The 115,343-nt window shown below is 59.5% G+C and carries 81 protein-coding genes (1 of these 81 running past the window's edge); 34 read left to right on the top strand and 47 right to left on the bottom strand.

Features of this window, described 5'->3' with window-relative positions; genetic code table 11:
• The 3 genes from AC1DON_RS21390 to AC1DON_RS21380 form a co-directional block, all read left to right on the top strand.
• On the top strand, positions 1 to 391 hold the 3' portion of the coding sequence (locus AC1DON_RS21390) for an aldehyde dehydrogenase (protein WP_476936868.1). Its footprint begins 1,040 nt before the window's first position; 391 of the gene's 1,431 nt are visible here — the last part of the coding sequence; its start codon lies off the left edge, out of view; it ends in the stop codon at positions 389 to 391.
• A gap of 134 nt (positions 392 to 525) precedes the next feature.
• A complete protein-coding gene (locus tag AC1DON_RS21385) occupies positions 526 to 1,380 on the top strand; it encodes a p-hydroxycinnamoyl CoA hydratase/lyase (protein WP_476936858.1) in 855 nt (284 codons plus the stop codon).
• A gap of 165 nt (positions 1,381 to 1,545) precedes the next feature.
• The gene (locus tag AC1DON_RS21380; RefSeq protein WP_476936857.1) at positions 1,546 to 3,663 is read left to right on the top strand and encodes an acetate--CoA ligase family protein; all 2,118 of its coding nucleotides are present in this window, start codon (positions 1,546 to 1,548) and stop codon (positions 3,661 to 3,663) included.
• On the opposite strand, the gene pobA is transcribed toward AC1DON_RS21380, so the two are convergent.
• Entirely contained in the window at positions 3,660 to 4,829 is a 1,170-nt protein-coding gene (gene pobA, locus AC1DON_RS21375) for a 4-hydroxybenzoate 3-monooxygenase (protein WP_476936856.1), read from the bottom strand. The genes AC1DON_RS21380 and pobA overlap by 4 nt on opposite strands.
• 92 nt (positions 4,830 to 4,921) lie before the next feature.
• On the opposite strand from pobA, the gene AC1DON_RS21370 reads away from it, so the two are divergent.
• Positions 4,922 to 5,797, top strand: a complete 876-nt coding sequence (locus tag AC1DON_RS21370) for a helix-turn-helix domain-containing protein (protein WP_476936855.1) — start codon at positions 4,922 to 4,924, stop codon at positions 5,795 to 5,797.
• Here the strand turns inward: AC1DON_RS21370 and AC1DON_RS21365 are convergent.
• From AC1DON_RS21365 to AC1DON_RS21320, 10 genes are all read right to left on the bottom strand, one after another.
• A complete protein-coding gene (locus AC1DON_RS21365; protein ID WP_476936854.1) occupies positions 5,794 to 7,029 on the bottom strand; it encodes an MFS transporter in 1,236 nt (411 codons plus the stop codon). The genes AC1DON_RS21370 and AC1DON_RS21365 overlap by 4 nt on opposite strands.
• Before the next feature lie 80 nt (positions 7,030 to 7,109).
• On the bottom strand, positions 7,110 to 8,084 hold the full coding sequence (locus tag AC1DON_RS21360; RefSeq protein ID WP_476936853.1) for an aldo/keto reductase: 975 nt from the start codon (positions 8,082 to 8,084) through the stop codon (positions 7,110 to 7,112).
• Positions 8,085 to 8,086: 2 nt separating this feature from the next.
• On the bottom strand, positions 8,087 to 9,043 hold the full coding sequence (locus AC1DON_RS21355; RefSeq protein ID WP_476936852.1) for a Gfo/Idh/MocA family oxidoreductase: 957 nt from the start codon (positions 9,041 to 9,043) through the stop codon (positions 8,087 to 8,089).
• Between the two features lie 3 nt (positions 9,044 to 9,046).
• Positions 9,047 to 9,889, bottom strand: coding sequence for a class III extradiol dioxygenase subunit beta (locus AC1DON_RS21350; RefSeq protein WP_476936851.1), 843 nt, complete (start codon positions 9,887 to 9,889; stop codon positions 9,047 to 9,049).
• A complete protein-coding gene (gene ligA, locus AC1DON_RS21345) occupies positions 9,889 to 10,293 on the bottom strand; it encodes a protocatechuate 4,5-dioxygenase subunit alpha (RefSeq protein ID WP_476936850.1) in 405 nt (134 codons plus the stop codon). Before ligA ends, AC1DON_RS21350 begins: the two co-directional genes overlap by 1 nt.
• Positions 10,290 to 11,186, bottom strand: coding sequence for an amidohydrolase family protein (locus AC1DON_RS21340; protein WP_476936849.1), 897 nt, complete (start codon positions 11,184 to 11,186; stop codon positions 10,290 to 10,292). The genes ligA and AC1DON_RS21340 overlap by 4 nt, the downstream gene beginning before the upstream one ends.
• Positions 11,183 to 12,220 (bottom strand): amidohydrolase family protein, encoded by a 1,038-nt coding sequence (locus tag AC1DON_RS21335; RefSeq protein WP_476936848.1) that lies wholly within the window; start codon positions 12,218 to 12,220, stop codon positions 11,183 to 11,185. Before AC1DON_RS21335 ends, AC1DON_RS21340 begins: the two co-directional genes overlap by 4 nt.
• Complete coding sequence (locus tag AC1DON_RS21330) at positions 12,217 to 13,080, bottom strand: DUF1932 domain-containing protein (RefSeq protein ID WP_476936847.1); 864 nt, start codon at positions 13,078 to 13,080, stop codon at positions 12,217 to 12,219. The genes AC1DON_RS21335 and AC1DON_RS21330 overlap by 4 nt, the downstream gene beginning before the upstream one ends.
• A complete protein-coding gene (locus AC1DON_RS21325) occupies positions 13,077 to 14,147 on the bottom strand; it encodes a 4-oxalomesaconate tautomerase (RefSeq protein WP_476936846.1) in 1,071 nt (356 codons plus the stop codon). The genes AC1DON_RS21330 and AC1DON_RS21325 overlap by 4 nt, the downstream gene beginning before the upstream one ends.
• Positions 14,144 to 14,833 (bottom strand): 4-carboxy-4-hydroxy-2-oxoadipate aldolase/oxaloacetate decarboxylase, encoded by a 690-nt coding sequence (locus AC1DON_RS21320; RefSeq protein WP_476936845.1) that lies wholly within the window; start codon positions 14,831 to 14,833, stop codon positions 14,144 to 14,146. Before AC1DON_RS21320 ends, AC1DON_RS21325 begins: the two co-directional genes overlap by 4 nt.
• A gap of 106 nt (positions 14,834 to 14,939) precedes the next feature.
• On the opposite strand from AC1DON_RS21320, the gene AC1DON_RS21315 reads away from it, so the two are divergent.
• The 4 genes from AC1DON_RS21315 to AC1DON_RS21300 all read left to right on the top strand — a co-directional run bounded on the left by AC1DON_RS21315 (position 14,940) and on the right by AC1DON_RS21300 (position 19,818).
• On the top strand, positions 14,940 to 16,127 hold the full coding sequence (locus AC1DON_RS21315) for a LysR family transcriptional regulator (protein ID WP_476936844.1): 1,188 nt from the start codon (positions 14,940 to 14,942) through the stop codon (positions 16,125 to 16,127).
• Between the two features lie 91 nt (positions 16,128 to 16,218).
• Complete coding sequence (locus AC1DON_RS21310; protein WP_476936843.1) at positions 16,219 to 17,457, top strand: AAA family ATPase; 1,239 nt, start codon at positions 16,219 to 16,221, stop codon at positions 17,455 to 17,457.
• A gap of 11 nt (positions 17,458 to 17,468) precedes the next feature.
• Positions 17,469 to 18,548, top strand: coding sequence for a ParB/RepB/Spo0J family partition protein (locus AC1DON_RS21305; RefSeq protein WP_476936842.1), 1,080 nt, complete (start codon positions 17,469 to 17,471; stop codon positions 18,546 to 18,548).
• Between the two features lie 124 nt (positions 18,549 to 18,672).
• The gene (locus AC1DON_RS21300; RefSeq protein ID WP_476936841.1) at positions 18,673 to 19,818 is read left to right on the top strand and encodes a replication initiator protein A; all 1,146 of its coding nucleotides are present in this window, start codon (positions 18,673 to 18,675) and stop codon (positions 19,816 to 19,818) included.
• A gap of 870 nt (positions 19,819 to 20,688) precedes the next feature.
• Here the strand turns inward: AC1DON_RS21300 and AC1DON_RS21295 are convergent.
• Positions 20,689 to 21,684, bottom strand: a complete 996-nt coding sequence (locus tag AC1DON_RS21295; protein WP_476936840.1) for a glycoside hydrolase family 43 protein — start codon at positions 21,682 to 21,684, stop codon at positions 20,689 to 20,691.
• 130 nt (positions 21,685 to 21,814) lie between these two features.
• Entirely contained in the window at positions 21,815 to 22,591 is a 777-nt protein-coding gene (locus AC1DON_RS21290) for a FadR/GntR family transcriptional regulator (protein WP_476936839.1), read from the bottom strand.
• Between the two features lie 579 nt (positions 22,592 to 23,170).
• On the opposite strand from AC1DON_RS21290, the gene AC1DON_RS21285 reads away from it, so the two are divergent.
• From AC1DON_RS21285 to AC1DON_RS21270, 4 genes are all read left to right on the top strand, one after another.
• Positions 23,171 to 23,413, top strand: a complete 243-nt coding sequence (locus tag AC1DON_RS21285; protein ID WP_476936838.1) for a hypothetical protein — start codon at positions 23,171 to 23,173, stop codon at positions 23,411 to 23,413.
• A gap of 320 nt (positions 23,414 to 23,733) precedes the next feature.
• Positions 23,734 to 25,008 (top strand): MFS transporter, encoded by a 1,275-nt coding sequence (locus tag AC1DON_RS21280; protein WP_476936837.1) that lies wholly within the window; start codon positions 23,734 to 23,736, stop codon positions 25,006 to 25,008.
• On the top strand, positions 24,998 to 26,662 hold the full coding sequence (locus AC1DON_RS21275; protein WP_476936836.1) for a glycoside hydrolase family 43 protein: 1,665 nt from the start codon (positions 24,998 to 25,000) through the stop codon (positions 26,660 to 26,662). The genes AC1DON_RS21280 and AC1DON_RS21275 overlap by 11 nt, the downstream gene beginning before the upstream one ends.
• Before the next feature lie 153 nt (positions 26,663 to 26,815).
• A complete protein-coding gene (locus tag AC1DON_RS21270; RefSeq protein WP_476936835.1) occupies positions 26,816 to 27,763 on the top strand; it encodes an alpha/beta hydrolase in 948 nt (315 codons plus the stop codon).
• 50 nt (positions 27,764 to 27,813) lie between these two features.
• Here AC1DON_RS21270 and AC1DON_RS21265 read toward each other — a convergent pair whose 3' ends face one another.
• A complete protein-coding gene (locus AC1DON_RS21265) occupies positions 27,814 to 28,977 on the bottom strand; it encodes an alpha/beta hydrolase-fold protein (RefSeq protein ID WP_476936834.1) in 1,164 nt (387 codons plus the stop codon).
• Positions 28,978 to 29,239: 262 nt separating this feature from the next.
• Between AC1DON_RS21265 and AC1DON_RS21260 the strand changes: the two genes are divergently transcribed.
• Positions 29,240 to 31,612 carry a TonB-dependent receptor gene (locus AC1DON_RS21260; RefSeq protein ID WP_476936833.1) on the top strand — a complete coding sequence of 791 codons (2,373 nt, stop codon included), beginning with the start codon at positions 29,240 to 29,242 and terminating at the stop codon, positions 31,610 to 31,612.
• A gap of 73 nt (positions 31,613 to 31,685) precedes the next feature.
• Here the strand turns inward: AC1DON_RS21260 and AC1DON_RS21255 are convergent, their stop codons facing one another.
• Both AC1DON_RS21255 and AC1DON_RS21250 read right to left on the bottom strand, forming a co-directional pair.
• Positions 31,686 to 33,356, bottom strand: a complete 1,671-nt coding sequence (locus AC1DON_RS21255) for a carboxylesterase/lipase family protein (RefSeq protein ID WP_476936832.1) — start codon at positions 33,354 to 33,356, stop codon at positions 31,686 to 31,688.
• A gap of 248 nt (positions 33,357 to 33,604) precedes the next feature.
• The gene (locus AC1DON_RS21250; protein WP_476936831.1) at positions 33,605 to 34,579 is read right to left on the bottom strand and encodes an alpha/beta hydrolase; all 975 of its coding nucleotides are present in this window, start codon (positions 34,577 to 34,579) and stop codon (positions 33,605 to 33,607) included.
• 517 nt (positions 34,580 to 35,096) lie between these two features.
• Between AC1DON_RS21250 and AC1DON_RS21245 the strand changes: the two genes are divergently transcribed.
• From AC1DON_RS21245 to AC1DON_RS21210, 8 genes are all read left to right on the top strand, one after another.
• On the top strand, positions 35,097 to 36,125 hold the full coding sequence (locus AC1DON_RS21245) for an alpha/beta hydrolase (protein ID WP_476936830.1): 1,029 nt from the start codon (positions 35,097 to 35,099) through the stop codon (positions 36,123 to 36,125).
• A gap of 2 nt (positions 36,126 to 36,127) precedes the next feature.
• Entirely contained in the window at positions 36,128 to 36,661 is a 534-nt protein-coding gene (locus AC1DON_RS21240) for a DUF3237 domain-containing protein (protein WP_476936829.1), read from the top strand.
• Between the two features lie 145 nt (positions 36,662 to 36,806).
• Positions 36,807 to 38,363, top strand: coding sequence for an alpha-N-arabinofuranosidase (locus AC1DON_RS21235; RefSeq protein WP_476936828.1), 1,557 nt, complete (start codon positions 36,807 to 36,809; stop codon positions 38,361 to 38,363).
• A 173-nt stretch (positions 38,364 to 38,536) separates the two neighbouring features.
• Positions 38,537 to 40,615: an alpha-L-arabinofuranosidase gene (locus AC1DON_RS21230; RefSeq protein WP_476936827.1), complete on the top strand. Its 2,079-nt coding sequence runs from the start codon at positions 38,537 to 38,539 to the stop codon at positions 40,613 to 40,615.
• A gap of 11 nt (positions 40,616 to 40,626) precedes the next feature.
• Complete coding sequence (locus AC1DON_RS21225) at positions 40,627 to 43,296, top strand: glycoside hydrolase family 3 protein (protein WP_476936826.1); 2,670 nt, start codon at positions 40,627 to 40,629, stop codon at positions 43,294 to 43,296.
• A gap of 22 nt (positions 43,297 to 43,318) precedes the next feature.
• Positions 43,319 to 44,203, top strand: coding sequence for an alpha/beta hydrolase (locus tag AC1DON_RS21220; RefSeq protein WP_476936825.1), 885 nt, complete (start codon positions 43,319 to 43,321; stop codon positions 44,201 to 44,203).
• 70 nt (positions 44,204 to 44,273) lie between these two features.
• Positions 44,274 to 46,697 (top strand): glycoside hydrolase family 95 protein, encoded by a 2,424-nt coding sequence (locus AC1DON_RS21215; protein WP_476936824.1) that lies wholly within the window; start codon positions 44,274 to 44,276, stop codon positions 46,695 to 46,697.
• Between the two features lie 5 nt (positions 46,698 to 46,702).
• Positions 46,703 to 48,361 (top strand): tannase/feruloyl esterase family alpha/beta hydrolase, encoded by a 1,659-nt coding sequence (locus tag AC1DON_RS21210; protein ID WP_476936823.1) that lies wholly within the window; start codon positions 46,703 to 46,705, stop codon positions 48,359 to 48,361.
• 39 nt (positions 48,362 to 48,400) lie between these two features.
• On the opposite strand, the gene AC1DON_RS21205 is transcribed toward AC1DON_RS21210, so the two are convergent.
• The gene (locus tag AC1DON_RS21205; RefSeq protein WP_476936822.1) at positions 48,401 to 51,055 is read right to left on the bottom strand and encodes a glycoside hydrolase family 31 protein; all 2,655 of its coding nucleotides are present in this window, start codon (positions 51,053 to 51,055) and stop codon (positions 48,401 to 48,403) included.
• A gap of 208 nt (positions 51,056 to 51,263) precedes the next feature.
• Here AC1DON_RS21205 and AC1DON_RS21200 point away from each other — a divergent pair, with 208 nt between their 5' ends.
• Both AC1DON_RS21200 and AC1DON_RS21195 read left to right on the top strand, forming a co-directional pair.
• Positions 51,264 to 52,235 carry a zinc-binding alcohol dehydrogenase family protein gene (locus AC1DON_RS21200; protein WP_476936821.1) on the top strand — a complete coding sequence of 324 codons (972 nt, stop codon included), beginning with the start codon at positions 51,264 to 51,266 and terminating at the stop codon, positions 52,233 to 52,235.
• A gap of 174 nt (positions 52,236 to 52,409) precedes the next feature.
• The gene (locus AC1DON_RS21195) at positions 52,410 to 54,284 is read left to right on the top strand and encodes a glycoside hydrolase family 97 protein (protein WP_476936820.1); all 1,875 of its coding nucleotides are present in this window, start codon (positions 52,410 to 52,412) and stop codon (positions 54,282 to 54,284) included.
• A gap of 49 nt (positions 54,285 to 54,333) precedes the next feature.
• On the opposite strand, the gene AC1DON_RS21190 is transcribed toward AC1DON_RS21195, so the two are convergent.
• Positions 54,334 to 55,395: a LacI family DNA-binding transcriptional regulator gene (locus tag AC1DON_RS21190; RefSeq protein ID WP_476936819.1), complete on the bottom strand. Its 1,062-nt coding sequence runs from the start codon at positions 55,393 to 55,395 to the stop codon at positions 54,334 to 54,336.
• A 758-nt stretch (positions 55,396 to 56,153) separates the two neighbouring features.
• Between AC1DON_RS21190 and AC1DON_RS21185 the strand changes: the two genes are divergently transcribed.
• Both AC1DON_RS21185 and AC1DON_RS21180 read left to right on the top strand, forming a co-directional pair.
• The gene (locus tag AC1DON_RS21185) at positions 56,154 to 59,318 is read left to right on the top strand and encodes a TonB-dependent receptor (RefSeq protein WP_476936818.1); all 3,165 of its coding nucleotides are present in this window, start codon (positions 56,154 to 56,156) and stop codon (positions 59,316 to 59,318) included.
• Positions 59,319 to 59,403: 85 nt separating this feature from the next.
• Complete coding sequence (locus tag AC1DON_RS21180; RefSeq protein WP_476936817.1) at positions 59,404 to 59,982, top strand: CC0125/CC1285 family lipoprotein; 579 nt, start codon at positions 59,404 to 59,406, stop codon at positions 59,980 to 59,982.
• 252 nt (positions 59,983 to 60,234) lie between these two features.
• Here the strand turns inward: AC1DON_RS21180 and AC1DON_RS21175 are convergent, their stop codons facing one another.
• The 3 genes from AC1DON_RS21175 to AC1DON_RS21165 form a co-directional block, all read right to left on the bottom strand.
• The gene (locus AC1DON_RS21175; RefSeq protein WP_476936816.1) at positions 60,235 to 61,014 is read right to left on the bottom strand and encodes an IclR family transcriptional regulator; all 780 of its coding nucleotides are present in this window, start codon (positions 61,012 to 61,014) and stop codon (positions 60,235 to 60,237) included.
• A gap of 124 nt (positions 61,015 to 61,138) precedes the next feature.
• Positions 61,139 to 62,086 carry a PDR/VanB family oxidoreductase gene (locus AC1DON_RS21170; RefSeq protein ID WP_476936815.1) on the bottom strand — a complete coding sequence of 316 codons (948 nt, stop codon included), beginning with the start codon at positions 62,084 to 62,086 and terminating at the stop codon, positions 61,139 to 61,141.
• Positions 62,083 to 63,153 carry an aromatic ring-hydroxylating dioxygenase subunit alpha gene (locus AC1DON_RS21165; protein ID WP_476936814.1) on the bottom strand — a complete coding sequence of 357 codons (1,071 nt, stop codon included), beginning with the start codon at positions 63,151 to 63,153 and terminating at the stop codon, positions 62,083 to 62,085. The genes AC1DON_RS21170 and AC1DON_RS21165 overlap by 4 nt, the downstream gene beginning before the upstream one ends.
• A 146-nt stretch (positions 63,154 to 63,299) precedes the next feature.
• On the opposite strand from AC1DON_RS21165, the gene AC1DON_RS21160 reads away from it, so the two are divergent.
• A complete protein-coding gene (locus tag AC1DON_RS21160) occupies positions 63,300 to 63,980 on the top strand; it encodes a GntR family transcriptional regulator (protein ID WP_476936813.1) in 681 nt (226 codons plus the stop codon).
• A 236-nt stretch (positions 63,981 to 64,216) separates the two neighbouring features.
• Here the strand turns inward: AC1DON_RS21160 and AC1DON_RS21155 are convergent, their stop codons facing one another.
• The 7 genes from AC1DON_RS21155 to AC1DON_RS21125 form a co-directional block, all read right to left on the bottom strand.
• Positions 64,217 to 64,645, bottom strand: a complete 429-nt coding sequence (locus AC1DON_RS21155) for a PDDEXK nuclease domain-containing protein (RefSeq protein ID WP_476936867.1) — start codon at positions 64,643 to 64,645, stop codon at positions 64,217 to 64,219.
• A gap of 157 nt (positions 64,646 to 64,802) precedes the next feature.
• Positions 64,803 to 67,730 carry a Tn3 family transposase gene (locus AC1DON_RS21150; protein WP_476936812.1) on the bottom strand — a complete coding sequence of 976 codons (2,928 nt, stop codon included), beginning with the start codon at positions 67,728 to 67,730 and terminating at the stop codon, positions 64,803 to 64,805.
• A 44-nt stretch (positions 67,731 to 67,774) separates the two neighbouring features.
• On the bottom strand, positions 67,775 to 68,740 hold the full coding sequence (locus tag AC1DON_RS21145) for a site-specific integrase (RefSeq protein WP_476936811.1): 966 nt from the start codon (positions 68,738 to 68,740) through the stop codon (positions 67,775 to 67,777).
• A gap of 230 nt (positions 68,741 to 68,970) precedes the next feature.
• Entirely contained in the window at positions 68,971 to 69,327 is a 357-nt protein-coding gene (locus tag AC1DON_RS21140; RefSeq protein ID WP_476936810.1) for a hypothetical protein, read from the bottom strand.
• Between the two features lie 135 nt (positions 69,328 to 69,462).
• Complete coding sequence (locus AC1DON_RS21135) at positions 69,463 to 70,560, bottom strand: AAA family ATPase (RefSeq protein ID WP_476936809.1); 1,098 nt, start codon at positions 70,558 to 70,560, stop codon at positions 69,463 to 69,465.
• 245 nt (positions 70,561 to 70,805) lie between these two features.
• Positions 70,806 to 71,141: a DUF6968 family protein gene (locus AC1DON_RS21130; protein ID WP_476936808.1), complete on the bottom strand. Its 336-nt coding sequence runs from the start codon at positions 71,139 to 71,141 to the stop codon at positions 70,806 to 70,808.
• An 11-nt stretch (positions 71,142 to 71,152) separates the two neighbouring features.
• A complete protein-coding gene (locus AC1DON_RS21125) occupies positions 71,153 to 75,289 on the bottom strand; it encodes an RHS repeat domain-containing protein (RefSeq protein WP_476936807.1) in 4,137 nt (1,378 codons plus the stop codon).
• 200 nt (positions 75,290 to 75,489) lie between these two features.
• On the opposite strand from AC1DON_RS21125, the gene AC1DON_RS21120 reads away from it, so the two are divergent.
• Positions 75,490 to 75,684 (top strand): RHS repeat domain-containing protein, encoded by a 195-nt coding sequence (locus AC1DON_RS21120; protein ID WP_476936806.1) that lies wholly within the window; start codon positions 75,490 to 75,492, stop codon positions 75,682 to 75,684.
• Positions 75,685 to 76,294: 610 nt separating this feature from the next.
• Here AC1DON_RS21120 and AC1DON_RS21115 read toward each other — a convergent pair.
• Positions 76,295 to 76,711: a DUF1016 N-terminal domain-containing protein gene (locus AC1DON_RS21115; RefSeq protein ID WP_476936805.1), complete on the bottom strand. Its 417-nt coding sequence runs from the start codon at positions 76,709 to 76,711 to the stop codon at positions 76,295 to 76,297.
• Positions 76,712 to 76,950: 239 nt separating this feature from the next.
• The gene (locus AC1DON_RS21110) at positions 76,951 to 77,748 is read right to left on the bottom strand and encodes a FadR/GntR family transcriptional regulator (RefSeq protein ID WP_476936804.1); all 798 of its coding nucleotides are present in this window, start codon (positions 77,746 to 77,748) and stop codon (positions 76,951 to 76,953) included.
• A 662-nt stretch (positions 77,749 to 78,410) separates the two neighbouring features.
• On the opposite strand from AC1DON_RS21110, the gene AC1DON_RS21105 reads away from it, so the two are divergent.
• Both AC1DON_RS21105 and AC1DON_RS21100 read left to right on the top strand, forming a co-directional pair.
• On the top strand, positions 78,411 to 81,512 hold the full coding sequence (locus AC1DON_RS21105; RefSeq protein WP_476936803.1) for a TonB-dependent receptor domain-containing protein: 3,102 nt from the start codon (positions 78,411 to 78,413) through the stop codon (positions 81,510 to 81,512).
• A gap of 352 nt (positions 81,513 to 81,864) precedes the next feature.
• Positions 81,865 to 83,844 carry a right-handed parallel beta-helix repeat-containing protein gene (locus tag AC1DON_RS21100; RefSeq protein WP_476936802.1) on the top strand — a complete coding sequence of 660 codons (1,980 nt, stop codon included), beginning with the start codon at positions 81,865 to 81,867 and terminating at the stop codon, positions 83,842 to 83,844.
• A gap of 136 nt (positions 83,845 to 83,980) precedes the next feature.
• On the opposite strand, the gene AC1DON_RS21095 is transcribed toward AC1DON_RS21100, so the two are convergent.
• The gene (locus tag AC1DON_RS21095; protein WP_476936801.1) at positions 83,981 to 84,577 is read right to left on the bottom strand and encodes a TetR/AcrR family transcriptional regulator; all 597 of its coding nucleotides are present in this window, start codon (positions 84,575 to 84,577) and stop codon (positions 83,981 to 83,983) included.
• A gap of 76 nt (positions 84,578 to 84,653) precedes the next feature.
• Here AC1DON_RS21095 and AC1DON_RS21090 point away from each other — a divergent pair, with 76 nt between their 5' ends.
• A complete protein-coding gene (locus AC1DON_RS21090; RefSeq protein ID WP_476936800.1) occupies positions 84,654 to 86,066 on the top strand; it encodes an amidohydrolase family protein in 1,413 nt (470 codons plus the stop codon).
• Positions 86,067 to 86,069: 3 nt separating this feature from the next.
• Here the strand turns inward: AC1DON_RS21090 and bla are convergent, their stop codons facing one another.
• The 4 genes from bla to AC1DON_RS21070 all read right to left on the bottom strand — a co-directional run bounded on the left by bla (position 86,070) and on the right by AC1DON_RS21070 (position 93,641).
• A complete protein-coding gene (gene bla, locus AC1DON_RS21085; protein ID WP_476936799.1) occupies positions 86,070 to 86,918 on the bottom strand; it encodes a subclass B3 metallo-beta-lactamase in 849 nt (282 codons plus the stop codon).
• A 271-nt stretch (positions 86,919 to 87,189) separates the two neighbouring features.
• Positions 87,190 to 87,972: a FadR/GntR family transcriptional regulator gene (locus AC1DON_RS21080; protein WP_476936798.1), complete on the bottom strand. Its 783-nt coding sequence runs from the start codon at positions 87,970 to 87,972 to the stop codon at positions 87,190 to 87,192.
• A 181-nt stretch (positions 87,973 to 88,153) separates the two neighbouring features.
• Positions 88,154 to 91,108 carry a TonB-dependent receptor gene (locus AC1DON_RS21075; protein WP_476936797.1) on the bottom strand — a complete coding sequence of 985 codons (2,955 nt, stop codon included), beginning with the start codon at positions 91,106 to 91,108 and terminating at the stop codon, positions 88,154 to 88,156.
• A 460-nt stretch (positions 91,109 to 91,568) separates the two neighbouring features.
• Positions 91,569 to 93,641 carry a sialate O-acetylesterase gene (locus AC1DON_RS21070; protein WP_476936796.1) on the bottom strand — a complete coding sequence of 691 codons (2,073 nt, stop codon included), beginning with the start codon at positions 93,639 to 93,641 and terminating at the stop codon, positions 91,569 to 91,571.
• On the opposite strand from AC1DON_RS21070, the gene AC1DON_RS21065 reads away from it, so the two are divergent.
• On the top strand, positions 93,640 to 95,583 hold the full coding sequence (locus AC1DON_RS21065) for an NPCBM/NEW2 domain-containing protein (RefSeq protein ID WP_476936795.1): 1,944 nt from the start codon (positions 93,640 to 93,642) through the stop codon (positions 95,581 to 95,583). The genes AC1DON_RS21070 and AC1DON_RS21065 overlap by 2 nt on opposite strands.
• Positions 95,584 to 95,586: 3 nt before the next feature.
• On the opposite strand, the gene AC1DON_RS21060 is transcribed toward AC1DON_RS21065, so the two are convergent.
• Positions 95,587 to 97,260 carry a CocE/NonD family hydrolase gene (locus AC1DON_RS21060; protein WP_476936794.1) on the bottom strand — a complete coding sequence of 558 codons (1,674 nt, stop codon included), beginning with the start codon at positions 97,258 to 97,260 and terminating at the stop codon, positions 95,587 to 95,589.
• Positions 97,261 to 97,666: 406 nt separating this feature from the next.
• Between AC1DON_RS21060 and AC1DON_RS21055 the strand changes: the two genes are divergently transcribed.
• Positions 97,667 to 99,862: a TonB-dependent receptor gene (locus tag AC1DON_RS21055; protein WP_476936793.1), complete on the top strand. Its 2,196-nt coding sequence runs from the start codon at positions 97,667 to 97,669 to the stop codon at positions 99,860 to 99,862.
• A gap of 114 nt (positions 99,863 to 99,976) precedes the next feature.
• Here the strand turns inward: AC1DON_RS21055 and AC1DON_RS21050 are convergent, their stop codons facing one another.
• From AC1DON_RS21050 to AC1DON_RS21035, 4 genes are read right to left on the bottom strand one after another with little or no spacing between them, the layout of a single operon-like run.
• Complete coding sequence (locus tag AC1DON_RS21050; protein WP_476936792.1) at positions 99,977 to 101,152, bottom strand: cytochrome P450; 1,176 nt, start codon at positions 101,150 to 101,152, stop codon at positions 99,977 to 99,979.
• A gap of 9 nt (positions 101,153 to 101,161) precedes the next feature.
• Entirely contained in the window at positions 101,162 to 102,529 is a 1,368-nt protein-coding gene (locus tag AC1DON_RS21045; RefSeq protein ID WP_476936791.1) for an MmgE/PrpD family protein, read from the bottom strand.
• Entirely contained in the window at positions 102,526 to 103,536 is a 1,011-nt protein-coding gene (locus AC1DON_RS21040) for a hypothetical protein (protein WP_476936790.1), read from the bottom strand. The genes AC1DON_RS21045 and AC1DON_RS21040 overlap by 4 nt, the downstream gene beginning before the upstream one ends.
• A complete protein-coding gene (locus tag AC1DON_RS21035) occupies positions 103,533 to 104,657 on the bottom strand; it encodes a CapA family protein (protein ID WP_476936789.1) in 1,125 nt (374 codons plus the stop codon). The genes AC1DON_RS21040 and AC1DON_RS21035 overlap by 4 nt, the downstream gene beginning before the upstream one ends.
• A 93-nt stretch (positions 104,658 to 104,750) precedes the next feature.
• Between AC1DON_RS21035 and AC1DON_RS21030 the strand changes: the two genes are divergently transcribed.
• Both AC1DON_RS21030 and AC1DON_RS21025 read left to right on the top strand, forming a co-directional pair.
• Positions 104,751 to 105,959 carry a multidrug effflux MFS transporter gene (locus tag AC1DON_RS21030; protein ID WP_476936788.1) on the top strand — a complete coding sequence of 403 codons (1,209 nt, stop codon included), beginning with the start codon at positions 104,751 to 104,753 and terminating at the stop codon, positions 105,957 to 105,959.
• 41 nt (positions 105,960 to 106,000) lie between these two features.
• Positions 106,001 to 106,999, top strand: a complete 999-nt coding sequence (locus AC1DON_RS21025; protein ID WP_476936787.1) for a LacI family DNA-binding transcriptional regulator — start codon at positions 106,001 to 106,003, stop codon at positions 106,997 to 106,999.
• Here AC1DON_RS21025 and AC1DON_RS21020 read toward each other — a convergent pair whose 3' ends face one another.
• From AC1DON_RS21020 to AC1DON_RS20990, 7 genes are all read right to left on the bottom strand, one after another.
• Positions 107,000 to 107,734 (bottom strand): OmpA family protein, encoded by a 735-nt coding sequence (locus AC1DON_RS21020; protein ID WP_476936786.1) that lies wholly within the window; start codon positions 107,732 to 107,734, stop codon positions 107,000 to 107,002. It abuts the gene before it with no gap.
• A gap of 20 nt (positions 107,735 to 107,754) precedes the next feature.
• Positions 107,755 to 109,227 (bottom strand): hypothetical protein, encoded by a 1,473-nt coding sequence (locus AC1DON_RS21015; RefSeq protein WP_476936785.1) that lies wholly within the window; start codon positions 109,225 to 109,227, stop codon positions 107,755 to 107,757.
• A 3-nt stretch (positions 109,228 to 109,230) separates the two neighbouring features.
• Positions 109,231 to 110,508 (bottom strand): MFS transporter, encoded by a 1,278-nt coding sequence (locus AC1DON_RS21010; protein ID WP_476936784.1) that lies wholly within the window; start codon positions 110,506 to 110,508, stop codon positions 109,231 to 109,233.
• A gap of 24 nt (positions 110,509 to 110,532) precedes the next feature.
• On the bottom strand, positions 110,533 to 111,741 hold the full coding sequence (locus AC1DON_RS21005; protein WP_476936783.1) for a CaiB/BaiF CoA transferase family protein: 1,209 nt from the start codon (positions 111,739 to 111,741) through the stop codon (positions 110,533 to 110,535).
• The gene (dctP, locus tag AC1DON_RS21000; RefSeq protein ID WP_476936782.1) at positions 111,738 to 112,778 is read right to left on the bottom strand and encodes a TRAP transporter substrate-binding protein DctP; all 1,041 of its coding nucleotides are present in this window, start codon (positions 112,776 to 112,778) and stop codon (positions 111,738 to 111,740) included. The genes AC1DON_RS21005 and dctP overlap by 4 nt, the downstream gene beginning before the upstream one ends.
• Positions 112,775 to 114,076, bottom strand: a complete 1,302-nt coding sequence (locus AC1DON_RS20995; protein WP_476936781.1) for a 2-hydroxyacyl-CoA dehydratase subunit D — start codon at positions 114,074 to 114,076, stop codon at positions 112,775 to 112,777. Before AC1DON_RS20995 ends, dctP begins: the two co-directional genes overlap by 4 nt.
• On the bottom strand, positions 114,073 to 115,343 hold a 1,271-nt coding region (locus AC1DON_RS20990; RefSeq protein ID WP_476936780.1), incomplete at its 5' end, for a CaiB/BaiF CoA transferase family protein. The genes AC1DON_RS20990 and AC1DON_RS20995, both read right to left, overlap by 4 nt.

The following is a 115,343-nucleotide window of genomic DNA, read 5'->3' as shown; positions in this document are numbered from 1 at the left end:
TGAAGGCGAAGGCGTTCTCATTCCCGCCTCGGTGCTGGATGGCGTGACGCCGGCCATGCGCATCTATGCAGAAGAAAGCTTTGGACCCGTCGTCTCCATCGTCCGCGCCAAGGACACGGACGACGCAGTCCGTATCGCCAATGACACGGAATATGGCCTGACGGCTGCCGTGTTCACGACCAATATCGCCGAAGCGCTGAATGTCGCCGCTCGCATCCAGTCGGGCATGTGCCACATCAACGGCGCCACGGTACACGACGAAGCCCAGATGCCGTTCGGCGGCGTCAAGGATTCTGGCTATGGCCGCTTTGGCGGCAAGGCCGGCATTAACGAATTCACCGATCTGCGCTGGATCACGATCGAGACTCAGCCTGGACATTTCCCCATTTGATGAAACATTGACAGAGCCGCTGCCTTTTCACGCCTGCTTATGGCGGTCGAAAGCATATTGCCTGAGATACGCAAATTGTGGCGGCCCTGATCTATCCGGTTCTCATAAATTCAATAGCTAATCCTGGTACCTGCATGAACGAATCCTCCCCCAAGATCGAACGCGCCGAAGAAGACACCGTTGCCTGTGAAGTGCGTGACGGTATCGCCTGGGTCAAATTCAACCGCCCCGAAAAACGCAACTGCATGTCGCCCAAGCTGAACCGCCAGATGATGCGGGTACTGGACGACCTGGAGTATCGCGATGATGTCGGCGTCCTGGTCCTGAGCGGGGAAGGCAGTGCCTGGTCGGCCGGCATGGATCTCAAGGAATATTTCCGCGAGAATGAGGCCAAGGGCATGGGCGCGACGCGTCAGGCGCAACGCGAGGCCTATGGCTGGTGGCGCCGTCTGCGCTGGTACCAGAAGCCGACCATCGCCATGATCAACGGCTGGTGCTTCGGCGGCGGCTACGGCCCCCTGTTCGCCTGCGACCTGGCCTTTGCCGCCGAAGAAGCCCAGTTCGGCCTGTCCGAAATCAACTGGGGCATTCTGCCGGGTGGCGGCGCGACCAAGGTCGCCGTCGAACTGCTGCCGTTCCGCAAGGCCATGTACCATGCCATGATGGGCGAAAACATCGACGGCAAGACCGCAGCCGACTGGGGACTGGTCAATGAAGCCATTCCGCTTACCGGGCTGGAAGCCCGCGTTACAGAGGTTGCAAAGGTCCTGCTCGCCAAAAATCCTGTGGCATTGAAGGCGACCAAGGATGCCGTACGCCGCGTCAGCCTGATGGCCTACGATGAGGCTGAGGATTATCTGGTCCGGATGCAGGAAGCGGCGAACAGCTACGACAATGAAGGCCGCAAGGAAGGCATCAAGCAGTTCATCGACGACAAGACCTATAAGCCAGGTCTGGGCGCCTACGACAAATCGAAGCAAAAAGCCTAAAGCTTAGCGGGTTGGCTGGAGGGCCATGGGTCCTCCGGCGTTTCTAGAGCGATATGGCGAAAAGTGTGAAGCGGTTTTCGCCTTAAATATCGCGACAAAACAAAAGATTAGATCGGAATGATGCTTCCGTCTAAAATCATTCCGATCTAGACATAACGGTAAACGATGACTGCCGACGCCCACACGATCACCTTCGTCAATCCGATCGAACGCCTGTTGCGCCCCCGCTCGGTGGCTATCATCGGCGCTTCGGATAAGCCGGGCGCGTTGGGCGCTTCGGTCCTCGCCAATCTGGAACGCAACGGATTTACCGGCGACATCTTCCTGGTGAACCCGAAGCGTGACGAGATTGGGGGACGCAAATGCTACCCCTCCGTCGCGGCATTGCCGGCGGGCATCGACGCCGCCGTCCTGGCTATTCCCCGCGCCGGCGTGCTGGATGCCGTTCGCGACCTGTCGGATCACAAATGCGGTGCGGCCGTCATCTTCTCCGCCGGATTTGCCGAAGGCGGACCTGAGGGCCTCGCTGAACAGCAGGAAATTGGCCGTCTGGCACGCGACTCGGGCATGGTCGTCGAAGGCCCTAACTGCCTGGGCATGGTCAACTACATTGATGCCGTACCTCTGACTTTTGTTGAAACCAATATCGCCAAGCTTGATGGCCGCCCCGGCATTGGCATCGTGTCGCAAAGCGGCGCCATGGCCTGCGTCCTCGGCACCACGATCGCCAGCCGCGACCTGGGCCTCAGCTTTTCGGTTTCGACCGGAAATGAGGCCGCATCAGGCGTCGAGGACTATGTCGAATACCTGATCAACGATCCGGCGACGCGCGTCATCACGATGATCGTCGAGCAGTTCCGCAAGCCGCAGCGTTTCCTGGCCGCCGCACGCCGCGCCCGCCAGGCCGGAAAACTGATCGTCCTGTTGCACCCCGGCAAGAGTGCCGCCGCACGCGAGTCCGCCGCCACGCACACGGGAGCCATGGCAGGGGACTACGCCGTCATGCGCGTCCATACGATGCGCGCCGGCGTCGTCTTCGCCGAGACCCTGGAAGAACTGGCCGATATCGCCGAAATCGCTATCCGCTGCCCTGCCCTGCCATCGGGCGGTACAGCTGTGTTCGGCGAATCGGGTGCGTTCAAGGCATTGACGCTTGACCTTTGTGAAGATCTGGATGTGGCCATGCCCGCGATCGCAGATGAAGACTCGCCCGCCCTGCGCGCCGCCCTTCCCCCATTTGTCGGGGTCAGCAATCCGCTTGACCTGACCGCTCAAGGCCTGGTGGAGCCCGACCTCTATTATCGCACCCTGGCCGCCCTGTTCGACGATGACCGCTTCGGCACGATCGTCATGGGCGTGATCCAGACCGATCCTGTCACGACCGGCATCAAGATTCCGCCGATCCTGCGCGCCGTCACCGAACTGAAGCCCTCCAAACCCGTCATCTATGCCGGGCTGGATGAAGGGGGCGACATTCCGGCCAACTTCATCGCTCAGCTTCGTGCCCAGGGCGTACCGTGCTTTCCGTCGACCGAACGCGCCTTCCGCGCCCTCAAGCGCCTAAACGCCTTGAGCGCGCGCGCCGTCACCACATCGGCGCCGGAGCCGCTGTCTGCCGCGCTGGCAGGCGTGCACGGCGTCGTGCCGGAATACCGTGCCAAGGATATCCTCAACCCCATCGGTATTCCCTTTCCATCCGGCCGCTTCGCCACGTCTTTAGAAGACGCCCAGGCGGCATGCGAAGCCATCGGCTGGCCTGTCGTCCTGAAAGCCCAGTCGGCTGATTTGAGCCACAAGAGCGATGCGGGCGGCGTGCTGCTCAACATCCGGGATGGTGGACAACTCGCCGAAGCCTGGTCCAAACTTTACGCCAATGTCGCTGCATACAATGCCGATCTGAAGCTGGACGGCGTCCTGATCGAAAAGATGGGCGAGCGCGGGCTTGAGTTGATCGTCGGCGCCAAGGTCGATCCGGAGTGGGGTCCTGTCATTCTCGCGGGTCTTGGCGGTGTGACGGCTGAACTGTTCCACGACGTCCGCCTGCTGCCACCCGACCTGACCGAAGCTGAAATCACCGCAGAGCTGCTGCAATTGAAAAGCGCGCCACTTCTGACAGGCTTTCGCGGCTCGCCGGCTTTGGACATTGGCGCTGTTGCGGCTTTGATCGCGCGTCTCGGCCGCCTGCTATTAAGCGAACCGACAATCCGTGAAATCGACCTGAACCCGGTTGTTGTCTACCCGCAAGGCGTTGTCGCCCTCGACGCCCTGATGCTGGTGGATTAAAGCGGCAGGCCGATGTAGTTCTCGGCGATCGCCGTCTGCGCTGCCTGGCTGCTGCGGATGTAGCTCAGATCCGCCTTTTGCATCTTGCGGTCAAAGACTGACATGGCCGGGAAGCGATGCGTAAGTTGCGTCATTGACCAGGAAAACCGCTCAGCCTTCCAGATACGATTCAAGGCGCGTCCGGTATAGCCCTGCAAACCCGCCTCGTCCCCGCGCTTGTAATGACCGATCAGTCCGTCCGCCAGATAGGCCACGTCCGAGGCTGCCAGGTTCAGGCCTTTGGCGCCAGTTGGCGGCACGATATGTGCCGCGTCTCCGGCCAGGAACAGCCGGCCATGCTGCATTTTTTCACAGACGAACGACCGCAGCGGCGCAATGCTCTTTTCAATCGACGGCCCGCGCGTGATCCGGCCGTTGTCACCCAACCGCACGGCCAGTTCGTCCCAGATCCGGTCGTCCGCCCAGTCCTCAATCTTCTCCGAGGCGTCGCACTGGATGTAATATCGGCTGCGCGTCGGCGACCTCTGGCTCGCCAGGGCAAAGCCTCTTTCATGGTTGGAATAGATCAGTTCATGGTCCATCGGCGGGACATCCGACAGAATACCCAACCAGCCGAACGGATAAACCTTTTCAATGCAGTGTGCCGCAGCGTCCGGCAGGGTCCTTCGGCTGACGCCATGAAACCCGTCACAGCCGGCGATAAAATCGCAGTCGATGCGATGGGTCTTACCGTCTTTCATGTAGCTCACCCATGGCGCGCCCTCGATGTCGTGCAGTTCGACATCAACGGCTTCGAACACCAGCGGTACACCGCGCTCGACACAGGCGTCCATCAGGTCGATGGTGATCTCGGTCTGGCCATAGACCATGACGTCGCGGCCGGCCAGGGCGTGCAGATCAATACGAAAGGCCTCGCCGTCGTCCATCAGGGCAAATCCCTCGTGCGGCAATCCCTGGCAGTCCATGCGGTCATTAACGCCAACCCGTCGCAGCAGATCGACTGTGCCGTATTCCAGAACACCCGCTCGGATTCTGGCTTCTGTATAGGCGCGGGTCTGCCGCTCAAGGATGACGCAGTCGATGCCCTCGACGTGCAGCAACTGCGACAGCATCAGGCCGGCGACGCCGCCACCGACAATAACCACCTGAGTGCGTTGGGTTTCCATCCGGACCTCCTCTTTTGCCCGCAGCATGCAGTTGATGAGGCTGGGAAACCATGCACTCAGATGCTATAAACTTGGACAAAACCGAGAAACCCATGTCTGCTATCCCGCGTTTCTATCTGTTCGGAGAGCCGCCCCGCGAGGTCGATGAGCACTTTCTCCACCTGGAGACCATCGCCGATCGCTCTGCGCCACTCCAGGGCCGGATTCGTCCCCATATGCACGGCGATTTGAACCATGTACTGATTGTCGTGCGCGGGCACGGCCGGGTGCTGGGCGAAGGCGATGGCCTGGCCTTCACGGCACCCCATATCGTACTGGTGCCCGCTGGCTCCGTGCACGGCTTTGACTTCAGCGAGGACATCTCCGGACACGTCCTGACGATCGCAAGCACTTATCTGGATGAGGTTTACCGTACGCGCCCGGAACTCGTACGTCCCCTTCCCTCGCCCAGAGCCGTTCCCATAGATGACCGCCGCACGCTTCGCGACATCCAGCGCTGGCTGGTCCGCCTCGATCGCGAACTGCGCTGGCAGGCCCCCGCTTATCGTATCGCCATCGAGGCCAACCTGCTGGGCCTGATGGCGGACCTCGAGCGTCTTCTTGACCGGCAGGGCGATCATGCGGCCACGCCGGCAGCCCCCCATCAACGCCTTTTGGCCCGGTTTCGCGATCAGGTCGAGCGCAACTTCCGCAGTGGATGGAACTTGGACGATTATCTTCAGGCTCTGCGTGTCACCGAGCCACAACTGCGCTACGCCTGCCACAAGGCCGGTGAAGACTCACCAATGCAGGTCTTGCTGCACCGGCGGCTGATCGAGGCCCGGCGGCTATTGCTGTACAGCGACCTGTCGATAGCCGATTGCTGCCATCAGACAGGCTTTGATGATCCGGCCTATTTTTCCCGCCTGTTTCGCCGCCATGTCGGACAGTCGCCGCGCGACTTCCGTCTGGCGCGCCGCATGACTTAATCCTCAAGTATCCTGGCGCTGAGGACCAGCAAGGTGACCGCGAAGCCAGCGACGATGATCAACGGAATCATCGCCATGGCAACGCCGCTGGGTCCGTGCAAAGGCCCAATCCCGGTTTTCAGGATATAACCGGCCATGAGCGGTCCGGTAATCGATCCGACGCGACCAAACGCAATCGCTGCGCCCGTCCCTAGCCCACGTGCAGGCTTGGGGTAATACATCGGTGAAATGCCGTTGAGCGAGTACTGCGCACCCAGCAGGAAAAAGCCCGTTACCCCGACACTGACCATGAGCGCCTCTGCCGCCCCGGTAAAAGCCATGCCGCACATGCCCGCCAGGAAACCGATATAGGCCACCGGCATCGCCCATTTGTAGCCGAAACGATCGATTACCGCGCCCAGAGTCAGGGTACCGGCAATGCTGACCAGATTGAAGACCAGGGACGCCATCTGCCCGACCTGGACCTCCATGCCCCGTTGGGTCATCAGGCTGGGGAGCCAGTTCAGGATCATATAGAGGACGCTCGATGTCAGGAAGAAGACCACCCACAGCAATAGGGTGCTGGTGGCACGGCCGCCGCCGAACAATGCTGACCAAAGTCCAACCTTTGGACTGCCGTCAGCCACACGCGCAGCTTTGGCGTTCGGCAGGAAGAAGATCAACAGGGTCAAGGCCACTGGTATGATGCCGCCGATGTAAAACAGCGACTGCCAGCCCATGTCTTTGAAATAGAGGCGCGCGAACAAGGCTGCAGACGCGCCTCCCAGCGGCATGCCGGCCATGATGGCGGTCACGGCCTTGACGCGATTTTTGGGCGACGCGTATTCTACCGCCAGACCAATGACGTTAGGCATGGCCGCGCCCAGTCCGAAGCCGGTCAAAGCCCGTGCCCACAGCAGCGTCGTGAAATCATAAACAAAGGCGGTCGACAGGTTGAAAGCGCCGAAGATCAGGACCGCCAGCAACAACACATTACGCCGCCCCCACTTGTCGCTGAGAAACCCGCCGGTCAATGCACCCAGAACCACGCCTGCCTGGGCCGCGGAGAATATTTCGCCGGACTGGACGGGATCTAGCTTCAACAACGGCATCAACACCGGTGCGGCAATGCCCAGCGCCTGGATGTCGAAGCCTTCCAGCAGCATGATCAACGCGCAGGTTATGATCAGGAATGTCATCCTGACGGCCGATATTTTCGGCGCAGGCGCCGTTGCGCCGATATTGGCGTCCATATCCTGTCCTCCCCAAGGCGTTTTTCGCCGTTATAATGGTTATAGATTATAATAGAAATTGCCACTGGCAACGGATTTCTTCAATCGAACTCCTCGGTATCGATTTCAGCCTGGACCGCCGCCGGATACCGGGCTCCGGCGATGGTCGTCCGGTTAATCAACGCATCAGCCCGTTCCAGAACAGTTGCCCGCACCGCGGGCCTCACCAGGTTTTCTTCAAGGTGTGCGATCGAGGTCGTGCCCGGAATGACATGAACGTGCTGTGCACGCGACAGCAGCCAAGCCACGGCCAGTTGCGCCGGCGTTATTTCCGCCGCGCCTGCCAGGGCTTCATAGGGCTCAAGAGCTGCCAGATTTGCCTCAAACTGCGGCGGCTGGAAACGCGGCATGGGTATACGGATGTCGCGCTCAGCGAAGTCCGCCGTCTTTACGCTGCCCGCCAGGAAACCGCGCGCCAGGGGTGAAAAGGCGACAAAGGCGGCGCCGATCTCCCGGCAAGCCTCAAGCACGGCAATCTCCGGGTTGCGCGTCCATAGCGAATATTCGGTCTGAACAGCAGCTATCGGATAGACCGCATGCGCCCGACGCACAGTCTGTGCAGACACTTCGCACAAGCCGATGGCGCCGATTTTCCCCGCCTCTAACAATCGAGCCAGCGCGCCAATCTGGTCTTCCAGCGGCACCGCCCTGTCCCAACGGTGCAGGTAGTAAAGGTCGATATGATCGGTGCGCAAACGGCGCAAGGCCGCCTCGCACGTCGCCATCAACGTTTCGGGCCGGCCATCTATGACCCTTTTGCCGTCCACACCGGTCATGCCGCATTTGCTGGCCAGAAATATCTGGCTGCGGATCGGAGACAGCGCCTCCCCGACCAGTTCCTCATTGCGGCCGAAGCCATAAAGGGCAGCGGTGTCGAAATGATCGACCCCCAGATCAAAGGCGCGATGGACCAGAGCGATGCCATCTTGCGGCGAAGGCGGCACGCCATAAGCGTGACTGAGGTTCATGCACCCCAGCCCGACAGGATTGACAGGACGGCCCGCGATCGTGCGCATCTTCAGGCCTGAAGCTGCTGTTCCAGATCGTGCAGCACCTTGTAGCACGGCAGCACCTGCGCAACGGAACTATTGGGTTCCCTGCCCTCACGGATGGCGGCGATGAATTCGCGGTCCTGAAGCTCAATGCCGTTCATCGAGACATCGACGCTGCTGACGTCAATCGGCTGCTCCTTGCCGTCGACCAGGTCATCATAGCGCGCAATGTAGGTGCCCGTGTCGCCGATATACCGGAAGAAGGTCCCCAGCGGCCCGTCGTTGTTGAACGACAGGCTGAGCGTGCAGATGGCGCCATTCGCCGCCTTCAACTGGATCGACATATCCATGGCGATGCCGAGCTCCGGATGATGCGGACCTTCCACCGCATTAGCCTTCACGATGGGCGATCCCGCCTGATAGGCGAACAGGTCGACCGTGTGGGCCGCGTGGTGCCACAACAGGTGATCGGTCCAGGAACGCGCCTGCCCCAGGGCGTTCATATTGGTGCGGCGGAAGAAATAGGTCTGGACGTCCATCTGCTGGAGGTTCAGCTCGCCCGCCCGGATGCGCTTGTGCACCCACTGGTGCGACGGGTTGAAGCGACGGGTGTGACCGACCATGCAGACCAGGCCGGTAGACTTCTGGGTGTCGAGCACGTCCTGCGCGTCCTGCCAGCTGTCAGCCAGAGGAATCTCCACCTGAACATGCTTGCCGGCCTTCATACAGGCAACAGCCTGGGCAGCGTGCATCTGGGTCGGCGTACACAGAATGACGGCATCGACTTCGGGGAGCGCCAGCGCGTCCTCGAGTTCGGTGAAGACGTGCGGAATGCCATACTTGACTGCAACCTCCTGCGTCGGCTCCAGACGCCGGCCGACCAGGGCCACGACTTCGACCTCAGGGTGATCCTTGGCGATCTTCTTCAGTCCATCCAGATGCTTGATACCGAAGGCGCCCGCGCCGGCCAGAGCGATTTTCATGGTCTACTTCCCGTTTTTCAGAATTATATGGCCGATGGCCGTGTTCGAGGCCGGCACATGGTAATGCCGGTGCAGTTCGGTCACTTGGTCGTCCAATGCGCCGCGCATGATAAGCCACATGACCAGTTCGATCCCTTCGGAACCGGCTTCGCGGATGTATTCCTCGGGCGGAATAGCCAACAGGCGCTCGACATTATCGACCATGTCGCCAAGGAAGGCCTTGTCCCACGGCTGGTTGATCAGCCCGGCGCGCGGCCCCTGCAACTGATGCGACATGCCGCCCGTGCCCCAGATCTGCACGTTGAGGTCTTCGTCAAAGGTCTCAATCGCGCGGCGGATGGCCTTGCCAAGATTGTAGCAACGACGGCCCGACGGCACCGGATACTGCACAACGTTGACGGCAAAGGGGATGACTTTGCACGGCCAGGCATCCGGCTGGCCGAACATCAGCGACAGCGGAACCGTCAGGCCATGATCGACCGGGATATTATTGACGACCGTCAGGTCGAAATCCTGCTGGATGACGCTGCTGGCGATATGCCAGGCCAGGTCGGCGTGACCTTCGACCGGCGGCACCGGGCGCGGGCCGAAACCTTCGTCGGCCACGGCATAGTCTTCGGCGACACCGATCGCAAAGGTCGGGATGAAGTCGAGGGAAAAGGCTGTGGCGTGGTCGTTATAAACCAGAAAAACGACGTCAGGCTTCTCCGACGCTTCCCATTTTTTGGAAAATTCGAAGCCGTCGAACAGGGGCTTCCAGTAGTCGCTCTGTGTTTGGCCCGTATCGATGGCGCGGCCGATGGCCGGCACGTGCGAGGTCGCGACGCCTGCGGTAATGCGGGCCATTACTTAGTCTCCCACTCGTGCTTGTAACGGTTGCCGTCGGGGCTACGACCGCCCGACAGCATCATTTTCAGGTAATCTTCCTCGCTGACCCCGGTCATGGTCGAGGCCGCGTATTGAAAGCTGAGGCCGTCGCTGGAGAAGATCTTGGCCAGGAAATAGATGTTCCCGCCGAGCGATAGCATTCGGTTGTAGTCGCGATCTATGACCGCCTGCTTCTGCTCCTCCGACATCTTCCATGCGTCGAGATAGGCGCGGTTATCGGCTTTGAAGCGCTCACGGTTCTCCGGCTTCATCAGCGACATGCAGAACTGGTTGAGGTGATAGCCCTTGCGCGACATACGCTCGTCAAAGACCGTCGTGCCCGGAACATCGTCATAGGGGCGCTGGACAGGCGGACGGCTCACAAGATTTCCTCCGGCCAGTAGAGGCGCATAGGGTTGGTAACCAAAAGCTTTTCCTGCAAGGCTTCGGTCGTTGCGATGCGCGGGATGAAATCGACGAGATGGCCATCGTCCGGCATGTGCGACTTCAGATTGGGATGTGGCCAGTCCGTGCCCCAGATGACCCGGCCGGGAAAGGCTTCGACGATCCGTTTGGCGAACGGCACAACATCGTCATAGGCCGGCTGGCCGGATTTGGTCAGTCGCTCGGGACAGGTCGTCTTGCACCAGAAATTATCGTATTCCAGCAGCTTCACAAACAGGTCGAAATCGGGTCCGAAGGCATCCTTCGACACGTCCGGACGCCCCATATGATCGACCACCACGGTCGTCGGCAAATCCGTGAAAAACTGGAAGTATTCCTTCAGGTCGTCGGCTTCGAAATAGATGACGATGTGCCAGCCCAGTTTGGCGATGCGCCCGGCGATCTCGGTCAGGCTGTCAAATGGCAAGGCATCGACCAGGCGCTTGACGAAGTTGAAGCGCACGCCCCGCACGCCGGCGACATGGAGCGCCTGCAGCTCTTCGTCGCTGACCGAGCGCTTGACCGTGGCGACGCCGCGCGCCTTACCACTGGAGCGTTGCAGCGCATCGACCAGGGCGCGATTGTCAGCGCCGTGGCAGGTCGCCTGCACAATCACATTGCGTTCGAAGCCCAGGAAATCGCGCAAGGCAAACAGCTGCGCCCACGAGGCGTCGCAAGGCGTATATTTGCGCTCAGGCGCGAAGGGGAACAGGTCGCCTGGCCCAAACACATGGCAATGGGCATCGACCGCCCCCTTGGGCAGCTGGAATTTCGGCTTCGATGGATTGGCGCACCAGTCCAGCCAGTCGGCATCCTTGGTAAAAGTACTCATAGCCCCCTCGCCTTCAGCGCCGTATCGAGACGCGGATAGACCCGGCGGGCATTGCCTTCGAACACCCGGTATTTGTCTTCCGGCGAGATGGTCAAAGCATCGACATAGCGTTTGGTGTCATCGAAGTAGAAGCCGGTTTCCGGATCTATGCCACGCACGGCGCCGACCATTTCGGAGCCAAACAGGATGTTCGCGACGTCGATCACCTGGAACAGAAGGTCGATCCCCGGCTGATGATAGACGCAGGTATCGAAATAGACGTTCTTCATCACATGATCGCGCAGCGCCGGCTTTTTCAGCATGTCAGCCAAGCCGCGATAGCGCCCCCAGTGATAGGGCACCGCGCCGCCGCCATGCGGGATAATCAGCCGCAGGTCCGGGAAATCGCGGAACAGGTCGCCTTCGATGAACTGCATGAAGGCCGTGGTGTCGGCATTGATGTAATAGGCGCCGGTGGCGTGGAAGGCGGGATTGCACGATCCCGACACGTGAACCATGGCCGGCACGTCCAGCTCGACCATCTTCTCGAAGAAGGGATACCAGTATTTGTCGTAGAGTGGCGGCGCGCTGAAATGTCCCCCCGACGGATCGGGGTTCAGGTTGCAGCCGACAAAGCCCATATCGACGCAGCGTTCCAGTTCGGCGATCGAACCCTGCAGGGACGCGCCTGGCGACTGCGGCAACTGACAGACGCCGATGAAAGTCTCGGGATAGAGGTCGATGACCCGCCTGATCAGGTTGTTGCATTCGACCGTCCAGCGCTGTGACACACTTTCGTCGCCGACATGGTGGGCCATGACCGAGGCGCGCGGGCTGAAGATGGTCATGTCGGCGCCGCGTTCTTTCAGCAGCTTCAACTGGTTTTGTTCGATGCTTTCGCGGATCTCGTCGTCACCAATGACCACGCCCGGAGGTTGCGGCTTCAAGGGATCGCGGAAATGCGCCAGTTGCGCGTCGCGAAAGGCGGTCAGCGGTGCCGGCGCCGTCGTGTAGTGGCCGTGGCAATCGATGATCAAGGGCTTGTCCAGGCTCATTCGGCGCCATCCTTCCGGTTTCGTTGCTGCCGGATGCTGTCCAGCATGGCTTTGAGGTCTGTTTGTTCCAAAGCTTCGGAATAGTCCGGTGCCCAGGCCTGACGCGCGACGGTCGCCTCAGCCATCCATGGCGTAACGCCCGCACCGGCAACGGTTACTGCCGCTTCCTGCATCTCCTCGGCACGGCGGGCGCCGTGCTCAAGCGTGCGCGAGATCATATAGCGAGCGTATCCCGGCCAGTCAGCATGCGGAAACAGATTATTCAGGCTTTCCAGAACTGTGTCCTCCACGCCGTAGTGGCGCGCCGACAGCAGCGACTCTGAAATCAGCGCTTCAAGCCCCTTGATCATGACGCTGCGGCATAGCTTGGTGGCCGACGCCTTGCCCGGAACGTCCGAATAAAACTGCGCACCGCCAAAGCCCAGCCCTTGCGCGACCGGCGCGAAATCCTGCGCCCACGCACCGCCCAGCAACATGGGAGACGCCAAGCGCTTAGGCTCGATCGGCGACATGACGGCGGCCTCAATGTAGCGGCCGCCAGCGGACGCAATAAGCTCGCCCGCCGCGATCTTGGCCTCCGGAGACGCTGAATTGAGATCCATATACCACGCGCCAGCCTTCAGTCCCGGCAGCACCGACCGGGCGGCGGCAACGGTTTGCGCCGCCGTCACCGCACTGATCACCAGATCAGCCTCACAGACGGCGACGGCAGCGCTGCCGCAGACGGTGGCGCGTCCCGGCAGGTCCAGTTTTGTATTGCTGATATCGAATGCCGTGACAACGAGATCAGACGGCAGGTCGGATGCGATGACGCGGCCGACTTCACCGAAGCCGATCAGTGCAACAGTGCGTATCGTCATAACGCCCCCTGCGGCCAGACAGACGCTGGAACCAGGACTTCGCCGCGCATCAGCATCCGGGCCGTGCGCAGCAGCGCCGAGCGCGTGACCTTCAATGTCTCTCCCCTGCCCTCGATCTCCATTTCGACGCTGAAAAAGCCGGTCGGATGCTCGATCTCGAAGGTCTTCGCGCCAGTGATACCGTCTTTCAGCGCCAGGGCAGTGGCAACGCTGACCGCGCCCAGAACGCCGATGGCCTCATGAACACGATGCGGGATAAAGGTACGGGTCGATATATCCCCGCCATTTCGAGCGGGCGAGATCAGGGTCATCTTCGGCACCGACGCCTTTTCGACATCGCCGAGATTCATCATCGGTCCGGCCTTCAGGCGGATCGCTTCGACACGCGCCCGCACCTCCGGCATGGCTTCAATCTCTTCGGGGGTTTCGGCGCCTGTCAGACCAAAGTCGGCCGCCGAGATCACAACGACCGGCATGCCGTTGTCGATCAGAGTGACCTGGACGCCATCAATCTCATCGACGGCGTTACCGGTCGGCAGCAGCGCGCCGCAGCTTGATCCCGCCACATCAAGAAAATCGAGCATGATCGGCGCATGGCTGCCGGGGACGCCGTCGATTTGAGCAGCGCCTTCGTAATTGACTCGTCCGCCGGGCGTCTCAACCGTCGCCACGGCGATCGAAGCCGTATTGATCATATGGATCCGGACCTGGGTCGTATCGCCCGCAGGCGCCACCAGCCCACGCTCGATGGCGAACGGACCGATGCCGGCCAGGATGTTTCCGCAATTTTGCTGGTCGGTGACGATGGCCTTGTCCGGAAAGATCTGCAGGAACAGGTAGTCGATATCGGCATCGGGGCGGTCGGACTTTGATACCACGGCCACTTTCGACGTCAGGGGATGCGCGCCGCCTACGCCGTCGATCTGGCGCGGATCGGGCGAACCCAGCGCCGCCAGCAGCACCTTGTCGCGCAAGGCGATATCCGCCGGCAGATCGTCCTTCAGGACATACAGCCCCTTGGACGTGCCACCGCGCATCAAACATGCCGGGATGGCGCGCTGGCTCATTTGCCGTAATCCGCCTGCGAGACGTAAGTTAAGCCCAGGTCCTTGAGCTTCTGACGCATGTCGTAAATATCCAGCCCCAGTTCGCCTTTTTCAAAGCGTACCCGGCGGGCCTCCTCGGACGCGGCCCGCGCATCCGCCTTGGCGGCGATGTCGGCGGCTTTTTCCAGAGGCACGACGCAGACCCCATCACGGTCGGCAACGACGACGTCACCGGCGCGGACCAGGGCATCGGCGCAGACCACAGGTGTATTCACATTGCCAAGCGTGGCGCGGACGCAGCCGCGCGCATAGACAGCCTTCGACCAGACGGGAAAGCCAATCTCTTCAAGCGTTGCCGTATCGCGCACGCCCGCATTGATGATCAGGCCCTTGACGCCGCGCGCCTTGAGCGACGTCGCCAGCAGGTCGCCAAAATAACCGTCTTCGCAAGGCGAGGTCGGCGTGACCACCAGGACATCGCCCGGCTGGCACTGCTCGACAGCGACGTGAATCATCCAGTTGTCACCCGGCGCCAGTTCGACCGTTACGGCCGGTCCGGCAATGGCCGCCGGATAGATCGGACGCATGGCTGCGTTCATCAGTCCGGTCCGCCCTTGCGCCTCATGCACCGTCGCGACGCCATGGCGCTCAAGGATAGCACAGGCGGCAGGATCGGGGCGGCGGATATCGGTAACGACAACAGGCATGAGGCTGGCTCCTTTTCGTATCGTTTATGAGCCGGTCATTGAAACAGGGGTTAGATCGAATTACGCGCCATGCTATAGGTTTTGGTTATAGTTACCCGGAGCCCTCATGTTTCGCCACCGTCGCCTATTGGCCTTTGAAGCCGTTTGTCGCTACGGCAGCGCGCTCAAAGCCGCCGACTATGTCCATATGGCACAGCCTTCGATCACGGCGGCCATCACAGCGCTGGAGGGCGACCTCGGCGCTCCCCTATGCGCCCGAACGTCCAAAGGCATGACGCCCACGGCGGAAGGCGCCGTCTTTTTAAACCGTGTTGAACGGGCGCTGGGGCACCTGAAAGACGCCGAAAACCTGATCGCGTCCCGTCGCCACGACCGCGTTCGTGTACCCGTTGCACGCCTGATCACAAGTGTCCAGATACGGGCTCTGTCCGCCGTTATCCAGGCGTCATCCTTTTCAGAAGCCGCGCGCCGGCTGGATCTGTCCCAGCCCAGCGTTCACCGATCCGTGCGCGAACTCGAAACCTTGTGCGGTATAGCCCTGGTGCAGAACCAGCCGACGCCTGAAGCGCGCGAACTGGCCCGGCACTTCGCGCTTTATCAAGCCGAACTGGTGATGGGCCGGGACGAAGTTCGCGAAGTCCAGGGCCAGGTGGCGGGCACGGTCACGATCGGCGCCTTGCCACTGGCGCGGTCGGGCTGGCTCCCGGATGCGGTGGCCGCCACGCTCGCCAGCTATCCTGACGCACAGATCCGCGTCGTCGACGGCCCCTATGACGTCCAGTTGCATGGCCTGCTGCATGGCGAGATCGACTTCATTCTCGGCGCGCTACGCGACCCTGCGCCATCGAAGCTGGTCGCGCAGAAACACTTGTTCGACGACCCCCTGACGATCGTGGTCCGGGCGGATCATCCACTTGCGCCTGGCTTCGACAGCGACCGTGACAAGCTTACACAGCAGCAATTGGACAGCCTGGCATGGATCCTGCCGCGGCTCGGAACGCCGGGACGGAATGTCTTCGAGCAATTCATGGCCTACAAAGGACTGAAACCGCCACAGCGCGTCATTGAATGCGCCTCGCTTGTCACAGCGCGCGCACTGCTCCTGCGGACGGATATGGCCGCGCTATTGTCAGCCCGTCAGGTGGATTACGAGATACAGCAAGGATTGCTTAAAATCATGGGCCCGCCCCTCACCGGCTCGACGCGGTCAATAGGGATTACAACCCGTGCCGGGTTCCGTCCGACCTTGCTGCACCGCGTGATGCTGGGCCACCTTGATAATCTCCACAGCTAACGCTTAACCCTCGGTTAACCATATTTGCGCATTGAATGAAAACATGCCACGCTTCGGCAATAAAGCTTCAAATGTTTCGCTCGGTAGCCAAATGAATGCAAACCTCATTCCCGGAATGAATTCCGCCAACCATCTGGCCGAAGCCGAACGGATTGGCCAGTTGGCTGTCTCCGGCGAGCAAATGGTTGAAAGACTTCGGAAAACCGCTTTTCTGCCCGGCGCCGTCAAGTCTCTGAATGTCCGGTTGGGCATTGCCGAAGCGGCCGAACTCCTTGGCTGTTCGACGAATCGCATCCGTATGGCGGAGCAGGACGGCAGGTTGCCGCCCCCACCCGAAAGCGAATCGGGCCGCCGTCTTGGCTATGACATGCCGACCCTGCTGAATATGCGCAAAGTGCTTGGCGCCTCCCCCGCCCGCGCACCCGAAGACCCGCCGGCCATCATTACCGTTCAGAACTTCAAAGGCGGCGTCGGCAAATCGACAGTAACGACGCACCTCGCCCACTATCTGGCCGTCAAAGGCTATCGCGTTCTCGTCGTCGATTGCGATAGCCAGGCGACCACCACGACCCTGTTCGGCTTCAATCCGCACTTCGCGATCCGCCGCGAAGAGACGCTCTATCCCTATCTGTCGATCGAGCCGACACAGGACGACCTGCGCTACGCCGTGAAATCGACCATCTGGCCAAACGTCGACATCATTCCGTCGAACCTTCAGATGTTCGATGTCGAATATGAACTGGCGGCGGCCGGCAGTGGTAGCGGTGGCGGGACCCTGGCGTCGCGTTTCCGCAAGCTGAAACAGGGTTTGAACGATCTCGCTCAGGATTATGACGTTGTCCTGCTCGACCCTCCCCCCGCGCTTGGCACCATCTCGCTGGCGGTCATGCAGGCAGCCAATGCCCTGCTTGTGCCATTGGCCGCAACGACACCCGACTTCTGCTCGACCGTGCAGTTCCTGTCGATGATGAGCCAGGTGATCGGCCAGCTCCAGGATGCCGGCATCCAGGTTGAATACGGCTTCTGCCGCCTGATCTGCTCCAAGTTCAACTCAAACGACCCCAGCCACGCCATGGTCCAGCGCATCATGGAGCAGGCCTTCGGGCCGGCGCTCCTGCCCGTCCCGATCCTCGAATCGGCGGAGATCAGTCACGCCGCCCTGCGTATGATGACAGTCTACGAACTGGAAAAACCGATCGGCACGCCCAAGACCCACAAGCGCTGCCGCTCGAACATCGACGAAGCCATGGGCCAGATCGAACAACTCATTCGCTATCGTTGGGGACGCGCTGAAGCCGATCAGTCGGCGGCGCTGGAATTCGCGGTTTAAGGAACGCCTCCATGTCGAAACGCCAGGCCGATTACCTGTCTTCCCTGTTGGGAACGGATACAGCAGCCCCCTCCCCCGCGCCTTTTCCCGCCCCGGAGATTTCACAGCAAAACGCACCCCAAAACGCACTCAAGGCCGGTATGACCCTGCTGGCGCGCGAGTCTGCCCTAGCGCGCGTGGCGACCGGCGAGGTGAAACAGATCACGCAACTGCTGCTGGATCCCGCCCGCGTGCGCATCTGGGATGGCAATGCCCGTCACCAGGCATCGCTCACCGAGGAAAGATGCCGTGACCTGATAGATTCGATCCTGGCTGAAGGCGGTCAAAAGGTGCCCGCTATCGTCCGCCGGGTCGCCAATGATCCAGCATATGATTACGAGGTGATTGCCGGCTCGCGACGTCACTGGGCCATTTCCTGGCTCCGCGCCAACAGCTATCCCGATATGATGTTCCTGGCGCAGGTTCATACGCTGGACGACGAAGCGGCGTTTCGGATCTCGGACATCGAGAACCGGGCACGCAAGGATGTATCAGACTTCGAACGCGCACGGACCTATCTGCAGGCGCTGGACCTGCATTATGGCGGCAAGCAGGTCCGCATGGCCGAGCGCCTGCGCCTGTCGAAAGGCTGGCTGTCGAAGATGCTGACCGTTGGCACCCTGCCCGACTGGATCGTCGCTGCCTTTGCCACGCCTGCCGATATTCAGCTGGCGACCTGTTATCCGCTGGCCCAGAAACTTCAAGTGTTGGAGCACGGCAAGGACGAAGTGCGTCTGACGCGTATCCGGCATGCGGCGTTGGACATTGCTCGCATTCAAGATGATTTGAGGGCTGTGGGGCAATCCCCGCTGCTTCCTGCCGAGATACTGAAACGGCTCATAGCGGCCGATACTGACCAGGAAGCGTCAGGCGAACTGCTTACATTCGCGGCCGCATCGGGGCGCACGGCGCTGAGTGTCCTGTCATTCAATCGTAACGGTGTGTCGATCCGGCTGCATGCAGGATCGGGGGCGTCCGAAACCGAATTGACCGGCCTGTTCCAAGCGGCGTTGCGCGAACTTGAGAAGCAGGGACGCGGCGTTCGCGCTTAAAAGTTTCTTCCAGGAAACTTTTGACGCTGCGCTCTGCCGAACGGTACCTGACACGTGTCCGAGCCGAGAATCGGCTTATAAACGTTTCCTCGAGGAAACTTTTCCTCCCGGTGTAAGGATCAATATGACCGCGGTCGAAAAATCGGAGCAAATCGACCTGTTTTTGCCTTATCTCGCCGACCTAAGTCTGCGAGATCAACGCGAGGTCATGGAGCGTCCGTTTTTCAGCCTGGCCAAGTCGAAGCGCCTGAAGCCGATCGACTACACCTCTCCGGATGGCAAGACCTGGGTCCACGTCTCGGCCAACCCCGACTACGGCATGGCGACCATCTGGGACGCCGACATCCTGATCTATTGCGCCAGCGTGCTGAACGACATGAAGCAACGCAAGCTTAACGATATCCCGCGCACGCTCAGGATCATGCCTTACGACCTGCTGCGGTCCATAGGGCGGCCGATCTCGGGCCGATCCTACGAGCTGCTGGGCCAGGCGCTCGATCGTCTCCAGTCGACGACCGTCAAAACGAACATCCGTGCCGAACAAAGGCGCGAGGCGACCTTCTCATGGCTCGACAACTGGAGCCAGCTCATTGACGAAAAGACAGAGCGGTCGCGGGGCTTAAGCATCTCGCTGTCCAGCTGGTTCTATGACGGCGTGCTGATGGCCGGCGGCGTCCTGTCCATAGACCGCGCCTATTTCGACATCACCGGCGGCCGCGAGCGCTGGCTGTACAAGGTCGCTCGCAAGCATGCCGGCGGGGCAGGGGAGGGGGGCTTCGCCATTGCCCTGCCGACCCTGTTCGACAAGTCCGGCGCCGAGGGCCAGTACCGCCGTTTCAAATTCGAAATCGCCGCCATCGTCAAGCGCAACGACCTGCCCGGCATYGAACTCAAACTCACCGAAGCCGCCACGTCGCGTGAGCCGCTTCTGCTGATGACCCGGCGCCCGGCGGCGAACGAGATGCCTGTGCAGGTCTCCACGCCCCCCAAGGTTACGGCGGCGCCAAGCCGGGCCGCAAAGCCCCAGGCTGCAAAAACACCGCCTGCGCCGGAACCGCGCGAACCGCAAAACCATATCACGGAAGAAACCCTCGATTATCTGCGCAAGACATACAGGGGCTGGGACTTCTATGCCCTGCACAATGAGTTCCGGGCGTGGCTGAAAGAAGACTCCGGCCGGGCGCCCGAGCGTTACCAAAGCGCCTTTATCGGCTTCGTAAAGCGTTATCATGAGAAGAACCGTTTCCAGCTAAACAGCTATCGCGGTTGAAAGAGCGTTCCTGAAGGAACGATATCCTGTGTCCGCCCGTTCCTGAAATGACGAGTAATGTGAGGTTGAGGCGGACAAGGCATCGGCCTCCGAATCATTTTGAACGTGTTTCGACGAATCACACCGAAAAGAGATTCAAAAACGAACGCCTTACCCCAAGGCTTCGACACATCAGGAACGCCTTGCGGCACATCGGGAACATTTACACGGCACATCAGGAACGCCGCGTTGATCTTTCGGGAACGGATACTCGGCACATCGGGAACGGACCAGGGCTTGAAAACCTTATGCTGCAAGGCAGTGACCGCCCTGTTGCGGCGCTTAACTTATCTAACTTATCTTTTAACGTCTCTAACCAGGTCTGGATGATTGGATAGATGTGAGGGTTTAGGGCTGGTGAGCCGACGCGCCATAAAAACAGTCATCAGGACTGTGTAAATTCCGACGACGGAGAGATTCTGTAGCGCGTGGCACGCCAGCAGGCCGCAGGAGGCTCCAGAGCGGTAATACCGATTTACACAGGGGAGGAGCCAAACAATGAAATCAGGCGCCCATCGGCCTCTCAAGGTCACCCTGACAGCATTTGCCAGATGCTATCTTTCAGATCGAGGCGGATACGGAAAACAGACGATGCAGTGGGTGTTCCCACGTCATTAACCTTTTCTCAACTCTGAAAACAGCGCACGACCAAGCCATTGACTCTGCAGGGATTCATTGCTGGGGATAGTTCGGATGAGCTATTGCCTTGTTTCGACTCAGCTTTTTCTGACGACCGCAGGTGTGTGAAACCCCGATCAATGCCCGGCCAAAGGTCGCGAGATTGATCTTGCGGCTCAACCGCGACACTGGACTTTCAGACTGGTGAGGCCGTCAGCGGGCAGGGGGCGGCGCTGAGACACCCGCTTCGGTTTGTAAGACCGGTTTCAGGGTCCCGTCAGCATTATATTCCAGGTACTCTACCGTTACGGCACGGCGGCCAAGGGCGCCGGCTTCAGCGCCAACCGACAGCGCGGCATTGTGCAGGAAAATGTACCACTGGTCTTTGAACTCGGCGATACCGGGATGGATCGTAAAGCTGTTCTTTCCTGACGCACTCAACTCGCCACGATAGGTCCAGGGCCCATCCAGTGACGTCGCCGTCGCGTACGAGATATGCTCGTCCGTCTGGGTCTTCCTGTCCAGCGAAGCGTAGGTCAGATAGTAGAGCTTGCCGCGCTTATGCAGCCAGGGGCCTTCCTCGAAGTGCGCAGGTGTAATCTTGAGGATCGGACCGTCGAGCTCGATCATATTGGCCTTGAGCTTTGCGATATAGCAATCGCGGTTGCCCCACGCGATCCACGTCGTGCCATCATCGTCCGTGAACACGGTCGGGTCGATATCCTCCCAACTGTGCGTGCCTTCGGGGGTCATCTGGTTGGTGATCAGGGCTGAGCCTTTTGCGTCGACAAACGGCCCGATCGGGCTATCCGCGACGGCTACCGCAATGGCCTTGCCTGGATGCGTGTTGTCGTGTTCGACGGCTGCGTAGAAGTAGAACTTGCCGTTCTTCTCGATCGTCTGAGATGCCCAGGCGTCCTGCTTGGCCCACTTGAAATCCTTCACGTTCATGATGGGCGTATGTGGCGTCCAGGTCTTCATGTCCTTTGTCGAAAAGACCAGCCATTCACGCATGTTGAACATTTCCTGGCCTGTTGCCTGGTCATGCCCGGTATAAAGGTAAAGCGTATCCCCAACGACGAGGGGCGCAGGATCGGCGGTAAAGCGGTCACGGATAATCGGATTGGAACCGGGAGCCGTTCCTTGTGCATAAAGCGGCGCGGTAGCGGTCATCCATAGGGCAATGCCTGCGATAAGGTATTTCGACATTATGACTATCTCCCTGTAACAGAGCTTGCCGCCCTTTTGTTACCGCTATCATAAAACGATAGCCTGTCAAATCTGTTGTCAGATTTTTAACGGTGCGCTGATCGCCAGGGCTGATGCGGGCAAGGTTGATTCAACTTGCCGAAGTACGCCTTGCGACAATGTCCTTCGAGGCCTGGCGTATCAGGGATTCCATACACCAGCGCGCCTCGGCGGCGTCGCCGTGTTCGATGGCGTCGTAGACCGCCCGGTGCGCGGCGACTGGATCGTCGCCCAGGACATCGTGCTCGATCTTGTAGCGCGTCGACAATGCCACCGAGACGCCGATCGATACGTTCAGTGATGCCAGTTGATCATTATCAGCCGCCGCCAGCAGCGCAGCGTGAAAATCCCGGTCAGCCTGCTGCCCGGTTTCCGTGTATAACGTGTCACGGTCCATGATCTCAAGCGCCTGAAACATCTGCGCCAGGTGGGTAACGTTGCGCCGCATGGCCGCTAGCGCCGCCGCGGCCGGCTCGATGATCAACCGCAGTTCAAACAGGTTGCGCACCAGCCGGTCGTCGGGCTCTTTGGCGAACATCCAGCCGATGACATCGGGATCTAGCAGGTTCCACGCTGTCTTTTCGGTAACGCAAGTGCCGCGCTTAGGCCGTGGTTCGATCAGCCCCTTGGCCGTCAGTATCCGCATGGCTTCGCGGACAGCGGTCCGCGATATGCCGAGCGAGATCGACATGTCCAGTTCCGTAGGCAGGACGTCTCCCGGCAGTCTGTGTCCGGATATGATTTCCTCGGCCAGCTTTTGGGCAAGCAGATCGTGCAGGCGTGAAGAATTCCGGCCGGTCGGGGCTTGTCCGTCAATTGCGTTGCTGTCCCAGGTGACGACCTGTCGCCGCTTTGGTGCCTTGCTCATGAACGCCCGCGAAAATTCAAACCGGATCTCCTTAAGGGTCTGCTGTGTCCCAGCCCTTTCACATGCATCATGGAATTCCACACCTGACAAATATCACACGATGGCGTTTGAATTGGAATTCTTCTTTTCGACGTTAATAAGCAGACTGTATGATGCAATCAGCCTGATGAATTATTCGTTGTGACGGCGCCGCGGATTGTACGGCCCACTGGTTTGATAAATTGGATTGAGCGGATTATTTTGATAATATCATATATTTCAGTATATTGTTGGTTCGCATTGCCTTGCGGCGAGGCGTTTTTATAGTGGGGCAGTGGAATTTCTATTGACGATAAGGACTGATTCAAATCATATATCATCAGACTTTATGCGGCTTGGTGCGGCGATTTCAGTGAAGGTGACGTTTTTGCCGGGCAGATCGCTCATGCTGGTGCGTAAAGGTCCACAATAAAAAACAAGAAATAAAGCACACCGATAACAGACGCACGCAGAACGGTAGATCTTTCGCACAAGAAAAGATTGTCGGAACTGTGATCAGGGATAGTTGATAATAATATGGGCATTTGCTCAAGGGAAACGATGAAAAGCTTTAAGCGTATCCTGTGCGGCCCGGGCGTCAGCCGCACCCTGACCCTGCTCGATGGCCAGGGCGTCGTTCGGGCGAGTATCCGCAAGGGTGTCCAAGCCGACTTCAAGATCGACAACATGTTCAATGTCGATCCACAATCCTCGCCGCAGACCCACACAGGTCTCGACGTAAAGCCCGCGCTCTACGACCTCCTCGGACGATTCTGCAGAGTCGGCCTGCGGTTCAGCTACTAGATCGGAGTGATTTAAGGCGGAAGCATCATACTGATATAAGTTTTTGTTTTGTTGCGATATTTAAGGCGAAACCATTTCACAGTTTCGCCATGTCGCTCCTAACAGTATTCCTTGGCCGGCGTCGCTTCGGGGCAATGGCCGGGGAGTTCTCTTGGGCAGTTATCCGGAAATGTTGCACCCCTTGCGCATTTCCGGTGCTATCCATGAAGGGTGTGTGGGTAAACGAGCCTTCCCGTCTCCCTGATGTGTGTGTCCCACGAGCCCCCTTTTTCCCTGAAGGGGGCGCACTCTTTTTTCGTTTTGGGTCTGTGAGATTTCTTATGGCGCTATTTAGAAGCGGTGGCGTGAGGTGGGGCATTATTCTCCTGCTGACAGTCGGCACCATCCTCAACTATCTGACACGCAGCACGCTCAGCGTCGCCGCGCCGACGCTCATGACCAGTATGAAGATGACCGAAAAGGACTACGGCATCATTACGGGTGTCTTTCAGTTCGGCATCATGCTGCAACCCATTGCGGGCTATATTCTCGACGTCATTCGACTCAAGATAGGCATGTTCATTTTTGCCCTGGCCTGGGGCCTGATCACTATGGCGCACGCCCTGGCCGGCAACTGGCAATCCCTGGCCTTTCTACGTGGCTTACAGGGCTTTGCCGAGGGCACCGCTCAGCCGGGCGGACTCAAGGTCGTTTCCGAATGGTTCCCGGCAAAGGAACGCGGCTTTGCGAGCGGCCTCTACAATATCGGTGCGTCGGTCGGCTCAATGCTGGCGCCGCCGCTCGTCGCCTTCGCCATCCTGTACTATAACTGGCAGGCGGCCTTCGTAATCACGGGCGCTTTCGGCGTTGCCTGGGCCTTCCTGTGGCTGTTTAACTACCGGTCACCCAAGGAGCATCCGGCCCTGCGGGAGACAGAGCGCGCCTATATCCAACAGGGTCAGGAAAAGCATCTGGCGGCGTCTTCCGAGCGCCCGTCCATGTGGAAAATTCTCCGTCAGCGCAACTTCTGGGGAATCGCGATCCCGCGCTTCCTGGCCGATCCGACCTGGAGCACCCTGGTTTTCTGGCTCCCCCTCTATCTCACTCAGGTTCGTGGTTTCGACCTGAAGCAGATCGCCCTGTTCGCGTGGCTGCCGTTTGTCGCCGCGGATGTCGGCTGCCTGTTTGGACCCTTCCTGGTCAGCACCTTTCAGAAGTTCGGCATTTCTCTGATTAATGCCCGTCGCTTCACCTTTACCGTCGGCGCGGTCATGATGACGGGGGTCGTATTCGTCGGGGCCGTCCAAAGCCCGTATGCTGCTATCGCGCTCTTGTGCCTGGGCGCCTTCGCGCACCAGACCCTATCGGTGACGGTCATCACTATGTCGTCCGACCTGTTCCGCCAGAGCGAGGTCGCGACTGTGGCCGGCATGGCGGGAACGGCGGCCAATCTGGGGGCACTTCTGTTTTCGGTGGCGATCGGCGCGCTGGTCACGACGACCGGCTACACCCCCTTCTTTATGATTCTGGGCGGCATCGACCTTCTGGGTGCACTGATACTGTGGCTGCTCGTTCGTCCCAGCGACACGGTCTCTGAGGTAAAGCGTGATACATAATCCCATACTGCCCGGCTTCAATCCGGACCCGTCGATCATCCGCATCGGGAGCGACTACTACATCGCCACCTCGACCTTTGAATGGTTCCCGGGCGTCCAGATACATCACTCGACCGACCTGGTGAACTGGCGGGTCATCTCCCGGCCGTTGCGGCGGCCGACGCAGCTCGACCTGCGCGGCATCCCCGACAGTTGCGGCATATGGGCGCCATGCCTGAGCCATGCCAAGGGAAAATTCTATCTGACCTATTCGCTGGTCAGGCGCTACGGCCGGACGACCGAGTACGGCGCGCAGGGCACATCGCTCAGGGATTTTCACAACTATTTCGTGACGGCCGACGCCATCGACGGTGAATGGTCCGATCCGGTCTACCTCAACAGCAGCGGCTTCGATCCATCGCTCTTTCATGACGCCGATGACCAGAGCTACGTGCTCAATCTCTTGTGGGATCACCGCAGCGGGAACAATCGTTTTGCCGGTATCTTGCTGCAACCCTACGACACCGAACGGCAGGCCCTGGTCGGGGAGCCCAGGCTTATCTTCGAAGGCACTGAACTCGGCTATACCGAGGGGCCGCATCTCTATCGCCGCGACGGCTGGTACTATCTGATGGTCGCCGAGGGGGGGACGGGATGGGACCATGCCGCCACCCTGGCAAGGTCGCGGGATTTGTATGGACCCTATGAGGTTTGCCCGCACGGGCCAGTCCTGAGCAGCCGCGACCGGCGGGATATTCCGTTGCAGCGCGCCGGTCACGCCGACCTCGTCGAGGCGGAGGATGGAAGCTGGCTCATGGTTTATCTCTGCGGCCGACCCGCTCCGGGGACGCGGCATTGTGTGTTGGGTCGCGAAACAGCGATCCAACCGGTTCAATGGACGGCCGACGGATGGATCGCGCCTTCGCTGCCGCTTGTTGCGCCGGACAACCCGGTAAGCACGGCTATTGCCGATCAGCGCATGCCGTCCCGGCGTTATGATTTTGATGAGACCGACCTGGCAGACGACTTCCAATGGCTGCGCACGCCGTATCCCGAAGCACTGTTCAGTTTATCTGTTCGCCCTGGCCATCTGACCCTGTTCGGACGCGAGACGATCGGGAGTCTCTTTGAGCAGAGTCTTGTTGCACGGCGCCAGACGGCGTTTGCCTACGAGGCGACAACCTTGCTGGACTTCGAGCCGCGCAACTTCCAGCAATCGGCCGGTCTCGTCTGCTATTACAATTCCACAAAGTTTCACTACTGCTATATCAGCTTCGATTCAGCGTCCGGGCGTCATCTTCGTGTCCTGTCGGCGCTGCCGAATCCGCGTTGTCCCGAAGCTCTGTCGCGGGTCTATCCGCTTCCCGACGGCCCGGTTGAGTTGCGCGCCAGGTCGGATGGCAAACACATCACTTTCAGCTATCGGACGACGGGGGCAGGGTGGCAGGATCTGGACGAGGTGTTTGACGCAACAAGCCTGTCGGACGAGGCGACCCTTCCGGGCTATCCGAGTTTCACCGGCACCTTTATCGGTATGGCGTGTCAGGACATGTCGGGCTCGGCCTGCCGGGCTGACTTTGACTGGTTTGAATATGTCAGCCGGGATGCTGCCGACGCCCAGGACAGCGGTAGTGAGACTGCGGCCGTTTCGGCACAAAGGCGCGGCGCCGCGTAATCAAGGCTTGTCTTAAGGGGAGGAGATATCCGGCCCCGGAGTACCAGATCTCACGTCACGCAGCAAATTGTTGACAATATTGCATATGATTTTACGTTACCGCTAACAATGGGTCTGGCAGAGCCAGCAACGTGAACAGGTAAGGTAATAGCTATGATTTCCAACATGACAACAGTGTCGGGCGTCGTTCGGTCGATGCGGAAAGTGGGGCTGGCCGGTGTGCTTGCCCTCGCGTGCGCCGCTGCGTCGCCAGGCATGGCGCAGGACAACCGGATGGTCGCTATCGACATTCCGGCGCAGCCCAATGCCATTCCCTTGAAGACGGGTGCTTTGCCGGGCGCAACGGCGCCGGAATCCTGGCATAGCCAATATGGCAGCGTCTTCGCTCGCAATGTCACGGAAGCGACCCTTACACCCTTTCTGCCGGATCCGGCGAAAGCGACAGGGGCGGCGGTCATCATCGCGCCGGGCGGCGGCTTTCGCACATTGTCGATGGAGAACGAGGGCTGGGACATGGCCAGGCAGATGGCCGACAAGGGTGTTGCCGCCTTCGTGCTGAAATACCGTCTCAACCAGACGCCGGCCAGTTTTGACGAGTTTTCGAAGCCTTCGGGTCCGCCGCCGTCCTCTGGCAGCCCCACGCGTCCATGGGTCGTTCCCGCAGACTCGCCGCAGATTGCCGACGCCAACGCGGCTTTCGCTCTTGTTCGCACCAATGCCAAGAAATGGCATGTCGATCCTGACCGCATCGGCATGGTGGGCTTTTCGGCAGGTGCCCGGCTGACCCTTTGGACGACACTCCAAAGCGCGGAAGCAAAGCCCGCTTTTATTGGTTACGTCTATGCGCCGCTGACCGCCGTCGATGTGCCTGCGGACGCGCCGCCGATGTTTGTCGCCCTGGCGGCCGATGATGGCTTAGTCGCCCCCGATTTTGGCCTGATCACAAACTGGCGCAAGGCCAATCGTCCCGTAGAGCTGCACCTGTACGAGCGGGGTGGGCATGGCTTTGGCATGTACCAGAAGCCGACAACCAGCACGGGGTGGTTCAATGCCTTCGTCAAATGGATCGAAATGCACGGCTATCTGAAGCCGAAGCCGTAAGCGTGAAAGTAAAAGGCCTCAGGACATGATCCTGAGGCCTTTTTCTTAGGTCACTCCTTGAAGAGGAGGGGGGCCAGCTCACGCAGGCTGCGCCGCCACGAAAGGAACTCGTGCGCCGTATTCGGTGAGACGTAGAAGACGCTGTTGAAACCAGAAGCTTTCAGCGCCTCGGCATTGGCGCGCGGATCCTGGCGTGGCTGCCCCGGAGGACCGGCGCGCCCGCCGTCCAGTTCGCGGCTGCCGAAGCTGACGAAGGCCAGCTTGACCTTGTCGCGGAAGCCGGGGGTCTTGTCCGCGTCCTCGACCGAAATCGTGCCGCCGCTCAGGAGGCCGATATAGGCAAACTTGTCCAGGTTGGCGAAGGTGATCAGCTTGGTCTCGAACCCGCCCATCGACAGGCCCGCCATGGCGCGGTGCGCCTGGTCCGATTTCGTGCGGAAGTGGCTGTCGACATAGGGAATCAACTCGTTGACAAGGACCGTCTGGAACGGCTTGATGTCGAATGAGCCCAGACCACCCGGGCGGACGTCGTTGGTCATGCCGTAGGTCATGACGATGATGAAAGGCTTCGTCTTGCCGGCGGCGAGCAGGTTGTCCATGATCAGGTTGGCGTGGCCCTGATTGGACCAGGCCGTTTCGTCCTCGCCCCAGCCGTGCTGGAGATAAAGCACCGGGTAGCGCGCGTTCGGGTTCTTGTCGTATTCCGGCGGCGTGTAGACGAAGGCACGACGTTGCGCGCCGGTGCTGGGGGAGGGGAACAGGATCTGCGCCACGCGGCCATGAGGCACGTCCTTGAGCGCATAGAAGTCGGCATCGTGTGCCGGGATTTCGATGCCGCTTTCCCATCGGATCGAGCCGTAGTAGTTGAGCGCGCCCGGATCGTTAAAGGTGCCGCCGTCAACGGTCAGGTGATAGTAGTGAAAACCTTCATCCAGCGGGCCTTCGGAGGTGCCGGTCCACGCGCCGTCGGCGCCCTTGGTCAGGACAGTACCGCCGCGCCCGCCCAGGCCCAGGCTGACCTTGACGTTCTGCGCCTCCGGCGCGACGATGCGGAAACGGGCATAGCCCTGTGAATTGACCTGCGGATAGTCCTGGCCCGGCTGGTTCAGTGACGACGGCTTGAAGTCATCGGCAACTGCCGGCGGTGTAACCTGCGCCGATACCGGACAGGCAATCATCATCGCAGCCGCGGCGGCGGCTAAAACGTATTTCATCGGATATCTCCCATTACGCCGTCGTTCGTTTCGCGGCGCGTTTTCATTTTTTGGCTACGGCAGCCACTCTGGATACTATTCCGCCGGTCGGGCCGCCGCAACAGACACCTGTAACCACTCACCTTTTATATGTGTCGTGCCTGCAACAGGTGGAAATAACATCGTCATTTGATTTGACGGTCTTCCAGGAACAGCATTAGGTATGACGGCTACTAAATAGCACACATAACCAATATGTGACATAATAAATGGGGAGATCCAGATGAAATTCCATGAAAATGGCCGTGCGCCCGTGCGTCGGCTTTACAAGGCGGGCGCTGCGGTTCTCGCCGTTTCCTGTCTGCCTTTCCTGTGTTCCCAAGCGTTTGCGCAAGCGGCGACCGGAACGCAGGCGCAGGCCGCAAATCCTGACGATGAAGCCATTGTCGTGACCGCGCGGCGACGGACCGAACTGCTTCAGGACACGCCCATCGCCATCACGGTACTGACGGCCAAGTCGCTGGAGCGACAGCAGATTCAGGCGACAACCGATCTGGGCAAGGTGACGCCCAATCTCCAGTTCGCTACCTACGGCACCCTGACGGGCAACAATTCCGCAGCCCAGGTCTTCATTCGCGGTATCGGCCAGACCGACGCCACCGGAGCCGTCGATCCCGGTGTCGGGCTCTATATCGACGAAGTCTATATGGGGCGGTCAGTTGGCGGCGCCATGGAATTCCGCGACATCGCCAGCGCGCAGGTCGTGCGCGGACCCCAGGGCACGCTTTTCGGTCGTAACACCATTGGCGGTGCGGTGCTCCTTTCGACTAATCGCCCTGGCGCAGGCAATACGGCCCGTGTCGGTATCGGCGACGACAATCTCCAGGAGGCCTTCGTCGCCTTCGACCTGCCGATTTCCGAAACCTTGCAGGGGCGCGTGGCGCTCGGCAAGCGTACGCGTGACGGGTACGTAAACCGTGTGTCCGACGGTCTCGACCTGGGCGACACCAATACATCCAATGCCCAAGGCACCCTGCGCTGGGAGCCGACCTCCGACCTGACCCTGACCCTGCGCGGTGACTACGCCAAGGCCGACGAGCATGGATCGCCGTTTGTCTTCCTGCAGATCGCCGAGAACCAGACCTTCCCGGCGGCAGCCAGCAAGGCGGCCGGATGTCCGGGTGCGACCTTCCCGCCCCCCTTCGTGCCGGCAACCGCAGATGCCCGCTGCGCAAACGACGCGCAGTATAAGGGTCCGTTCACAAACGGCGGCACGGCGCCGGCCTTCAGCACGCTCGAAAACTCGGGGGTGTCACTGGTTGCCGAATGGAAACTCAGCGATGCGCTGTCGTTAAAGTCGATCTCGTCGTCACGAACCCTGGAATGGGCCGGTGCCCGTGACGCGGACAACACGCCCTTGCTGATCCTGCAGACAAACTACAGCAGCAAGAGCGAACAGAAGAGCCAGGAACTGCAGGCACAGATCAAGCTTGGGCGGCTGGATGGCGTGATCGGTGCGTACTACTTCAAGGAAGATACATTCGATCGCGTGCTGGTCGGCCTGGGCAATCCTGGCACGTCGTACGACACCCAGCGGGTCCAGCTCGAGACCGAGGCAACAGCCCTGTTTACGCAGTGGAGCTTCAAGGCGACCGATGCGTTAAGCTTCTCTGCGGGCCTGCGCTATACGGACGAAACCAAGAGCCTCCAGGCTGTGATGTTCAATGTTGCCCCCTATACGGCGGCAGAGCCCGCGGCACCGACTGCGCTGTGTCCATTCGGCGGCCCGCCTCCGACGCAGACCGGCTGCCTGTTTATCGGCACCGGCAAGAACGAACGCAACTTCACGGCAACGACCGGCTCTGCCAGCGTCCAGTACCGCTGGAGTACGGCGCTCATGACCTATGTCAGCTGGTCGCAGGGCTTCAAGAGCGGTGGCTTCAATGAACGCTATAACAATTCGCCTCCGGGCAATGTGCCGATCTCCTTTGCGCCGGAATCGGCCGAAACCCTAGAGGCCGGCTTCAAGGCCAATCCGGTGCGCGGCCTTCGCATCAATGGTGCGGCCTTCAGCACCAAATACACCGACATGCAGATGACTTACCGCTTGGGCGTCGTTCCTCTGTTGTTCAATGCCGGCGAAGCGACGATCAGCGGGATGGAACTTGAAGCCGAATATGTGCCGTTCCCGGACCTCTATCTGAACGCCAGCCTGGGTACGCTCGATACCGGCTTCGACAGCATCACCAACCCGCCGTCCTATGGCGCGGTGACGCCGACCTCGGTGGCAACCCTGTCCAGCCGTTTGCCGTTCGCTCCGGAATTGCAGGGACATATCGGCGCTGCCTATACCTTCCATCCGCATGATGGCTACAGGCTGACACCGCGTGTGAACGTCGCCTACACGGGCCAGCAATACTTTGACGCCGGCAATACCGTGTCCATCGCGCAGAACAAATCGGTCACGATCGTAAATGCGTCGATCGTCTTCGAACCGGAGGATCGCAAGTGGAACGTCACCCTGTCGGGCAATAACCTGACCGACCGGGTCTATCCACTGGCCGGCACATCGTCCGAGAGTACTTCAGCGGGCTATGCCGAGGTGATTTACGCCCGTCCGCGAACGATCAGTTTGACCTATTCGATCGATTTCTAAAGCGATCTAAAAACATGAAGCGCCGAACCTTGTGGTTCGGCGCTTCTGCATTTCAGGCGATTGTCCAGCAGCGTCAGGTCAACAGGATGCGCCGCGTCGCGCCTTCCGGATCGTCCTGCATGCCGCATGTATTGTCGAAAACCATCGTCTGACATTTGACCGGATCGCTGGCGGACCAGGGCAGTGACGGCTGGCTGGGATTTCCTGTCCTGGCAAAGGTTGCCCAGGCGCCGGACATCTTGGTCGCAAGCGCGCGGGCCTGCGGCGTGTCGCCCGTGCCCTGGTCGCAGCGGCGGGTATTGTCGAAGCAGAAGGCAAGTTCCGCCGTATGCCAGGCACCGGCGACGCCATCCAGTTGCGGCGACTGCCATTGGAAATGGTACTGATAAACCGGGGCGGCATGCTGTCCGTGCTTCAGCCGGACCATGCGCTGGACATTGTTGCGCCCCATGATTCCGCCGACGCCGTAGGACAGGGTGCGGATGGCCTTTTCGGGGTGCGCCGCCTTCATCGAATCGACCAGCGCGCCCGCCTTGGCCTCGCCGAGCGTCTTGGCCAGGTCCGCCCGCCATTCGGCTTCGGTCGGATTGGAGCTGAAGCGCATGCCTTCTTCGCTGACATTGCCGATGATGACCGGCACATCGCGCGACGCTTCCGGTGCGACATCCTGGTAGGACCGGACCACGATCAGGCGGCCATCAACCGTCGGCGCCCAGCCGACGCGGGGTGCGGCGTTCGGCAAACCGGGTGTCAGGTAACCGCCGCGCGAGGGCCCGTTGATGCGTTCCGCGACGCGCAGGCCGGCGGCATTCAGCGTGGCCCAGTCCATTTTTTGCAGGGCGGCCATATCGCCGGCTGCGACCCCCAACTCCTTGATGACTTCGCGCGCGAACATCTTCGACTGTTCCGCCGAAGGAATATTGCCGCCACCGCCGGACTGGACGATGCCCTTGTGGATCATGCCCTTCGCCGACGGCATGCCCAGCAGGGTCGTCACCTTCGATGCGCCGCCCGATTGACCGTAGATCAGGACGTTGTCGGGATTGCCGCCGAAATTGTGGATATTTTCGCGGACCCAGCGCAGGGCGGCAATCAGGTCCGTCATGCTGACATTGACGGAATCCTCATAGGCCGAGCCGCCGAATTCTGACAGGTCAAAAAAGCCCAGGACATTGAGCCGGTGATTGACGGAAACCTGCACCACATCATGATTGCGCGCCATCTGGGCGCCGTCATGTGATGCCAGTTCGTAGGACGACCCGAAGCTGAACCCGCCGCCGTGGAAATAGACCATGACCGGGCGATTGCCAGAAAGAGACGGCGTCCAGATGTTCAGCTTGAGCATATCCTCGCCCACGAAGCCGTCCGTCCATTGCTGAAGGAAGGTGTGTTCGACGGCCCGGAAGTTATGCAGGGTCTGCGGACAGTTCGCACCATAGGCAAGCGCCGGATATTCATGGGTCCAGGCCTTGGGCGCCTTCGCCGGCAGCCAGCGGTTTTCACCGCCCGTGTCGTCCCCATAGGGAATGCCCTTGAAGGTCAAGACGTCCTGGTCGATGTAGCCGCGGACCTTGCCGTACTGCGTCGTGGCGATAGCCGACCTGGGGGTCGTGGACCCGCTGGCGGCGGCGGGCTTCTGGCTGGCGGCGGCGTTCGCCGATCCCTGGAAGGCCAGGCCTATGCCGGCGGTTGCCGACGCGAAAAGCGCGCGGCGTCTGTTAAGGGCGAGATTGTCGAAATTCATGATGGGCTCCCTGTTGGATCGCGGCTCTTAAAGCGGCAGCGATTGCAATCGTTAGGGGGCAGGGCAACCCAATCAATGAACGCGGCGGGATGACTGCCCAGACAGTTCAGGTCTTTACGTGTACCGTTCGTCGAGTAAGGCTTTAGAGCGTGATGAATCTCGGTCGAACCGTCGTCACGCCTTGGTCCGGCAGTAAAGGCCCCCCTTCCGTCGTTCGCTATGCAAATGCCGGAAGGGGGAACTCAGCGTCAGCTCTTTGGCTTCAGATAGCCATGCATGCCAAGCCAGCTCGAAAAGGCGTTGAACCAACCCGTGCTGGTGGTTGTCTTCTTGTACATGCCAAAGCCGTGGCCGCCCTGTTCATAAAGGTGGAATTCCACCGGGCGCTTGGCCGCGCGCCAGTTGGTAATCAGGCCGTATTCCGGTCCACCGAAGAGGGGGTCGTCGGCGGCGAGCGCAACAAACAGCGGCGGCGCGTCGGCCGGGACTGTAACCGGCATAAGCGGGCCATAGATATCGCCGATGAAGGCTGGCTTGGCGTCCTGGCCGTAAAGCGCGGTCGACAGCGTCAGCATGGCGCCGGCGGAGAAGCCGACCATGCCGATACGGTCGGAATCGACGTGCCATTCCTTTGACCGCGAACGGACGAGGGCAAAGGCTGCGCGCGCATCCGCGATCTGGGGTGCGAGGAAGGTCGAGGGATCCTGCGTTCCGGGAGGAGGCGCGCGGCGTGCACCGGCTCCGGAGAACATCTCGGTCATCGACTTTTCGAAACCCGCCATGTCTTCAGGGGTCTGGTTCAGGCGATATTTCAGCACGAAGGCGGCGATGCCCTGGTCAGCAAGCGCCTGAGCGACATCCCAGCCTTCGTTGTTCATCGACAGGGTACGGAAGCCACCGCCAGGGGCCACGATGACGGCTGCGCCTGTGGCCTTGGCAGGATCCGGAAGGAATGGTGTCAGCGTTGCGACGGTGACATTCCGCGCGAAGACGCTGCCGTACTGGCTGTGCCAGGATTCCTTGGCAGTCGCGCCGGGCAGGGGGCCCGTGTTGAGCACGATCGCGTTTGGTTGTGCTGGAATCGCAATGGGGGTCATCTTGTCGTCTGCCGCATAAGCGGATGACGTAACGCCGCACGTCATAGCGATCGCCGCCAGGGCTATGCTTGCCGTTAAACGCAGAGCAAAAGGCCGGGCCTTCTTTGCCAAAGTTACGGGTGTCATGGCATTCTCCTCACCGTTATTATTTGATTTTTAGATTTGATATTGTTTAGCGCGCTCCGCTCGTCTCTGGTGCCAGCAAAAAAATGGGGACGCATCCTGGGAATGCGCCCCTTCGCCGTTCTCCGGGGAAGAGACCGCAAGTTCAGCAGCTAGAGAGTACAGTGATACCTTGAACCATCTGCAGGACAAGGCATCCGTGCTAACAATGTTAGCGGTCACAAAGCTATTACATCAGACAATATCCGTCAACGCTTGCAAGATCGATTTTTTATGTAAATGGGCTCAGAGACTCAGCGTGCGACGATCTAAAAATTTGCAGTTTTTATTTATGCCATTGAAAAACTTATGGAATAAATTTCTATTTCATTTTGAATAAATTTTGCTAATAAAATTTATTGTCACTATTTCATCGTTTTTCCATCTAAACCGCAGTTGCCTGCCGTTTTTTGCCTTGATTCACAAACGGTATTGTCAGAGATAATGTAAGAAAATAAGCAAATTATTATAGGGTAGAACAATGCGTCGGTTTTTGGTCGGACTGTGTGCCGTAGCCTTGATGGGTCTTGCCTCCTCCGTGGCGGCTCAGTCTGTAAGGACGGAGCAGATTTCAGTTCACAGCCAGGCGCTTGAGGGGAACCTTGAGGGCAATTCCGCCGACCGCAGCGTTACGGTCTATCTGCCGCCCGATTACGATACGAGCGGGCAAAAGCGGTATCCTGTCTTGTATGCCTTGCACGGCTATTCGATTAACAACGACATCTGGTCGAAGGAGATCAAGACGCCGCAGACCATCGATGGCGCCTATTCAGCCGGCGTCAAGGGCATGATCATCGTCCTGCCGAATTCGCAGACCGTTCATAATGGCTCGATGTATTCAAGTTCCGCGACGACGGGCGACTGGGAAACCTTTATCGCTAAAGACCTAGTTGCCTATATCGATAGCCATTACCGGACCCTGCCGCGTCGCGAGAGCCGGGGACTTGCCGGTCACTCCATGGGCGGCTACGGCACGGTACGGATTGCGATGAAGCATCCTGAAGTTTTCAGCGCCATGTACGCCATGAGCCCTTGCTGCATGTCTGCGCGCGGAGCGCCGTCACCGGAGGAGGGGCTCAAACTGGAAGCCCTGAAGACGCAGGCGGAAGCGCAGTCCCTGGGATTCTTCGTTCGCGCGACCCTGGCCGTCGCTTCGGCATGGTCGCCAAATCCGAAAAAGCCGCCCTTCTATATGGACCTGCCGACCAAGGATGGCGTGGCCCAGCCTGACGTCATTGCGCGATGGGCGGCCAACGCCCCGAACGCGATGATTCACCAGTACATTCCGAACATGCGCAAGTACAAGGCGATTGCCTTTGACGTCGGCGACCGCGACGGACTGAAGACCGACACCGAAGCGCTGCACACGATTCTCAGCAACTACTCTGTCAACAACAGCTTCGAACTTTACGATGGTGATCACGTCAGCGGGGTTGCCGACCGGTTCCAGAATCACGTCCTGCCGTTCTTTGCCAAGAACCTGTCTTTCGCACCGATGGGAGCGAAGTAATCATGCGCTTTCTGAAAGCTGTTGTTGGCCTTCTTGCGTCGGCCGCCTTGTGTTGCGTGCCGGCGGCATTTGCCGAAGAGGCGGATCCGCTAAAGCCGCGCCTTGAGTTCGTCTTCGAAGAGGTCGTGACCCTGGGCGCTGGCATGAACCCAGGCGCCACGCCCATGGGGGAGCGCTATATCATTCCGATCACCGGCGGCAGCTTCGAAGGGCCGGGCGACGGTTCGGGCTTCAAGGGGATCATACTGCCCGGCGGGTGGGACTGGCAGCTGAAACGCAGCGACGGCTGTACCTGGGCCTATGCCGACTACATGCTGAAGACGGACGATGGTACGATTATCAATGTCCGCAACCAGGGACCGCTGTGCCCGCAAAAGGACCCGGCGTCGCCTGCGCCCATTCTGCTCACGCCGATCTTTGAGGCGCCGCTTGGCCGTTACCAGTGGCTCAACCAGGCTGCTTTCGTGAACAGGCTCGATATCATTACGCACGAAGGAAAACCCGCCGTACGCATCCGTTTCTATCGCGCCGGTTAGGAAGGTTATCAAGAGCGCAGCACATCGCAAATGGTCGGACAATTTTGTTTTCACATTGGCGATTCCATGGTAGCGCTATCAAAGCGGTAAAATAGCCGACGAAATAAGCTCCGACCCGACGGAGCAGGGAGACTCAGGAATCAAGATGAAGACCTTCGCGCTCGTAGCAGGTGTATCTGCGCTTATGCTGTCCGTGACAGCGCAGGCGCAGGACCGCGTTTCCGTAACCATCGATGCCGGCAAGCCTGGCGCCAAGATTGACCGCCGCATTTTCGGCCAGTTCGCCGAGCATCTTGGCTCCGGCATCTATGAAGGCATTTGGGTCGGCAAGGATTCAAGCATTCCCAACACCCGCGGCATCCGCAACGACGTCGTTGCCGCGCTGAAGGCCATCAAGGTGCCCGTGGTGCGCTGGCCCGGCGGCTGTTTTGCCGACGAGTATCATTGGCGTCGCGGCATCGGGCCCGATCGCAAGCCAATGATGAACGCCAACTGGGGCGGAGTGATCGAACCGAACACCTTCGGCACCGACGAATTCATGGACTTCGCCAACCAGGTCGGCGCTGAGGCCTATATTTCGGTCAATGTCGGATCTGGCACGGTCGGTGAGGCGGCCGAGTGGCTGGAATACATGACGTCCAGCACCGAAGACGGCATCGGCGCTGAACGCGCCAGGAACGGCCACGCCGAGCCGTACAAGGTGCCGTTCGTGGGCATCGGCAACGAAAGCTGGGATTGCGGCGGCGCGATGACGCCTGACTTCTATGTCAGCCAGATGAAAATGTACGCCCGCTTTGTGCGCAACTACAACAAGGCCGCACCGATGCAGCGGATTGCGGTTGGGCCCAGCGGGCCTGATACCGCCTACACCGAAGCTGTAATGAAGTCATACAAAGGCCGCAGCTGGGCCTGGGATATCGAAGGTCTGTCGCTGCACCAATACACAACCGGTGGCGGCTTCCCAGTGTCGCAGCCGGCAACCGGCTTCACGGAAAAGGAATATGCCGTCATCCTCAAGGACACCTTGGGCATGGAGCAGTTGGTCACCACGCACTCGGCCATCATGGACAAGTACGATCCTGAGAAGAAGGTGTCGCTGGTCGTCGATGAATGGGGCGCATGGTACAAGGCAACGCCTGGCACCGATCCCGGCTTCCTGATGCAGCAAAATACCCAGCGCGACGCCGTCCTGGCCGCGCTCAACATCAATATCTTTGCCCGCCATGCCGACCGCGTACGCATGACCAATATCGCTCAGATGATCAATGTCCTGCAGGCCATGATCCTGACCGACAAGGAAAAGATGCTGCTGACGCCGACCTATCACGTCTTCAAGATGTACGTGCCCTTCCAGGACGCCACCTTTATCCCGGTGACATTCGACGCGGGCACCTACACCTTCGGTGACATTACCCTGCCGCGCATCGACGCAGTCGCTGCCAAGGGGGCGGATGGCAAGATCTATCTGTCGCTCACCAATCTCGATCCGAAGACTGCGGTGGACATCGATACCGCCAGCCTGGGCGTCAAGATCAAGTCTGTATCCGGCGAAACACTGGCGGCGTCCAAGTTCGACGCCATCAATACCTTCGAAGCGCCAAATACGGTCGCACCCAAGCCTGCATCCGTGAAGCTCAAGGACGGCAAGGCGACGGTCCGTCTGGCACCCGCCTCGGTGACTGTCCTGGCCTTGCAGCCCTAGCCTATCAGCGGCCGTGTCCAGTCGACCGACTGAATACGGCCGCTCTGACATCTGTTTCTGAATTACCACCTGCTGCGTCCATCGCCGCCTTGGCTTTCACTGTCTCCGCGTCCCGCCGGATGCTGATTGCGATGCCGTGCGCGCACCTTAATCGTTTCGATTTAGAGGTTGATATGTCTAACGAAAACAAACTCACCCTGTCGCGGCGCCAGGCACTGGCTACGGCTGCCATGGCCGGTGTGTTCGCCGGGTTTCCGGCGGTGGCCCAAGGCGCCAAGACGATCTCCTCGACCTTGCGCGTCGGCCAGGAAGGGCCTGCGATCAACCCCTTTATCTATGGGGGGTTTCTCGAGCACATTGGCGACCTGATCAATCACAGCATGTGGAGCGAGGTGCTCGACGACCGCAAATTCTACCATGCGATCGACTCCAAGCCGGTGCCGAAGCCCGAAGGGCGACGGAACCGAGACAGCAACAAATGGGTCCCGATTGGTCCGGACGCCGGTGTTGTCATGGACACGATGTCGCCGTGGGTTGGTGCGCACTCACCGAAGATCCAGCTCGCCGGCGCAGAGCCGCGCGGCATCGCCCAGTCGGGTCTGGCGCTGGCGGCCAAGGACTACGCCGGCCGTGTGGTGATTGCCGCCGATGCCGGTGCTGAGATCTCCGCGACACTGATCTGGGGCAGCGGGCCTGGCGAGCGCCAGACGGTCAAGATCGCAGCGACGCAAACCTGGAGCAAGGTGCCCTTACGGTTCTCGCCAAAGGTGGAAGCAAAAGAAGCGCGCCTGGAAATCACCGGCACCGGTACCGGCAGCTTTCGGATTGGCGCTGTGTCGCTGATGCCGGCCGACAACGTGAAAGGCTTCCGCGCCGATACGATTGCGCTCATGCGCGAGGTGGATTGCAAAATCCTGCGCGTTCCGGGTGGCAACTTCATCTCGTCCTATGACTGGAAGGACACGATCGGCGATCCGGACAAGCGGCCACCCGTCCTCGATCCGGTGTGGAACTTTGCCCAACCGAACGATGTCGGTGTCGATGAGCTTCTGCAGATGTGCCAGATGATCAACGCCGAGCCGTCCTGGGCGATTAGTACCGGCTTCGACAGTCCGCGTTCGGGCGCCGAGCAGGTCGAGTACGTCAATGGCAGCGCCGATACAGAGTGGGGCGCCAAGCGCGCCGCCAATGGCCATCCGGAACCGTATAAGGTCAAGTACTGGAATATCGGTAACGAGATGTACGGCAACTGGCAGATGGGTCACATCCCCCTGAAGCAGTATGTCATCAAGCACAATATGTTCGCCGACGCGATGCGGAAGGTAGACCCGTCGATCTACATCATAGCGCCGGGTGGCTTTGTCGACGAAATGACGACAGGGCAGGGGATCTTTGTCGCGGGCCAGCCCAATGTCGACTTCGGGTCGGAGCGCGACTGGGCCAATGGCATGATGACGCATGCATGGGGCAGGTTCGATGCCCTGGCGACGCACGCCTATCCGCCGGAAAACAAGAAGTTCGACATGGCGACCGGCAAACTGTTCGATGTCGAGCGGCCTCTGGTCGAATGGGCGCGGCAGCCGGCCAACCGCGTCCTGACCATGGTGGAATGCTGGGAAGAGTATAAGCGCCTCCATCCGGCGTTGAACGAAGGCAAGGTCAAGGTATTCTTCGACGAATACGCCTATAGCTTCCGCCAAACACTGAAGACGTGCCTGGCGCTCGGCATGTGCCTGCATGAATTCTTCCGTCACACCGATTTCATCGACATGGCAGGTTACACCATGGCGACGGGCTGGCTTAATTTCGACCGTACACGCTCGGTCATGAGCGCCACCGGCCGCATGTACCAGATGTACAACCAGCATTTCGGCACGATCCCTGTCGAGGTCACGGGCACCGCTCCCGTGCCGAAGCCCGAATTCCCTGCGGGTGGGGATCAACCTCGCGTCAATGCCGGCAGCGCCACCTATCCGCTGGATGTGTCCGCTGCGCTGACAGCGGACCGCAAGGCGCTGATCGTTGCTGTCGTCAACGCGACCGAACAGGTGCAGACCCTGCAGCTGAATCTGGAAGGGTTTGCGGCTGGCAAGAGCGGCCGGACCTGGAAGCTGAGCGGATCGCGCCTGGATGCGGAGAATGTCGTCGGCAAGGCGCCGGAAGTGACAATCACCGAAGCTAAATTTAACACCGGCTCTGCGCTCAAAATCGCACCGATCAGTGTCGCCCTGTATGAATTCGCCCGCGCCTGAGTGAGGACAGCATGAAAAATTCCCGTATCCGCCACAACCGCAACCGCAACATCACCGTTGCCGTCCTGGCCACGCTGATGTCCGTCGGCGCCTTGTCTGCCCATGCGCAGAACCCGCTCGACGCCCAGGCCTATCAGGACGCGACCAAGCCCGCCGAAGCGCGCGCCGCCGACCTTGTCTCGCGCATGACGCTTGAGGAAAAGACGTCCCAGCTGATCAACGACGCGCCGGCCATACCGCGTCTCAATGTCCGCGAATACAACTGGTGGAACGAAGGCCTGCACGGCGTCGCCGGCGGCGCAGGTTACGCGACCGTCTTCCCACAGGCCGTCGGCCTGGCCGCGACCTTCGATGCGCCGCTGATCCACACCGTCGCTGACACGATCAGCGTCGAGTTCCGCGCCAAGCACATCGAAAACCGGCATCGCTTCGGCGGTTCGGATTGGTTCCGCGGCCTGACCGTCTGGTCGCCCAATATCAACATCTTCCGCGACCCACGCTGGGGACGGGGACAGGAAACCTTCGGCGAAGACCCTTATCTGACGGCCCGGATAGGCGTCGCGTTCGTCAAGGGGCTTCAGGGCGAGGACCCGGTTTACTACCGCACGGTCGCCACGCCCAAGCACTATGCGGTCCACTCCGGACCCGAGGCCGGCCGTCACCGCGACAATATCACGCCGTCGCGCTACGATCTCGAAGATACCTACCTGCCGGCTTTCCGCGCCACGATTACTGAAGGCAAGGCCGTCTCGATCATGTGCGCCTACAACGCCATCGACGGGGTGCCCGCCTGCGCCAATGAAGACCTTCTGGTCACGCATCTGCGCAAGGACTGGGGCTTCAACGGCTTTGTCGTGTCGGACTGCGACGCGGTCGGTGACATCTATTACAAGCGGTCGCACCACTACAAGACGACGCCCGAAGAGGGTGTGACCGCGGCCTATCTGGCGGGGACCGACCTGATTTGCGGCAACGCCAATGAAGCCGACCACCTGACCAGCGCCGTCCGTAAGGGTCTGCTGTCTGAAAAGACACTCGACACGGCGCTTGTTCGCCTGTTCACCGCCCGGTTCAAGCTTGGGCAGTTCGACCCACCCGCCAAGGTCTTTCCGAAGATCACCGCAGGGGATTACGACACCCAGGCTAATCGCGACCTGGCGCAACGTGTCGCCGAATCCGCCATGGTCCTGCTGAAGAACGAAGGCAATTTGCTGCCGCTGAAGGCCGCGCCGCGCACCATCGCCGTCATCGGGCCGAACGCTGATTCAATGGATTCCCTCGTCGGCAATTATAACGGCACGCCGTCGCATCCGGTGACGGTCCTAGCCGGTATCCGCGCCCGCTTCCCGAACGCCACTGTCAAATACGCACAAGGCTCCGGCCTGATCGACCCGGTCCTGGCGCCTGTGCCGGACGACGCCCTGTGCCGCGACAAGAATTGCGCCGAAAAGGGTGTCACCGCCAGCTATTTTGCCGAGCCCGACATGAAGGATGCGGCCGCGAAAACGACCCCTGAAGCCGGCATCCGTCAGGCCTGGCAGGGCGAAAACCGCAGCGGCGCCGTGCGTTACGACGGCTACGTGACGGCACCGGAAACCGGCGAATACCGTTTCCGCTATGATGCCGACGGCGGCTATCGCATTTGGGTCAACGACAAGCTGATCGTCGATGCCTGGCGCGTCGACTGGCGGCCGTCGATCGCCACAGGCGCCGTCCGTCTCGAAGCCGGCAGCCGTAACAGCATTCGCGTCGAATCCTTCCAGCGTCAGCCGAAGGGCGACGAAAAGCTGCTTTGGAGCATTCCGTCTGACACCGGCGCCCAGGAGGCTGTCGCCGCCGCCAAGGAAGCCGACCTGGTCATCTTCGCCGCCGGCCTGTCGCAACGCGTCGAAGGCGAAGAAATGCGTGTCGAAACGCCGGGCTTCTCCGGCGGCGACCGCACCAGTGTCGACCTGCCCCCCGTGCAGCAAAAGGTACTGGAAAAGGTCAGCGCGACTGGTAAACCTCTCGTCCTGGTTCTCGTCAATGGCAGCGCGCTTGGCGTCAACTGGGCCGACGCAAACGTCCCGGCCATCGTCGAAGCCTGGTATCCGGGAGGCCAGGGCGGAGCGGCCGTGGCACGCCTGATTGCCGGCGACTACAGCCCGGCCGGTCGCCTGCCCATGACCTTCTACCGTTCGGTCGATCAGTTGCCCGCCTTCAGCGACTATACGATGAAGGGGCGGACCTATCGCTATTTCAAAGGCGAGGCACTCTATCCGTTCGGCTATGGCCTGTCCTATACGACCTTCAGCTACGCCCCGGCGAAGCTGTCATCCACTACGATGCGCGGCGACGGGCAGGTGACGATCTCCGCCGACATCACGAATACCGGTAAGGTGGACAGCGACGAGGTTGCGCAGCTCTATGTCAGCCATCCCGGCCAGAAGGATGTCCCGATCCGCGCCCTGGCCCGCTTCGACCGTATCAGCCTTAAGGCCGGTGAAACAAAGACCGTCAGCTTCACGCTCGACAGCCGCGCGCTGTCGACCGTCAACGCCGATGGCTCGCGTTCGGTCAAGGCCGGCAAGGTCGATATCTGGGTCGGTGGCGGACAGCCCACCGCCCGCAAGGGGCTGGCCAAGACAGCGGGCGTCAAGACCTCGCTGACCGTCACGTCGAACCACAATCTGGAACGCTAAAGTTTAAGTCAGGAAAAATGACATGAAGTCCACACTTGCAATCATGGCGGGCCTGGCGTTCGCCGCCATCGCCACGCATGCTGCCGCCGAGACGGGTTCAGGCCCTTATCCGGCCGTGTTCGAAGAAGATCCGAGCCTGCCGGCGCATGTCGTCTACCGGCCGGAAAAGCTGGCGGATGTGAAATCCGAAAAGCTCGGCATCTACGTGTTCGGCAATGGTGCGTGCAGCGCTGACGGCACCAGTTCCCGGAACCATCTGCTCGAGATTGCCTCGCAAGGCTATCTGGCAGTGGCGCCCGGTACGATACCAGCGCCGCAACCGCAAGGCACTACGCCTGGCGGTCCGCCTGCAGGTGGGCTGCGGGCATCGACGACGGCCGAATCCCTGACCGAAGCCATCGACTGGGCGATCCGTGAAAACGGCCGTCAAAGCAGCCCCTACTACCAGCGTCTCGATCCTAAGAAGATCGCGGTGTCTGGCTTCAGCTGTGGCGGCTTGCAGGCGATTTCCATTGCCAAGGATCCGCGCATCGCCACCGTCGTCGTTATGAACAGCGGTGTGTTCAACGAAGGCAATCCGATTGCCGGTATTAATGTAAGCAAGGCGATGCTGGCCGACATTCACGGCTCGGTACTCTACGTTCTGGGTGGGCCGAGCGACATCGCCCATGCCAACGGCACAGACGACTACAAGCGCATTAATCATATCCCGGCCGCCCATGTCGATATTCCGGTTGGCCACGGCGGAACCTATATGGACCCGCACGGCGGCATCGGCGCCGAAGTGGTCACCGCCTGGCTGAACTGGCGGCTGAAAGGCGATGCCGCCGCAGGGAAGAAATTCCACGGAGAGAACTGCGCCTACTGCGTCGATAAGCGTATCACCTACGAATACAAGAACTTCTGATTGCAGCGATCCGGCCGGTGACTGATATTCAGGCACTGGCCGGACGGTTTGCATCGGCGGAGGCACCAGAATGTCCAAATCATATAAGCCGTCGCGGCGCGGCGTGGTCTCCGGCATGGCGGCTCTGCCGTTTGTGCCGGCGCTAGCGGCCAATGCGGGTGTGTCCGCGCAGGGTGCCGCCAATCGGCTGTGGTATCGCCAACCCGCCACGCGCTGGGAAGAAGCCTTGCCGCTTGGCAACGGGCGCCTGGGCGCGATGGTGTTCGGGCGCGTCGGCCAGGAGCGGCTGCAACTGAACGAAGACACGCTGTGGTCGGGCGGCCCCTATACGCCGGATAGTCCCGACGCCCTGGCGGCCTTGCCGGAAGTGCGCCGCCTGATTGCCGAAGAGCGTTACAAGGACGCGGCGGATCTGGCCGGCGCCAAGATGATGGCGCGGCCCCTGTCCCAGATGTCCTATGGCAGTTTGGGCGATATTTTTCTGGAGTTCGACAAGTGGTCGGTGCCGGAGACTTATGAGCGTCGCCTCGATCTCGACACCGCCATTTCCTCAGTCACCTATGACACGCCTCAGGGCGCGATCGTCCGCGAAGTATTTGCATCGGCGTCGGACCAGGTCGTCGTGCTGCATATCGACGCCAAGGCGCCTATCGGCTTCGGCCTGGCTTATCGGGGGCCAAGAGCGGTCAAATATACGGCCGCCAATTACCAGGGCGTTGCGACCGCCGGTGGCGCCAAACCGCCTGTCGACTGGGGCCAGCGCGAAGACAGCGCCAGCACGAGCGAAATCCAGATTCGCCAGGACGGTCCCGGCGCGTGGCTGATCACCGGCAAGAATGTCGGCGGTAATGGCATTGCGCCGGCACTGACCTTTGCCCTGCGCGTCAAGGTGATCACCGACGGTGAACTGACGGTCTCGAACACGGCGTTTTCCGTCCGCAATGCCAAGACCACGAGGCTGCTGATCTCGGCAGCGACCAGCTATGTGAACTTCCGCGATACGTCGGGCGATCCCGTCGCCGTCGCCCGTCAACGCAGCGACCAGGCCGCACGCAAGAGCTACGCGCGGCTGAAGGCCGATCACATCAAGGATCATCAGTCGTTGTTCAGGACGGTTTCGGTTGATTTGGGCCGGACCTCTGCTGCCGACTTGCCGACGGATGAACGCATTGTCGCCGCGGATACCGCCGACGATCCGGCGCTGGCGGCGCTTTATCTGCAATATGCGCGTTACCTCCTGATTGCCTCGTCGCGGCCCGGTACTCAGCCGGCCAACCTCCAGGGCATATGGAACGAGGCGACCAATCCGCCGTGGGGCAGCAAGTACACAATCAATATCAATACCGAGATGAACTACTGGCTGGCGGGGCCAGCGGGTCTGGGGTCCTGCGTCGAGCCCTTGCTGCGCATGGCCGAGGAGCTTGCGATCACCGGCGCCCGCACGGCAAAGACGATGTACAATGCGCGTGGCTGGGTGGCACACCACAATACTGACCTGTGGCGGGCGGCGGCGCCGATCGACGGTCCGCTGTGGGGCCTTTGGCCGTGCGGTGGCGCTTGGCTGTGCACGACGCTGTGGGACCAGTATGACTATAGCCGCGATCCGGCCATGCTGGCGCGGCTCTATCCGCTCATGCGCAATGCGTCACTGTTCTTCCTGGACACGCTGATCGAGGACCCGAAGGGCAGGGGCCTTGTCACCTCGCCGTCGGTATCGCCGGAAAACAGCCATCCGTTCAACTCGTCGGTCTGCGCAGGGCCGGCAATGGATCGCCAAATCGTCCGCGACCTGTTCCACCACACCATAGCCGCCGCCAAAATCCTCGGCCGCGACGGCGAACTGGTCACACAACTCGACGCGACCGTGCGCCGGATCGCGCCGGATCGCATCGGCAAAACCGGCCAGTTACAGGAATGGCTGGAAGACTGGGATGACGCCGCGCCCGAACCCGAACATCGTCATATTTCGCATCTCTACGCGCTCTATCCGGGCTCCGAGATCAATGTCCGCGATACGCCGGACTTCGTAAAGGCGGCGCAGGTGACGCTCAATCGCCGGGGTGACTTCTCGACCGGCTGGGCGATCGCGTGGCGCATCTGCTGCTGGGCGCGGATCGGTGACGGCGATCATACACACAAGATTCTGCGCGCGTTGCTGGGTGCCCAGCGCACCTATCCGAACATGTTTGACGCCCACCCGCCCTTCCAGATTGACGGGAATTTCGGCGCCGCCATGGGGATCATGGAGATGATCCTGCAATCGTGGGGCGGCGAAATCATCGTCCTGCCCGCGCTCCCCAGCGCCTGGCCGGCGGGTCACCTCAAGGGCGTTCGCGCGCGTGGCAATATCACGGCGGACATCGCCTGGTCCGGTGGGAAGTTGCGGTCGCTCGTCCTCAAGGGCAAGCCGGCCCAAGCGGTCGCGCTGCGTCATGCTGGCGAACTGAAGACTGTTACGCTTGACGCCAAGGGCGTCTACACACTGAAGGTCTGATAGACATGAGACTGTTCCCGATTGCTATCCTTGCCTTTGTGGCAGCGGTCACAACGCCCCAGGCATATGCCGCCGGCAGTAAGCCGATGTGTGCCGCGCTTGAAGGTCAAACCCTGACATGGACGGGCGACAAGGCGCGTATCGTCAGCGCCAAACCGGTTGCCGCTGCGTCCGGGCAGCCGGCGCACTGCGACGTCTCGGGCATCATGCACGAACGCGAGGGGCGGTTTGGTCAGGCCTACGCGATCCGCTTTCGCATGCGCCTGCCGGAAAACTGGAACCAGCGCATGCTGTTCCAGGGCGGTGGCGGCAGCAATGGCGTTGTTGGCGATGCCCTGGGCAATGTCTCCGCCGGGCCTTCGGCGCTGGCTCAGGGTTATGCGGTCGTCGCCCAGGATTCGGGTCATGACAATGCCACCAACAGCGATCCGGCGCGCAATGGCGCCCTGGCCTTTGGCTTCGATCCGCAATCGCGCGCCGACTACGGCCACACGTCACTAAAGGCCTCCGCTGAGGCCGCCAAGGCGCTGATACGCACCGCCTATGGTCGCGGCCCCAGGTACAGTTATTTCGTCGGCTGCTCCAAGGGCGGCCAGGAAGGCATGGCCTTCGCCCAGCGCTATCCTGACGTCTTTGACGGCATCATCGCCTCGGCGCCCGGTTTCGCCCTGCCGCGCGCCGCACTGGCCGAAGCCTGGGACACCCAGGCTTTTGCCTCGGTCGCGGGGGTGCGTGGCTCGGTCAAGGTGGCCGATCTGGCGCGGACCTTCTCGGCTGCGGACTTCAATCTGGTTCGCGGCGTCGTCCTCGATGCCTGCGACGAAGACGATGGGCTGAAGGACGGCATGGTCGCCGATATCATGGGGTGCACGGATCAAAAAGTCGTGGCGCGCCTGGAGACCAAGGTGTGCGCCGACGCCAAGAACGACGCCTGCCTGACGGCGGCGCAGGTTACGGCATTGCGCCGCGTCATGTCCGGCGCGAAAACTTCAAGCGGCCAGGCGCTTTACAGCGGCTGGTTCTGGCCGGTGTCGATCCACGCTCCCGACTGGCGGATGTGGAAGATCGGTTCCGCTGATGGCCGGGTGCCGCCGCTCAATGTCTTCCTGGGGGCTACAGCCCTGGCTTCGGCGTTCACAACCCCACCGACGGCCTTGGGGGACCCTGAGTCCATGCTGGACTACCAACTGGGCTTCGACTTCGACCGTGACGCCACCAAAATCTACGCGGTCGCCGAGCCGTTTACCCGCTCGGCCTGGCAGGACGTGGGGATGCGTTCGAGCAATCTGAAAGCCTTCAAGGCGCGCGGCGGCCGCCTGATCGTACCGCACGGTGAATCAGATCCGGTCTTCTCGCTGAAGGACACGCTGGCCTGGTTCGACTCTGTGGATAGCGAAAACAGCGGTCACGCTGCTGACTTTGTCCGCGTCTTCCCCGTGCCGGGCATGTGCCATTGCGGTGGCGGGGCGGCGACCGATCGCTACGATATGTTCGCGGCTCTGATCGACTGGGTCGAGCACGGCAAGGCGCCCAATGCCGTCGTCGCCACAGCAGGCCCGGGTACACCATGGCCGAACCGCTCGCGGCCGTTGTGCGCCTATCCGCAGGTCGCCAGATATATCGGCGGCGATATCGAAAAGGCCGAAAGCTTCAAGTGCACCTAGCGCCTTGCCCGCTTCGATGAAGCAGGCAAGGGATACCGCCTATTTGCGAAGGCGAAGCCTGACCGGCCGGCCGGTATAGGCGACTTCCCGTCCGGCACCGAGCGTGAGGGGAGGGTGATCCGCCGCAACCAGATGCACGCGGAGTTGTTTGTTCTCCGGCATACCTGGAAACTTTCCTTTGCGCGCGCCAAGCACCAGCTCGCCGGTTTTGTCCTGCCATTGCATCGGAATGCGGCTACAGGCGCCCTTTTCGTAGGCGTAGGTCAGCCCGCCGTCCTCGTAGAGTTTGAACGCGCCGTCGCGGCCCGGGAAGACAAGAATGTCGAGGGTCTCGCCGGTGATGTCCGCCGTGGACTGGACCTGTGGCCCGAGCGGCAGGATTGTCCCGGCGCGCGCGTGAACGGGAATCTGCGACAGCGGTGAGGGAACCTGATGCGTTGCGCCGCCGTCGCGATGGGCGCCGCTCCAGAGGTCAAACCAGCCACCCTGTGAACGCGGAAGGTACACCGGCCACTCTGTCTTGCCAGGTTCGATCACTGGCGCGACCAGAAGATTCGGTCCGAACATGTAGCTGTGCGTCTGCGCCAGCGCCCGTTCGTCGTCTCGGAAGTCGAAAACGAGCGGGCGAATCAAGGGCATGCCACTGCGATTGGCGTCGGAAGCCATGGCATAAATGTAATGGAACAGGCGGTAGCGCAGGTTGAGATAATCGCGCGCCAGGCCTTCGACAGTTTCGCCGTACCGCCAGAACTCCGTGTCTGTCATATAGCCGTGGACGCGTTGCAGCGGAAGGAAGGTGGCGTACTGGAACCAGCGGATGAAGCGTTCGTGGTAGGCAGTGTCTGTAAATTGCGACGGCCCCGGCCGGAAGAAGCCGCCGGCATCGACCGTCCAGTAGGGATAACCGGCCGCGGCCATGTTGAGGCCCGCAGGGATCTGCCGCTTCAGCGTCTCCCAGTCATTGCCGATATCGCCCGACCATGTGGCCGCGGCAAATCGCTGTTGCCCGAGATATGCGGAGCGCGTCAGTGTGAAGACGCGCCGGTCGGGATAGTCGCGCCGCTGGCCTTCGTAGACCGTGCGCGACACCTGCACCGGATAGGTCAGGCGGACGCGCTCACCCTTGCCGACAAAGGTCTGACGGCCAACCAGATCGTCGTTTTCCGGTTCGGTCGCATCCTGCCACCAGGCATCGATGCCCAGCGCCGCCAGACGCGTGCTCTGGTTCTGCCAGTAGAAGTCGGCGGCCTGAGGATTGAAGAAATCGATCCAGTCCGTGTCGGGAATGTAGAAGCCTTTCGCGGCCATGGCCTGGCCAAGCTCCGATTTCTTATCGACCTTGGACCACACCGACAGCATCAGCCGCATGTCCAGGCCGTGCAGGTCCTTCACCAGGCCGGCAGGGTCGGGGTAGTGTGCTTCGTCGAAGCGCATGGCGTTCCAGCCATGCTTTCCCCAGTACTGCCAATCCTGAACCATCATATCAACTGGCAGTTTCCGGCGCCGAAATTCATGAGCCGTATCAAGAATTTCCTGCGAAGATTTGAACCGTTCGCGGCAATGGATGTAGCCGTATGCCCACTTCGGCAGAAGCGGCGTCGTGCCGGTCAGCTGGCCGTAGGTCGCCATGATGTCGCGGGCCTCCGGCCCGGCGATAACGACATAGTCGATGGCGTCAGCAACAGCGGATTGCCATACCGTCTGGTCGCCGGGCCTGTCGTAGCCAATGGACGGCTTATCGTCGGAATTGGCGAGGACGCGAATCGTATGTGCGCCGGCCTCCAGATCCGCCAGAAAGCTGGTCGTCGGCGGCAACCAGAGATTGGTCAGGTCGGTGTACACCTTGCCATCGATTTCGACATGATGCCGCGACGCCATCTTGCGCCCTATGTCCAGTTGGAAAGCATATCGGCCGGGCGTGTCGAGATGTATCTCGCCTTGGAAAACAGCTTCGGTACGGGCGACCTGCGCATTGCCGGCACCGGTCGTGACATCGACAACGCGTCCTTGGGCATCGATGCTGACGCGGTTGAGCGTGACCTGTTTCGACAGCGGATTGAGTTCGCTTATTCCTGGGTTTAGCCATATCAGCCCGTATCCTTGGCTGGACAAGGTGAAGGGCAGGCTGATCTGGGTATTGACCTGTGTCAGCCGGCGCGGAAGCTGGCGAAGATCCAGCGCGCCATCCTGGAAACAGCCGGTGCCATAGATGCGTTCACTGGATGGAGATTCGAAGGCCTGCCGGGCGATGAAGACGTCTTCATCGCCTAGCTTGGACGGGGACAGGCTGCGCCCGTGTTGTGCCTCGCTCAGAATTAGGGTTCCGTGGCGATCGAAAAAGCGGATATGGCCGTCCTGAGGCGCAATTTCGCAACGCATGCCCGCAAGTCGCAGGTGAATAGCGCTGGCCGTAGTCTTCTTGTCGAATTTGGGTCGCTTCTTTTGCGACAGCAGTACAGCGTCTTGCGGAGGCGCAAGGGCGGTTTTTCCCGGAACGAACCGGATGCGCATCGCAGATTCTGTCAGCGCAAACACCTGCAAACTGCCTTCCGGCAGCACCACTATTTGATCGGGATGGCGAGCTGCCAAATCTGCCGCTCGGACGCCGGTCGCGGCCAGCCCCAGCAGGGCCGTCACGCTCGTAAGGAGTTGCCGGCGATGAGGCCGATAGAAGGGCATGTCAGCGGTTTTCATGTCGCATCCGTTTGTTGGTCATAGGCGGATGTGTGCCGCCACCTGGAGTCAAAAGTCTCGATTTTGCAAGCGCTTGCAGAAAACTTCACGATTTGGAACTTCTCGGCTTTTCAATTTGCACATACCCTATATAAAAGTAAATTCCATATAAGGAATTTAGTTGGTCGCCATGTTGACGGTATTATGTAATCGGCCGCAGGAACTTACCTTGGCCGAGCGCCCCAAGCCAATCCGGCAGGACGGTGAGGTGCTGATAAGAATCAAGCGTATCGGTATGTGCGGTACCGACTTCCACATCTATTCCGGAAAGCAGCCCTATCTGTCCTATCCCCGAGTCATGGGGCACGAGCTATCCGGAGAAGTGGTTGAAACCGGGCCGGACTCGGACATCGCAGTCGGGGCGGTTGTAACGATCAATCCCTATCTTCGTTGCCGTAAGTGCCACGCCTGCCGTCTCGATAAGCCAAATTGCTGCATGAACATCCGGGTCATGGGCGTCCATATCGATGGCGGTATGGCCGAGTACGTGTCGGTGCCGGCAGAGGCGGTAATTGTCGTGGACGGTCTTTCCCTCGATCAGGCAGCCATGGTCGAATTCCTGTCGATCGGTATGCATGCCGTACGCCGTGGCGCCGTCACCAAGGTGGACAGGGTGCTGGTCGTCGGCGCCGGTGCTATTGGCGTGGGTGTCGCCCTGTTCGCCAGGATGGCTGGGGCCGAAGTCTTTCTCATCGACACCAATGTTGGGCGTCTGGAGCGTGCAAAGTCCATATGCACCGGTGTTCAGACAGCGCTTGCCGACGCTGACGTCGGTGCCTGGCTTTCTGAGCAGACCCGCGGCGACTTCTTCGATGTCGTGTTCGATGCAACCGGCAATGCCGCTGCCATGCAGGCGGGCTTTTCCTATGTTGCGCATGGAGGCAGATACGTCCTGGTCAGCGTCGTCAGTCAGGATATTACCTTCTCCGATCCCGAATTCCACAAGCGAGAAATGCAGCTGATCGGCAGCCGCAACGCCACGCGCCATGATTTCCAGATGGTCATCGACATGATGCGGGCAGGGGCCCTGCCGCTGGAGAAGCTGCACACCCATTCGCTGGCGGCGGCCGACCTGCCGCGCATGGTGCCGGAACTCATGAAGGTGCCGGATGAGCTGCTCAAAGCCATTGTGACGATCTAAGAAAGCGAAGCGCGTCTGAGTGCCCGCTCTAGACGCTAACAACCAACCTGCGACTTCGGAATGCAGGCAAGACGTGAAAATCAGGTGCTTACAGGGGCACCGGCAACACAAAAAAGGTTCAGGCGCGACGCGTCCCGAGCGCTTGCAGGTTGCTTCATAACGAGGAAGACCGCCATGCTTACATATCTCGTGCTCGCTGCAGCTAGCCAGATCGTCGTGTCGTCACCCGATGGCAAGGTGGCGTTTCGCTTGGCGCCGGATGGTTCAAATTACGCGGTCTCCCGCAGTGGTGAGGAGATCGTTTCCCCATCAGCCATGGGGTTGAAGCTGTCAGGCGCTCCGGATTTCTCGCAGCTGGCCGTCAAGTCGCGCAAAAATACAAAGGTAAATACCTCGCACAAGCTGACGGCGACGAAGGCCAGCGTTGCGCGCGACGTATATAACAGCGAGGTTGTCACCTTTGCCGAGACCGCCGGGGATCATCGCGAAATATCGATAGAAGTCCGCGCCTACAATGATGGTGTGGCCTGGCGGTATGCTCTTCCCAAGGGCAAGGCTGTTGCTCTGAAGGATGAGACGACGGCGTTCCGCCTGGCTGGTGACCCGAAGTGCCTGATCACGGACTATGCGGCGTCACATGAGAACCCCTTTAACCCGATCCAGATTTCGCAACTGGACGCCGCAAAGCTATACGACTACCCGGTACTTTGTGCATCGCCGGGCGGTAAAACCCATTATGCGCTCGTTCAGGCTGGATTGTCGGGCTATGCGGGCTCAAGCCTTAAGGCGACCAGTGAAGGCCTTCAGGTCGACCTGTTCCCGCGCCGTGATCAAAAGGATGTTGCTGTCATATCATCAGATGGTCTGCAAACGGGCTGGCGCGTCGTCATGATGGCCGACCGTGCCGGTGATCTCATTGAGTCGCATCTGATCGGCAATCTGTCCGCCCAGGCAACCGGCGACTATTCCTGGGTCAAGCCAGGCCTTGTCGCATGGGATTGGTGGTCCGGTCCGACCGTCGGAGAAAAGCCGACCATGGAGCGCTACAAGCGCTTCATCGATTTCGCGGCGAATTCCAAGTTCCCTTATTTCCTGATCGATTCCGGTTGGGCCCTGAATACCGGCCCCTGCTGTTCGGCCGATCCTAAAACCGACATTACCAAAGGCGAGGCCGGGATCGATATGCCCGCACTCTCCAGTTATGCCGCTTCCAAGGGCGTAGGTTTGCTTCTTTGGACACACTGGCAGCACGTCGAGCCCAGGATGGACGAGGTACTCGACACCTATCAGCGCTGGGGGATCAAGGGCATCAAGGTCGATTTCATGGAACGGGACGACCAGGAAATGATCGCCTTCTATGAAAAACTGGCCGGGGCGACGGCAAAGCGCCACATGCTGCTCGACATGCATGGCGCCTTCCCGCCCATGGGCTTGGCCCGCACCTATCCCAACTACATAACTCAGGAAGGGGTTCTGGGGGCGGAGTATAACAAATTCCCCTGGGGCAAGGTAACGCCGGCGCACAACGTCAAGCTGGCATATACACGCATGCTGCTGGGCCCAATGGACTATACGCCGGGCGGATTCCGGAACTTTTATCCGGAAGCCTACAAGCAAACCGAGGTCTTACCATCGACGCGATTCACCCGTGGACAGGCGCTGGCTCAGTATGTGGTTTATGACAGCCCGCTTCAGATGGTCTCTGACGATCCCGTCGCTTATGAGAACGCCGCCGGCTTCGAATTTGTCAAAAACGTTCCGACGTCATGGGACGAGACACACTTCATTGCCGGAACGCCTGATAGCTATGTGGTTCTTGCCAGGCGTCACGGAAATGACTGGTACATCGGTGCCCTGAACAACGAAGACGCACGGACCATCGATATTCCCTTGAGCTTTCTGGCGAAGGGGCAATACCAGGCATCGCTCTGGCAAGACGGCGCGACCGCCAATGATGTTGAGCGGACAGTATCAAAGGTGTCTGCCGCTGATCGCGTGACAGTAAAACTGGCGCGTGGCGGCGGGGCAGCGATCATCCTGACCAGATAAGCGCTGTGCTCGGATTGCTTCAGGTAGGGGACTCTTTTAAGTCCCCTACCTAGACGGGTGCCGGACCTGCAGACTGACGTTCGACGATCCGGAACTCGCGGAGTTCCCGGCGTGGCTCGCAAGGTGTGCCGGAGCGCTTGGCGCGAATTTGAAGGAGCAGGAGTTCAACGGCTTCTGAGGCCATTTGGACCGTTGGCTGCCGGACGGTCGTTAATTCCGGCCAGACGGTTATCGCTGTCGTTGTGTCGTCGAAACCGACAATTGACAACTGGGTCGGGACTTCGATTCCGAAACTATGGGCCTTGGCTAATGCACCCGCGGCCATGTCGTCATTCGTGGCAAAAATGGCCGTTGGTCGATCCGGTCGTCCCAACAATATTCCGGCGGCCTGGAAGCCGGAATGATAGTCGAAGTAGCCCTGCGCTACCAGGTCTGCGTCGACGTCCAAACCGGCCGCATTCATTGCCGCGAGAAAGCCCTCGGTGCGAAAGTCACTGGCCCTGTTATTGGGATGGCCTTTAATGAATCCAATGCGGGTGTGGCCCCGCTGGACCAGCCATGTCGTCATGGCAAATGCGGCCTTACAGTCATCAACACCGATAATTGTGCGGCCAGGAGGTTGTTGGGCCGCCGCTATGCCGACGGATGGCAGATTCATGTCATCAAGCGCCGTGGCGATTCGATTGGAATTGGATAGGGGTGCGGGCAAAAGGACACCATCAATTCCTGCACTTCTCATACTTTCCAGGACCCTCAGAGCGCCATCGACGCCATCGCACCTTGCAACCGTTAGCCTGCACCCGGCGATACCGGTCTGAGTCAAGGTGCCGATCAGGATTTCGTTTGAATAGGACGAGGCCGGGTTGGCGTATACCACGGCTATCTGAGTGTCTTCCCTTGCAGCAAGCGTGCGGGCAGTCGTGTTCGGTGCATAGTTAAGGGTGCTGATGGATGCGAGGACCATCTGGCGCGTTTCGTCCTTAACGTTTGTTTCCCCGTTTATAACTCTGGACACTGTCATTGGGGAAACCCCGCAATGTCTGGCAACGTCATGGATTGTGACGACGTTGCGGCCGCGACGGGCAGCTTTCTTTGGCGGGGTGATTTCCATGTTGGCGCGATGAACCATCTATAATGCAAAGTCTATATTGCTAGATGGATCGTTTCTTAAAATCAAATTTTCGCTTGCCCTACGACTTAAATCTCTGAGGACGCCTGCAGCGTCAATTTAGCAGGCGAATAGTCTCAGAACAGACTGAGAAAATGGTAGGCTTACCAAACATATATTTGATAACGATTATTTTCATACTTCATTTTATTTAGCAAAGTAAATTCCATATCGGACAACATCCCATTTCCAATTATCGTCGCAATGTAATCGCCTGTAGGTTCGTGAATACCGCACGTAGAAATAAAATAAATAAAAACAATATTATAAATTCCGCGCTGATTTTAGAGCGGGCTGATTCTACGTGTGGCGTCATATAGTTGCAGATGAAATATAAATCCTAGGCTTGCGGCCTGTTGAACTTGAAAACTGTCACAATCGCGCAACGACCACGTCTTTTTTTCAACATTTGTCGGACTTAATCGTTGAATAAATGTGAGCGGTATCATAACGTCGTTCTGTCATAGCGCGCCGGGCGCTCCAGGGGTTTTGCTGAATGTGCGGAAACGCATGACGGTCGGCGTGTGACCGATATCAAATAAAATCGTCTTACAGGGCGCCTCTCGCTTTCGTACGAGAGGCACAACGTCCTCTGGCCAAAGTAGCTAAGAGGCAGGGAGAAATAACCTATGAAAATCACAAGGGATAATTATAACCAAAATCGTGGTACCACGCCGTCCAGGTCCCGTCTGGGCCGGATTTTGCTCGGCACCACGGCGCTGACGGCGGCTCTCTTCTCGACGGCTGCGTTTGCGCAGGATCCGGCGGCTACTCAAGCCGCTGCGAATGAAAAGGCCGACGGTGACGTCGTTGTCGTCACGGGCATCCGCAGGTCGCTGGAAACGGCTTCGCAAATCAAGCGCAAGGCGGACACCTTCGTTGATTCGATCACTGCGTCGGACGTCTCGGCTCTGCCGGATGCCAGCGTAGCAGAAGCCCTTGGGCGTATTCCAGGCGTGTCTGTGACGCGTTATTCGATCCTGCCGCAATACAACACAGGCGGCGCCGGCGGCGCGAGCGGCGACTTCCCCTCGGCCGAAGGTTCGGGCAATCTTATTCGCGGCCTCTCGTTCGTTCGTTCGGAATTCAACGGCCGTGACCAGTTCACCGCAAACGGTGGGCGCGCGCTCGACTGGTCATCCATTCCGCCTGAACTCGTCGGCGGTGTGGATGTGTATAAGAACGCATCGGCAGAGCTGACCGAAGGTGGCGCCGGTGGCACGATCAACCTGCGCACGCTTGCTCCGTTCGACCGCAAGGGTTCGACATTCTCCGTCAGCATCGACGGCACCTATGCCGACCTTCGCAAGGAATGGTCGCCGACCTATAGCGTCACTGGCAGCAAGCGGTGGAAAACCGGTGCAGGCGAGTTCGGCTTGCTGGGATCCTATTCCCATTCCGAACTCCGGTCGAACATCAACGACTGGCAGATCGGCGCTCCGGTTCCGAAGGTTAATGTTGGCGCAGTCGAAACGCAGGGTCCGGGCAAGTTTGTTGGCGTGCCTGTCGGCAACGTCATTGGTACCCAGACGGTCTTCCAGATGCGTCACAACGAGCAGGACCGCGAGCGCACCAGCTATTATCTTGCTGGGCAATGGAAAAACGACAACACGAGCGTCCTGATCAAGTACATCAACGTTGAGAACGGCACGGATACCGTCGAACATACCGTTGAACATTTGCCGGATTCGGGCACGCCTACCAATACGCTGCTCACCAACGTTTTCACGACACCATACAGCGGCAGCGTGGCGCTCTGCAACATTGGCTATAGTGGCGCAGGCGGCTGTAGCCAGCCCGTCTCGATCGGTCAGTTGATGATTGCCGGCACGATTAACGGCGCGGACGTCGATGGCGGCGCCTATGGTTACGCCATCAATACGCTGGGCCGCGGTGTGGTCGATTACTCAAAGACCGAAGACTTCAGCATCAACCTGAAGCACAACTTCAGCAGCCAGCTGCACATCAACCTTGATGCACAGTACACCAAGGCGTCGGCAGAGCAGTCTGAAATGTGGGCCGGCGGTCAAACCCACTTCATGGTGGATATGCGGTCCGACCTCGACAATGGCTACCTGAACTTCCACATGGATCCGCGCGGTAACCAGATCACCAATGTGAAGCCTGGCATGACGGCGACCGTCGCGGCGGACGACACAGGCAATCCGGGCGTCTACTGGTGGCTGTACAACGCCGATAACCAGCAAAAAGGAACGGGCGACCTCTATGCGCTGCGCGGCGACCTGGTCTATGACTTCGCTGACAACAACTGGTTCAGGGACATCAAGTTCGGCGCCCGTTATTCCGAGCGCAACCAGACCAACGACACCGCCAACCAGAACTGGGCCGGTGTGGCTCCGCCCTGGGCCGGCGGCGGCGCAACCCCGCTCAGCGCCCTGCCGGCAGGCATGACCGAAGTCGACGACTATCGCGACTTCTTCCGTGGCGGCCTGGTCAATGGCAAGAACAGCAAGTTCGTCTATATCAGCCGGGACTACCTGCTGAACTACGGCAAGATGGCTGACTTCTTCGCCAATAACTCGGGTGCGACGGGTGTTGTTCGCGGCGCGCCGTGGGCACCGCGTGTCCCGATGTTCCCGATCGACAACCATTCGGAGATCACCGAAAAAACGACCAACTTTTATGTTCAGGTCGACTTCAATCATGAGTTAGGCAATGGTCAGTCGATCGAAGGCAATTTTGGCGTTCGCTATGCGAAGACCGATCTGGCGTCGGCGGGTAATCTTGTCCGTACTCTTGGCGCGGATTCGGCCTGTACGCCTGGCACGGATAGCGCCGGCGTCGTCACGACGGCCTACGCCTGCTCGCACAACAGCCCGCAGGAATTCCTGCCGCAGATGGCCGCCTACCTCACGCTGGCTGCCCAACCCCTCAGCTACGAGACAAGCGACGACCACGTCCTGCCGTCGTTCAACATCAAGTGGAACCTGAACGAGGAAATGCTGATCCGTTTCGGTGCCAGCCAGAACCTGACTCGCGCCAATATCGCGGACCTGCGGGCCTACACGAATTACAGCGGCAACACCACGACGGTGAACTGGCCGACTGGACACTGTGCGTCCATCGGACTGCCAACGACCCCTCCGTGTAACGACGGCTTCCAGGACGTGACCCTGAACGCGATCAGCGCCAGCGGCGGTAATCCTCGCTTGAAACCGACGACGTCCGACAACTTCGACCTCTCCTACGAGTGGTACTTCCCGAGCGGGAATATCACTGCGGCGGTGTTCTCGAAGAAGCTGCAAGATGTCATTCAGGGCGGCTCCGAAACCATTGGCAGCGTCACACTGGATGGCAAGACCGTGCCGATCGTCTATAACGGTCAGGTCAACACCAAACAGGTGGACGTCAGTGGTGTCGAACTTGCCTACCAGCAATTCTATGACTTCTTGCCGGGCATCTTCTCCCACCTGGGCGCGCAGGCGAACTTCACGCTTATCGACGCCAGCGCGGATGCGGATGCTTCGTGTCGGAACAACGGCGAACTCTGCCGTTACAACATCACTGACCTGTTTGGTCAGTCCAAGTACCTGGCGAACCTCGTCGGCATCTATCAGGATGGCACGTTCGAAGCTCGCCTGGCCTACTCCTGGCGCAGCAAGTATCTGATCGTCAAGGGCGACTACATGACGGGCAACCCCACCTATAACCAGGCTGGTGGCTTCCTGGATGGCTCGTTGAAGTGGAACGTCAACAAGCACCTGCAACTCCACACCTCGATCGAGAACCTGCTCGATACGACTACGAAAGCGGTCATGCAGGTCGATGCAGAGGGGCATACGCTTCCCCGCTTCGCGATCAAGAACGATCGCCGGATCGAGGTTGGCCTGCGCTACCTGTACTAATCTAGCCTAACTTGAGATTGGGGCGGGGTAGAATTCTATCCCGCCCTTTTTTGCAGCAAAGTATCCTTGCTTTATGAGGTTACCAATGAAGACGTTTTCATTTGCCGTTGCGGCCCTTGTCGCAGTGGTTGCGGTGTCGGGTGCAGAGGCGAAGCCATATAAGGCGGCCGAAAAGCCCGGAGCCGCTGGTTATTTCAATGTACTCGACGAAGGTGGTTTCTGGACGGTGGGTTATACAGGTGAGCCCGGTCAGTCCAATCGTGAGATCGCTGCATACGCCATGAAGCGTGCCGGTGATCTTGCCGCCGAGCAGAAGAATGAATGGTTTGCAGTGCTGTCGACCACCAATCGCACGGTGGAACTTGGTGTTGCTGACGATCTGCAGACGCGCGCCGGCAATTTTATGGGCTCGGGCGCGGGCGCGGCCACTGGGGCGACGCCGTCGGGTGCGCCGGCCTCGGGTAGCCGTAATAACGCTGGCAGCTTTGGCGGTGGCTCTGTGCCCAACGACGTGCTGGAGCGTTGGCAGCCACGAAAGGTGCGCCAGACTCTTCTGGTGATTGAACTGGGGTCAGGCGATAATGCTTCGTTTCCGGGGCTAGGGCGCCAGCCGGAGATTTTCCCTGCGACGCCCGCCACGCCTGCAGCACCGGCAAAAGAGTGATAGGCCGGACCATACTACGTTTGAAGAAGACGCGACGCTTTAAGCCATGATGACATGGCTTCGGTGTAGTTCGAATAGTAGAGTAGGGTTAAGGAAGTCGCGGTACACGGAGTCAAAGATTATCCTTGTCCACGACTTCTGACCAATGCTTAGCGTGGCGTGAATGCGGCGGTCGCGCTTCTCTCTTTTCTCCTGAAGCACGGCTTATCCGGGCCGTGATCCTGCCGGATGAACGCAAAACCGCCAGCGGACCTAACCGCTGGCGGCCCCGAGTTCTTCCGATATTCGCTGCGCTATGTCCTGCAAAATGAGGCGCGCGTCGTCGCGCGTTACCTTCTGGGTGCCGTCGATCAGTTGAAGAAACGGGACAGTGAGTGCAGCAACCGCAACGCCGTTGCTGCCAAAAATCGGACAACTGATGTCTGTAACCCCGACCGTTCGGGTACTCTTCATCATCTCGAAGCCGCGCGACCTGATTTTCCGGAGCGCAAGTTCGAGGCTGGCATCTCTATCTGTCGGTTCAACGGCCGGCCCGTCATTCACGGCGTTGAACGCCAGGAGCACGTGACCGGAGCAGGTGGGTTCAAGAGATATGTCGGCGCCCGTACGGACAGCGAATACGGTTGGTCCAGGGGTTTGCTGACGATAGACGATCATGCCACGGTTTCCGTTGCGAACCGCCAGATGACAAGACTGTTCTATGCTATAGGATAGCTCGCGCATGAATGGTGCAGCAATCTGAATGAGCTCATCGACCGGAGTGGCCTTGAAGCCCATTTCCAGCAGCCGCAAGGTCACACGGAATCGATCGCCAGGATGACGTCTCAGCCAGTCCAAACGCTCCATGACCATTACGATGCGAAAAATTTCGCTGACCGACAGGCCGAGTTTCCCAGCCATTTCTGTGACGGTCAATCCGCGCGGGAATTCGGAGAGCAGCTCAAGGATCGTAAAGCCTTTTTCGAGCGCGGGCGCACTATAGGTATGCGGCTTGGCCGCCTTATCGTTAGAATCTTGCGAGGAAGTGGCCATATGAACCGCATGTCTCAAAGAGGGGCGGGTGTCGGCGATGCGGCACCTTTTGCCTCTTAGACATAGCTCACCTGACTTGGCAAGCGGACGCCGCGCTCACCTGTAATGACGGCCAGGGGGCGGATTAGAGATCGAGGACAAGCTCAGGCGATTTGGAACGTGAGCAGCAAGGCATAAATTGATCGTTGGCGTCGCGTTCTTCGTCGGTAAGATATTGATCCCGATGGTCAGGTACGCCAGAAATGACTTTGGTGAGGCATGTGCCACAGATGCCTTGTTCACAAGAGAACGGGATATCGAATCCGTGCTCTTGCAGCGCGCGGATGACTGTTTGACCCTCGCCTACGGGTATGGTCACGCCGGAGCGCCCGAGATGAATCGTAAAAGCATGGTCAGTTGTGTCGGAGGGCAAGGGCGAAGCGCAGAACGCTTCCGTGTGGAAATGGCTGTCAGGCCATTCCTGCAGGCGGGCAAGGTTCCAGATGGCCTGAATATAGCCCGACGGTCCGCACACATAGAGGTGGGTGTCGTCAGAAGGACCAGACAGCGCCTCAAGAAGGACTGTTTGTGCCGCATCCCGGCCGTCGGCGAGCAACCGTATCCGGTTCCCCAATGGGGCCAGGTCCTTGTAAAAAGCAGCCTCATGCCTGTCGCGCACGCTATAGTAGGCAGCAAAATCAGCTCCCAGAGCTGACAGATGCCGAGCGATCGACAATATCGGTGTGATGCCTATTCCGCCGGCGAACAGGATATGGCGCCTGGCCGTCTTGACGATCGGAAAAAGGTTGCGGGGCGTGCTCACGTGCAGGCGATCCATCTTCCCAAGGGTTTGATGGATCCACGCTGAGCCGCCACGGGAGCTTTTTTCTTTCAGGATGCCCAGTTGGTAGGTATCGGTTTCGCCCGGCGGATTAAGTAGAGAGTATTGGCGTATCATGCCATTCGGCAGGTGAAGATCTATATGAGCACCTGCTTCAAACACGGGTAGCGCCACGCCATCAGGTGTCGCCAAGGTAATCCGGCGAATATCGGGCGTTTCATCGATGATGTCGCTGACGACGACTTCGATCATGCTGCATCCTCGCCGGCAACACCTTGTTCGAGACGGCAGAGCCTGTCGATGATGCGCCTGGCATGGACGCCGCCGGCATCGATATTGAGCTTCAGCAGCTTCCGGTCAGGATTGGCAATCAGGTTTTCCTGCTGGCGCTGGAGCATTTCCATGTCTTCGGAGAAAATCTTGCCCTGGCCTTCGCAGATGCGGGCCGTGAGGGCTTCATCGTCAGGTTTGAAACGGCGCGCCATACCCCAGAAGTACCAATGGGACGTCTCGCTTTCAGGCGTTATAAAATCGACCACGATGCTGGACGCTTTCAGGTGATCTGGCGCGTGATAGCCGCCGTGGCCCGCGTGCGCGACGCCGACCTCGATCATCACATGGCTGGGGGGCGTGAACCGGCAGATTTGCCAGCGGTCGACCAGCACGTCATCCGCCAGGCCGTTTTCGCGCAATGCCATGCGCCAGAATGGCGGCGCCATGATGTTGTCCATGAAGCGCTCGGTGATGGACTCGTTTTCGTCCACCCGTGTGATCACCGGGGCTTCGTCGATTTCCTTTTGGCCGATGCTGTCCGCGTGGATGTAGGTTTCGTGCGTCAGATCCATAAGGTTGTCGATCATAAGGCGGAAGTCGCACGCGATGTGGTAGAGGCCCCCGCCATAGGCCCACGCCGGATTGTCGCCCCAGACAAGATCTGGAAGACGTGTTTGATCGGCTTGAGCCGGATCTCCTGGCCAAACCCAGATGAAACCGTACCGTTCGGCGGTCGGATAGGCCTTGATAGGTGGGAAGCCCCGCACGCGCTGGCCCGGCATGGAGGCGGCGTGGCCGTCACACCCCATGGCCAGGCCATGATAGCCGCAAACAAGTTGCCCATCGGAAACCGTGCCGAGGGAGAGCGGCGCGCCACGATGCGGACAGAAATCTTCCAGGCCTGCGACCTTGCCGTGCTGGTCGCGATAAAACACCATGCGCTCGCCGCAGATGGTCCGCCCCAGTGGGGATTGCGCAACTTCATCACCACGCGCTGCGACGTACCAGGTGTTCTTCTGCCACGGCGTAGCTGCTGAAATAGCCATGTGTCTCTCCCAGAAATGTTATTGGATCCAATAATTATGTAAAATAGCTATTCGTCAACTAAATTCGGCTAGGTTGGCCGCCGATTGGAGCCAATTGTGCGCGCGCGCCAACTCGGGCATAACCGTGAGTGAGCAGGGAGCCGCGAATGAGCAAGCCGGGAACACAGGTTCTGGTCGCACTTAGACAGAAGATTGCCTCCGGTGAATTGCGGGGAGGAACAAGGCTGGCTGAAATCCCTACGGCAGAAGCCTTGGGGGTGTCGCGAATGCCTGTGCGCATGGCGTTGCGCATCCTTGAACAGGAGGGGCTTCTGGTCAAGGTCGGTGCTCGTGGCTACACGGTGCGCTCCGTGACACTGCAGGATATTATCGCGGCTGTCGAGGTCCGCGGCGTGCTTGAAGGTTTGACGGCTTTGCGCGCGGCTGAGCGGGGATTGGATCCAGTTGTTGACGAGGCTTTAGCCGACTGCCTTGCACGTGGAGATGCGTTGTTTGCCAAAGGCCACCTCGTGGAGGCCGATCTTGCCGTATATGAGGATATAAATATCCGCTTCCACGAAGCTTTACTCGTCGCCGGCGGCAATACGGCGATTCGGGAGGCGCTGGCGCGTAACGATCATCTGCCCTTTGCATCCGTCAAAGCCCTGGCCGCCGACAAGAACCAGCTGGACAGGGAGTTCCGGCGGCTGAACTATGCGCATATGCAGCACCACGCCATATATGACGCCATAACAAAAGGGCAGGGAGCGAGGGCGGAGGCGATGATGCGCGAGCATGCCAATGCCACGCTTGCCTACACGGATCTTTTGGAGGGGCTGGAAGGCTAAAGCTTCTGGGCTTCGGACCGGGCTATGAATTTCCAAGGACCGCCCGAGTTGCTCACTTGATGACGATCGAAGGTCCACCTAAACCGTCTAATGCTCTAGGTGAGAGGCGAACACAAGTCGCGCTTCAAATTGGAATCCACCTACTACACAAAAAATCTCGCCTAAGAAAAATTATGGGAAATCGAGTGCTCGGTGCGGGTGAGCAACAAGCCACTATTCCGCGACAATTGGCTTGATCAACTGCTGTGTGCGGTCAGCCGGTAGAATTCATGCAGCTTGGCGCGAAGAAGGGTCTTGTCTGGTAATTGGGTCTGATATTGCGCGACCAAGGCTGGAGATAGGCTGCGGCTGAGCGCGTATTCGACCACTTCGTCGTCAGCGCTGGCGCACAGCAGAAGGCCAATGGCGGGGTTTTCGTGCGGCTTCTTCACATCGCGGTCCAGGGCTTCCAGATAGAAGCTGAGCTTGCCAAGGTGCTCCGGTTCAAATCGGCCAATCTTCAGTTCGATCGCAACAAGTGCGTTCAGACCGCGGTGGAAAAAGAGCAGATCGAGTGCGAAGTCGCGGCTGCCGACCTGAAGCGGATATTCTGATCCGATGAAGCAGAAGTCGCCGCCGAGTTCAATCAGGAAGGCCTTGAGTGCGCTGACCAGGCCCTGGTGCAGGTCGGCCTCAAGGTGCGTGTCCGGGAGGCCGAGGAACTCAACAACATAGGTGTCCTTAAAGGGGTTCTCGGCTGATTCGTGCAGAAAGTCCCGCTAAGCAAGATATTGAATTAATTAGGAAAATAGCGATTATAGAAACCTAACTCATTGAAATTATTCAAGAACCAGGTTTTACGCGCCTTTGGACTATGTTCTGATAGGGTTCCAGCAGGGTAGAGCGGTGCCCACCGAGATCGAACTTGAACATGCCTCGCAGGTTGAAATGCCCATGAGCTACGGGTGCGACCTTTCTAACGATCTCATCGGTCAGGATCTCCGGCTCTGCGGAGCGAGCATTTTCGATGTGCAGGGTGTTCCAGGTCATGAGGATATTGGCGATCAAAGACAGCGCGCCCGAGATGGCGGCCAGCTGATCTTCCGTGCGGCCACGCTTGGGTCCGAGGTTGCCATTATGAATTGCCCGCTCCATGAAGTGAACGGACTCACCCTGGTTCAGTAATTTCAGGATGGTTGTCCGAAAAGTCTCATTTCCGAGGTAGTCGCACAGATAGATGGTGCGAAGGATCCTTCCGAAAGCATCGCCTGCCTTGAAGATCGTTTCCCCACGGGCGGCGGAGCCGAAACGGTCCAGCGCGAAGGTGGCGGAACACCGGCCGGATTTGACCGAGGCGGCCAGTCGCAGCAGATCGTCCCATCCCTCATTGATGTCCGCCATACGGACGGTTGCATTGGCGATTTCGGCCAGCGCATCGGGCACACTGAAGCGTCGCGGCACATAGAGTTTCCGATCCTTCAAGTCAGCCAGACGCGGACAGAGATCGAACCCGAGGATCTTGGCGAACGCCATCCCGAAATGCGTAAAGCCGTGCGTATCGACGGCCACGCGCTCTATGTCGATTATGCGCTGGCGCAGGGCGCCCTCGATCGCCGCGCCCGCCTGGCGCTTATTCAGAATGATGGGTTGGTTGTAGATAATACCCCACTGGTCCATGACGTGAGCGTACGTGCCGATGGCAAGGCCTTTTCGTCGCGGCTCGGTTCGTGCGCTCCAGAGCTGCCGCTGAGCGTCAAGGCTCATCATGTCGGCGGACGCGGCAATGCCAAGCCCCCAAAGGCGCGTGACCTTGTAGCCCCTCATGAAGTTCAGGACCTGATGGTTCGCCGCTTCCATTACGTCTTTTACCTCGAGGCGCACCATCATCTGGGTAATGCTGTCGGCGACCGCTTGTGGCACCATGCGCACCAGGTCGGCCGCCGACAGGTCGGTGCCGAGGGCGACCAGGGCGCAGTAGAGGTTGATCAGTTCGCTCTCTGACCGCGGACGCCGGCCGAGCAATATCCAGGAAAACCGTGTCCGGGCGTCGATTTCGATAATGACGTCGGGCAGCTGGCCGGAGAGCCCCCGGCCGAAGACAGTCCGCCTGGCGAAGACGATCTTCGGGTCGACCTCCTCGGCTACTGGCTTCGGTACGATCATGGCGCCGTCGCGAACGGATACGCGCCCCTCGGTGACGGCTTCGCTGAGTTCGGCAAGCCTTGCCTCAAGCAAGTCAGCCATCTTGGAGAGCTCGACAAAGCTGCTTTCATCGACTCCAAGGGCGTTGATGTGCCGGCGGCTCTCTTCGAGCCATTCAGCCTTCGGGATCATGCGATCGGCCGGACGCTTATGACAAAGGCTGTGGTCTATGGCCGCCGAGCCGTTTTTCAGGCTTCGCTTGAGAAGCATGGTCGTGGCAGCGACGTAGGACTTGTAAGCATTTGTCCGGTCCGCCTGCGCGATAAGGCCCTCCCAGGATACCCCAAACGGATTTTCCTCGGTCATGGGCAATGTATCGCGGCGTTTGCCGTGGGTGTCGTCGACCACGCGAAAGGCGTCGTGTAGTACGTGGTCATCCTCCGGAACCACGTCGATCCGCCGCGCAGCATCTATGACCGCTCGCAGCTGGACATGGTCATTTGCCAGCTCCATCCGGATCGCGGTCACCTTGTTTGGCGCTTCATCGATTGCGATCGGCACCAGGAGTTCCCGAACGCGAAGACGGAAGTCCTCGGCCGCCATTCGCCCGTCGGCCGCCAAGGTCTGTAACGCCATGATCAGGCGTCTATAGCGCCGGAGTTCATCATCCTGGCGGGCTTCAACCCGATCCCTGGCCTGCCGCCATAAATCGGCGATCCGTCGGTCGATAAGCTCAGCGGCCGTGTCCGAATGGCGAAAGAGCTGGAGCCTGAGAAAGCAGGCGATTTCGATTTCGAGGGGCTCAGCGCGCAGACGATGGAGCGCCGACGGTTTGCGGTATTGCAATGGGCGGGCGAAGTGCTGCAGCGCGGCGATCGAGACGCCGAGATCCAAAGCCTCCGCGCCCAGTTCCTTGAGGAATTCGACGCGACCTATTTCCTCCATGACGGCCGATCCCTTGCGCGACTTTGGGCCCTCACGCAGCCAATCGAGCCGTGTCTGCAGTGTCGGCGTGGGAGGGGCTTCTAAAAGCTTCGGCAACCAGGTTTCGCGAACATCTGCCGGCACCGCCCTGACTATGGCCGCAGCGAGGTCGTTCTCCCGCATCTGCCTCGCGCGATAAAGCAGGCTTCTCAGCGGGCGTTCCGCTATGGAGAAATACTTATGTTCGTAGAGCCATTTGCGAATGCGGTAGGTGAGTTCATCTTCCTCCAGCGCGTCCCAGGCCTCCTTGCGTACATAACCGAGCAGGTTGCGCTCGGCCCCTTCGGTTAGCTTCCGGAACCCTAGGATGGCCGCCGCATCCTGCTGGTGCTCGAAGAGCGTACTGCGGCGTTTATAGACTGACCGTATCGAAGCAATTTGGGGTGCCCGTTTGTCAGGCGCAATTTGCTTGCCGATATGTGCCAAAATCGCTTGTGGGATAAGATCTGTGGAATTCAGAACAGAACCGGAGAACTTCAGAAATCCTATGTGCAGTGCCAGACCGAGCCGGTTGGCAGGGCGGCGGCCTTTTGATATCGCATCGAGCTCCGGAGGCCGTAGAGTAAAGTAGTGCTCGATTTCAACGGTTGAGAGGTTTGGCGGAATGTTTTGCGCGCCGAGGTATTGCAGATCCCAATCCGCCATCTCGCATTACTCCAGAGGGATTTATTGTTTCCTGATCAACGTCTTCACAGGCCGAGCTTACCTGTCGGTTCAGAGGTTTTCAACTTGGCGCGACGGACGTAGCTGCGCATGGTGGTCAAGCTGCGATGGCGGGTGTGCCCCATGATTTCTTCATCGGACACGCCGTTCCGATATGCGGTCGTAACGAAGCCAGCCCGAAGGCCATGAGGACTGACCGGCTCTGAAAGTGTCCCCTTGATCCCGGCCTCCGTTGCCCGGCGCAGTAATACTTGACGCACCGCATCCTCGCTGAGACGCCGGTTTTCCACATTGCCGCCCTTGTTAACCTTTCGAAAAACCGGGCCGAACCGGATTTCGGCATTGTCCAGCCACAGGCGCAGAGCCCTGACGGGGCAGGTGGCCTCATGCCGGCCGTAGACGATCGTAACCTCGGCGCCTTTGCCTTCCTTGTCGGTCTTGGATTTTTCAAGCAGAAGCTTTACGCCGTCCTCGAACCACGTCAGCTTTTCCACATCCAGAGCGACGAGTTCTGAGCGTCGCAATGCGCCGGCGAACGCCACCAGCAACAAAGCTCGATCCCGGTCGCCCGTGAGGCCGGCGTCACAGGCGCGGCTCAGAGCTTTCAGTTCCGACGTTGTCAGCGCCGCGGCTTTTCGCCCGCGGCTGCCATGCGTCCGGGCGATGCCACGCAGTGTCTCACGGATCGCCGGGTGCTTGGTGTCGAGCGGATGGCCTGTGACGCCGGACGCCCTTGCTATAGCTGCCACGCGCCGTCTCAGCGTCTGCATGGCGTAGCCTTCGCCAGCGGCCGCCAGATAGGCGCCGACGACGTCAGGCATCGCCGGAAACGCGGTCAGGCTATTGCTCTGGCACCAGGTCTGGAAATTCGCCACATCCGACGCATACGCACGCAATGTGGCCGGTGCATCGGCTGCATCTTGATAAGCCTGGGATTTTGCCAATGCCATGGCCGCGCGTGCGCTCGGCGGTTTTGCTTTCGTGTTGTCCATAACTGCATCATAGCATATATTACACGCGATAATAGTCCTTCTCGCGTGTAATGTTCAGAGGATTTCGGACGCGATGAAGCGAATTAGACAGCAGCAATGCTTCGAACTGTCCAGCTCGAAACGGGCCCATCGGTTGCAGACCGATCGTCATCCTGACTGTTCCACGGCCGCAACTCTACCGTCATCGTCATCGACGAGCCCCGGGACGACGCATTCAAGGGCAGCAGCCACTATCGGGTAAAAGGAACCAATACTTGGCGGTTCCCACGAAGGCTCGACGTGTCGCCTGCATATGCTCTCTCATGACATGGAATACAGTCCATATCGAGAACGCCCGGGCCGAGGAGCCCGAAATCCTCACGGACGAGATCGTCAGCAGGGTCGCGCCCGTTGCACATGGTCATTTCAATCTGCAAGGCATGTTCAAGTTTGACCTCGGAATCTACCGCTCTGCCCTCCTGGAACCGCCAAGAACATGCCTCTGCAACGCGCAAAACCTGGTTCCTGAATAATTTCAAAGAGATATCTTCGCGGTGTGCCGATTTTCTGAAATATTTCAATACCTTGCTTATCGTCAGTTTTTGCACGAATCAGCCGAGAACCCCAGCAACCGTTTCAGGCGGCCGTTTTCCTGCTCCAGCGTGCGAAGCTTCTGCGCATCGGACACCGTCATACCGCCGAATTTGGCCTTCCGGGAATTAAGGGGCAACTCCACCGGTCTACTACCTAGTCAGCCACTCCCAGCGAGGTTCCTCATTGTCGGCAATCTGCGTTTCGCCCAAAACCTTTTCCAAAACGATGCGTCGAGTCGTCTTCACTTCGTCAATTGCGGCAACTAATTCAGAAGAGTGAGACACTATCAGAATCTGAGTTTGCTCGGATGCCTTGGCAATGAGGCGCCCCAGGGCCGGCAGGAGGCTGGGGTGCAAACTCATCTCGGGTTCGTTCAGCACCATGAAGGGCGGCGGCCGGGGCGAAAGCAAGGCCGCGACAAGACAAAGGTAGCGCAAGGTCCCGTCTGATAGTTCCGCACTCCCGAGCGGTCGCTTCAATCCGCTCTGGTGGACCGCCAGCTCGCAATGGCCACCGTTGCCAGCTAATTCGATCTTAGTTCCGGGAAACGCATCATCGACGGCGGAGACCAGGTCCTCATGGAAACCTATCTCAATTATGGTTTGCAGCGCTGCGGCCAAATCAGAACCATCACTGGCCAATATTGGCGTAAAGGTAGCGACCTGCGGACGTCTCACAGGCGCTTCATTGTCACTGCGGAATTGGTCGTAGAACCGCCAGTTGCGCATCATTTCACGCATACGCAGTAGTTCCAGCGCCTGGCCCGGATCAGCGGCGTGCGTCATCATGCTGTCGAAAGGAGATAGCGACGTTAGCGCCTGCGCCCAGTGTCCCTTTTCATCTCGAACACGGACGGACGGCCCTTTTCGGCTAGCTATTTCATTGCGCTCACCAAGAACCTGCCCGACCCACAGACTTTCCGCTTTAATGACAGGATCGTAGTCGAACATACTCCTGGACGGAAACTTAATGCCAAGATCGATCGCATAGCCGTAATCGTCCGTAGCAAAGCCGAGCTTCAAGGTGGCCCCTTCCCCTTCCCCAGCCCAAAGCGCCGCTGTAAAGCCCCCTTCGCTGGATATGGCACGAATGATCCGGCCTTGCGCAATTTCAGCTAGCAGCCGAATCCCGCGATATAAACTCGATTTACCCGATCCATTGGCGCCGGTGACAACATTCAACTGATCGAGGCCGATGACAATATCGCGGAGCGAGCGGTAACCTGAAACTGCCAGAGATGTGATCATCGTCGAAGCCTACCCACTGTCATAGCGCGGATCAATAACACGCCTACGCTTTCGCGCCGAAAGACAAGTAAGCTGAAACTGCCAAACTCGTGCGCAAGTGAGAGCGTGCTCCGGCAAAACTATATTAATAGCTACCCTCTTAAATTGGTTGGTGAATGAACCAAGCTTGGGGAAAATCGATCCAAGAGTTTTTAACTCATATTACCGCGGAACGGGTTCGCACTAAAACCCAGACTGCAAACGCCCTAATCCTCCCACCCACCGAAATTCGTCGGCAGACCGATCTGCCTATCTCCCATCCAACTTAACCCAAGGTTCGAGCCTACTTCGCTTTCAAGAAGATATGCACGGGCAATTTTTAAACTTGCTAGAATGGCCTGAAGCCCATCGACGCCTATGCCAAACATTTCTATGTTAAGTTTCTGTCCTTCTATCTTAAAGTCGCACACAAAATGCTCGCCACCATTCGGGTCTTCAACCGGTGGCCAAATAGATAATTTGTATTGGGTGCCATCTTGCGCATCGAGAACTCGGGCACACATCACATTTTTTTCTGCATATCTGGTCAAGTGAATGCCCATGATGAACTACCTCAAGGAATCACCGGTATAGGAACGCCACCCGGCGCGGGAATAACTGGGAACCAATTGTTACCTTTATTGTCCGGCTGGCGCCTCCCCCTACCATGCCGATCGTCAAGATCTTCAAATCGAGTGTCCACTCCAGCCAATGGCCTTGGTTCCCGACCTGCCGCTCGGTCGCCTGCGCGGTCTCCTGCGCTGGCGATGCATCTTGCCTTAGCGGTATAGTCGAACTGTGTTAGAAGCGGGAATATTTTCTTACAAAGGTCTACATCTCTCATGTAGTCTTCGTCATTGCCTTCCGTGGTCATACCTTGGGGATCTCCCCTTGGAGACTTTCGCGGAGCTTTTTTTCCTTTCCCATATTTACCGTTTACTAACACAACATCTCCCTCCATCGGAGCCCAACCACCCGCGCTAGGTTCATTCCACTGCTTCGGAAAAGAAAACTGCACAATATGGGGAGATGGGCCACCGTAACCTTTCGAGGATTTCCTTTTCCCTCTAACTGTCACGCTGCCATCAGGGTTGACTGGAGCGTCATCCCCGGACAAACCCATTGAGTCCGTACGATTGATTGGATCACCATTGACATAAGCATACATATTCATCCCATCGCCGTAGCCAATTGGATCGGGCTGCATGAAACGTCCCAGGGTCGGCGAATAGAGCCGGGCCTTGTAATAGTAGAGGCCGATCTCCGGGAGATATTGTTGACCAGTATACTGGAAGGTTCCCAAATTGCCTGCGGCCGGTAACCCATAGCCGTCGTACTTGTTAGTCGCCAGCGTATTTCCCGAAGCGTCGGTAACACCAATAATCGAGCCCTGCTGATCAGCAGTCAGATAGCGGGGTTGGGTGTTATCGATTCCGTCGAACCATACCAGCGGTACATCGCTGCCGGGGCCGTGCACATAGCGACGCGTCAGGGTCCCATTATCGTCGAATTCGGCGATAAGGTCCGTGCCGTCGTAAAGGAACTGGCGTGCTGCCGTCGCGGAAGTGTCGATCAAACGAAGGCGATTGCTGGCATCATAGGCTAGTGCAGCACCCGCTGTCGTACTCGTTAGCAGGTTGTTGGAATTATAAGTGTAAGTGACAGAACCGTCCGTCGATAAATTGCCGCGGGCATCATAGCTCAAGGTCGTTGTGTTTACAGTTCCGATCTGGTTCAGCCCGTTGATACCGTAATTGGTCGTAGATCCCCCACCAGGAACGTAGTCGAATCCACCATTGCTGTTCTGACGTGTCTTGACCTTGCCATCGACTGAATACCCAAGTGTGATAGTATTGTTTGTCGCCGAGTTCGCGACATACAAGCTGTTTATGCGTGATGACGCGTCATAGCCGACATTGGAGATGGCTTGGGAGCCTGGGCCGCGTGTAATGTTTGTGCGCCGCCCATAGCTGTCACGGCTGAGCTGAACATAGGTAACGGGTGACTGGTTGTTGTATGAGACTAAGACCGCGGTCAACGGGCCGTCGTCACCGTAGGTGTAGCTGACATTGAAAGGAACACCACCAACGGTGGGGTAGATCACTTTACTTCGGCGACCATAACCGTCGTATTCATAGTTGACCGTGCCCATCGGCTGGGCGTCACTCAACAACTCGCCTAGCGCATTGTAGCTAAAGGTCCCGGTCAGACTGTTATTGGTCCGTGATTTTACATAGCCAAAATTGTTGTAGACCAAGGTATCATTAAGGCCCGCGCCAGCCCTGTTGCTCACGCGTCCCGCATTGTCATACGTGAAGGCGATGGATTGGCCGTCGCGGAGAACTGTCGATGTTGGGCGCGCCCCGGTGAAAACGATCTGATTACAATCTGTTGTCGAACTGACGGCCCCATTAGCGGCTGTCGGGAAACACGCTTTGATAGGCCGGTTGAAGCCGTCATAGGTATATGTTGTCTTATTGGCTTTTCCATCCGCGACGGTGGCAACCGTACCGCTGCCGGCGTTGAGCGTCTTAACAAAGTCATCGGCCTGCTTGCCTGTATTTAGCGCGCTTGTTTGCTTCAGTAGGGTGCTCGCGGCATCGTAGGTATATTGGATGATTTTGTCAGGCCCGTCGGCGCCCTGGCTGCCAAGGGTGCACGCGGATACCGGAAGCGAAGTGAACGCAGCGGGATTCAGGCGTTCGGCTACACAGCTTACGCGAAGGAGGGAGTCATAGCTTGCTTGGATGAGGTTCGCGGGTGTGGAGTTGCTACCGGTAAAATACCTCTCGGTAAGCATCACGCCTGTGGTCGCGTCGTACTGGGTTTCAGACCGGTCAAGAACCGAAATGGCAGCCAACGCTGTGGCGTCCGTTCCCGTCACGGTGCCCCGCTCGGTCTTCGAGATAGCGCCATCCGTATTGTACGACGTCCGGTTCGCGTATCTAAGCAAAGGCCCGGCCCCATCTGGATCAGGTCCTATCTCCCCTACCAACCGATTTGCCGCGTTATAAATATAATAGGCCGTATCGTTGGGCAGCGGGCCATCGTTTGACGTTACGTTGCCCATATTATCATAGGTATAGTTTGTCGTAGTCGCTCGCGTGTTGTTGCCTAGCTTCCTTGTCACCGAGACCGGCTGAACGTTGTTAGTTCCGTAGGTGATGATCGTCAGCGCTTCGTCATCTGTGCCCAGGCATGCCGGTGCCGCGCCGTTCAGGCATGTCGAGACCTGTGTCAGGCGATAGACAGGCGTCGACGGAACAAGTACGCCGGAGCTGTTCTTCACGCTCGGCGTTTGGGTTGCATAAGTGTAGCGAACCTGTGAGGACACGCCGTTAACGGCCGGGGTCGTCACGGTAGCGATACCGCCGGTGTTCGCGTCATAGGAATATGAAGTAGTTACGCCGGCTGCGTTTGTCACAGAGGTTGGCTTGTTACACGACTTATAATCGATGCAAGAGGCGGGATATGCGGCAGTGGTGACAAGGTTGGCCAAGCCAGTGCCGGCCTTTGGCACAAATGTAGTTGTCGTGACATTGCTGCGACTGTCATAAGCATATTCAGTGTAGCCGCCGGTCGGTGTGGCGCCTGAGAACGTCGCATCGGGATTTATGACCCGTTGCAGTCGCCCGCTCGCGTCATATGTGTAGCTCGTCTTGCGGCCTAGCTCGTCGGTCTCAGAAACAATTTGCTTTAGGGTCGTGTTAACGACGACCACCTTTGTGGTAGTATCGGGGTTAGTGATCGTGACCGTTTGCAAGGCACCACTTACCGCGTAGGCATAATTCCAAGTTGACGTACCGGTATTGACGGCAGAGACTTTGTTAGAAGTCCATGTAACGTTTAACGTAACGCCAGTCGGCGTTACTAACTTGGTAGGTAGCGGGTTCGGATTGGGGGACCAACCGGCCTCGACGCCGTGGACAGTTGTCGTCTCGCCTAAATCGTTGGTTATCAGTAGTCTGGTGGGAGAGTAAGCGCTTCCCCAGCCGGAATTTACCGTACTTTGAGTTGAAGTTGAGCATGTTATCGTCAGCGGGTCACAATAATCAATAGAGCTGTTATACGCTTTAGTTTCCTTTATCGCCCACCCCATTGAACTCGTTACTTGGACCAAGGTCCTAATATGGAGCGTGACGCCGTTTGGCGGTAAGCCAGGCTCCTGCTCGTACCTGTAATGCAGCGTGATGACTTCACCGTCCGGCTTGGTGATCTTGGTCAACAGGCCGCCAGTATTTGCATATCCGCGGTTTGCCGTTAAAGTCTTATCAAATTCGGCCCGAGTACCGTCTTTTAAGGTGAATATGCATATATTGCCTGAACACTCGAATGCATTGACCGCGCCAACGTCAGGAAGAAACGTGCCATTGGTTTGCTTGATGTATCTTTCAGAGAAGCCGTCGAAGTTCACAGATACTGTGGTCGTGCCATTTAATGTACCGTAGAAATTGTCTGCGTGGAGAAAATGTAGTGATCTCGAATCTCGAGTTATACCGCTACTGTCGCTACCGATAGTTAAAATCGGAAGGTCGAAGACGATTTTACCAGATACCAGATCAACGCCGTTGTCGTCGATAAAGCGAACCCGATCTGGCGCCGGAATTGAAGCTACATCGGCCATGGCTGAGATCGGCGACCCAAACATAAGACCAAGCGCAGCCATAACACAAAGCGCCGTTGTACACTTCAACAGACGAGAATTGGTCATCGACCCCTCCATGAAATTCAGCCTAGGCGAGAAAATCACGTAATACGGGCATTCACAAGGTAATTTTTAGCGCAAACATTGCAATGTTTCTTTGGAAATCACCAATCGATTGCACCCGCTTAGGTAATGAAAATCGACGGACTCCCACTTGTAAATCTTAAAAGTTGTGGCATCGTTGTCGCGTCACAGAGGGCAATTCCATGAAACGCATTCTTCGAGCAGGAGTAATTTTCGCCTCCCTCTTGGCGTGCGCGCCGTCCGCTTTTGCAGGGACGACAAGCTATACCTATGATGAGCAAGGGCGGTTAGTTCTGGTGCAATATCCAAATGGAAGCACCGTCAGCTATACTTATGATAATGCCGGAAACAGAACTCAGATTGTGGTTACGCCGTAGCTGAGACTGCTTTTAACGGGTTCCATTTTCGTGGGCATTTGCCTTAAGGGCTAAACGCATAACCCTGCCCTACGGAAGCAACGCGTAACCACGTGCTACATTTCTCGTAGGTCTAAACGTCAGACGCTACTCAGGTAAATTTTCTAGACACCTGCCATCATCCCGCCAATCAAAGCGCCAAGTGCGACAATCAGGGCCGGCCGAGGACCTTTGAGGTCTTGTCGATCCTGGCCAGGCCCTGCAATTCTTCGCCCGCACCGGCCTTGACTAGCATGGGACCGACGGAACTCGAAGCCTTACCCACCTCACACAACCGGATGATAGGTTCGGGGAAGCGCTCGACCTGGCGCAAGGGATCCGTCAGGCGATCTCCCGGCGTGCGTCAGGGATATCAGCAACGCCGACACAAACCTGATTTCTGAGCAAATTCAGTCGCTTATCCCACAGCTATCCAAATTTTCCCAATTGATTCAATGACTTGCTTAGCGGGACTTTTTGCATGAATGGGCCGAGAACCCCTTAAAGGCATTGAGGGCGTCGGGAAACAATTGTCTCACCGCTGGTGAGACTTTTGGCGGATGCAGGACCGTTCGCTCGAACAGCGCCGATTTTAACTGACGTTCCAGCTCCCGGCTGCTCCATTAGCGGCTTGCCTGATATAAAATTCCCGCTCTTCGCGTCTCTGTGTCTGCCCCATGATCGCCAGGTGGTGCGTCCACGGCAATTGTCTCAGCAGTGCTGAGACATTTTCATCGTCGCGGTAGGTCTCATAAAATTGCCGCATACGGTACAGGTTCGGTCGGGTGAAGCCGCGCAGTCCTGGATAGGTTTGCGCAATATGTTGCGCCAATTTGACGATCGTGCCTTCGCCCCATTCAGCAGCAGCCAGCTTGCGACTGAGGGTCTCGCCAACCTGCCAATAAAGCTCGATGAGCGTCGTATTGACCGCTGCATACGCCCTCTGTCGCGCGGTCTCGATCAGTTGTTTGATGGCGGCGAAGTCGTCATCCGTGGAGATCAAACTCACTTTGTCAGCTCTCCGATATGGCCCAGAAGAGGGTTGGCCAGGTCTTCTCTCGACGCACTCGTGCGCGGACGCCTGGCCTCTCTATAATAACCTTGGCGATAAACTAGACCAGAATTCGGCGATTCGGTCACGTTTCCTGATTTGAACAGGGAGTATCCGGAGCGTTAAAATGGCACCGATCTAAGTTTTTGCCTTGTCGCGATATGGCGAAAACCGCTTACACTTTTCGCCATATCGCTCTAGGTGCCCATCACGCCGTACTGCGGTCGTTTGACGATATCCTTCATGGCCTGGCGTATAAGCGATTCCATGCACCAGCGTGCTTCAGCGGCATCGCCGCGTTCAATGGCTTCATAGACCACGCGGTGCGCCAGGACCGGGTTGGGACCGAGGACATCCTGCTCGATCTTGTAGTGCGTTGATAAGGCTACGGACGCGCCGATCGACGCGTTCAGCGACGCCAGCTGATCGTTGTCCGCGGCCGCCAGCAGTGCTGCGTGAAAGTCCTTGTCGGCCTGGCGTCCGGCTTCGGTAAAAAGCGTAGCCTGGTCCATGACATCCAGTGCGCGCGACATGGCGGCAAGGTGTGTAACCGTGCGCCTGAGCGCCGCCAGGCTGGCGGCCGCCGGCTCGATGATGAGGCGGAGTTCAAACAGGTTGCGAACCAGGCGGTCGTCAGGCGTGTCGGCGAACATCCAGCCGATGACGTCCGGATCGAGCAAGTTCCAGCCGGTCTTTTCGGTTACGCAGGTTCCGCGCTTTGGCCGCGGCTCGACAAGGCCCTTTGCCGAAAGGATTCGTATGGCCTCGCGCACTGCCGTCCGCGAGATCGCCAGGGAGATCGACATGTCGAGTTCGGTCGGCAGAACCTCTCCCGGCAGGCGCTGCCCTGAAATGATTTCATGAGCGAGCTTCTGCGCCAGCAGCATGTGCAGAGGCGATGAATTGCGTGCCCCTGGCTCCCCCCTGCCTGGCCGCTTGTCCCAGATAACCGCCTGGCGTCGCTTGTCCGGCTTATCTGTCGCTGTCTGCGTCATGGTCGGTCCTTGGATGGCTTGGCGGAAAATCAGACTTGCTCTAGCGACCACGGCACAGCTGGTCGATCAGCTCTCCCGCAGCGCAACATGTATTCAAAACAATAATTACAGAATACGCCGTCGCGACACCTGATCGCGGAACCAAATTGGATTCGCCCACATCGCCCTACTTTCATCCTTAAAAAAGCAGACCATTAATATCATAAAGACAGACCTTTGGTTCCCAAAATTCCGGATGCTGGGAGAATGCATTTGACAGCCTTGTCATAAGCGCCGCGGCGCATGTGATAATTTTCTCTTTATATTCAATAATATAACAACAAAATGTCACAGTTGTCAACAAAATTGCAAGATTCCATCCGTGAAAAAAGATTTCGAGTTGACGAATATCGGGGTTATGCACCATATATACGGTCAGACTTTATGTGCGAATTTCTCAGGCCGATTATCGTATGAAGCATGGGTTCGATCGCTCCCGCTTGGTGATTTCAGTACCTTTTGGAAGTGGCGGACATAAGTCGGGAAGTAACAAGACTACAGGCAAATGGGATTTTGCTAATTTTGATGGGCGATGTGCTTATTTATGAAATATTGAATAAGTATATATTCGAGATATGCTAAATCCCCAAAACAAACCACGCATTAAATGCAGGGGAAACATCGTGAAAGTTTTAAAGGCTATGCTTTGCGGCGCGTCGGGTGCTGCCATTATTTTCGGGCTTGGATGCCCATTGGTTGCTTTCTCGCAAGAAGCGACGGGCGCTGCTTCGGCAGAAGCGAATGACACAGACGTCGTCGTGGTGACAGGTTCGCGCGTTATCAGAACGAACGAGAAGTCACCGACACCGATCACCGCGATCACCACGGAACAATTAAGTCAGACAACACCCAGCGACATCCCCGATGCGCTGAACAAGCTGCCGCAGCTTATCGGTGGCCGCACCCCGCGTAACCAGGGCAATGGCGCCAACAATAACGGCGGCAACGTCCTCGCCTTGCGCAATTTCGGCCCTTCCCGCACGCTTGTGCTGTTCAACGGTCACCGCGTCGCGCCGAACAATCAGGACGGCACGGTCAATGTCGACGTCCTGCCGCAAATCCTGATGAAGCGTGTTGACATCGTCACCGGCGGCGCCTCGGCCGTCTATGGTTCGGACGCCGTCTCGGGTGTGGTCAACTTCGTTATCGACGAGAACTTTAACGGCTTCAAATACAAGGTCGATACCGGTATTTCCGGCTACGGTGATGGGCGTCAAAGCTCTATCGCAGCAGCCTGGGGTACAGAGCTTTTTGACGGGCGTGGGCATTTTGAAACCTCCTTGCGCTACCGCCACCAAGACAAGATCCTCGTTACGGATCGTCCTTACGGCAAGGATGGACAGGTTTGGTTTCTGACGGGTAACGGATCGGTCTCGAATCCATTTACCAATACCCCCTTTGCTCGCGTTAACAACCAGCCGATGACCGGCGTTGTAAACTGCGGCTCAGCCTGTTCGCTCAATGGCTACACTGTCACTTCGCCCGGCAATTTTGGCCCGCTGACGCGCGGTACACCTACGGGAAGCGGCACCATTGATAGCGGCGGCAACGGCGGTTACGTCAAATTCGGCACCTTCCGCTCAGGTCTTGAGATGAAGGAATCCTTTAGCCGCTTTGACTATGATTTTTCTGATAATGTGCATGGTTATGCTCAGCTCAGCCTGGCTGAAGCCGACGTCTCGTCGGATTGGGTCAATACGGTTGTGAGCTCGTCCGGCTCAGGACGTCCAAGCACGATCTTTGCCAACAATCCGTATCTGTCACCCGCATCTCAAGCGGCCCTGGGTGCCGGCATAACCTGCGGCACGCCTGCGGCAACCGGCTATCGCTGCCTGCCAAACCCTCCGCTGACGGCCCAGGACAGGTATAGCTACGATGGCACGCTCATGCCTGGTGCGACCACGCCAGCGCCGCCTTCGACACCCTACCTTTCTGTTCCCTCCTATATCTGGAACAAGATCGACGGTATGGATGCCGGTCCGCAAGGCCGCGTCTACAAGACCCTGTCGAATCAGAAAAGCCTGAACTTTGAAACCGGTCTCAGAGGAACGCTCGGTAATTTTGACTGGGATGTCTTCTATAGCAACAGCTCCAGCGAGCTGACGGTCTCGAACCCAAACAACCAACGCAACGACAGGTTCCTGGCTTCGCTTGATGCGGTTATCGCGCCGTCGGGCACGATGGTAAACGGCGTAAATGTCAGCGGCACAATCGTGTGCTGGGTCTCGACCCAGACCGCCTTTGCCGGCCTCTATCCGGGTTGCGTGCCGACCAATATCGTCGATCCGAACGGCCCATCGGCGGCATCATATGATTATCTTGTTCAGGAAACGCACTGGACCCTGAAACAGACCATGCAAAACTTCGGGGCCTCCATCGGCGGCGACCTGGGTTTTGGTCTTCCGGCGGGTAACATCCGGGGCAACATTTCGGTCGATGCCCGTACCGCAACCTACAAGATGACCACCAATGCGCTGGCGACGGATTTCGTCAATTGTACCGGTCTTCGTTTGTGCCTGGCTACCGGGAACTCGGCAGGCGCGGGTGCAGCACCGGCACTGTGGATTCAAAACGTCAACAACCCGGTTGATGCGAAGAACGACGTTTACGAAGCCGCTCTTGAGTTCGCCGTTCCTTTGTTGAAGGACCTGCCCCTTGTCGATGATCTGACCCTGGCAGCAGCTGGTCGTTATACCAAGTATTCAACCTTCGATGCCGTTCAATCCTGGAAGTTGGGTCTTGATTGGCATCTGAATTCGATGTTCCACGTTCGTGGCACACAGTCGGTTGACATTCGGGCGCCCAACCTGAACGACCTTTACCAACCGGCTGGTATTTCGGCTTCGACTTTCTCGGATTTCCTGACGGGTCTGAATCAAAATACACAGTTTCAAGTCTCGGGTAATGCAAGCCTGACACCTGAAATTGCACGCACGACAACTCTTGGTGTCGTCTTTACGCCAAGCTTTATTCGTAACTTTAACGTGTCGTTTGATTACTACAAAACGGACATGAAAGACGCCATTACGAATATCAGCTACAATAATGCGGCGATCCAAAACCTGTGTCTCGCCAGCGCGCCGACCTACTCGTCAAACTTCTGTTCCTTGGCTGTTCGCCCGATCACCAATCCATCGGATCCGAATTACAAGACTGCGGCGAACTTCCCGACGAAAATCTTCAGTTCACCTCTCAATGCGGCGAGCTCGACGATCAGTGGTTATGATATCGAGGCAAACTATTCATTCAGCCTGCAAGATGCCATGTCCTGGTTGCCAGGTCGCTTTACTGCGCGAACCTTGATAAGCGTCCAACCGACCAATACGACGATCAATATTCCTGGAACCGCCGAGCAATGGGCATTCCAGCCTGAATTCAGGCAGACGACCTTCTTGTCCTATGTCAACGGTGACTGGACAGTGGCAGTGCAGGATCAATATATTGGTAAGGCAAGAAAGGCGACCAGTGACCCATCAGTCGTCAGCAATAATCAGAACTATGTCATCCCTTACCTGCCTTCGATGAATGTCGTCGATCTAACGATCAGCAAGTCGTTCGAATTCATGTCAGGCAAGAGCGAGGCCTATATCAACGTCACCAATCTTGGCGATACACGCGCACCACTCATGCCAGGCGCTGGTGTCCCAGGCCTCACCTATCCAACGGCGGGCTTCCATGACGATATGGGACGCTACATTACGCTCGGCGTGAGAGGTAAGTTCTAAAGCAGAAGTCTGGAGCATTTCCCGGCGAACGGGTCACCACTTCGCCAGGGAATGCGACAAAACAAGAGATCGGGAGTTCTGATCAACCGGGAAGGCTGCCTGGCGAGTGGTTAATGCGACTTACAAGGTCGCAAGTCTCCCAAGCCTCGCTGCTCGCTTTGCAGCCTTCCTGAAACCTGGGCTGCCTCGCATTCGTGCGGGGCAGCCTTTTTAAGCATTGGCCCAACGTATTGTGTAGGGCCCAAGAGGCCCGGATGCTCCGGATAGGTGAAGTCATATGATGCAGAATAACAGCCGGATTAATCGCCGGAGTCTGTTGGGTTATGCAGCTGTTATGGGCGGAATGGCAGCGATGAGCAGCAGCGCCTGGGGTGGGGCGAAGGCTGCATCGGATACACGGCTGCCGGACGGCACCGACTTCGCGCGCTGGGAGCAGCCGCTCACCTTTTCAAAGACCTATTATGTCGACAATACCTCGGCCGCCGCCGACGACGGCGGGCCAGGTGATCAGGCGCGCCCCTTCCGCACGATCAACCAGGCGGCCCGGGTGCTTCAGCCAGGCGAGCGTGTCGTTATTGCCGCCGGCACTTACCGCGAATGCGTCCGGCCTGTGCGCGGCGGCGATGGTCCTTCGAAGATGATCAGCTACGAGGCTGCACCGGGCGCCAGGGTGCTTATCAAGGGCTCGGAGGTCCTGACGGACGGCTGGCGCCAGGAAACCGTCACCATGGCCTTCCGCCCACCCAGCGGTCCTGCCCTTGCCGAAGGTGGCGTGACCACCTGGCGTCACGATCTCGACGGCGCGCTGTTTCCCGACGCCTATAATCCGTTTGCCTTGCCGAGTATCATGGGCTCATGGGCGTGGCTGAACACGGCCAATGTCGATATGGGGCCTTATCTGCGCCGCCGCGGCCTGGTGTTTGCCGACGGAAAGCCGTTGGAACCGGTCGAGCAGCTTCGCGAACTGGCGATGCCGGCGCTGCAGCCCGTTCCGGATTTCACCAAGCCGGCTGCGCCGCAGAATGGGCTGCCTGCGCGGCGGCGCGGTGGCGCGATCATGCAGGAGGTCGGCGGCGTGCCCGATGGCCGGGTCTGGGTTGACCCATCCGGCACGGCGATTCAGATCCGCCTGGCATCGGGAACTCCCGCCGACCATATGATCGAGGTGACGACCCGCCAGCACGCCTTCGTTCCGGCGCGCAGCGGACTGGGCTTTATCCGGCTCAAGGGGCTGACCTTTCAGCACGCCGGCAATGCCTATCCGTTTCCGCAGCACGGCATGGTCTCGCTGGCCGGCGGCGACCACTGGATCCTGGAAGGCAACACGCTGGAATGGGCAAATGGTCTGGGCCTCGCCATCGGCTTCGACGGCAATAGCGCGGGCGCGCTCAAGTCCGGTGTCTCGCACGTCATCCGCGGCAACACCATCCGCTATTGCGGCGTTGGCGGCATCGGCGGCATGGGTACGACCGACGTGTTGATCGAGGACAACCTGGTCGAATGGTGCGGTTGGGCCGACGCCGAGCGCGGCTGGGAGGCGGCCGGCGTCAAGTTTCACCGCGCCCGCAACATGATGTTCCGCCGCAACGTCGTCCGTCACATACGACACGGCAATGCCGCCTGGTGGGACAGCGAAGACGCCAATTGCCGCGTCACCGGCAATATCTTCGCTGATGTCCAGACCGTCAGCGCCGCCGTGCACTTCGAGATGAACCGGGAAGCGAACCAGATCGATAACAATATCATCTGGGACGTGCGCAATGCCGAGCCAGGCACGCCCGGCCAGAGGGGCTGCGCCGGATCGGGCCTGTTCATCAACGCCACCGACAAGCTGATAGTCGCGCACAATCTGATCGGGGCTTGCGACAATTCCGGGATCTTCGCCATCCTGCGCCCGGATCGCAGGGGCGCCGGCGAGGCGCGCGACAATACCATCGTCAACAACATCTTTGTCCAATGCGGGACCTCAGCCATGATCTTTCTCGACAGAAAAAATACGTCCGAGGGTAATGCCTTTGTCGGCATGCCAGCGAGGTTCCTGGGCTATTACGAAGGCGATACGAAAGCCTATCTCGACCTGGCTGCCTGGCGTGCCGCCTACGGCTGGGACCGGACCTCCGTTGAGTCCGGAATGCAGGTCGCGTTCGATCCTGCCACCCTGCGCCTGACGCTGTCGGGTGCTCGGGCCTTGCCCAGGACAGCCCCGGTCAAAGGCATTCAAAGCGACCTGTTGGGAGCGCCGGCAAGCGCAATGCGAGTCGCAGGGCCGCTGGCGAATCCGACCGCAAAGGAAGACCGGATAGTTGACCCTCGACGGAAAGACGGCGCTTGAGATTGCTATATTCAGCAAAGGACCGCAGCACACTTTGACCGCCATAGCCGTGTGCTGAAGACACTGCCGCGCTGTCCCGCGCCTGAGTGTCGCGGTCGATGACGCTCTGTGGTTACCGGAGCAAAGGGACCGTTGGTTACTGCGAAATTGTTGGATGCAGAGGGTGCCTCCCAATCTCAAGGGACGCCAGGTAGTCATGACAGGTCTGTCGATACAGGTCCTTGAAATGCGCTTCATCGGAAAAGCGCCCGGCGCGGTAAAGCGAGACCAACCCCTGCCCCAGCGCCCACAGGGTCAGCGCAATGTTCAGCGCCGCCCCGCCGCCCAGGCGGCCCAGGGCCTTGGCCTCATCGATCCGTGCCATGGCCAGTGATATGGATGGCGAGCGTCGGGCGGCGAAGTCATCCGGGAACTGACGTGCCTGGCTGGCTGGCAGGAAGAAGGCGGCGTCGAACAGATGGGGCTCTTTCGCGCTGAAGTCGAGAAAGGCTTCCATGAAGTCCTCAAGCCACCGGACAGGATCAGTGCTGCCGATCGCGGCAACGCGGGTTTCCCACGCTACGAATCCATGCGCCATCAGTGCGTTGATCAGCGCGTCCTTGTCCGCGAAATGGCGGTATAGCCCCATTGGAGACAGTCCGGCCTCCTTGGCGATCTTGCGGATGGAAAGCCCGGCAATTCCTTCCTGCGACAGGAGTTTACTGGCGGCCATGAATATTTTGTCACGTGTCATGTGTACACTGTACACGTTCTTGCGTACGGTGTACACTTCCGTCATCGAATAATTCGCAGAAGGCAGGGACGACAGGATGTTAAACAGAAATCACACGCTAAGGGCCTGTGTCTCCGTCATGGCGACCGTCATTCTGGTCTCCGCCGGATCGCTTCAGGCGGGCGAGAGTAAAGCCAACAGGCTGACGATCAGGAACGTGACGGTTCTACCGATGACGGGCGAAGGCAGGGCGGTGGCGCACGCCACGATTAATATCGCTGACGGCCGGATTGTCTCTGTCACTGCAACTGAAAAAGGCGACTGCGCGGAACCCTGCATCGACGGCACAGGCAAGTGGCTCATTCCGGGCCTGACCGATGCCCACGTGCACATTGAAAATGACCATAATATGCAGCTCTACATGGGGCTGCCGGAACGGCCCGTCGGCGCGGTGCAGGCGGCCGACGTCTTCCTGCCCTATGTCGCCCACGGTGTAACCCAGGTCTTTGATCTGTCGGCCATGCCCGAAACTCTGGCGCAGAAGGCCGATATCGAGGCTGGAAAAGTCATAGGGCCACAGATCGTCACGGCCTACATGCTGGACGGGCCAAAGCCCATGTGGCCTGAAGGCATGAGTCACGGCATTGCGAATCCGGATGCCGGTCGTCAGGCGGTGCGCGAAGCCGCCAAAGGCGGGTATGATCTGATCAAGGTCTACAGCCTGCTGGACCTGCCAACCTTCCTGGCCATCATCGACGAAGCGGGCAAGCACCGCATGAAGGTGATCGGCCATATACCGGGAAGGAACCAGGGCACGACGGCAAGCTTCCTGGTGCCGGGTTTCGACGCAGTGGCGCACGCTGAGGAGTTCGCCTTCCAGACCGCGTCGCCCGACAGGTCGAAAATTCCGGCCTATATTGCAATGGTCAAGACCAGCCACACCGCCTTGGTGTCGACCCTGACTGTGGATGACCAGATACTGGCCCTGACGGACGATCCGGACAGCCTGAAGCGGCGCAGCGACCTCGATTATCTCAATCCGATCTATCGCAAGATCGTGGTCGACCATAATCCGTATGTCGCCCAGATAGGACCCGGACGGATCGAGATGCTCAAGGCGGTCGTCGCATTTAACCGGGAACTGGTTAAGGCGTTTTCGGACGCGGGCGTGCCGGTACTCGCAGGGTCGGATTCGCTCGTCCCCGGCGTGGCGCCCGGCTTTGGTCTTATCGATGAGCTCGAGGCGCTCAATGCAGCGGGGCTCACGCCTTACCAGGCCCTGGTGAGCGCGACGCGGACGCCTTGCGAATGGCTCGGACGCCTGCAGGACTGCGGTACGGTCCAAGCGGGAAAACGCGCCGATCTTGTCCTGCTCGACGCCGATCCGACTCGGGCGATAGAAAACGTTCGCCGGATTTCGGCCGTGATCGTCAAAGGTAAAGTCTACACGTCAGGGGATCTGGCCCAGCGAATGACCGAACTGAGAACGCGCTTTTCCAAAGCCCGTTAATAGCTATTGCGGCGCTGCAGCCTGCTCCTTTGCCAGCTGGGCATTGAATTCGCGCTCGCTTTGCGCGTTGAATGCCTGAAGCCCTCCGGCATCTACAAAAGCATTGGCATCACCCGCGATCTGCCGGCCGCGTTTGTCCGCGAGATTGAAAAAATTGGCGTGGTTCGCAAGGAAGATGTCGGCCTTGACCGTGCGCATATAGGCAAAGGTGGCGTGATAGTCGGCGACCATACCGGGGTAGGATTCCGGGACGAGTTTCTGCCCGCCCGTCGTGGTGCTGCAATGGAAAAAGGCATGATGAAGCATATCGTCATCGCCGCGGACATCCATGCTCCAGCTTGTGCAACCCGGGCTATGGCCGGGCGTGATGTGCGCCGTCAGGGTTACGCCACCAAGGCTTAGCCTGTCACCCTGGCCAACGACGCGATCGACACGCACCGGCGGCACGGAAATGTTCGAGGTGGGCCCAAAAGCAATACGGCCTGTTTCAAGTATGCCGCGATCCGCCGCGCTTGCGACCATGGTTGCGCCGCTCGCCCTTTGCAGGGCTGCCAGGCCGCCGGCGTGATCGAAATGGGCGTGGCTGTTGAGAAGATATTTCACGTCATGGATATCAAAGCCAAGCGCCTTGATATTAGCGATGATTTGCGGTGGCGTTTGCGGAAGAGCGCCATCCAGGAGGAAATGACCGCGTGGCGTGGTAATGAGCCAGGAACTTACACCGGTTGTACCGACGTAGTAGACGTTCCCAATTACCTTGAACGGCGGGAACGGATCATTCCAATGCGCTTCGGCCGCCATTTCGGCGAGCGGCGCCGCCTCCGCGTCGGCAATGTCTCCGTCGTTTGCCATAGGCAGGGGGACGCGAGGTCCGGCTAGCACGCAGCCAGACAAGAAGATAGCAGCGCATAAGGAAAGCAATCTAGCCATAGATGTCCAAACCTCCCACGGTCACAGGCGGTGCGGCTAACGAAGCCCGGGCCCCCTGCTTCACTGTTACGCCCTGTTTGATTTTTCTGAGCTGGGCGCAGCCAATTTCCGCACCATAACTCCGTTACGAGCAGACTGACAAGCACATGGTGGAGTGCGCGGCGCGATCCGGCGGACGGTTGACGCGGCCTGCCTAAATGGCCAGGCGGCGGGTACGCCGAAGGACGGCTTGTCTCTTGTTTTGCAGCCTGTCACGCAGGGCATTTATCTCAGCGGTCTCTGTAGCATCGAGCAGATATTCACGCACCTGCTCCAGATGATCACGCATGGCGCCACGTGCGGCAACGGCATCGTGGGCCGCCAAAGCGTCAAGAATTCGACGGTGTTCCTCAACCCGCGCTTCCAGACCCCCGCCTTTCGCGCGTGTCATTATCTGCGCGGCCAGCGGTGACTTTTTGCGGAAGTCCCATAGTAGCTCTACCGCCGCCGCCAGGGCGCTGTTGTTGGACATGGCCGCGATGCGCATATGAAAACGACGGTCGGCGTCCTCCCAGATTTCCGGGTCCGACGACGACATTTCATCGACTCGCGCGCGCAGGTAGGAGATGTCTTCTGCAGTCGCCGTCTCGGCGGCAAGCCCGGCGGCAGCCGCTTCAACGAATATCCGCGCTTCCAGAAGTTCAAACGCACCTACGCTCAGGTCGTCATGCTGCCCCTGCCCTGCTGATACGGCAGTTGAGGATACGGGCCGATTAAGGACATAAATACCAGAGCGGTCGCGAATTTCGACCACACCCATGATTTCCAGTGCAATCATAGCTTCGCGTATGGTGGGCCGGCTGACACCCATAGCCTCGGCCAGCTCGCGTTCCGGCGGAAGTCTCACGCCCGGCTTATACAGGCCCTGATTAATCCAGGCGCACATCTGATCGGCCACACGGCGATACAACCGATCGGGTTGCGAGACTGCTTCCACTAAAACTTCCTAATTCGGCCGGGTTTGAACAGGTGGGCCAGTATGACGCCTCCATACAAAGCGCAACTGACATTTTTACAGTTTAATCGTGCCAGCGAGCTTATCCGTCGAATCTCAATAAAAAAAGAACTCCCGGCCAGAAGACCGGGAGCCCAGTTGTGAAGAGACAGAGGAAATAAGCTTAGTACTGAGCACGCCATCCGAGCAGGATGGTCGTTCCGGGGCGCTGATAACCGAAGGGGACGTTCTCGAAGCCGATATAGCTCTTGAAGCCCTGGTTATCGAGGTTGGTGGCGTCGAGCGTTACGCTCTGGTCGAAACCGAACGCCTTGAACTTGTACGACGCCGAGAGATCGAGTTGGTGACGCTCGTCGCCGTATTGGTCATAAGGCATGCTGTTCGCTTGCGGACGCAAGCCAGTGGTCGTCTTGCCGACCTTGGCGTAGCTGAGGCGGAAGGAATAGGCGTCGCGTTCGTAGTAGCCGGTGAAGTTATAGGTATAGTCCGGCACACCAAACGCCAGGGTCACCTGGTCGTAGTCGAACGAGGTGTAGTTGAAGGTGTAGCCCAGGCCGTCGACAAAGTTGTCGAGCGGCTGGACCCACATAAACTCCTTGCCCTTGAGGTTCAGTATCAAGTCAGAGTTCTGTGGGCGCGACACGTTGATGGGCGCAGCGTCAGCCAGCGACGGATTGGCCAGCAGTGCCGCCGATGTCGTGCCGAGATTGACCGCCATCGACGTCTGTTGGGTCGCGTTCAGGTTGCCATAGCCGATCCCGAGCGTCCCGAACGGCACGACCGCATTGGCACGGGCCGTGAAGTTCTTGATCTCCTTGTTAAACCAGGTCAGGCCGACATAACCGGTCTTGCCGGTATAGTATTCGCCGCCGAAGTCAAAGTTATTGGAATAGAATGGCTTCAGGCCAGGATTGCCCTGGCTGGCGCTCTGGGCCGACGGGTCGCTGAAGGCAAGCTGCGAGGTCATGTCCGACGGGTTGGCGCGGGTCATCGTCTTCGAGGCCGCAAGTCGCAGGTTCAGCTTGTCGGTCGCACTCACAGCCACGTTAAAGGCCGGCAGGACGTCCTTGTATTTGCGCTCGGTCGTGATGTAGACGACCTGACTGTTGATGATCGACGGCGAGGTGATGGTCTGTTCCGTCGTCTGGAAGCGATAACCGTAGTTGGCGCGAACCGGCAACGAGAAGATCGTGCCGTTATAGGCCGCCATGGCGTAGGCCGAGCTGATCTCTTCCTCGATATTGGTCGACCCGGCACCGTTGGTGGTATTGCCGGTCGTCACATTGCCGGGCGCGGTGACCAACGCCTGGAAGTTGATAGCCGTGGCAATCTTGTCGAAGTTCGGCGTGATCCACTTGTCGAAGCCTGCGCCAGTGACGCCGCTACCGTCATAAACAGACTGCGTCATAGGCACTAGATACTGGCTTAGGTTTGCGTCCGGAATAGCTGCGGCGTATGCGGTCTGGAGGGCCGCAGAATTGTCACGGATATCCATTTCACGCAGGAATTTGTCGATCGCCCAACCGCCCTTGAACGTCCAGTCGCCGTGAGTTTTGGTAAAATTCAGGCGTGCCGCCGAGGTATCGACATGTCGCATGTCACGCTGCAGGATCATCTGGCCGCCCGTGAACACACGCCAGCCGGCCGTCGGACTGTTCAGGTCGATGTTCGACTTGATGGTTGGGATGTCGTTGCTGGAATCGTTGGTGTAGGTGGCGTTCGTCTGAACCTGGAAGGGCGAGCGGTATTTGAGGAACAGGACGCGGCGTTCATAGTCCGACGACATAGCGCCCAGTTGGCCATCGATGGTCCACGAATCAGCAGGCGACCAGACGAAGCCGAAATTGGCGCTCGTGTAGGATGTATTGTCCAGATAGAAGTTGTTTTCCAGGAAGAAGCTGGAATTGGCGAAGGTGCCTGACGTGACGACATTGTTGGAATCGACCTTCATGCCGATCGGGATCATGCCGCCATTATAGTCATCGCCGGGACCGGTGCCGCGCACCGCCCACATCATGTTGGTCCTGAGCGCTTCACGTTCGGCATCGCCAGCCAGGATGTCCAGGGTAAAGCGCAGGTCGGAGTTGGGCCGGTATTCCAGCGCGACCAGGCCGACTTTGTTGGTCGTTTCGCCATCAAGCAGCGAGTTGCGGCCCAGGCGCGGCATGATAGCGCCCTTGATTTGATCCTGTGTCAGGCCGGGATTGAGCGCCAGCAGGCCTGCCATGTCAAGGGTGCCGGGTGTCAGGCCGTTGCCGGTGTAGCTATAGATTGTGTTGCCGAAGCGGAACTGGTTTGAGCCAGCCGGGTTCACGATGACGCCGGGACTAGGGTTCAGAAGACCCGGGTCACAGCTGGTGCAAAAGTTACTCAGGTTCGGATCGCCCCAGCCAACAGTTTCAAAGCCGGCAGTGTAGATCTTGCGGTTTGTCTGGGTATAGCCGGCCAGGATGCCGAACTTGTCCCAGGTCTTGGATGCGACTGCCGTGAGGCGCGGCGCCCATTCCTTGACGTTGCTGTTATAGTTGCCCTGGGCGGCCAGGACAACGTGCGTGCCTTTGCGATCAAAGGGGCGGGCGTTCTGGACGTTGACGGTACCGGCGATGCCGCCTTCCAGCGTTTCAGCCGATGGCGTCTTGGCAACGTCGACGCGGTTGAAAAGGCCAGTCGGGAACATGTCGAGGTCGACGTTGCGATTCGGGGAAGACCCGGTGAAGCCGAAGTCCGACGCCACCATGACTCGGTTGCCGTTCATCGTTACCTGCGTGAAGCTGGGCGGCAAGGCGCGGACCGAAATCTGCGTGCCTTCGCCGGTCAGGGCGTCGCGCTGGACGATCATGCCCGGCACACGCTGCATGGACTCAGCCATGTTCACATCCGGGAACTTGCCCAGATCTTCGGAAAAGATGGTTTCGGTAAAATTCGTCGCTGTCTTCTTGGCGGTCGTCGCGTTCCTGAGCGACGCGCGGTAGCCGGTGACAACGACGACGTCGGTGTCGGCCGCTGGCGCGCTACCGGTGTCCTGAGCGTGCGCGGCCGCAAACGGCAGGCCAGTCAGAATGGTGGCCCCCATCAGCGCGGCTTTGACGCAATAAGCCTTGTGATTCGATTTGGACATTTATGGTCTCCCCATTTGAGGCCTGGTCTGACCTCACTCGTTTTTATACTTACGATATCCCGGCTGGTGGATCGTATTAGTCTGCTTATTAGAAAGGCCAATAGCCGTCAATGTGGCCTGACCAAACTCATAAAGGTGTTGCAATTTTTCAACAAGAAATATTCGAAAATAGCTTTTATGGGACCTGATTGAGTCCAAGCCTTTGCAATTATTGTAGTTTTTACATTAACCATGTCGGTAAGTCATTGTTTTTGTTAGCGTTATCATTTTGCGGACAAAAATAAGTGGTAAGCTTTTGGCCTTGCCAGTTCAGATATTTGGTCTGACTATATATAGCGCACGCACGCACAGAGGAACGGTTGCGAAGGGGCCAACCTCCCTTTTCGCATCCGGGCCCACACTGGCCTGTCCAGAATGTAATTGGCTTCCTAAAAAGCCGTTCGCCAGATAGGCGCCACCGCTATCGTGTTAAAGGAACCTCGAACGTGCTCACGGGCAGTTGGGCTTCGTCAAAAAGATTGACGACCGGGAAATCCGCCCAGGCGTACCTGACCCGTGACACCACCCTACCGTCACCTGTCAAACGGACGGTGGCTCCATCGATACTGCCTTCGGCGTACCGGCAAGTCGCCGGCTCTGGACCGCACATCTCGAATCCTATGGCCGTTGCACTGCTACGCGTATGCAGGCTGCCCGTGACGTCCTTAAACGCAAGAATGACGTCGCTTCCGGAAAGGGTCGCAGTGGCAATCCTGGGACCGGTCACAGGCGTTTTCGCACCATATGCGAGGGCCCGCATTGCCCTTGCCATGCGCCGGCCGACCTCGTGCTTTTCACCGGGATGAATATCAACCGGATCGCCGAAATCAATCGTTGACACAAGCCCGGCATGTGCGTCTGCTTCGGTCATGCGGCGCTGCGCATCGCGCACATTGGCCCAGCCGCTTTCGCCGGGATTAACAGCGGGCGTGCCATAGGCCGACAGCTGGATAATGACAAACGGCAAGTCGGACTGCGTAAACTGCCGGCGCCAATCCGTCGCCATCGCTCTCAGACGGCCTTCATAACCCGGAAAGTCCGTATCGGACTCGCCCTGGTACCAGGCTACGCCCTTAAGCCCGAACGGTCCGAATGGTGCGATCATGGCGTTATAGGCTGTCCCGGCGCCGCCCATATCTTCCCACGGGGTGTGGGGCGGATTTTTCGGCGTGGTTGCCGCCTTTGCATAGAGCCAGCCATCTGCAAGGGCTTCGGACTTGCCGCCCGTAAAGTCCAGCTTTAGTGCACTGGCCGGCCCGCGCATGCCGCCGTCGGCATAGGTATTGTTGATATTGACGATAATGATGTTCTTGCCGGCTTTCAGGGTCCCCTTCGGCACGGCGAAGGCCTTCATCGGGCCGGGATCGCCAGCCGTGCCCAACGTCATCCCGTTTATCCAGGCCATACCGAAATCATCCAGGCCGCCAAGATTGAGGACGGCCCCCTCTTTCGCATCGCTTGCGCTGATTTCGATTTCGCGCCGGAACCAGACCATACCGACATGGCTGGCGAGTTCGGGATCTCCCCATTTTTGCCAAACGCTGATCGCCGGCACCGGTTTCCAGGCGCGTTTCACCACAGGCTGCCATGGCTCACCCCCGACCTTGTCGCCCGTATTGCTGCGCCACCAGGCTTCCCAGATCGCATTGGATGCTCTTTCTGCGGCCGCACGGTCTTTCCCGTATAATTTCAACAGGTCGGAGCGATCCCCTGAACCGACGGCGGATAGCGCTCCGTCCCCCATCCACGGACTGATCTGCGTACCGCCCCAACTGCTGCTGATGGCGCCGATCGGCACGCCTGCGCTCTTGCGGAGCGTTTTGATCATGTAATAGCAGCTGGCGGAAAAATCGGACACAGTCTGGGGATTGGCGACCAGCCAGGTGACCGGCTTCGCAAACACATCCTTGGGCGTATAGGCCACGGCTTTATCGATGGTCATCAGGCGCACGTCGGGATCCGTCGCCGAAAAGGCCTGGCCAAAGGCGTCTTGAGCACCCTTGACCGGCATTTCCATATTCGACTGCCCGGAGCACAGGAACACGTCGCCGACCGTGACGTCGTTCGCCGTTGCCTGACCGGACTGGCTTTCCACAGACAGGGCTATGGACCCGGGGGTTTCGACCGGCGCGAATTTCGCCAGGAAGCGCCCGTTACTGTTGCTCGTGGCTGTGGCACTTTGGGTGCCAAGTCTGACAGTTACGGTCTCGTTCGGCGCGGTCGTCCCCGTGATCGCTACCGGCCGGCCGCGCTGGAGTATCGCGTGATCGCCATACAGCGCGTCGAGCTGAGGTCCTGCGACCGCCGCATTCGCCAGGCCGAGAAGACCCGCCGTCAGCCCCAAAGCCGTCCGTTTTACCATGACATGTCTCCCACCTTTTTTTATATCGATCGCACGAATTGGTAACGCTAACAATCGACTTGCTTCCGATTGGCACGGCTTGCTATTGTCTGACAAGAACAATGTAATAAAAAATGCCAAAGAGGAAGCCATGCCTAACTCCCCATCGACACGTAAGGCCCTTTCGAAATGCGCCAGCCTGGCTGTTATCAGCCTGAGTTTGCTCCTTGCACACGCAGCCGCTGCGGAAACACCTGTTGATGCATTGCGGCCGACTGGCAAGTGGACGGCGCCCATGCATGGCAACGCCCACACACCGCCTATGGGTTGGAACTCCTACAATGCCTTCGGGATCGAGGTCGATGAAGCCAAGGTCATGGGCGCAGCGCAGGCCCTGGTCGATACCGGTCTTGCGAAGCTCGGCTATGTCTATGTCAATATTGATGACGGCTGGTGGCAGAAGCGCCGGACAACGGACAATGTGCTTCAGGTCCGCGCCAGCATCTTTCCGAGCGCCGTTGTTGCGGGCTCCGACAATACCAACTTCAAGCCGATGGTTGATCGCTTACATGGTATGGGCCTGAAAGCCGGTATCTACAGCGATATCGGCCGCAATGCCTGTTCACAGGCCTACGCCCTCACCTCCCCGAACCTGCCGGTCGGCACGGTCGCGGAACGCGAGGTTGGCCTATACGGCCACGTCGATCAGGACATCCGGCTCTATTTCAAGAACTGGGGTTTCGACTACATAAAGGTCGATGCCTGCGGGATCGCCGACTACGCGTCGGACCGCAGCCACGTGAAAACGCCTGGCTATCGCCCGTTCGAGCCGATCATGTTCCGCAGCCAGCCGTCGCGTGACGATGTCGCCCAGATCCGCGGACTGTATCAGGATGTGGCCGATGCGCTCGATCGCTATAACCCGGACAAGGACTATGTCCTGTCGATCTGTGCCTGGGGGCACGGCGATTCGCGCGCCTGGGCGAAGGACGTCGGCACGGTCTGGCGCACCAGCGACGACATCTATCCAAAATGGTCGCGGATGCTGCATTCGTTCGACACGGCCTCGACCCGCGCGATGTATGCCCATCCCGGTGCCTGGAACGATCCGGACATGCTGTATATTGGCGCCGGAGATTTTGACGAGAACCACATCACCGAAGCGCGTAGCCACTTTACGCTGTGGGCCATGATCAATGCGCCGCTGTTGATTGGTTATGATCTGCGCAAGGCGCCGAAATCCCTGCTCGACATCTGGGGGAATGCCGACGTGGTCGCCGTCAACCAGGACACACTCGGCAACCAGGGCACCTTGGCCTATCGCTCGGACGACGTCACCATTATCGTCAAGCCTTTGAGCGACGGTCGTAAGGCTGTGGCCCTGTTCAATCGTGGCGGTGCGCCGTTCGATATCGCGCTGACCGCCGAACACCTGAAGTTCGATCCGAAGAGACAAATTGCCTTACGTGACCTGTGGAGCAAGGCCGATTCCTCATTTACCAAAGAACAGGTCTTCAAGGTCGCGCCGCACGAAACACGTGTCTTCATCGCCGGCGGCACGCGGATATTGCCAGACGGTGTTTATCTGTCGGAGATGCCCGGCAGCATCAACGTCGCTGAAGACGGCATCCGTCAGGCCGAGCCGGACCCGGAGCTGCATCGCGCCAGCAGCTGGGGCAGTACGCGCGGCTCTGGTGAGTGGCCGGTCTACTCCGGCTGGGGCGGCGCGCAGCCCGACGCCAGCCCGTACAGCACTGAACTGTCTGTCGCCCACAAAGCTTTCCGCACCGGCGTGGGGATCCTGTCCGGATCGCGCATGGAGGTGCGTGCCGATAACCGCTACACACGCTTTTCCGCCAGGGTCGGCGTCGATGACGCGACGCGCAATCGCAAGACCAAGGTACGCTTCCTGGTCTATGGCGATGGCCGCCTTCTCGGCGAAAGCAAGGCCATGATTTTCGGCGATGCCCCTGTGCCACTGACGGCAGATATTACCGGCGTCAAGATCGTCGAACTGGTGGTGCGCGAAGACGGCGCCACGGACACCCCGGTCGCCGCGACCTGGGGAGAGGCCGCGCTGGCAAAGGGGTCGTAAGATCTACTTCGATACGGGCAGGTCGATACGCGACGCGTCTTTTCCGCCATGGAAGACGGTAATGACCGGCGCCGGCGTCAACTGAATGTCTTTCAGGTTGCGCTGCCGCGGGTCAGCCCCCGCGACGGTCAGGCGGAGCCGTGCCCCCGCAGGCACGACCCGCGACACCGGCGTCAGCGCGATCGAAACCTTCGCTTTTTCGCCGGCGGCGATCGGCAGGATGTCGCCCGACCTGCCCGAATGCCACGGCAGTCCCAGCGTATCGTAGGGCGCCTTGGACAGCTTGCGGTGTGACAGCTTCAGGCGGCCAAAGGACATAACCTCGGCCTTGCCCGCCGCATCGATCTGGTCGACATAGACGAACAGGTCGGCGTCCGGATGGCTCGTCGCAACGGTAAGCTGCGCAACGGGAGAGCCTATCAGGGTCAACGGCGCGGTTAGCGGTGCACCGGTATAGCTCTGCCCGTGTGTGTCCATAGGCTGCGGCCAGAAGGCGAAGTATTCCGGCGGCGGCAGGTTGTAATCGACGGTGAAGGCATTGCTTCCGGCCTTCCCGGCCTTTGCACTCAGGCCAGTGCTGGCGCCAGCCTTGTTGAGACGCAGGGTGAGCGGCGTCGACTTCACACCCGGCAAGCTGTCCGACTGGACGTACTTGCCTTTGCCATCAAGCCCTTCGACCCAGTAAGTCGCGCGCGGCGTCTTCTCGATACCGTTGTCCGCACCCTTGAGATAATGGTCGAAATAACGGGTGATTTCGCCAGCAAAATCGAACCCTTTCGGCGGGACACAGTGACCGCCGGGGCCGCCCAGAAACTTGCTGTTCAGATTGGCAGCGGCGAGGATCGTCTGGGCCGTCGGTTCGTCCTGCCAATTGCCCCAGAAGTAGGTCGCAATTCCGGCTTTGCGGATGGCATCGAGATAGTTGTAGACGCCGACCTCGTCCCAGAAGGCGTTGCCGGTGAATTTCGAGATGCTGTCCCGGTAGGGCATGCCGTACCACAGCGGCCCCATCGGTGTATTTTGCGCGTGTTCGGCCACGGCCTGGCGCAGCAGGCTGCCGTCCGCATCGGAATCAACCGGAAGGCTGGCCAGGTCGACTGAAGCGGGCTCATCCGGGCGCGTATTGAACTGCGCGGTAATGCCGCCGGCGCGAACGAAGTTGTATTTGTCGAGATCTGAAGCGCCGATAAAGACGGCCTTCAATGCGGGCGGCGCTGTGCTGGCTGTATGGAAGGTCGTGCCGCCGTAATAGCTGCAGCCGATCATGCCGACATTGCCTGTCGAAAACGGCTGATGCGCCAGCCATTCAACAAGGTCATGGCCGTCCTGGGCTTCGGTGCGGTCCTGGAAGCCACGACGTGATCCGAATGACGCCCCCTTGCCCCGGATATCAGCCACGGCGACGACATAGCCGGCGCGCAATAACGACCGCAGGCCGAGATTGTCGTCCAGCACCGTTTCATTCACCTTGCCCTTGTCGTCCTTGAAACGGGCGCGATAGGGCGTGAAAACGAAGACAACCGGCTTGGGCCCGGCGACCACCTGTCCGCCAGCCGCCGGACGATAGATGTTGATCGCGAGCCGCGTGCCATCGCGAACCGGAACATAAAGCGACTGGCGTAGATATTCCGCCGGAGTCGCCGGTTCCGCCGCCATGGCGGGAAGCAGGCCCAGCATGGCGAAGCTCATGCAAGCGGTAGTCAGAAAAGACGCGCTTTTCAATCCGGATGATCCCCGAGGGTAACGCGCTTTCATATATATATTCCTACCCTGTGTGCTTGTGGTCTTTTCATCGGCAATTCGATTGTTTCGCCTTACCGTACAGGTACTGCCGGCGACAATCCGCTGTCAATAATAATGGTTATGTTTGATAATTATATTCCATTTCGCCGCACTTGATTCATGTTGGCAAGTTGCCGTTTTGCATCATGGATTGACGAATGCAAGCGTACGGCAAAAAAAGCGCGCATTTCCGTTGCACGCCTGCTTGAACGGCGTTATGCCTTGAAAACCGTAATCACATATAATGATGATTACACATAACTATATGGCGGAAACCGCCAACAGGCCAAGGGAAACAGATATGACCAAACCGTCCAAGACGCGGGGAATCCCCTGTAAATTCCTGACCACCCTGCTCCTGGCGGGGGTCTCGTTGCCCGTTCTGGCTCAGGCGCAAGACGCTGCCGGATCCGCCTCGGAAACGAAGAATGATCCCGGAGAAGTGGTCATCACCGCAGAGCGCCGGAGCCAGCGCCTCAGTACGGTGCCGATCGCTGCCACCGTCATTACCGGGGACATCGTCCGCAAAGGCGTCAGCAATGTCGCCGATCTGCAAACCGTGGCGCCGTCAGTCGCGATCAACACCTTCAACCGCTCGACCTTCATCAATATCCGCGGCGTCGGCATCGCCCAGTCGGCACCGACCTCAAGCCCGGGCGTCGCCTACTATATCGACGGCCAGTTGATCCCCCATGAGCAGTTCATCGGCCAGAGCTTCTACGATATCGGGTCGGTCGAAGTCCTGCGGGGTCCGCAAGGCACCCTGACCGGCCAGAACTCGACCGGTGGCGCCATCTATGTCCGCACGCCTGAGCCCAAGTACAACAGCTATGGCGGGCAGCTCGATGTTACGCTTGGCGACTATGGCAAGCAACGCTTCGTCGGCGCCCTGAACGCCGGCTTTACAGAGAATGTCGCCCTGCGCGTCGCCGCTGTGATGGATCAGCGCGACAGCTATAGCACCAACATTTCGAGTAAGGCTCTGAGCCATCCCGGAAACAGCGACCTGAGCTCGGTGCGCAGCAACCTGGCCATCCGTTCCAGCGACGATCGGACCAAGTTCAATCTGCGGCTCGAATGGTTCGACCTGAAAACCGACAACAATGCGGTCAAGCGCCGTGGCGACACGGTTTCAAGCGATCCGTTCGAGATCCAGGAAGACGCCTTTTCCTACATGAACCAGAACGGCAACCGCGCTTCTCTTGAAGTGCGCCACGCCCTTACAGATGGCATGCAACTCCGTTATCTCGGTTCGTTCCAGCGCGGCTGGAACCGGGACCAGGCCGACGGCGACCGGACCGATACCCGCCCGCCGCGTCCGCCCGCGGGCAATACCGGCCGGGTGTCGAATGCCTATCAGCTCACCGCCACGACGATCCATGAAATCAACCTGATTTCGACGAATGACTCGCCGCTGCAATGGGTGGTGGGCGCGTTCCGCATGAACGAAGACATCGACCTGCTGCAACAGCGCGACAACAACCATATCGACTATGTCAGCACAGTCACGGCCACAACCAAGGCCTTTGCAGTCAATACTTCAGAGTCGATTTTCGGCCAGGCGACCTGGAAGGTGACGCCCAACTGGGAACTGCTGCTGGGTCTGCGCAACTCGACCGACACCCAGGTCTATACCCGTTACGCAGCCGGCGGCCCCTTGCTGGCGACCCCGGTCGTAGCCGAGGCGGAATCGTCAGAATCGACGGGCAAGTTCGCCGTCAACTATCACACGACCGGCGGGTCGCTTGTCTATCTGTCGGGCTCGAAAGGCTATAAGGCCGGCGGCGTCAATTTGACGCCCAACACGCCGAACTTTGGCCCCGAAACCAACTTCGTCACCGAGCTGGGCTTCAAAACTAAGCTGTTCAGCAATCGCCTGCGCGTCAATGCCGACGTCTACATGTCCGATTATCGCGACATCCAGCTGTCGAGCCTGGTCGGTACCCTGCCGACGACCCAGAACGCGACTTCGGGGGAATCGCAGGGCGCGGAAGTGGAGCTGATCGGCAATTTCGGCAATTTCAGCTTTACCGTCGGCGCGGGCTATCTCGATGCCAAGTTCTCCGAAAACGCCTGTATCTCGGACACCAATGCGCCGGGTACGGATGCGGGCTGCCCGACCAACCTGCGCTTCGTTCCGGAGGGCCGTGTCCTGCCCTTCTCGCCCAAATGGACGATCAATGGTGGGATGCAGTACGAATTCAGCCTGCCGGGCGATATGAGCCTGACGCCCCGCCTGCAATGGTCGCACGTCACTGAACAAACCGCGACCCCCTTCCCAAGCGTGAACACCATCGTGCCTGCCCGCGACGTCATCGACGCTCGCCTGACCTGGGACATCAATCGTTCCTGGCTCCTGGAAGGCTATGTCAGCAACCTGAACGACGAGGTCTATATCGCCTCGCAGATCCAGTCATCGTCGTCCGCTGACGGCGGCATCATTTACGGCGCACCACGAACCTATGGTGTCCGCGCCGTCTTCAAGTTCGGCGGGTAGTTTTCTTCGACCTGCCGATACGGCTCCCGGTGTCTGGCAACATGCATCGGGTGCTGACCTTCCCTAGAGGATCCCCCTTCCTAGCCGGATGGCCTTCGTGCCATCCGGCTTTTTTTATCGTCTGGGCTCCAGTCTTACCGGCGCCACCAATGTCCCGATCTCTGGCATGCGGGTCGGCACGACATCTCCGGCGATGGCAATGGACGACGTTTTTGCCAGCAACCTTTCGAGCGCGATACTCAGCTCCAGTCGCGCCAGGCCAGCGCCCGGACAGGTGTGTGGGCCACGCCCAAAGGCGAGAGAATCCTTGATGTTCGGACGATCCAGCCGGAAGGTCTCGGCGTCTTCGAACACCGTTTCATCGCGATTGGCCGAAGCATAGATCAGCGCGACCGGCGCGTCCTGTGGTATCGTCACACCATGCAGGGTAACGTCACGCGTCGGCGTCCGGGCAAAGCCACGATAGGGCGTGTAGAGGCGCAGGAACTCTTCCATAGCCGCCGGAATCAGCGCCGGCTCAGTCCGCAGCCTGTCCTGAAGATCGAGATGGCGGCAGAGATGGACGACGGCCGAGCCAAATACAACCTGTGGCGCGATGATGCCGACGACCAGCACCTGGCGGATGGTACCCAGGATAAGTTCATCCGGCAGGGGCTGGCCATCAACACGCGCTGCAAGGAGGGCGGAGGTGACGTCCTCATCGGGATGCAGCGGCGATGCCTTCCGGTTTTCCAGTAGCCCCCGCGCCATGTCGTAAAGTTGCAGGCTGCTCGCTTGCGTGGCCGCCTGATCTGCAGACTGAACAGCCGACCCGAAAGTGCGTGCGACATCGGCCAGCCACAGCTGATCGTCGTGCGGCAGGTTCATCCATTCGGCAAAGACGCGGATCGGCAGGACAGACGCGAAGTCGGCGCAGATATCGCCGCCGCCCTTGGCCAGCATGCCGTCGATCAGGTCGTCGCAGACACCAGCGATAAACGGCCGCAGCGACTCCACCCGGCGTTCAACCAGGACGCGATTGATGGCGCGGCGATAAGGGGTGTGCTCCGGTGGATCGAGGTGAAGCGGCGGCCGGCGGCCGGTCGTCGCCACCTTCGGCACCACGTTTTGCACGGTCGTGGTGAAAAGGGTGTAGTCGGCCGCCGCCATGGCGACGTCGGTATGACGCGTCAACGCCCAGAAGCCACCCCACGCGCTGGTGTGCGCCACCGGGCACCCGGCGCGCAGACGCCTGTAGTCTTCATACGGCGTCTCCAGCGTTTCGGGGCGGAGCGGATCGAAATCATCCATAGGTGATCCTCAAAGTCGAAAAATAGCGCCGGCATCGCGGCAGTCATCAAGCGTCAGAATGCGTCCGGCCAGGCGCTGCGCGTCCTCTGGCGGCAGTGGACGGGCGGCGCGCTGTACGCAGGCGGTGAACTTTGCGACAAGATCGTCATCGCTTAACGGGCGCGAAGGATGGCCAAGCGCCTGGTGCTCTTCGGCTGACAATACCTGCCCATCAATGAGCGTTATGACGATCCCGCCGGCGGTGGCGCGGTCGCGGCCCCAATCCGGACGGTCGAGCGGTGTAATCCTGGCAGCGAGCGCCAGAATGTCAGGATCGGACAGACTGGCGGCATCGAACGCGTTTAAAGTTATACCATCTCTTACTAGGGCAGCGGCAACGGTAAACGGCAGGCTGAACTTGGCGTCAATCGCCGTTGCCGGTGCCTGTTTGCGAGGCAGCGGGTCTATCAGCATATGCTGGACCTCGCCGCACATGACCTGAATAGACGCGATGTCGCGAACGTCCAGACCGTGACCCGCCTTCAGGCGTAATGCCAGCTCAATCGCCGTATGGGTGCCACGGCACGCGGGCCAGGGCTTGAAGCTGATCTGCTCGCCGTACCAGTGTGCGCCCAGGTCGTCCAGCAAGGGCGCGGCGTCATAATGGCCGCCAGCATAGAGGTTGAAAAAGCCCCCCTGCCCTTCCAGCGGCTGTTCGAAGCCAACAATGCCTTCGCGTGCCAGTAAAGCTGAGGTTACGGCCAATTGCGCTGGAAAGGCTTCGCGGACCGCGCGCAGAGTGGTCTCCCGGCTGTGGCGGATTTCACCGGGAGCGCCTAACTGGCAGAGCATGATGGACAAGGCATCACGCGTTTGCCTGGCGTCGAGTTTGACGAGGCGTGCCGCCACAGCCACCGCACCGACAGCCCCCAGCAACATGGGCGGATACCACCCCCCCTCTTCCAGGGGGCGCTTCAGACTGTGACCGAGCCGGCAGACAAGGTCGCAACCGATCGTCAGCGCGGTAATCAGCTCCGCACCCGAAACAGGATCGCCAGCCTGAATCATGGCCAGGGCAGCGGGGATCGCCGAAGCATTGGGGTGAAGTGGCACCGCGTCATAGGCGTCTTCGAAATCGATCGCGTGTGCCATGGCGCCGTTAGCCAAAGCGGCAAAAGGCGCCGTTGCTGTGCCGTGGCCCAGGATCGCACACGCCCCTTCTCCTTGCGCCCGCGCCATGGCGACGAAGGCTTTAATTTCGGGACACAAACCGCTGGCGGCCAGCATCACGCCTGTGCCGTCGAGCAAAAAACGGCGCGTTGCATGACGGGCGCTTTCCGGCAGGTCAGAATAGCGCGTTTCGGCAATGTGCCGGCAGATCTGGTCGGACAGGGTCACGGCTTCGCCTTGGCAAAGCGCGGTGCCAAAGCCAACAGGAAGATGGCGGCGATCAGAATGCCTGCGCCGGTCAGTTCGGCGTTGGTCGGGTGCGGCAGGCCCCAGACCCAGGCCATGACCAGAGCGGCGATAATGCCCGCCAGAAGAGACGCTGACCGCTCAAGCGGTACGCAGTAGCTGTTCTCACGCTTGTCGAGCAGGATAACCGCCGCCAGCACCGAAATGACCGTCAGCAGCAAGCCATTGGCGGCCAGCTTCCAGATGACCGGATCGGCCCATACCTTGATGAAGCCATTCGCCAGCTGGTCGGCCTGCTTGCTAATGCCGCTGGCGGCCAGCAGATACAGCGCCAGGATGGACATCGGCAGGGCGATGATCTTCTCCTCGACGAAATACCGCCGCACCGACGCCTCATCGCCGCTCTTGGAAATCTTGGTCATCACGGCAAGGCGCAGGAAATAACCGATCGTGTAAAGAACGACCGTCGCAATGGCCAATGGCGACAGGTGCAGGTTGCCGCGCGCATTGACGACGATGAACAGGGCAATGCAGACCATCACCAGGGCGGCCCAGCTCCACCACTTCACCTTGCGGCCGAACATCAGGTCGACGACCGGCGCAATGATCAGGATGTCACCCCGCATCAGCAGCTGAATAAAGGGGATGCTTATGCCTTCGAGGGTAAAGGATAGCGGCACGGTGAACAGGACGAGAGACGTACCGATACCCGACAGGAAGGTGTAAAACGTCGGGACGGGTATCCGGACCGGACCGGCCTGCAAACCGTGAGCGTCACGATGCCAGCCGGATATCCAGATGAACATCAGGGTCAGCGCCATATTGATAATCAGGGTCGACGGCATGGTTTCCAGGCCGCTTAGCGGCCGGCCGAACGCCGCCGCGGACTGGGTCGTCGCCAGCTTTGTCAGGATAATGTTCGGGATATAGGCCACCAAGTAAAAGGCGACAGTCATCTCCAGCGGCAGGGTCCAGCGCAGGGTTTTCATCCGATGCCTCTCACAACGACAAGATCATCTTCGATATCGTACACGCCGTTCAGTCCAGCCTCGGCCGTCACCGCCCGCATATAGTCGACAGTTTCCGTGAAGTGGTCATCGTCCGGCGTCACACAGCGCGGAACGGCATCGCGTCCGATATGGACCGGATAAAACCCGGCGCGCACGACCTTGCCCGCGCTGATATCAAGCCGCGCCACCATCGACAGCGCCGAGGCCTTCGGGAAGTTATAGAGGCTGTCGAAGTCGGGCACCCAGTCCTCGGCCAGGGTCTGGATTTCCTTGAAGCTCTTGGAATTGGCGTGGGCTTCGTCCATGCGCAGGTCGCAGGCGAAATTGCATAGCGAATGAAAGACGGGCTTGCCCTCGATCACCTCGATCCCTTTCAGGATATGGGCGTGGTGACCGAATATGGCATCGGCGCCGGCGGCGATGGCCGCCTTGGCGACCTCCCGCTGGTAATCGGCAATGACCGCCCGGACGAAATGTATGCCCCAGTGCAGCGACACGACCACCACATCGGCGACCGCCTTGGCGGCACGGATGTCGCTTTCGAGCGCGGCGAGGTCACCGCGATGGGCAAAGGTGTGGATACGCGCCGGCGTCCCAGGCTGGTCGTGCTCGATCTGTTCGTAGAGGGTATGGGCGCGCATCGGTGCACATCCGGCACGGCGCTCGTCCGCCCAGTAGGCCTGGGGCAGGATGGAACTGTAAGCCAACACCGCCACACGGCTGCCGTCGCGAAGGGTGCGAACAACCGGCTTGCGCGCCGCGGCGATATCTGAGCCCGCACCGACAACTGCCACGCCCTGCCCCTCGAGGTGGCCGATGCACTCCAGCATTGCCTCGCTGCCCCAGTCGAGACAGTGGTTTCCGGCCATGGAAATAACGTCGATCCCGGCCCGGGCCACGGCGCCTGCGCCTCCCACCGGCGCCAGCACGGCGTGGCGCGCCTGGGGCAGACGCAAGCCCTTGGCGGCAAAGGTGGTTTCGAGCTGCGCCAGGGTCAGGTCTGCGGCGGAGAGACGGTCGCGCACAGCATCATAACTGGTGTCCGGATCGGGACGATCCGGCGCGATATCGCCTACCGCCAGAATAACGCAAGGCTCCACAATACACCCTTGATAATTAGTTATAATTTAGAACAATATATGGCATAGCAATTTATGCAAGGGCTTGCATTTTCTTTTCGCCCGGATTTCCTGATGAACGACACGCCTGCCGAAGCCCTGCCATTTCCGGAGTTCGTCGCCCTGGTGTCGTGTCTCATGGCGATGACGGCGCTGGGAATCGACGCCATGCTGCCGGCCCTGCCTGAGATCGGCCGCTCATTGCAGGTCGGCAACGCCAATCACCTGCAATGGGTCGTGGCCATCTTTTTCTTCGGCCACGGGCTGGGGCAACTGGTCTTCGGCGTAATGTCCGACTGGCTGGGGCGCAAACGCATGCTCTTGATCGGCATCGGCCTGTTTGCTGCGCTGATGGCGGCAACAACCTTCGCGACCACCTTGCCGCTTTTGCTGACCCTGCGGCTGCTACAGGGCATGTGCGCCGCTTCGGCCAGCATCGTGACGCGCGCCGTCATTCGTGATCTGTATTCGGGCAACCGCATGGCCCGGGTCATGTCGACCAGCTATGTCATCTTCCTGGCCGTGCCCATTCTGGCGCCGAGCCTCGGCCAACTGGTGCTGCTGGCCCTGCCCTGGCAGGCCATTTTTCTGTTCATTGGCATTCTGGCCGCGGCGATCTGCGCCTGGATGTGGCTGCGGTTGCCGGAAACGCATCCGCAAGACAAGCGTCATCGTCCCAATCTCGGCCGCCTGCGCAGCGTCGGTCTGTTTGTCCTGACCCAGCCGGTCAGCGTGGTCTACACCCTGGCCGTCGGCTGCATGCTGTCGACCATGCTCGCCTACGTCTCGCTGATGCCACAGATCTTCCACGATGTCTTTGCCAAGCCCCAGTGGCTGGCGCCGGTTTTCGCCGTGTGCGCCCTGGGCATGGCTGCGGGTTCCGTGTTCAACGCCACTTTGGTTGAACGCCTGGGCGTGCGGCGCATCTCACACACCGCATTGCTCGTTTTTATCGTCGTGGCCTTCGTCCATATGGTCTGGGCGATCACCGGCCATGAAACCCTGATCAGCTTTATCGTCTTGCAAGGCCTGACCATGATGGCCATGAGCCTGTGCACTGCCAATTTCAATGCCCTGTCTATGGAACCCAATGGTGCGGTCGCAGGAACGGCAGCCTCTCTGCAGGGCGTGGTCACGGCGATGCTGGGCTCATGTCTGGCCGGTTTCGTCGGGCAGCACTGGACGGGTGACATTGCGCTCTTGCCATTAAGCGCCTGCGTATGCAGCGTGACGGCCTTGGTCTTCATCCTGTGCGGGGACAGACGCCGCCTATTGCGTAGCTGAGCAGCGCTTGCACTGTTTGTCGGGCATGATATCAAACACACATGAAACTCGACCAGCGCAATCAGACCCTGGACGACGTCGCCCTGCGCGCCGGCGTCTCGACCTCGACCGTATCGCGCTATATCAACAAGCCGTCCGTGGTCGCCGCAAAGACAGCGCAACGCATCCAGAGCGCCATCGACACAATTGGCTACGTGCCGAACCTCGTTGCCGGATCGTTGGCAACACAGAAAAGCGATCTGGTCGCTGTCCTGATCCCGCATCTGACCAGCACGGTGTTCAGCGATACCATAGAAGCCATGGTCACCGAACTGGCGGCATCGCAGCACGTGGTGATGCTGGGGATTACCGGCCTGCAGATGGAGAAAACGCACGAACTGGTGACCGCCGCCTTGTCGCGCCGCGCCGCCGCCGTCATCCTGACCAGCGAGGTTACGCCTGACCTGCGTGATTTGCTCCACAAATCGAACACCAGCGTCATCGAGATCTGGGACCTGCCGCAAGACCCCATCGACATCGCGATCGGGTTTTCCCACGAAGCGATCGGCGAGGAGATCGCCCGCTTCCTGCATATGCGTGGCTATTGCCGACCGCACCTGGTCACCAGCAATTCCGGCCGGGCGCACCGGCGCCGGGACGGGCTGGTGCGCGCGTGGGAAGCCTTGGGCGGCGCCGCACCGACTGAGGATATTGTTGATCTGCCGGTCAAGTATGGTCATGCGCGCGGCACCTTTGCCCGCATGAACCGGCTGGAAACGCGCCCCGACGTCGTGGTGTGCGGAACGGACCTTCTGGCGCAGGGCATGATCGTCGAAGCCGCCACGCATGGGTTGAAGGTCCCGGAGGACCTGGCGGTTATCGGCTTTGGCAACGCCGCGATCGCCGGTGAAATGCGCCCGACCATTACCTCGGTCGATATCGACGGTAAACGGATTGCCCGCGAAGCCATCGCCATGCTGCGCCAACGCGCCGAGGGCCGGCCACTCACCTCGAACCTGGTCGATGTCGGTTTCAGTCTCGTCGCGCGCGAGAGCGCGTAACTAAAACTCGGCCTGGATCTCCACGCGCCGCAAGGACGGCTCGGTCAGATTGCCAACAGTGGCGTCTGCAATCGGTTTTGGGTGCCCCGAAGTCCTGATGACGATCCGTTTCCGGTCGATACCCATCCGCGTCAACCAGAGTGCTGTGCGTTCCGCGCGTTCTTTTGCCAGAGCCTTGTATTCATGAATGCGCTGTCCGGACACGACCTCAGCACGGCTTGCTGCATATCCGGTGATGACAATTCGTCTGGGCTTCGCCGCCACCAGCCATTCAGCTGCTTCATTCATGTAGAAGTCCGTCGACTGGTAGGTAAAGAAGGCGCTGCCGTGCTCGAAATAGAGACGGAAGGTCCGCGCCACAAACGGCCCGGCCACCGGCTCGGCGGGCAGGTACAGCGGCTTGAACACCGTCTTCGGCAAGGCGAACTTGCGCCCCTTATAGCCTTCCGCCGGCAATATCCGGCCCACACATGTCATGTCGTCCAGCACAGAAACCCTGACCGGGTCCATGATCGTGCCGCCGCAGGCATCCGCGCCGGCTGACACCCGCCCTTCGACCAGAACGCCGTGCTGCCAGTCGGGCAGTGAGGGCGCGCCGGAAACATCGTAGGTCACGCCACTGGCCGGATCGCGCACCAGCCAGCAGCCGGATTTCCGCCCTTGGTCGGTATCGCGGTACATCGGGCAAGCGACGAAGCGCACCTCCTGCGCCGCCGCGCCGCTTGCGAAAAACATGAGCGCCCAAAAAGCCGTCTTCATAACGCGTTCAACAGGTTGATCAGGTCCTGGCGCTCCTGAGCGGTGTAGCCGATGCGATAGCGGCGATCGTAGAAATCGACCACACCCGCAGCGTCACGCGCCGAGCCATTGGAGAAGTACGGCGCACGACCAGCCATGCCGCGCATATTCTGGATGGTAACCCGGCCGATATCTGCGCAGCGCCCCGTCGTCAGCGCGAAACCCGGATCGGTCGTCAGGATGACGCGGCCATGGTTTCGGTGCGGCTTTTTGCAGGTGATCCGGAAAAGGGGCAGATGCGGCGCTGGCTCGGCATAGGTCTCGATCAAGGTGCCGATATCGACCTGGCCCGGCGCAACGTCCATGCCGGTCTGGCTCATATTATGGCAGAAGACGCAGGAATTGCGCACCGGATTGCCGAAGCCTATCGGGGAGGTAATGCCGGCGCTGTTGTCGATCAGGAAAGTCCGGTCACGAAACACTTTCGCCCCGCGCGCCACGGACTGACGCCAGGCCTTCTGCTCTTCCGTACCGTCCGAAGCCTTCTCCCAGGCGGCAAATTCGCTCCACACCGGCGTGCCGATGCTGCCGAGACGGCCGGCCTTGCCATCCAACAGAGCCTGGGGCCCGCCCGTTGCGCCGGCCCCGTCCAGCCAGCCGCCCTTGCGGCTGGTCTGTTGGGCGGTAAAGACCCGCTTTTCGAAATCGACGATCTGGGCGCGTTCGGCGTCGCTCATGGCGGCGGTCAGGCGCAGGTGGGTCTGCCCCGCCTCGACCATCTGGTCGTCCAATGTGTCCGAGCGACCATCGGCCATCAAGTTGCCGCCAATCCAGCCGCCATGCGCGTCCTTGCGCAGGGCCATGCCTTCCTTGGGATCGTAGGCAAAACCCGCCGACAAGGCGTATTTCAGGTTGGCGACGGAGCGCGGGCGACGATAGACCGAGATATTGCCGGCCTTCAAACCGTAGACCTTGCCGGTTTCGCAGCCCCAGGGATCGCGCACCACCTCGATCGTGAAGTCGGGCGTGACCGGGCGTCCGTCCCATTGCTTCGGTGGCCAGGGGCGCTGGATGCGGATCAGGCCATGATCGAGCAACAGCGAATGCGATGCGCGCAGCCCTTGCGGCAAGGTCGGGCAGTTAGCCCCGTCATAGCTGGCGAACAGGGGATCCTTGCCGCCGGTCTCGTCCCAGCGCCTGAGCGCCGTTTTCGCCGACAGCGCCATGCCATCGGCTGGCTGGTGGCAGGTGACGCAGGCCCGGCCATCCGGTCCCTGCGGCGTGAAAAAGGCGTGGTCCCTGGTCTCGATGGCGCCGCCTTCGAGGAGAACACGCAGCTCACCTTCGGCATTGGCATAATCGGCCTTGACGGGGAAGGTCCTGCCGTCGCCCGGCGCCCACCATTCCGGGCCATAGTCGACCCCGCTCATCGCTGCCGTCAGGCCGATACCCACAAGACCCAGCACGACTATGGGCATAAGCAAACGCATCGCTCAAGCTTCCTTCGCGTTGCGCAGATGCCCGGCCACCGTTGTGACGAGGATGACCGCGCCCGCAATCAGGATCGCCGCCACTGCGAAGACGGCCAGGTGGACCGAGCCGCTTTGCTGCAGGATGGCGCCGATGGCCAGGGGCGTTAGCACACCGCTCAGATTGCCGCACAGATTGATCGTGGTAATGGCAAACGGCGATCCGGCGAACACCCGCGCCGGCAGAGTCCAGAACACCGACTGAGACGCACCGAGCGCAACAGCGCCGGATACCAGACATATAAGGGCCGCCGGTCCCGCTCCGACAGAAATGGCAACCACAAGAAAGCCAGCCGCCGCCACGGCAGGAATGGCGCTGTGCCAGACGCGCTCCCTGGCGCGATCGGACAGACGGGCATTGACGAACATGCCCAGACCCAGTCCAATCCACGGCAGTGCGCTGATCCAGCCTATGGTGACAGCGTCGAAACCTGTCAGCGATTTCAAGGTTTGCGGTAGCCAGAAAATCAGGGCGTTCGATCCGGTCAGAAGCGCGAACCACAAGGCGGCCAGTGCCCAGAGACGCGGTTGCAACAACAATTTCGGAACTGACAGGTCGGCGATGGGCCCGACGGCGGCACGTTCGCGATCGGTCTCGGCGATAATCCACGCCTTCTCTTCATCACTCAGCCAGCGCGCCTTGGCCACATGGTCAGTGAGCCACGCAAAGGCGAACAGACCGAGGAGAATGGTTGGCACACCTTCCAGGAAGTACATCCATCGCCAGCCGGGCAGGTCCAGCCAGGTGATCTGCATCAACAGGCCCGACAGGGGGCCACCGATTATGACCGACGCCGGCACAGCCAGCAGGGTGAAGCCCAGTGCCCGGCCACGATACGCCTGGGGCATCCAGCGCGATACGAAGGATACCACGCCCGGCGCGAACCCGGACTCCGCCGCCCCAAGCAAAAAACGCAGGACAAAGAACTGTTCCCGCGTTTCAATAAAAGCCATGGCGGCCGCGATCGCGCCCCAGCTGACGACGGTAATTGCCGTCCACAGCCGCATGCCCAGCTTGCGATACAGCCAGATGCTTGGGAACTGAAACAGCAGATAGCCGACGAAAAACAGCGAAACGCCCTGGCCGTAGACAACCTTGTCGATGCCAAGGTCGTCATTCATGTGCAGGGCGGCAAAGCTGACATTGACCCGGTCGATCGAGCTCAGGACGATGAGCATCGTCAGCAACAGGACAAGGCGCCACCATACCTTGCGATAAACCCGATCGCCGATGTCAGGCATCTGCTTTACTCCCTCTTCCGGCTGTCAGGCTGCCCTGTCCGCGCCCGTCAGCGTCGCGATCTCGCCGCTTCCGTAACCCAGCCAGCGCAGAACCTCTTCATTATGCTCACCAAGGCGCGGCGGCGCATCGGCAACAAAAGGCCCATCGACAGCCATGCGGAAACCGGCATTGACCACACTGACCTCTTCGGTGTTCGGCAGACCCGGTATCCGGATCGGCAACAGGGCGTCGCGGTCCTTCAGGTGTGGCAAGGCGGCGGCCTCGTCGACACCGCGAACCATGCCGCAGGGAATGCCGGCGGCGCTCATTTCTGCTTCCCATTGGGCGGCGGGCCTGGCCTTGAGCGCCTGGCCGAGGTCGGCCTGCAATTCGGCTGTGTGTGCGCGGCGCAGATCGGGGGTCGCGTAACGCGGATCCGTCAGCCAGACTTCGCGGCCGATATGTTTCGCCAAGGCGCGGAACTGGTTTTCCTGCACGACACCCAGCGATATCTGCCGCCCGTCGCCTGCCTCGAAAAGCGCCGCCGTTGGCTGGCCTGAATAGCCGGTATTGCCGGTGCGCATTAAAGGCGTGCCGGTGACGAGATAAGGCGTGATCGCCGACGTCATAAAGGCCAGCGACGCATCGAACATGGCGACGTCGATGAAATCGCCGCCCTCGCCGCGCGCCTGGCGCATCAGCGCCGCCATGATGGCAAAAGCCGCAGTCTGGCCTGTCAGGGTGTCGACGGCCGGAAAGCCGACGCGCGTCGGTGGATCCCCCGGTTCGCCGCCCAGGCTCATCATGCCGCTGGTCGCCTGGACGATGTTGTCGATGGCCGGCCAGTCGCGCATCGTACCCGATTGGCCGTAGCCCGACACCGAACAATAGACGAGGTCCGGGTTGATGGCCTTGACCGCCTCATAGCCCAGCCCCAGACGCTCCATGACGCCGGGGCGGAAGTTTTCGAGCAGGACGTGGCTGCGCTTGACGAGACGGCGCGCGACCTCAAGCTGCTCAGGGTCCTTGAGATCGAGGGTAATCGACTTCTTGCCGGCATTGACGGCAATGAAGGCCGGCGCCATGCCGTCATAATTGCGGTCCGCGCCGTAGTAACGCATGGCGTCGCCTCGGCCGGGCGTCTCGATCTTGATGACTTCGGCGCCGAGGAGCCGCAGCAGGTGGGACGCATAGGGACCGGCCATGACGTGGCTGAAGTCCGCAACAACGATTCCGGCGAGGGGTTGGCTCATGTCGAATGGCTCACAGGGCAGGAGATATGGCCGTCCGGGCTCAGACTGTCCCGGCTGGCCTTGAAAACAGTGGTGCCGTCAATGCCGTAGCGCTTCAGATGGTCGGCATTGCGTTCCGCGATCTTGAGATAGAGGGCGTCAAACTGGCTCTGGTCCTGCGGTGAAACAGGAAAGGTTGTGACCCCGGCCTCCGTCGCCGCCTTCAAACCCGCAGCCTGGGCCTTGCGGATTTCGGTCGCCAGGGCCGCTTCCCAGACGGCAATGCCCTCTTCTAGGACGTCACGTTGCGTCGGTTGCAGGGTTTCGAAACGCGTCAATGTCATGGCGCGGGCCGGATAGGCGCCGCGCGAAATCTCCAGCGGCCAGTAATAGCGCGCGACTTCGGAGAAATGCAGGGCACGGAAGGTATCGCCGGGCGCCACGACGCCGTCGATAATCCCCTTGGCCAGAGCGGAATAGACCTCGCCCATCGGCATGTTTACAGGATCGGCGCCCAGTTCCCTGATGACCTCCGACAACTCCGACGGCACGCGCACGCGAAGCCCCTTCAGGTCGGCCAGCGACTTGATCGGATGGTTGCGCGTGATCAGCGACGGCATATTGCCGCCCTGGACGGCCAGAACCTTGAGCCCCTTCAGTTCATGATCGAATTGACGGGTGGACTTCTCCATACAGCGATAGAGCGCGACCTGATTTTCGATCGTGCGCACACCACTGTAGAAACCCGCCTGAATGCGCAGCAGATGGGCGCCGCCCTTGACATAGATCGGGGTGATCAGGCCGATATCGGCGACGCCATGACGCAACTCCTCCATCGACTGGTCGGACGACAGCAGTGATCCGGACCACAGTGGGCGCACATTCAGGCTGCCGCCGGAACGTTCCGCGACAAATTTCATCCAGGTCTGGTCGGCGCGGCTGAAAGGGTGCGCCGGTGAATAGGGCGTGGCATAGGTCAGGTGTGTGACACCTGGGGACACCGGCCGGGAACATCCAGCCAGGGCCATGCCGCCCATAAGGAAGGCGCGGCGTTTCATGCGGCGTCTCCCCTTATACAGCTGCGCTGCGCCAGGAAATCGGCGACCTGGGCAACCATGTGATCGTGGTTCCAGCTCTTGGCATCGACCATGTCGCCGTCCAGCGCCAGTACCGGTATGCCTGCCTGTTCGAGGGCTTCAGCGGTCAGGCGCGTACCCGATTGCGACAGGCGATTGTCCGGTGGCACCAGAACGATTGCCGCATCGATCCCGCAGCGCTTGGCTTCGGCCGTCATCCATCCGTTCATCCACGGCGGCAGGTGCAGCACCTCGTTCATCGAGCAGACGCGCGAGGACAGGGCGTGCATGTCGCGGCCATCCAAAGCGCGAATATATTGCGGGCCGGCGAACGGCATGTACATCGACCAGACGAACACGGCCCCAAGCCGGTCTTCGAGCGCCTGGTAGAAGCCCGGATCGTGCCACACACCGGCGCCGATCCACATGAGACGGATGCGTTCGTTGGCGGCGGCGCCGATGCCGGCCTTTACACGCTCGGCCACCTCATCGCGGAACCGGCGGGCGTGATCGACGGCCCAGTCCGAGCCACGATGCCATTGCGGGATCATGGTGTTGGGCATCTGGTCGGCGATCGATACCGGGCATGGCCGCGCCGCGCCAATCATTTCCGCCGCCTCCGCAATATAGCCTTCCTGCTCGTTGATCCGTTCCATCAGATGATGGAACTTGGCTTCATCGAAGCGACGCCCCGTGCGGTTTTCGAGCACGGCGATCAGGTCCTTCATTTCCTCGACCAGGAGCTGGATGCGGTCGGGCTGATACACCCGCTCCCACTTTGTCTGGGAGTGGCGGAACCAGTCGGCCTCCTTGTGTTCCCACGCCGGCGCCTCGATCGGAAAGAACTCGGTGCCGAGCGCCTGCGCCCACTGCTGGAAGACGTGCTGGATGCAGTCGCAGGTCAGGCGCGCCACCAGCAGGGCCGGTTTGGGCAAGCCGCCCCACGGCGCGCTCTTCGGATCGTTGGCCAGCGTACAGGCCAGCCCCAGCGAACAGTACTTACAACTGTTGGCCGGGTAGCCGCGTTCGACCATGGTGTCGAAATAGCGCCCCGACAGTTGTTTGGCGGAAATATAGGCTGACCACCACTGATTGGTGACCAGAGCGATATCCATGGCGTGAAAGATTTCGTGCGGGGTATCGGCCTGTGCAACGACAAAGGGCTCACCGTCATCAACGACCCGGCGTTTCAGTTCGACGCCGAACGCCTTTTGATAGGCGGTGGCGGCGCTGGTCGCCGCCAGGTCCTTGCGGCTTCTTTGGCCCGTCTCGACACTCATTTGAATACTCCAAGCGCTTGCAGTTCCTCGAAACGCCCGGCCGTAACACCGGATACATCGAGGGCGATATCGCGATTGTGCTCACCAATATCGGGAGCACGGAAAGGCGCGAAGACGTCGCGCGACAGGATGAGGGGCGTCCGGACGTGACCGAAGACACCAAGATGCGCGTGTTCGATTGGTGTCAGCGAACCGCGCACGGTAACCTGCGGATCGCGTTCCATGAGGTCTTCAATGTCCTGCACCGGCGCCGCGGCAAAACCCTGCGCCTGCAGCGCCTGCGCCAGGTCGTGCGCATCATGCTTCGCCGTCCAGACTTCCAGCGATCCATCCGCCAGAGCACTCAGCCGCTCGAATTCCGCCTGGGTGGCGGCGGAGACGGCAATCCACCTGTCTTCGCCCCTGGCTGGCAAAACTGCCTGCCAGAAGACTCCGGCTTCGTCATTGCCCTGGCGTTTAGGCGGCGCCCCCGTCTGGGCCGCCAGGATTTCGTCGCGCATCTGCTGGACGCAGATTTCATACATGGAGGCATCGATATGGCAGCCCTGCCCGGTCTCTTTCCGGCGGGCCAGCGCGGCGGACGCCATAGCCGCCATGACATAGGGAACAATGACATCGCCATAGGGCACGGCGCCGGGAATGACAGGGTCGCGGTCCGGCCAGCCGGTCAGGAAGGTCCGCCCCGAGAGGGCTCCACCGGTGCCATCAACGCCCCATTCGGACGCCAGCGGCCCGGTCTGGCCGAAGACGCTGCCCGAAACCATGATCACGCCGGGGTTACGGCGCGACAGCTCGGCATAGTCCAGACCCAGCTTGGCCATCGTGCCGGGTGAGAAGTTTTCGACCACGACATCGGCCCACGCGATCAGCGGGTCCAGGATTTCACGCGATTCCGGTCTCTTCATATCCAGCGCCAGTGAGCGCTTGGAGGTATTGAGATGCGCAAACCATGGCTTGTCGTTGAAATTGCCGGGCTGGGACGCCGACACCTGAACATCCAGCCGCGTCAGGCACGGCCGCGTGCGGGACTCGACCTTGATGACGTCTGCACCGAGGTCACCCAGGGTCTTGGTCGTCATCGAGCCAACCAGCGCCCAGGAGAAGTCGAGGACACGGACACCGGCAAGGGGGCCGCTGCGCTGCGACCTACGGACCTCCGGCCTGGCAGCCGCGGGACCTCCATAGACAGTCGCAAAGCGCGACGGTTCGCGCACGTCGCCGCCCGTCCAGAATTCACGCGCCTGCAAATGCGAATCAGCCAGGACGT

Source organism: Asticcacaulis sp. P4_H10 (assembly GCF_056400965.1).
Note: the sequence above shows the minus strand (reverse complement) of the source record. Positions and strands in the feature narration are given on the sequence as shown.

Bases quoted from the DNA above. Each gene is read 5' to 3' on its own strand.
- AC1DON_RS21175 (WP_476936816.1), bottom strand. From the start codon at position 61,014: ATGGCCACTTCCTCGCAAGATTCTAACGATAAGGCGGCCAAGCCGCAT.
- AC1DON_RS21385 (WP_476936858.1), top strand. From the start codon at position 526: ATGAACGAATCCTCCCCCAAGATCGAACGCGCCGAAGAAGACACCGTT.
- AC1DON_RS21100 (WP_476936802.1), top strand. From the start codon at position 81,865: ATGAGCAGCAGCGCCTGGGGTGGGGCGAAGGCTGCATCGGATACACGG.
- AC1DON_RS21125 (WP_476936807.1), bottom strand. From the start codon at position 75,289: ATGACCAATTCTCGTCTGTTGAAGTGTACAACGGCGCTTTGTGTTATG.
- AC1DON_RS21010 (WP_476936784.1), bottom strand. From the start codon at position 110,508: ATGCCTGACATCGGCGATCGGGTTTATCGCAAGGTATGGTGGCGCCTT.
- AC1DON_RS21260 (WP_476936833.1), top strand. From the start codon at position 29,240: ATGAAATTCCATGAAAATGGCCGTGCGCCCGTGCGTCGGCTTTACAAG.
- AC1DON_RS21095 (WP_476936801.1), bottom strand. From the start codon at position 84,577: ATGACACGTGACAAAATATTCATGGCCGCCAGTAAACTCCTGTCGCAG.
- AC1DON_RS21060 (WP_476936794.1), bottom strand. From the start codon at position 97,260: ATGCTGGGCCTGCTTCCCGCCATGGCGGCGGAACCGGCGACTCCGGCG.
- AC1DON_RS21170 (WP_476936815.1), bottom strand. From the start codon at position 62,086: ATGATCGAAGTCGTCGTCAGCGACATCATCGATGAAACGCCCGATATT.
- AC1DON_RS21365 (WP_476936854.1), bottom strand. From the start codon at position 7,029: ATGGACGCCAATATCGGCGCAACGGCGCCTGCGCCGAAAATATCGGCC.
- AC1DON_RS21305 (WP_476936842.1), top strand. From the start codon at position 17,469: ATGTCGAAACGCCAGGCCGATTACCTGTCTTCCCTGTTGGGAACGGAT.
- dctP (WP_476936782.1), bottom strand. From the start codon at position 112,778: ATGAAACGCCGCGCCTTCCTTATGGGCGGCATGGCCCTGGCTGGATGT.
- AC1DON_RS21290 (WP_476936839.1), bottom strand. From the start codon at position 22,591: ATGAGCAAGGCACCAAAGCGGCGACAGGTCGTCACCTGGGACAGCAAC.
- AC1DON_RS21005 (WP_476936783.1), bottom strand. From the start codon at position 111,741: ATGAGCCAACCCCTCGCCGGAATCGTTGTTGCGGACTTCAGCCACGTC.
- bla (WP_476936799.1), bottom strand. From the start codon at position 86,918: ATGGCAAACGACGGAGACATTGCCGACGCGGAGGCGGCGCCGCTCGCC.
- AC1DON_RS21315 (WP_476936844.1), top strand. From the start codon at position 14,940: ATGTTTCGCCACCGTCGCCTATTGGCCTTTGAAGCCGTTTGTCGCTAC.
- AC1DON_RS21210 (WP_476936823.1), top strand. From the start codon at position 46,703: ATGAGACTGTTCCCGATTGCTATCCTTGCCTTTGTGGCAGCGGTCACA.
- AC1DON_RS21270 (WP_476936835.1), top strand. From the start codon at position 26,816: ATGATTTCCAACATGACAACAGTGTCGGGCGTCGTTCGGTCGATGCGG.
- AC1DON_RS21150 (WP_476936812.1), bottom strand. From the start codon at position 67,730: ATGGCGGATTGGGATCTGCAATACCTCGGCGCGCAAAACATTCCGCCA.
- AC1DON_RS21090 (WP_476936800.1), top strand. From the start codon at position 84,654: ATGTTAAACAGAAATCACACGCTAAGGGCCTGTGTCTCCGTCATGGCG.
- AC1DON_RS21145 (WP_476936811.1), bottom strand. From the start codon at position 68,740: ATGGACAACACGAAAGCAAAACCGCCGAGCGCACGCGCGGCCATGGCA.
- AC1DON_RS21180 (WP_476936817.1), top strand. From the start codon at position 59,404: ATGAAGACGTTTTCATTTGCCGTTGCGGCCCTTGTCGCAGTGGTTGCG.
- AC1DON_RS21110 (WP_476936804.1), bottom strand. From the start codon at position 77,748: ATGACGCAGACAGCGACAGATAAGCCGGACAAGCGACGCCAGGCGGTT.
- AC1DON_RS21075 (WP_476936797.1), bottom strand. From the start codon at position 91,108: ATGTCCAAATCGAATCACAAGGCTTATTGCGTCAAAGCCGCGCTGATG.
- pobA (WP_476936856.1), bottom strand. From the start codon at position 4,829: ATGGAAACCCAACGCACTCAGGTGGTTATTGTCGGTGGCGGCGTCGCC.
- AC1DON_RS21120 (WP_476936806.1), top strand. From the start codon at position 75,490: ATGAAACGCATTCTTCGAGCAGGAGTAATTTTCGCCTCCCTCTTGGCG.
- AC1DON_RS21055 (WP_476936793.1), top strand. From the start codon at position 97,667: ATGACCAAACCGTCCAAGACGCGGGGAATCCCCTGTAAATTCCTGACC.
- AC1DON_RS21190 (WP_476936819.1), bottom strand. From the start codon at position 55,395: ATGGAAATCACCCCGCCAAAGAAAGCTGCCCGTCGCGGCCGCAACGTC.
- AC1DON_RS21330 (WP_476936847.1), bottom strand. From the start codon at position 13,080: ATGACGATACGCACTGTTGCACTGATCGGCTTCGGTGAAGTCGGCCGC.
- AC1DON_RS21015 (WP_476936785.1), bottom strand. From the start codon at position 109,227: ATGCGTTTGCTTATGCCCATAGTCGTGCTGGGTCTTGTGGGTATCGGC.
- AC1DON_RS21295 (WP_476936840.1), bottom strand. From the start codon at position 21,684: ATGTCGAAATACCTTATCGCAGGCATTGCCCTATGGATGACCGCTACC.
- AC1DON_RS21355 (WP_476936852.1), bottom strand. From the start codon at position 9,043: ATGAAAATCGCTCTGGCCGGCGCGGGCGCCTTCGGTATCAAGCATCTG.
- AC1DON_RS21370 (WP_476936855.1), top strand. From the start codon at position 4,922: ATGTCTGCTATCCCGCGTTTCTATCTGTTCGGAGAGCCGCCCCGCGAG.
- AC1DON_RS21335 (WP_476936848.1), bottom strand. From the start codon at position 12,220: ATGAGCCTGGACAAGCCCTTGATCATCGATTGCCACGGCCACTACACG.
- AC1DON_RS21020 (WP_476936786.1), bottom strand. From the start codon at position 107,734: ATGTTTTTCGCAAGCGGCGCGGCGGCGCAGGAGGTGCGCTTCGTCGCT.
- AC1DON_RS21325 (WP_476936846.1), bottom strand. From the start codon at position 14,147: ATGAGCCAGCGCGCCATCCCGGCATGTTTGATGCGCGGTGGCACGTCC.
- AC1DON_RS21070 (WP_476936796.1), bottom strand. From the start codon at position 93,641: ATGGCTTCCTCTTTGGCATTTTTTATTACATTGTTCTTGTCAGACAAT.
- AC1DON_RS21220 (WP_476936825.1), top strand. From the start codon at position 43,319: ATGAAGTCCACACTTGCAATCATGGCGGGCCTGGCGTTCGCCGCCATC.
- AC1DON_RS21320 (WP_476936845.1), bottom strand. From the start codon at position 14,833: ATGCCTGTTGTCGTTACCGATATCCGCCGCCCCGATCCTGCCGCCTGT.
- AC1DON_RS21040 (WP_476936790.1), bottom strand. From the start codon at position 103,536: ATGAAAACCCTGCGCTGGACCCTGCCGCTGGAGATGACTGTCGCCTTT.
- AC1DON_RS21160 (WP_476936813.1), top strand. From the start codon at position 63,300: ATGAGCAAGCCGGGAACACAGGTTCTGGTCGCACTTAGACAGAAGATT.
- AC1DON_RS21310 (WP_476936843.1), top strand. From the start codon at position 16,219: ATGAATGCAAACCTCATTCCCGGAATGAATTCCGCCAACCATCTGGCC.
- AC1DON_RS21225 (WP_476936826.1), top strand. From the start codon at position 40,627: ATGAAAAATTCCCGTATCCGCCACAACCGCAACCGCAACATCACCGTT.
- AC1DON_RS21025 (WP_476936787.1), top strand. From the start codon at position 106,001: ATGAAACTCGACCAGCGCAATCAGACCCTGGACGACGTCGCCCTGCGC.
- AC1DON_RS21255 (WP_476936832.1), bottom strand. From the start codon at position 33,356: ATGAATTTCGACAATCTCGCCCTTAACAGACGCCGCGCGCTTTTCGCG.
- AC1DON_RS21065 (WP_476936795.1), top strand. From the start codon at position 93,640: ATGCCTAACTCCCCATCGACACGTAAGGCCCTTTCGAAATGCGCCAGC.
- AC1DON_RS21340 (WP_476936849.1), bottom strand. From the start codon at position 11,186: ATGAGTACTTTTACCAAGGATGCCGACTGGCTGGACTGGTGCGCCAAT.
- AC1DON_RS21235 (WP_476936828.1), top strand. From the start codon at position 36,807: ATGAAGACCTTCGCGCTCGTAGCAGGTGTATCTGCGCTTATGCTGTCC.
- AC1DON_RS21350 (WP_476936851.1), bottom strand. From the start codon at position 9,889: ATGGCCCGCATTACCGCAGGCGTCGCGACCTCGCACGTGCCGGCCATC.
- AC1DON_RS21240 (WP_476936829.1), top strand. From the start codon at position 36,128: ATGCGCTTTCTGAAAGCTGTTGTTGGCCTTCTTGCGTCGGCCGCCTTG.
- AC1DON_RS21380 (WP_476936857.1), top strand. From the start codon at position 1,546: ATGACTGCCGACGCCCACACGATCACCTTCGTCAATCCGATCGAACGC.
- AC1DON_RS21360 (WP_476936853.1), bottom strand. From the start codon at position 8,084: ATGCGCACGATCGCGGGCCGTCCTGTCAATCCTGTCGGGCTGGGGTGC.
- AC1DON_RS20995 (WP_476936781.1), bottom strand. From the start codon at position 114,076: ATGAGTGTCGAGACGGGCCAAAGAAGCCGCAAGGACCTGGCGGCGACC.
- AC1DON_RS21165 (WP_476936814.1), bottom strand. From the start codon at position 63,153: ATGGCTATTTCAGCAGCTACGCCGTGGCAGAAGAACACCTGGTACGTC.
- AC1DON_RS21050 (WP_476936792.1), bottom strand. From the start codon at position 101,152: ATGGATGATTTCGATCCGCTCCGCCCCGAAACGCTGGAGACGCCGTAT.
- AC1DON_RS21205 (WP_476936822.1), bottom strand. From the start codon at position 51,055: ATGAAAACCGCTGACATGCCCTTCTATCGGCCTCATCGCCGGCAACTC.
- AC1DON_RS21130 (WP_476936808.1), bottom strand. From the start codon at position 71,141: ATGGGCATTCACTTGACCAGATATGCAGAAAAAAATGTGATGTGTGCC.
- AC1DON_RS21135 (WP_476936809.1), bottom strand. From the start codon at position 70,560: ATGATCACATCTCTGGCAGTTTCAGGTTACCGCTCGCTCCGCGATATT.
- AC1DON_RS21250 (WP_476936831.1), bottom strand. From the start codon at position 34,579: ATGACACCCGTAACTTTGGCAAAGAAGGCCCGGCCTTTTGCTCTGCGT.
- AC1DON_RS21195 (WP_476936820.1), top strand. From the start codon at position 52,410: ATGCTTACATATCTCGTGCTCGCTGCAGCTAGCCAGATCGTCGTGTCG.
- AC1DON_RS21280 (WP_476936837.1), top strand. From the start codon at position 23,734: ATGGCGCTATTTAGAAGCGGTGGCGTGAGGTGGGGCATTATTCTCCTG.
- AC1DON_RS21245 (WP_476936830.1), top strand. From the start codon at position 35,097: ATGCGTCGGTTTTTGGTCGGACTGTGTGCCGTAGCCTTGATGGGTCTT.
- AC1DON_RS21265 (WP_476936834.1), bottom strand. From the start codon at position 28,977: ATGAAATACGTTTTAGCCGCCGCCGCGGCTGCGATGATGATTGCCTGT.
- AC1DON_RS21285 (WP_476936838.1), top strand. From the start codon at position 23,171: ATGAAAAGCTTTAAGCGTATCCTGTGCGGCCCGGGCGTCAGCCGCACC.
- AC1DON_RS21030 (WP_476936788.1), top strand. From the start codon at position 104,751: ATGAACGACACGCCTGCCGAAGCCCTGCCATTTCCGGAGTTCGTCGCC.
- AC1DON_RS21215 (WP_476936824.1), top strand. From the start codon at position 44,274: ATGTCCAAATCATATAAGCCGTCGCGGCGCGGCGTGGTCTCCGGCATG.
- AC1DON_RS21230 (WP_476936827.1), top strand. From the start codon at position 38,537: ATGTCTAACGAAAACAAACTCACCCTGTCGCGGCGCCAGGCACTGGCT.